The organism is Parasedimentitalea maritima, assembly GCF_005771405.1.
Taxonomy (GTDB): Bacteria; Pseudomonadota; Alphaproteobacteria; order Rhodobacterales; family Rhodobacteraceae; genus Parasedimentitalea; species Parasedimentitalea maritima.
The window spans coordinates 1-115,343 of the sequence record NZ_VAUA01000014.1 but is presented as its reverse complement, the minus strand read 5'-3'; the positions used below and the strand labels follow the sequence as shown (position 1 = coordinate 115,343).

The following is a 115,343-nucleotide window of genomic DNA, read 5'->3' as shown; positions in this document are numbered from 1 at the left end:
CACGAGCATTCCAAGAATAGTGACAGGGCGCGCGCCCATCGCTCTATAGATCGCCATCTCACGGCGGCGCTCGTTCAGGCTGGAGAAAATCGTTGCCATCATTCCGATCAGTGCAGTGACAACCACCATGGCCGAGACCGCCAATAGCGCGGTTTCTGCGATCCCAACGATCCCCCACAGCTCCTGCAGCGCAACACCTGGCAAAATCGCAAGTAGCGGTTCTTCGGAGTAATCATTAATAGCACGTTGCAACGCAAAAGTCTGAAGCGGGCTTTCCACGCCGACGAGTGCTGCAGTCACAGCTTGCGGTGTCAGGTCCATTTCTCGAATGACATCCAACGGTGTGGCCTTTCCGGGGAGCTGCGCCCCACTTTGCCAATCAACATGAATCGCCTCGATTGCCTCTAGGCTGACGATCACTGTGCGGTCCACCGGCGTTCCGGTCTTCTCCAATATGCCGGAGACACGAAAAGGCTGGTCCTTATGTTCCGTGAAAGAGGCCAATCCGTGGGCGACGACGATGGAATCATCCACACTGTATACCAATGCTGCAGCAACATCTGCTCCAATCACAGTATCAAACACGTCATCCATGAGGGCGCCCTCTGAAACCTTCACAGATCTGCCCTGCCGGTACTTGTAGTGCTCAAAAAAGGCTGTTGTTGTCCCCATGACCCGGAATTGCCGATGACTGTCGCCGAGCGAGATCGGTACAATCCACTCTACGTCCGGCCTAGCGGCAATATCCTGATAGCTTTCCCAGCTCAGATTGTTGGTCGCACTGCCAATACGAAAGACCGAGTAAAGTAGCAGCTGCACTGACCCCGAACGCGCACCTACGATCAGATCTGTACCCGAGATCGTGTCGGCAAAGCTAGACTTTGCACCATTGCGCACTTTTTCGACGCCAAGGAAAAGAGCCACAGACAGGGCGATGGCAAGGACCGTCATACCAACTGTCAATGTCCGCGCCAAAAGCGAAGCGATCGCAAGGCGAAAAATCATGACGCCGACCTCGCAATCTTTGCAATATCTTCGATGTTGATCACTCGGTCAAAACGTTCACCAAGACGCGGATCATGACTGACCATGAGAAGAGAGGTCTGATGTGTCTGAGTTTGAGCAAATAGCAGGTCCAAAAAAGCTGCCTGGCTGTTAGCATCAAGAGCCGAAGTGGGTTCATCCGCAATAATCAGGGGTGGGTGACCAATCAGAGCCCGTGCAACCGCAACCCGCTGCTGCTGTCCGACGCTCAATGCGCTTGCTTTTTCACTGCCCACCCCTTCGGGCAACCCCAGGGTCGCGCAGAGTTGAGTTGCTTCGGCCAAGGCAACCCCTGCCCGTTTGCGTCGTGCTGGAGCAAAACGAAGCGGCAAAAGGATATTGTCAGAAACTGTGCCAAACGGCAGCAGATTGAACTGTTGGAAAATGACCCCAATTTGCTCTGCTCGGTATCTGTCTCGCGCCCCTCCAGACAAAGAGCTGATCTCTGTACCGGCAATTGACACGACTCCACTATCCGGCAGGATTGCCCCACAAATCAGCGAAAGAAGCGTGGACTTGCCAGAGCCACTTTCGCCCAATAACAAAACCGACTCGCCTAAAGCGACCGCTAGGTCAGGAACAGTCAGCGCAAACCCCGCGCGCCCTGGCCAGCGATAGCCGACATTGGATAGTGTTAAGACAGCTTCACTCACCTTCCTTTAGTGCTCCAAAGCGAGTGTTGGGGCATCTCTACTCACTTCGAACACCTTTGCGCCCGAAGCTGTGATGATCTGAACTTCAACTTCTTGGGCATTGGGGAATGCTTCGAAATAGACAAAGGAAATCTCAGTCAATGCGTCCGGGGCGACGCATGTCAGCATGTATTGAGCATGGAACTCTGTGTGGGTTGGCTCTTCCTGATGTTCTGCGTGGCCTTCATCCGCATGATCATCATGCCCGCCTTCGCCTTCCAGCTCGGCTTGAGCTGACTTTACTGTGCAAGTCGCGGCCTCGGGCATCACAAAAAGCTCCAGAGGCGCAGACAATCTGACTTCCGCGGCCTCAACAGCTGCACGGTCGCTGTCACTTTTTGCACTGTATTCAAATCCCACGATATCCGCTCCAGGCGCATGGAACTCCATCAGCACAGTGGTCCCTTCGATTGCGATGTTAAGCTCACCAACCCCATGTTCGTGGGCGTCTAGCTGGCGGGTTTCGTTTGCTAGTGCGGGCATCGCGGCAAAAAGGGCAATAAGAGAGAGTGCTTGTTTCATGGTAATTCCGTTTTGACTAAGAAGAAAAGATCAGGCCGCGCAGGTCCCGCATTGGCCGTGGATTTCAACGATGTGCCGATCCGCTATAAAGGCGTTTTTATCAGTAAGAGCTGTCAGTCTTGGCAGCAGGTCACTGCCATCATGTTCTTCGACTGAACCACAGTCTTCACAGATTGCGAGAACGGGCACACTTTCAACGTGATTACAGCGACAAGGGACAAAGGCTTTGATGGACTCAAGACGATGCGCACGCCCCTGGTCGGTCAAGGCCGAAAGTGTGCGATACACCGTCGGAGGTGCGATGTCCGGCTCTGCAATCTGAAGCTTTTCAAGGATTTGGTAAGCTGTCATTGGCCTGTCGCAAGCATTTAACACGCTCAGGACATCTTTTTGTCGGGAAGCTGCTCGTTTTCTCAATCAAATCTCCATCGTTTGCAAAATGTTACTTTATAAAATAATTTATGCAAGGTTTGAATCCCGCCTCAAGACCTAGGTTCAGGACGTATTGATTTACGGTGCATTCACATATTCGGCTCGAAGCAGCCTTTCACGAAACCCGTCACTTAGATCCGTTTCTATGAAATCGTACCGGCTCTGCAATCAGCGGAGCCGGGGCGAAACCCTGATGGGTCGTTGAAAGACCGCCATCGGGCCGAAACTCAAGGCGCGCTCATTCGAAAATCAGAAGACATAAGCCAATCTCGGCGTCCGGATACTGAACCGTATGACCGAACTTGGCCGACCCAGTTTCGAACGCACCGCCTGAAATCCGTCTCGAGTAGGGCGCGTTCCGACCTCTTCACCCTCCCTGCAACAAGGCCCTTCTAAGGTCAGATACGAGCAACCAAACAATAGTTAATGTGACCACACCGGGAAAACCGTTCCTAATTCTTCTTGCGCTACCCACCGAGTACGGTCACCACGTCGGACCAAATAACCACGGCACAAGCATTCCTATACCACGTGAATAGTTGGAACCAGGCCTCACCTGCGCCTTTTCGGCACTCACTGGCCATTTTGACAATATACAAGCCACTTTAGACCTGAACTGGTGCTCCCTCGGCGAGAGATTGTGCAGCCGCATCAGCCAGTATTTGCGCGCACAGCCCATCGGTAATTCCTGGCGTCGGCGTCTCGCCTGCTCGAAGCTGGGCGGCAAAATACGTCATTTCCGCCCGATAAGCAGCTTCATAGCGTTCCAGGAAAAAATTCATTACCGGAGCCTTGCGGAAGCCATTTTGATCAGCCACTTCAACCGTATTTTCGAACATGTTTTCAGCTCGAAGTAGGCCACGCGACCCATGCACCTCGACCCGCTGATCATAACCATAAGTGGCGCGTCGCGAGTTCGAGATCTGACATATTTTACCGGATGGGGTGGTCAGCGTAACTGCTGCAGTATCGACATCCCCCGCGTCACCGATCGCAGAATCAACCAGAGCCGAACCAACAGCATAGACAGTTGTCGGCTCTTCTCCCATCAGAAAACGCGCCATATCCAGATCGTGGATCATCATGTCACGAAATAGCCCACCAGACCCTTTGATATAGCCGATTGGCGGCGGTGACGGATCCCGCGACAGAATGGTCACCAATTCGACGTCGCCAATCTCTCCTGCTGCAATACGGGCTTGGATATTTGCAAAGTTCGGATCAAATCGACGATTAAAGGCCGTCATGAATGGCACCCCAGCGGTCTCGACCACTTTGATGCAATCCCGAATACGATCCGTCGACATATCCACCGGTTTTTCACAAAAGATCGCCTTCCCCGCAGCCGCGGCCTGATGGATCAGGTCATAGTGCGTATCGGTGGGTGTGCCAATGACCACTGCATCTACATTCGGGCTGCAGATCAAGGCATCACTGTCCAAGACTTTTGCGCTCGTTCCGGCCGCCAGCGACTGCGCGGTCATGGCAAGGGCATCCGCCACTGCAGTGACCGTTGCGCCGTCGATCGTCGCAATTGATCTGGCGTGCACTTGGCCAATACGGCCACAGCCCAACAATCCTATTTTCAGCATATCACGCCCCCTTGAACGCTTGCAATACACGACGAGTCGCAGCGACCAGCGGATCATGTGTTTCTTTTAAAATACTAACCCGGTCAAATCGCGTTGCATCGCGGTTCACCGCCTCGCGGAGTGCATCGCCAAAGGCGATCCGCAATTCGGTACCAATGTTGAACTTACAGACTCTTGAACCCTGCGCCAGCGCCCTACGCTGCAGTTCGGGCACACCCGACCCGCCATGGATCACCAGCGGCACAGTTGTGACCGCTTCAATCGCACGAATGCGCGCTTCGTCCAGGCCGCCCTCTTTGTCTTGTTGCAGATGGACATTTCCTACCGATATCGCCATGGCATCAACGCTGGTCTCACGGGCAAATTGCACCGCATCTTCTGGGTCAGTCCCAGAGGATCCCTCACCGCCTGAATAACCGACAAAACCAATCTCCCCCTCACAGGAGACACCCGCCGCATGGGCCATATCAACGATGGCTGCGGTGTTATCGATATTTTGCTGCAACGGAGTACGTGACCCATCAAACATCACCGACGTGAACCCGCTCCCAATGGCCACCCGGCACTCTTCGGCAGTGTAACCGTGATCCAGATGCGCCACCACCGGAACCGAAGCCTCCTCGGCCAAATGTCGAAACATCTTTCCCAGAACCGGCAGCGGAGTGTGTTCGCGACAGGAAGGGCCAGCTTGCAAGATCACCGGCACATTCTCGGCTTCGGCGGCGGCGACATAGGCGCGCATGTCCTCCCAACCCAGCGTCACCAGTCCAGCAACCGCATAGCCATTTGCCAGCGCGGGTTGCAAGACATCGGCCAGTGTTGCAAGCGTCATTTGAACTTCGCAATCATGTCTTTAATGCCAGGAATGGTGTCCAGCTGTGCGGCGTGAGTTGGCTGGAAATACTGCACCAGAGAGCGCTGGCTCAGGCCACCAAGGATCGTGAAGTAGTACATCTCATAACCCGGCAGAACCGCACAGGGGTGATAACCCTTGTCCAGCATGATCGTTGAACCATCCATGATGTGGTAGGCGTCACCCGGTTTGTTATCTTCACGCTGCAGCATCTGCACGCCCGAGCCATAGTTGGGACGGAAACGGAAGTTGTAGGTCTCGTCGTGACGGGTTTCATCGGGAAGGCGATCCGTGTCGTGTTTGTGCGATGGGAATCCCGACCAACCGCCCTGCCCCACAGTAAATAGCTCACTGACAAGCAAACGTCCTACTTGGCCGTGCTGCTTTTGACCCAGGATATGCTTAATCTTGCGATGTGTTTTGGTGTCGTCGCTGCCGTATTGAACCAAGTCAATTTCATCGGCACGCACGGCAAACGGGTCCAGCACCTTGTTATAGCGGGCACCTGCCACAAACACTTCGGTTTCGTCTGAAACACAGACGATGGTTACCTTGGCACCAACCGGCGCATAAACACCTTCGGGTTCGCCATCCCAGACGTCAACGGTCCGGGTGCCAATCTTGTCATAGCTAACGCCCTCGACATCGATGTTTACCGTCCCGGTCGCTGGTGCAACGCAGGTTTCATAGCCCGGCACCTGATATTCAAACGCCTCACCTTTATTCAGTTTGACTATGTTGAAATAGTTCAGCGGAACCGTCGGATTGTCCACGTCGACGATTGGGATGTTTTTGTTATCATGTGGGGCGATATGCATAGTTTAGTCCTTTATGAAGCTTGTGTTGGGCCGGGGTGCGAGGCGAGGAAGTCCTCGAGCTCGGCCGGTACTGGCATGGCAGGAGCGCAACCTGGTTGGGCAACAACAATCGAGGCACAGGCAGATCCACGCAAAACCGCCACTTGCATCTCACGTCCCTCTGACAAAGAGGCCAGGAAACCAGCCATAAAACTGTCCCCTGCCCCGGTGGGTTTCAAAGCGGTGACAGGATAGATGCCAGTGCGTGTTTCTTGTTGATCTGCAAAGGTAACGGCGCCTTCGGCACCCATTTTATAGACAACAATTGCAGCGCTGGATGCCGCGAGCTCGCGTGCTTTATCCAAGCCGCGACTGATGTCACCGGCCATAAAGCCAAACTCTTCGTCATTGCCAACAATCACATCCGACAAGGCACCCGCACGCGACAAGACGTCCTCGGCAACCTGTTCCGAGGGCCAGCTGTAGGGGCGATAGTCCACATCAAAGATGATCGGTAATCCAGCTGCGCGCGCCAATTCAAAAGCCCGGAACGCGGCTGATCGGGACGGTTCGGCCGCAAATACCGTGCCTGCCGTTATCAAAGCACCGTATTGGCTGTAGTCCACCGCCTCGACGTCTTCGACGGACATCTGAAAATCAGCGGCATTGTTCCGGTAGATCACCGATTGATGATCCTCCACACGTGTTTCATACACCGCCAACGAGGTCCGGCATTCACCGGTGATCCGCTTTACATGTGTCCGATCTACGCCATAGCGATCCAATTGGCCTTCGCAGTACCAACCAACGGCGTCATCCGACACCGAAGTCACCAACGCTGATTTGCACCCCAACTTCGAAAGTCCCGCAGCAATATTGGCACTGCTGCCCCCCATACCAACAACCATATTGGTGGCCTCCGGGATGCTTGTGCCTGCTGGATCCGGGCACAAATCCATTCCAACCCTGCCAATCACTAGAAAATTGCGTTTTTTGATTCCGTCCAGGATCACTTTCGTCCCTCCGCGTTTCCTGCTTTGGCAGCGTCCAGAACTTCGGGGTATGGATAGTTCATCCCCAGCAACTGGCGCAATTCCGGGCTGGCCTGATCCACAAAGGTCCGGGGCAGCGCTGCAGGCATGTCTTCCATTGGTTTCACCCATTTGGGCAGGTACTGGATCAGGACCGCACTGCGATCATGATCCGCATTATTTGGCATCGCACAGTGCCAGGTCACTCCGTAGAACAGGGCCACATCCCCCGCCTCTCCGGTCATCCGTTCGCAACGCCCATAAAAATCATCTTCTGGCGTTGGGTAACGCAGCTCGCGTTGGCTGCCCGGTACATATCCGGTAGCACCGCTTTCCTCGGTGAACGGATCCAGCAGAACCGACACCTGAGCATTCATTGGAAACGAGCCATTGAACCCAACAGGATGTGTCTCGGGCTTGTGAAAATCCCAATAAGGGTAATCCACATGTGGTTCCTGCCCCGGGCCGCCTGGCAAAATGCGATTGGCGGCGATCGAGCCCATGATGAACTCTGTCCCCAGAAAGTCACGCAGGATTGCCATCAGAACCGGATGTGTGGCCATGCGCGAGAAAACCTCGCCCTTGGCCAGCAGGTTCCAAACCCGGCGCTGCAGGTTCAGGTTTCCCACCTCTTCGGCGGCGCCCTGAAAATGAGTGGCTTTTTCCGCAGATTGCTCGGACTGCGCCATGATGATGGCGCGTGCATCGGTAATATCCTCAGCCGAAAACAAACCAGAGATCCCAGCCGCGCCACCACCATGCAGTAACTCTTGAACAATTTCAGCCGGGTCAGCCGTTTCTGCGGTAAAGCGCTTCATCACACGCCCTTGCGCTGCTTGCTGCGACTGCTTTCCCAGTCGACATGCGCCTCGCGCACGCGATCACTGGTGGTGATATGCGGCGTGCCAACCTCCCACCAGGTGTGGCCCTCGGTGGTCCAGCCTTCGTATGGATCCACCTTCATGACGATGACATGGGTTTTGGAGCTGGATTTGGCACGTTCAAAGGCCTCTCCCAGCTCTGTAGGGTTCAACACGGTTTCGGCAATCGCACCTTGCGATGCGGCATGTGCCTCAAAATCCACCCCAAATGGTTCCGGGATCGTCGGGCTATCCGAAATCAGATTGTTAAAGCTTTCGTTGCCAGTGTTGTTTTGCAATTTGTTGATCACCGCAAAACCACCATTGTCCAACACGCAAATGATCAACTTTTTTTGGCTCAACACCGAAGAATAGATGTCAGAGTTCATCAACATGTAGGAGCCATCGCCCACAAACACGATTGTGTTCTTGTCAGCTTCACGCTCCATCTGCGCAATACGCGCACCCCAGGCTCCGGCAATTTCATAGCCCATGCAAGAAAAACCAAATTCAACATCCACCGTGCTCTCGCTCAGTGTTCGCCAGTTGGCAGTCACCTCGGCAGGTAACCCGCCCGCGGCGGCAACGACACGGTCACGTGGATCACAAAGAGCGTTCACAACACCAATCGCCTGCGCATATGATGCCGGACGGTTCCCGACTTCTACATTTTCGGCCACATAGACATCCCAGGCAGTGCGTCGTTCTTGCGCCAGCCCCGTCCAGGCTTTTGGGGTTTCATAGCCATCAACTGCACGTGCCAGATCCTCCAGCGCCAGTTTTGCGTCACCGACAACAGGCAACGACATATGTTTGGCAGCGTCATGACGTGCCGCATTGATTGAAATAAACCGAGCGTCCTGAGCAAAAGCCGTCCAAGACCCCGTGGTGAAGTCCTGCAAACGTGTGCCAACAGCAACAATCACATCTGTTTGTTCGGCGATTTCATTGGCGCTGTTCGACCCAGTAACGCCTATGGGCCCAATGTTCAAAGGATGGGTTGCCAGCATATTGGCGCGACCTGCGATAGTTTCGACCACCGGAATTTGATGCCTCTCAGCAAAGGCAGTCAGATCGGCAGCGGCCCTTGAATACTGTACCCCGCCGCCTGCAATGATCATTGGGCGCTTGGCCGATTTCAACAATGCTGCCGCATCCGCGATTTCATTGGTGTCGGGGCGCATGCGGCGGATACGGTGGATTTTTTTTTCAAAAAACACAGTTGGATAATCATACGTCCAACCTTGAACGTCCTGCGGAAGGCCCAAAAACGCCGGGCCACAATCTGCCGGGTCCAGCATGATGGCAATTGCGGCTGGCAAAGACTGAATTACCTGTGCCGGATGGGTGATGCGGTCCCAGTACCGAACAACCGGCTTAAAGGCGTCGTTCACACCAAAGGTCGGATCACCAAAGTTCTCCATCTGCTGTAAAACCGGATCCGGCAGACGCGTCAGGAACGTATCCCCGCACAACAGCAACATCGGCAACCGGTTTGCATGGGCCAAAGCCGCCGAGGTCAAAAGATTCGAGGTGCCGGGCCCGGCGCTGGCAGTGCAGAACATAAACCGTTGACGCAGCCATTGCTTTGAATAGCCTGCCGCCGCGAATCCCATACTTTGTTCGTTTTGCCCACGGTACAGCGGCAGTTCGTCCTGAACATTGTACAATGCTTCTCCCAAGCACGTCACATTGCCGTGCCCAAAGATACCAAAGCCTCCCCCACACAGCCGCAATTCTTCACCGTCGATCTCAATGAACTGGTTGCTTAGCCAACGAATAACAGCCTGTGCAGTGGTTAGGCGGATGGTGTCTGGTGCTGTCGTCATTTCAACGCGACCCTTTCAGATTTTACAGCGGCAGGCCGATTGCAGCTTGCGGGATTTCGAATCTCAGGATACAAATTTTGCAACCGGTTGCAAACTGAAATTCAGCGGGACTTTAAAACATGACGGAAATTGGCATCGGAATCTTGGGCGGCGGCTATATGGGCAAGGCTCACGCAGTGGCCATGTCTGCGGTGGGTCCGGTCTTTAACACAGCTCTGCGCCCGCGCCTGGAAATGATCTGCGCCTCCTCTAGTCAGAGTGCCGAACGCTATCGCGAGGCCTATGGCTTTCTGCGTTCGACAGATGACTGGCGCACACTGATCAACGATACAAAAATCGATGCCATTGTCATTGCGTCGCCACAGTCCACACACCGCGAAGTGGCCGAAGCCGCCTTTGCTCTTGGCAAACCTGTGTTCTGCGAGAAACCTCTTGGCGCGTCGCTGGAAGACAGTCGCGCGATGACCGCTGCGGGCGAGGCTTCAGGCTGCGCCAATATGGTTGGCTTCAACTATATCCGCACTCCGGCCAGCCAGTATGCACGCAAACTGATCGCAGACGGCGAACTGGGAGAGATCACCATGTTTCGCGGTGAGCACACCGAAGATTTCTATGCCGACCCCAAGGCCCCTGCCACCTGGCGCACCACCGGCATGGCAAATGGCACCATGGGCGATCTCGCGCCGCATATGATCAATGGCGCGTTGGCCTTGTTGGGTCCAATCACCCGCGTCATGGCCGAGGTCGAGACCGTACATAAAACCCGGCCGGGCGGTGATGTGACTAATGACGACCACGCCCAGATGATGTGCCGTTTTGAAAACGGGGCCATGGGCCAGATGTATTTCAGCCGCATCTCGACCGGGAGGAAAATGGGCTATGCCTACGAGATCACCGGCACCAAAGGCGCTATCCGCTTTGATCAGGAAGACCAGAATGCAATCTGGTTGTATCGTATGGATACCCCCGAGGCCGAGCGCGGCTTTACCAAAATCCTGACCGGCCCGGCGCATCCTGATTATCAACCCTTCTGTCAGGGCCCCGGCCACGGCACCGGGTATCAAGACCAAATTATAATCGAAGCGCGAGACTTCCTGAACGCCATCGAAACCGGAAACCCGATCTGGCCAACATTCCGCGACGGGATGGAAGTCAATCGTGTGATCGCTGCCGCTATTGCCTCATCCCGAGACAGTAAATGGCAAGACATAAACTCGTTCTGAGCATCCGAAAGGTACAACGAGATGACAATCCTAATTGGTAACGCCCCCTGCTCGTGGGGAGTGGAATTTGCTGATGACTCCAGAAACCCAAGCTGGAAATCAGTGCTCAGCGACTGCGCCACAGCAGGCTACAAGGGCATTGAACTGGGCCCTGTTGGCTATATGCCCGAAGACCCAGCCGAACTGGGCGATGCTCTGGCCCAATATGATCTGGAATTGATCGGCGGCGTTGTGTTCCGCCCCTATCACGACCCGGCGGCCTTTGACGACGTACTGGATGCCACACACCGCACAGCCCGCGCACTAAAGGCACATGGTGCAGCGCACATGGTGCTGATCGATTCTATCTCGCCACGTCGCGCTCCCACTGCCGGTCGCGCTGCCGAGGCCGAGCAAATGGATAAGGCTGAGTGGACCGCATATCGCGACCGCATCGCCGAAACCGCGCGCATCGGCACCGAAGAATATGGCTTAACCGTTGGCATCCATGCCCATGCCGCTGGCTTTATGGACTTTGAACCCGAGCTGGAACGCCTGCTAGACGAAGTGGACGAGAAGATCTTGAAGATCTGCTTTGACACCGGTCACCATTCTTATGCTGGTTTTGACCCTGTTGCCTTCATGAAGCGTCATGTGGATCGCATTTCTTACATGCACTTCAAGGACATCGATCCAAAGGTCAAAGCCGACGCTATCGCCAACCGCACCGGTTTCTACGATGCCTGCGGACAGGGCATTTTCTGCAATCTCGGCGACGGCGACGTGAAATTTGACAAGGTTCGCCAAGTTCTGCTGGATGCCGGTTTCACTGGTTGGTGCACCGTGGAACAAGATTGCGATCCAACTCTGAATCCGGATCCTATTGGGGATGCACGGAAAAACCGTGAATTCCTTGAAAACATTGGCTTTAGATAAGGAGCTCCTATCATGAAAAAACTTAAATGGGGCATGATCGGTGGCGGCGAAGGTAGCCAGATCGGTCCAGCACATCGTCTGGGAGCATTAGCAGATGGCCTGTTTGATCTCACCGCTGGCGCACTGGATCACCGCCCGAAACAAGGTCGTGAATACGCGCAACGCCTGGGTGTCGCTGCTGATCGCGCCTATGGTAGCTGGCAGGAAATGTTGGCCGGGGAAAAAATCCGCGACGACAAGATTGATCTGGTCACAGTGGCCACACCAAATTCGACTCACTTTGAAATCACCAAAGCTTTTCTTGAGGCAGGCATAAACGTGCTGTGCGAAAAACCGATGACCATGACAGTCGAAGAAGGCGAAGATATCGTGCGTGTGGCAGAGAAATCGGGCAAGATTTGCGCCGTGAACTACTGCTACTCTGCCTATCCCATGGTGCGGCAGGCCCGCGCCATGGTGCGGGCTGGTGAGCTCGGAAAGATACGCTTGGTGATCACCAATTTCAGCCACGGTCACCACGGCGATGCGACGGATGCAGACAATCCACGTGTGCGTTGGCGCTATGATCCGGAAATGGCAGGCGTGTCCGGCCAGTTCGCTGATTGCGGCATTCACGCGCTGCACATGGCCAGCTTTATCAGCAATGACGAAGTCGAAATCCTGTCGGCTGATTTCGCCTCAACCATCCCCAGCCGCGAACTGGAAGATGATGCCATGGTTAACTTCCGCATGACCGGTGGCACCGTGGGCCGTCTTTGGACCTCCTCTGTGGCTATTGGACGTCAGCATGGTTTTGACATTCAGATCTTTGGTGAAACTGGTGGTCTGCGTTGGACATCCGAACAACCAAACCAGCTGATTTATACCCCGGTTCGCGGACGCACTCAGATTATCGAAAAGGGTGAAGCTGGTCTGCACGAGGATGCACAACGCCTGTCGCGTGTATCGATTGCTCATCCAGAAGGCTTCCCCTTGGCCGTCGCCAATATCTATTGCGATCTGGCAGATGCTATACGCGGCGAAACCCGCGAAGGCCTACCGCTTGCTGCAGATGGTGTGCGCTCCATGGCTGCGGTCCACACCGCGGTAGCTTCGGCCAATGACAGTGGTGCCTGGTTAGATGCTCGACCGTCCATCTTCCGTTAATCAGCAACCCAAAACACTAAAAAGCCGGGTCCTGCCTGGCTTTTCTATTTGAGAGGCTTCAATGTCCCGCGCTCTACAATCGAACAAGGAAAGATTCGCGCTTCGGGGTAGCGGTTGGGTTCGCTTAACATGGCGACCATCAGCTCGATTGACGACGCTACTATCTGACGAATAGGCTGATGAATTGTGGTCAAGTTGATATTCGCCCAGCCGGCCATTTCCATATCATTCAAACCGATAATTCCCAAATCGTCCGGAACGGATAATCCGCTATCCGTAGCTGCAGACAGCGCACCGATGGACAAGACGTCGTCACCGCAGAAATAGGCCTGTGCGGGGGGCGATTTCAACAGCCTAATCATCTCACGTCGCCCTGCGTCAAACGAATAGGCATCTGCAAATGAATAGCTTGTCGTGATCGAGGCATGCGCTGACAACTCGGACATGAACCCGGTGTATCGATCCTGGGTCGACGTGGCCTGCTCGGGGCCACCAAGAAATGCAATATTGTCATAGCCGCGCTTAACTAGTGTGCGGGCAGCCATCCGGCCACATTCCACGTTATCGATGCCAACGACATGCACCTGCGGCGCGCTGGATGAGCGGCCAAAACTATGCACCACCGGCACGTTGGCATCGCGAAACGCCTTGGCGAATCCCGGCGGTAGTGTCGACGAGGCCACAATCACCCCATCAACAGAATACTGGCGCAACATCCGCACCGAGTTCTCTGGATTAGTCTCATCCGTGAGATTGACCAGCAGTGGCCTCAACCCGCTTTCCTGAAGACTTCGAGTGAACAGATCAAAAACCTCAAGAAAAATTGGGTTGTGAAAGTTGTTCGAAACCAGCCCAATCAGCTTGGTGCGGCCGGTGGTCAACGACGAGGCAAGCGCGTTGGGACTGTAACCCAACTCCTGTGCCGCTTTTTCAACTTTTCGGCGCATTTTAACTGAAACCGAAGCCCCATCCGTAAAGGCGCGCGACACTGCAGAGCGAGAAACTCCCGCACGTTCTGCAACCTCTTTCAATGTAATGGCCATCTAATCCCGATCCCCTGATCCAGCGGTGCATCCTTTTATCCGCAATTCCATTCAAAGACAGTATGAATTTCCTCCACTCTTTTTGCAACCGGTTGCAAGAATGACGTGGATATGTTTTAACTTGAGTCGGAAAGATGGAGAGGACCGTCTTTACACAGAAATGTCCGTGATACCTGGGAGGTAATAATGACATCACTGATGAAAAAACTGATGCTGGCTACGGCGGTTGTCGCTGCACCAATGATGATCGCTACAACGGCGTCTGCCGAGGGTGAGAAATATATCTTGGTCAGCCACGCTCCTGACAGCGACAGCTGGTGGAACACCATTAAAAACGGTATCGCTTTGGCGGGCGAACAGATGGATGTCGAAGTTGAATACCGCAATCCGCCAACCGGTGACTTGGCTGATATGGCACGCATCATCGAGCAAGCAGCCGCCTCTGGTCCGAACGGCATCATTACAACGCTGGCTGATCCCGATATTCTCGAAGGTCCAATTCGTGCCGCTGTAGATGCTGGCATCGATGTGATCATCATGAACACCGGCTCCCCGGAAAAAGCGCGTGAAATCGGTGCCCTGATGTATGTGGGACAACCGGAATATGATGCTGGCCATGCCGCTGGTCTACGCGCCAAAGGCGATGGCATCAGCTCCTTCCTTTGCGTGAACCACTATATAGTTCAACCCTCGTCGACCGAACGCTGCCAGGGTTTTGCAGATGGTCTGGGAATCGAACTGGGCACACAGATGATCGATGCTGGCCAGGATCCGTCCGAAGTAAAAAACCGTGTATTAGCTTACCTGTCAGCTAACCCAGAAACTGAAGCCGTTTTGACGCTTGGCCCAACATCCGCAGATCCAACCCTATTGGCCCTAGAGGAAAACGGTTTGGCTGGTGATATCTACTTTGGAACGTTTGACTTGGGCGGTGAAATCGTCAAAGGCATCAAGGCTGGTACTATCCAGTGGGGTATTGACCAGCAGCCATTCCTGCAGGCTTATCTGCCAGTTGTAGTTATGACCAACTACCACCGTTATGGCGTTTTGCCAGGTAACAACATCAACTCAGGTCCGGGATTCGTCACTGCTGATGGCCTGACCAAAATCGAAGAATTTGCGGGCGAATACCGCTAAATCCGACCAACTTCGGGCGCCTATTCGGGCGCCCGTTTTCCATCTACAATCTGGTTTCATAATTTTTGGGAGGGGGCGCTTCAATGACTGGAGTCGCAAACAACACACCCGCCGCCGACGAACGTGTCAAAGAAATTTCCCCATTGCGCCAAGCGCTCATTCGCCCGGAACTGGGTGGCATGGTTGGGACTGTCGCGGTGTTCACTTTTTTTCTTCTGTTCGCCTCTGACAGCGGCATGTTCAACAGCCAAGGTGTGCTGAACTGGTCAATCGTTTCTGCCCAATTCATGATCATCGCAGTTGGTGCCTGCCTGCTAATGATCGCGGGTGAGTTTGATCTCTCAGTCGGCTCCATGATTGGCTTTGCCGGCATGATGATCGCAATTTTCTCTGTGACCCTTGGCTGGCCCGTCTGGATCGCCATACTCACTACCTTTGTGCTGTGCATCGCCATTGGCGGATTGAACGGTTTCATCGTCATACGCACCGGCTTGCCCAGCTTTATCGTCACACTGGCATTCTTGTTCATCCTGCGTGGCTTTACCATCTACCTGCCTCAGCTCATCGAGCGCAAAACTATCATTGGCGGCATCAAAGACGCGGCCGAAGGCGACTGGCTAGCCCCAATATTTGGCGGAAAAATTTTGCAGAGCCTCTTCACCTGGCTTGGCGATGCCGGGCTAATCACGACCTTCAGCCGTGGCAGCCGTATGGGCGAACCGATTGTGGATGGGATTCCCATGCTGATTGTCTGGGCCATCGTCCTGGTTGTTTTAGGGCACGTTCTTTTGACTAAGACCAAATTTGGCAACTGGATTTTTGCAGCCGGCGGCGACGCCGAAGCCGCTCGCAACTCGGGTGTTCCTGTCAACAAAGTAAAAATCCTGATGTTTATGCTGACAGCCTTTTGCGCGACTGTTTTCGCCGTCTGTCAGGTCATGGAATTTGGCTCTGCCGGAGCAGACCGAGGTCTGCTGAAAGAGTTTGAAGCCATCATTGCTGTTGTTATCGGAGGTGCACTGCTGACAGGTGGCTACGGCTCGGTTCTTGGCGCGGCTTTGGGCGCCTTGATCTTTGGTGTGGTCCAGCAGGGCTTATTCTTTGCTGGTGTTGAAAGTTCACTGTTCCGGGTTTTCCTTGGTCTCATCCTGTTGGGTGCCGTGATCCTGAACACCTACATTCGTCGCATCATTACGGGGGAGCGTTGATATGAATTCTGAAAATTCTCCAATCATCCAAATGAAGAACATCGAAAAACACTTTGGCAGCGTCATTGCCCTGGCCGGTGTTTCAGTAGATGTCTTTCCGGGCGAATGCCACTGCCTGCTGGGCGACAATGGTGCAGGCAAGTCGACCTTCATCAAGACCATGTCTGGGGTCCATAAGCCAACGCACGGCGATATCCTTTTCGAAGGTGTACCAATGTATTTCGCTGATCCGCGAGATGCAATATCGGCAGGGATAGCGACAGTGCACCAGCATCTGGCGATGATTCCTCTGATGTCAGTGTCTCGCAACTTCTTCATGGGTAACGAGCCGGAAAAATCCGTCGGACCGCTCAAGTTTTTTGACCATGACTATGCCAACAAAGTGACTATGGAAGAGATGCGCAAAATGGGCATCAACCTTCGGGGACCTGATCAGGCGGTTGGCACCCTGTCAGGAGGCGAACGCCAGACTGTCGCCATAGCCCGGGCCGTGCATTTCGGGGCCAAGGTCCTGATCCTGGACGAACCAACTTCGGCTCTTGGGGTCCGCCAGACAGCCAATGTTTTGGCGACAATCGACAAGGTTCGCAAGCAAGGCATCGCCGTAGTTTTCATCACTCACAATGTGCGCCATGCCATGGCCGTTGGTGATCGCTTTACAGTGCTGAATCGCGGTAAGACCCTCGGCACAGCACAGCGTGGGCAGATTACTCCCGAAGAGCTGCAGGATATGATGGCAGGGGGTCAGGAGCTGGTTTCTCTCGAAGGTAGCTTGGGCGGAACAGTTTAAAACCCTCCCTGCCGCAGCAAAAGCGGCAGGGAGACAGGACAAAACCCGATTGGAGGAAATGCTGGCAGAAAAGGTCGCAGGCCACGTCAGCCGATTTATCTGGTTACGCCAATTTGAGGTCGGTAATAACTCTACGGATATCTCCAGCAATCGGCGACTGGCGATCATCGCCGTCTGTGTCGTAGAATGGGCAGCAGCCATTGCCGATGCAACCGTAGAATCCCATAATCGGGTAGTTGGCAAGACCTGGCGAGATGCAAAGCTGTGTGACACGCGATTTACAGGTTCAAAGACGGCCCCGAAAACAGCCCTGCATGGCTTTTCCAATCTTAGATCGGCTCTGCTTGGAACAATGGAAGATGACGCGCCGCTTGAAGACGCCATTGTTGCCATAGGCGGATAGGAAGTCGCTGTCCTGTTCCACATGTGAGATGCGTTCCGGTCTGGTGATATCTGGTTGTCTCACTTGCGGCGAGACGCTGACTTTAAACAGACCTTCTGCTGGATGTTGAAAAGACTACCGGGTTTATCGATGCCTTTACGCATTTGCGAACCGGCGTTCCATGCAAGGATAAGATCGGCTTGTTGAATGCCTTTCTGGCAGAGGGTCTAAATCTCGGGCTGAGCAAATGGCAGAGGCGTCCAACACCAGTGAATATTTCCAGCTCTCGCGTATGTCACGATGGCATATGGAAAGTGATGGAATCAATCGGGCGCTCGCTATAGTGATCGAAGCGCAATCAGCATTGCCAATGTCGCAATTCTGCGGTGCTGGCGTAACCGATTCCAGCGACAGCCTGTTCTTCCCGACCACCCGTCAGGGAGAGGCGATGAACCTTATAAATGCCAAAAATGGCAACGATCCCGGGATGAAAGCCTACACCCACATCTCGGATAAATTCTGGCCACTTGCCACGCAGAATATCCCAGCAACTGTGGGGGAAGCACCCTATATCCTTGATGGCCCGTTGATGAATGCAACCGGCTAGGAGATCAAAGAGCAGTACGCTGATACCGACGGCTTCACAGATCATGTTTTTACCGCCACTTCGCTTCTCGCGTACCGCTTTATTCCCCGCATCCGAGATTTGCCATCAACGCCGCTCTATGTCCTTGATTCCACCACGGCGCCGAAAGAGGTGAAAGTGTTGATTGGCGGCAAGATCAGAGAAACACGATCATCGCGAATTGGCCTGATATTCTGAGAAGTGCGGCCACTATGGTGGCGGGGATTATGTCGCCAAGCCAACTTCTGCGATAGCCCGCGTCGTGTCCACGTCAACACGAACTGGCCGTCACTCTTCGGGAGATCAGCCGGATCGAACGCACGTTTTTCATCATTGACTGGTTGCTCGACGTGGATATGCAGCGCCGCACACATATTCTGCTCACAGGTGAATATAGGTAGCCAAAATAATGACCAAACCAGCCTATGATACGATTCCGCACCTAGCCGGATCAGACCCCTCAATGGAGTTGAGGAAGTAGATCGCATAGTTTCGGACGAGTTTCCCTACAACGAGGCGCTCCAACTGGAGTGGGCTTCTTGGGTTCACCCACTGAAGCATTCACCGAAAAACTTAGAAAACTACGATAGAGAAGAATCGCAACCTAGCTTAGATCACAGCGAATAGCTCCTGCGCAATACTACGTCGTGCATCATGGTCGCCAAAGTGGTCAGATCGAATACGGGGCGCTTTAGCTCTCTTTGAAGATCATGGGCGTAGGGCGGCAAATCAGTGCATTCCAAAACAATCGTCCCAACATCCGGAGCGCGTTCTATCAATCGACGTCCTGCTATCAGAACTTCGTGCCTAACCTTGGCCAAATCCATGCCATTTCTTTCGTTTCTCAGGATGACTGAGGAAAATTCTTCGGTATCCTCAAGCCCCTGTACCACAATCGGAATGCCCTGTGCCCCGGCGCCCTCGATATGCTTGTCGGTCAATACCGCAGCTGACGCGGTTAACACGCCAACGGGTGCGCGGGTCATCTGGTAAGCCAATGGGACCTGCAACAGCGAGGACACAAAGACGGGAATCGAGACTGCCTCGGCGATTTCTTTCTGGAACAATGCGAGAAAACCGCAGGACCCAGTAATGGCCTGCACGCCCTGGGCTTCAAGTCGTCGCGCGGCCTCCAAAATGGGTACAACCATGTCAGGCGACGGAGAGTTCAGTAGTTTGGGGACGGTGATCCCATGCAGGATTTCATACGTCGTAGTAAATGGTAAGCTCGAGGGGTTCTTGATGTGACCCGGCGGTTTGGGGAAATAGCTTTCCAGCGACAGAACACCAATGGAGATGCCGCAGATATTTTGTCCACCGGGGTCAAAAGTCATGAGAATGCTCCTTTAGAAGCGGTTTGCCCGAAAGGGCGAGAGATCTGTATTGGCGGGTGTTTCAACCACGAGGTCCGCCACGATGCGTCCGGTTTTAGGCGCCATCATCAAGCCGTAGTGGCTATGTCCAAAGGCAGCGATCAGCCCCGGGAAGCCCTCGATTTCACCAATACACGGCAGGCTATCGGGCAGACTTGGCCGCTGACCCGACCAGGTGTGAATGTCGCTTTCGTTCAGGTTCGGCAGCATGGACCGGGTCAGTTTTATTAGTCCATCCAACCTTTTTTGATTGGGTGGCGCATCAAGGCCGGCAAACTCGGCGGTGCCTGCAACTCGTAGCCCGTCATTCATCGACGAGGCGACAAATTTCATATCCATGTCCATTACCGAATGGTTCAGAGCGATACCCGGATCCTGAAACGATACATGATAGCCGCGCTCGGCTTGCATCGGAATGCGGATACCCAGTGGCTGCAGCAGCTTTGTCGACCAAACGCCCATTGATAGGACCAGTTTGGGAGACCAGCAGGGGCCTTCGGCGGTGTCATAAGTCCAGCCGCCATCTTCGGGTCGGATCGCCGTGACCTCTTGGCGCAGAATCTCTCCACCCAAGGTACGGAATTTGTCGGCTAATACCGTGCCGATCTCGCCCGGGGCCAGTGCCCGCGCCTGATCATGAATAAGCACCGCGGCTTGAAAGTCGGGGCTCAGGGCCGGTTCAAGATCACGCAGATCCGCCGCTCCGACCCGTTCTAACCGCGCCCCTTTTTCCTTGCGCATGACATAGCCAATATCCGTCAGATTGGCAGAATCCGGGTTGCGGAAAGCATGGACATAGAGACTGTCACGGATCAGGTCTTCGCGCCCGGTTCCGACCAGGTGTTGGCGGAAAAGAGTCACGCAATCGCGGTTCAACAGTTCCATAGCATCGGAAATCGCCGGAATGCGTGATTTGCGTCCTTCACGTATGAACCGAAGCCCCCAGTGGGCAAGTCGCGGCAGATAGCTCGGCTTAACCGCCACCGGCCCCAAGGGATCCAACAACATGCCCGGCACCTGTTTCCACAGCCCTGGCATAGATTGCGGCACCACAGACCAAGGCGAGATGATCCCGGCGTTGCCGAAAGAGGTCGCTTGCCCCGGTGCGTCGCGGTCCACCAGCCGAACGCGCAGCCCCTTTTCGATCAGCGACAGAGCGGTACAGATACCAATGATCCCCGCACCCAGAACTGTGACGTCCGGGGCCTGATCTTTTGACCTCTGGGTCATGCGGCGGCCCTTTCCTGACGCAGGCTGGCCAACTGCTGGATGATAACCGGCGCGATAACAACCAGTGCCGTAAGATCCGAAGCCCCACTGGGAGCCACCAATAAGATCCCACCAATCGCCATCAGTAACCGCCAGACACTATTCAACGGGGCCATGAAATAGGCGGACACTGCTGTGGCAATGGCAAAAACACCCAGCGCGCAAGTTATGCTGACCTGCAGAAAGCTGAGCAAAGTGAAATACTCGGGCAGCACAATCAGCATTGTCGGCGCATAGACAAACACCATTGGCACCATCAGTTTCCCCAACCCCAGGGTAAAGGCGCTCATGCCAGTTCGGAACGGGTTGGCGCCGGCGATACCGGCAGCGGCATAGGCGGACGCGCAAACCGGTGGAGTAATCTCGGAAATCACACCGTAATACAGCACGAACATATGGGTGGCGAGCGGCGGCACCCCCAGTTGGTTCAGGGCCGGTGTGGCGACAGCCACCAGCATGATATAGAGCGCCGTGGTCGGCAGCCCGGCCCCCATCAGGATACAGGCCATAGCGATCAGGACCAGTGACAGGAATTGCTGAATCGAACTGTGGCTAAAGGTTTCAAGCCCGGTCCAGTCCAGCAGCGGGGCCAGCGTCGCCGCCATATCTGCCGCACCACCAGTCACCATAAAGCCAAGGCGGAAGCCAACTCCGGTTGTGTTGATAACGCCGACAACAATGCCCACCGCAGCCGAAGCCGCCCCCACGGCCAGCGCATATTGAACACCGACGTGAAAACTATCAAACAGGTCCCGGAAGCTTTGTCTTTTGTTGCGATGCAGGCTGCCAAGGATGGTCAGCGCCGCCAGCATGCCGGCCATCTCGGGGGAATACCCCTCGCCGGAATAGGGCGAGGCCTTCCAGAAGATGAACCCCAGTAAGGCGAGCGGTATGGGCAAAGTCAGCGGTCGGTCCATGCCGCAGAACCCCACGACAATACAAAGGTTGAGCCCGATAAAGGCGGCCATATTGGGGGAGTAGCCAGAGAACAACACCAGCAGCAGCGCGATCAGCGGAATGATCGTATACCAGCCGTCTTTCCACACGGCCACCATATTGGGCAATTGATCCCGGGTATAGGTGGGCAACTTCAACCGTTTAGCGGTGAAATGCACAATCGACATCACGCCGATATAGTGCATCAGCGCCGGGACAATGGCAGCGATCACGATGGTGGTATAGGGCACCTCAAGATACTCAGCCATCAGGAAGGACGCAGCGCCCATGATGGGTGGCGTGATTTGCCCCCCAGCCGAGGCCGCGGCCTCAACCCCGCCGGCAAAATGGCCGGGATACCCCATCTTCTTCATATTGGGGATGGTCAGCGATCCGGTAGACACCGTATTGGCAATCGAGCTGCCCGAGATGGTGCCAAAGAAGGCAGACGATATGACCGAGACCTTGGCTGGACCACCGGTATATCGCCCGGCCAGGATCATCGCGTTATCAACAAAAAACTGTCCCAAACCCATGCGTTGCGCCACCACGCCGAACAGCACAAAGTGAAACACCACTGTTGAAACCACCCACAGGGTCACCCCAAAGATGCCCTCGGACGGGAAATACATGTTGTTGACGAATTGCTGCCAATTGACGCCCGGATGCTTCAGGATCTGCGCCGGCATATAGGGGCCAAACAAGGCGTAGATCATAAAGACCAGAATAATCAGCGGCAGCACAAAGCCGATTGTCCGGCGGGCAATCTCTAATACGGTCAGCACCAGAATGGAGCCAAAGAACACATCCGGCCCCGATGGGTTGCCCTGACGCAGCGCCTGCTCGTCGATGTCAAATCCAAAGCCGGAAAACCCGCGCCAGCTGAGCCACAGGAAAAGCGCCGCAGAAATGCCCAAAGCTGCAAGCGCCCAGTCATATAACGGCACATTGCCCGGAGCCAACGGCCGCCCGCCCCGCCATTCCAGAGCACGGGCTGATTTGATCAATGGGAAACCAACAAAGATGAACAGGAACAACCCCGACAAGTGGATGCCCATGTGAACATGGTCAACCGGCGTACCAAACCCCGCAGTCCACAGGTGATAAAGCGCAAAGCAAATGCTGGCCCAGTAGATCACCCTGGTCAGCACGGGGCCATTGTCACGGGTGTTCAGCGCTGAATCATACTTCTTTTCCAGCTCTTCCAGCGTTTTATTGTCGAGATGCGAATTGACGGGCATAGGAGGTTCCCAAAAAATTGGATGCAGTCGCCCTGTGCAGGCGCGGCCGCAATAGCCACTGCCCTGCCACTAACAGGCAAACAAAAGGCGGCAGCGAAAAGAACATTTTCGCTGCCGCAGTCAGGAGAGTTTGGTTACTTGATCATGCCCATTTCACGGTAGAAACGCTCGGCGCCAGGGTGCAATGGAACACCGATGCCTTCGACACCTTCCAGTGCGGTTTCAAGCGTGATTGCACGACCCTTTGGATGGCCATTATCCAGCAGCTTGCGCGCCGTATCAGACCACATCGCCTTGGTGATTTCATAGATCAACTCTTCAGGCTGGTTGGCATTTGTCACCAACATACCCGACACGGCAACCGTGTTAACGTCGTAGTCTATGCCTTGGTAAGTGCCTGCGGGGATTTTTGAAGGAATGTAGTAAGGCACGGTAGTATTTGCCATCTTGATCTCTTCGGCGGACCAATTATGCAATTCCATCCCTTTGGTGTTGTCCAGTTGGATCATCGCGGCCACTGGGGTACCAGCAGCATAGAAATAGGCATCCAGCTGGCCATCAGCAATTCGTTCCGCAGACTGACTGTTGTTCAGCTCGGCTTCATCGATATTGTCCCGATTGACCCCGTAGTCACCCAGGATCAGTTCAACAGCAATCTGGGTGCCAGATCCGGCCTGTGCAATGCCAACACGCTGACCTTTGAGGTCGCCAAGGCTGCCCAGATTCTGACCCTCTGGCAGCACCAGATGCAGATCTTCGGGATAAAGATTGGCAATCACCCGCAGATCAGGCTTGGCATTGCCCTCGAATTTTGCCGTACCGTGATAGGCAAAATGCAGGGTCGCTGCACCGGACAGGCCTGCCTCCATCTGGCCTGTTTGGATCGCATTCACATTATGCGCCGAAGCATTAGTGGATTGCGCCATCGCCACAAGTCCGGGCACACCACAGTTGCCGCCGTCCTCGCAGGCCCGTGAGCCGGGTGGGTTGGAAATCGCATTGGCAATAATACCACCAATTGGGAAATAGGTCCCGCCTGCCCCACCGGTGCCAATACGGAAAAAGGTCATGTCTTGTGCATGTGCAACCCCGGTTACCATGCTACAGGCCAGCGCTGTTGCTGTTATTTTCTTGATAAAGCTCATTGTCAAATTCTCCCTGGTATCGTGCTGCGTCCCGTTTTGACCGGGACTGCTTGATGCAATTTCGATAGGCTAAAGGTGGTTGGCAAATTAGATAAACACAAACTCAAAATTTTATGGTATCCATAAATTTCATTTATGGATGGAGTCTTTTCTTGAACTTGCAACAGCTTACAGTTTTTCGAGAAATTATGAGATCCGGGTCGATCAGCCAGGCCGCCCGCAATCTGCACCGGACCCAACCCGCCATCAGCGCCTCACTGAAAACCCTGGAAACGGATCTGAACATGCCGCTTTTCCTGCGCGAAGGGCGACGATTGGTTCCCGTGCCCGAGGCGCATTACCTGCTGTCCGAAGCGTCGGATGTGCTGGACCGGCTGAAAACGGCAGAGCAAAACATGACCGCGCTTCGCGACCGGACAGAGGGCACCCTTCGGATTGTTGCAATGCCAGGCCCGTCCTCATATTTGCTACCGGAATTCATCAGCCGCTTCATCGCCGACACACCCGGCGTTGACGTCTCCTTGTCGACTCGCAGTTCACCACAGGTCCGCAATCTGGTCGCCGCACAGCAGTATGATATCGGATTCTGCGATTCCACAGGTGCGACTGACAAAGAAAGCCTGTTTCTGAACGAGGAAATATTCTGCAACTGTGTCTGTGCACTATCCGCGTCACATCCGCTAGCTGGTCGGGATGTCATAACAACCACAGACTTGGACGGCGCCCCTATGGGGGCGTTGCAATCGAGCCATTCAACCTATCAAAAAACCCAAAAGGCCTTTGACAGCACAGGTGCCAACTTCAAGGTTCGGGTGGATGCGCAGTATTTCCTACCGTTGTATAACTTCGTGGAAGCCGGCCAGATCTGCGCCATCGTCGATGTTCTCAGTGCTGTCAGCTACTTGCACAGCAACAGCCCTGCGGGCGGGATCAAATTCCTACCCTTCAAACCGGATATTCCTTTTGGCTATTCCATCCTGACCCCTCGTCAAAGACCGATGTCCTACCTTGCCGAAGAGTTTGTGAACCAATGGAGAGATTGGGTGAAAGTTCAGTTGAAAGCTTGGGAACGGCCCAAAAGTGACACGTAAGGTGCTCGCATCGACACCGTTGATCTGCGCCTGATCGAACCACGCTATGCGAGACTTTCGAAAATGATGAAGGCCAGCGTCTAACTGGCCCCCAAATTTATATCGACTTAATTGATCCACCGTCGATCCGTATCTTTGAACCAGTCACATAGCCTGCCCTTGCTGAGGCGAGGAAAGTGACGACATCCGCGAATTCTTCTGGTTTGCCATAGCGGCCCGCTGGGATCGTTCCGCGAGACTTGGCTGCAACCTCTTTTACATCCGTCTCTGTCCGCTTTGCCGCCGCTGCATCCAGTTCGTCCACCCTTTGTGTATGGATGCGCCCAGGCATGACGATGTTCACGGTTATGCCATCTGCTGCAACTTCATTTGCAAGTGACTTGGACCAGCCCACCACAGCTGACCGTATGCCGTTGGACAACGCAAGATTTGGGATTGGTTGTTCAACTCCTGAGGATGTGATCGAAATGATCCGCCCCCAACCGCGCTCTTTCATCTTTGGCAAAAGGCGCGTGTTCATGTGGAACAGGTTTGCGCCCATCGACTCAAAAAATGTCAACCATGCCGCACGCTCAGCTGTTTGGGCCGTGCCCGGAGGCGGGCCGCCGCCATTGTTTATGATGATGTCCACACCACCATCTTTCAGCAGGTTGTCTACTACGGCGTCAACCTCTTCGATCTTGCCAAGATCCAGTTGCACGGGGTGCACATTATCCATGCCTTCGGCCCAGGTGGCAATCTTATCAACGCTGCGGGCGGCTGCGAAAACGGTCACGCCTTCGGACGCCAGTGACTGTGCAATCGCCATTCCAAGGCCCCGGCTGGCCCCCAAAACAATTGCGCGTTTTCCGTTAATTTCAAGATCCATCAGTTAAGCTCCATCAATCGTTTTTCCTGTCGTAAGATAAGGGCGTCCACTTCGTCACGGCATAGCGCCGAAAGGGGCGCGCCGGGCCGCCGCAGCGTGTCATGTGCAATAATTCCGCGTTTCGCGAGGGTGTATTTGCGGATCGCCAAGCCCATACCGGGTTGCTGTTCAAACCGGGCAAGTGGCAGGTAGGCGTTAAAGATATCCTGCCCGCGTTCAATCTCACCCTTGCTGTAATACTCAACCACGCTTGCCATCATTTCGGGATAGGCAAAGCCGGTCATCGCCCCATCGGCACCACGTGCCATTTCTTCCGGCAGGAACACGCCGCCGTTGCCACACAGGATTGAGATGCGTTTGTTCAGCACACCTTCGCGGCGCAAATAGGTAATTTTTTCCAGTCCCGGCCAATCCTCGTGTTTGAGGCAAACACATGTGGGCAGGTCGTTGACAATTTTTGCAATGACTTTGGGGGAGATCTGAACGCCGGTCGCCAATGGAAAGTCTTGCAAAACAAATGGAACATCGCCGATCAATTCAGCCACTTGATTGTAATAATTCACAATCTGGTCGTCGGTGCGCAGATTGCCCGGTGGGGCAACCATGACGCCTGCCGCCCCCATATCCATCACCATTTTTGTCATCACATCAATTTGCGCAAAGCCCGGCGCAGAAACGCCAACCATAACCGGCACCCTGCCCTTCACCCTGGCTAAGATGCGCGCCACAACATCGCGAGATTCCTCAACCGTCAACTTGGGGGCTTCACCCATCATGCCCAACACGGTCAGGCCCGTGGCGCCTGCGCCGAGATAAAAATCAACCATTCGGTCGCAACTTTCCATGTCGATCCGACCATCGGGATGAAAGGGGGTGACCGCGATCACAAATACTCCGGAGGCTTCGGTTGTCAGTCGTGTCATGTATTTTCCTATCGTGTCTTTTGAAGGGCTACGCGGCCAATTGCCATTGCAGCAGCTGCTTGGCAGGGTTCGACCACGGGGATACCAAGGTAGGCCTCAAGGTCCGCGCGAAATGCTGTCATCCCTGCGCACCCCAGAATGAGCACATCCGCCATCACGCCATCGCGCAGGCTGGTGCCAACGGTCTTGAGCCGTTCAAATGTGCGCGTTTTGTCTGACAGTTCCAGGACGCTCAGTTCAAGAGGCTGATCGCCTGCAAGCCGGTCCATCACGCCCATCGCCCCCACATAACGCATGTGGCGCGGTACGCTTTTGGACAGGATAGACACGATGCCAAATTTCTGTCCCAGCGTCATCGCTGTCAGAATTGATGCCTCGGCAATTCCCAGCACCGGATGGTTTGATTGTTCGCGCAACGCGGCGAGTCCGGGATCGGAATAACATGCAACAACAAAGGCGCTAGCCTGGTTTTCCAGTTTGGCGCAATGCGCTAGCATAGGCGCAACCACCCCGTCCACATGCGCCTGCGTCTCAATCCCCGGCGGTCCTTCGATCAGGGTGCGCGCCTCGATCGGTACAGGACTGGCCGCACGCATGGGATCAACGGCGTGGTCAATGCCCTCGGTCACATGCTGGCTGCTGTTTGGGTTTACTATATAAATTGTCATGTATCGGTTCCTTTGGTTCCCCAAAAACCAGGTGGTAGCGCCAAATCATCCGCGCAGTTGATGCGCTCAATCATCAAGGCTGGCTGCTCTGCTGCATCATCCAAGATTGCCTCTTCGTCCACTCGGTTGGTGTGGCCTTGATCCAACACTTGCAGCGCCTGCGCGAAGGATGGTTTGCGATAGATATTGCACGGAAATCCCTCTGTTTTCGACTTGGAAAAAGGTGTGCCAGCTTGGTCGATTTGTTAAAATTTTGGTTTGGCCTAATGACCGGGCTTGGCGGTCTGTACCTCGATCTGGTATCCCTCGGGATCGTTCATGACGAAGGCGCGGATGCCCAGTTCGTCGCTGTCACGTGGCACCGTGAGACCGGGTATTTTTTGCGAGGCAGCCCACGCATGCCATGCATCGAGGTCTGGTACGCGCAGACAAACCTGTACGGTCTTATGCTCGGCCCATTTCTGCATGCCCCGGGCTTCGTCCACGAGGCCAACATGCGCCTGCCCGCCAATCTGGTAAATTTTCGACCAGCCTTGATCGATGGCCAAGGTGAACCCGAGGACGTCCTCGTAAAACGCCATCGCGCGCGGCAGGTCGCGGTAATACTGAAATGTTATTGCCAGTACGACGCCGCCCGTAGGTCGCTGCGGGTTTTGCAATGTCATGTGTTGCTTCCGATATCCGTTGATCAGTATGCAAATGGTATACACGCGGAATACAGAGTCAACACCGCTGACGGAAAAATCGGCGTTCCCGCCGAAGTATCGTTCAGAAAGGGTGGTGAATATGCGAAATAATTGCTTCGCGAACGTTGGTCAGATGAACCTTCATCGCAGCAGCAGCTGCGTCTGGTGACCCAGCAGCAATTGCATCAATGAGTGCCAAATGTTCTTTGCAGCCAGGTTCTAACCGGTCCGGGAGAGACCCCTGATCATACATACAGGTCTTGTTCTTCAAGCTTTCAATCAATTCAACAAGCAGTTTCGATCCAGCCATCCGAGCGACAAGGAAATGAAGCTTCATGTCCAATGCCGTATGATCTTCTGAACTTGGTCGCGCCCCTTCAAGAAAGCCACATAGCTGTGCTCTGATGGCTGCCAATTCCTCTCCTGACTTGCCAGAAAGGGCTGCTTTTCTCGCTGCTTCGCACTCCAACAAGCTTCGAACATGCAAGATTTCCATAATGTCACTGAGCGAAATACTGTTGACGACCGGTGTGCCGCCGGCGCTTCTGGTCGCAAATCCTTCGCTGATCAGCTGTCCGATTGCTTCGCGAATTGGCGTACGCGAAACGCCCATGCTGTCCGCAAATTTCTTTTCGCTCAGGCGGGTACCAGATTTCAATGTGCCATCAAGGATCATCGTTTTAAGGCGCTGAAAGGTTGAATCACCCAGAGTTTGCAAAGTTTCGGCCATGTCATTTCTCCCGATGGCGAAGAAATTTGTGGTACAAATCCACAAATTGTCCTTAAAGATGGTGCATCGGTATACACATGGAATACCGAGACTTGAGCTAATAGTATACCCATAGTCAAATTCAACGCCGAGGTCTGCATGCAAAACGAAAAATTCGACGTCATAATCCGGGGCGGCACAGCTGTCACCGCGCAGGGTATTCAAACCGCAGACATCGCTGTCACCCAAGGCAAGATCATGGCCATCGCGAATGAACTTCCAGGCTCGGCCGAAACAGAAATTGATGCACGCGGTCTTCTTGTTTTGCCAGGCGGCGTCGATACCCATTGTCACATCGAGCAGATTTCGGGCGCGGGGCTGATGAATGGCGACACGTTTGAGAGCGCAACACGCTCTGCTGCGTTTGGTGGCACCACATCAGTCGTTTCGTTCGCGGCGCAGCATCCAGGCCAAAAGATACGCGACGTCGTCGCAGACTATGCAGTGCTGGCCAAATCCGGAGCGGTGATCGATTACGCATTTCACATGATTGTCGCCGACACCGGAAACGAAAACCTGACGCATGATATCCCAGAGCTGATTGCTCAAGGCCACCGCTCAATCAAGATATTCACCACTTACGACAAGGTGCGCCAAGACGACAAATCCATCCTCGATCTTCTTGATTTGGCCAAGCGCGACAGCGCACTTGTCTGTTTTCACGCCGAGAATGACGGTTTGATCCGCAACATGACGGAAAAACTGTTGGCACAGGGCAAGACAGCGCCGAAATATCATGCGGCCTCCCATCCGCGCGAGGCAGAAATTGAAGCCATTGATCGCATGTGTCGGTTTTCTGAGTTTACCGGCGCGCGGATCATGATCTTTCATGTCTCTACCCGTGAAGGGGCCGATATCATTCGCCGCGCTCGCGCTCGTGGTGTCGATGTGCAGGCAGAAACCTGTCCGCATTATCTGTTCATGACAGTCGGTATTCTGGAGCGTGAAGATCCTGCCCGTTTCATGTGTTCACCGCCGCAACGAACACCCGACGATCAAGACGCCCTGTGGGAGGCGATTGCCGATGGAACCATCCAACTGGTCACTTCTGACCACGCCCCGTATCGCATGGACGACACCGGCAAGTTCGCCAATGGCGCTGACGCGCCTTTCAATCGGATCGCCAACGGCATGCCGGGGCTCGAGACACGGCTACCCCTGATGTTCAACGCGATGGTGAGCGATGGCCGTATGGGAATTGAGGCATTTGTAGAGCTGACCGCAACCGCACCCGCGCGGGCGTTCGGGTTGCACAATAAGGGGCAGATTGCAGAGGGGTTTGATGCAGACATCGCAATCTGGGATCCAACCCTGGCCAAAACCTATCAGGCCAACGATTTGCATGACAATGTCGGCTATAACCCCTACGAGGGGACAACTATTGTGGGCGCGCCAATAACTGTACTGTCCAGAGGTCGCCTCATCGTGGCTGATGGCACATGCGTTGCCGAACCGGGTTCTGGGGAGTGGCTAAGCATGGATTCACGCTCAAACTAGTCATTTGTCGGACCGTTTCTTCGATAGCCGACAGTCATAACTTCAAGAGAAAACAAAAATGATTTTAATGCCCCGCTTTCTGTCCGTTAAAGAAGTGCCCGTTCTCTCTTGGAGCTCGCCGAATGCATTTACAATAACGCCTTCGTTTGCGTCCATATTTTTTCTTGTGGTTGGCCTCACTCTTTTTGGCCTCGGAGAAGCTTTGCTTATCGCATCAGGTGTTGGGGTAAGCCCGTGGACGGTTTTTGCTCAAGGTATCACCCATGTTACAGGGTGGAGCATTGGGCTCGCTACTTTTGTGACCAGCCTATTTGTTTTGCTGTGTTGGATTCCACTCAGACAAACACCAGGCATTGGAACCGTTCTGAATGTCATTATCATTGCTTTGGTTCTTGACTTCCTACTGCCGTATTTGCCCACTTTTGATAACCTTGTCTTGCAAATCGGGGTCGCCATTATTGGAGTTTTGGTCACCGGATTTGGTGGTGGTCTATATCTTATTGCAAATCTGGGCCCTGGCCCACGAGATGGATTGATGACAGGGCTGCAAAGTATGACAAGCCTGCCTATTGCCTGGGTACGCAGTGGTCTTGAACTGACGGTGGTAGCTTTCGGATGGACTCTAGGAGGCAGTGTTGGCTTCGGCACCGTTTTATTCGCTTTGGGAATTGGTCCATCGGTTGCAGCGAGCATGTACGGTCTAAAAATTGCATTTAGAAAACTCGAAAGTTCTGAACTGAGCACCAAGTGAAAGCTCACTTGGTCCGGCGGTTTCAACGGATCGACGCAAGACTTTAGTCTTCTTGGAAAGATGGGGTGCAGATCATGGCCGATCGTCGCTGGACCTTTTCCACTGCTGTACGCAGGTGTTGGTTTCATCCTGGGCAAGTAGCACCAACTGGTTCATATCCGCATTCAGATTGAAAACGCTTCTGGCCTAACACACTAGATCTAAATCCAAAATTGCGTACTCCTTCACTGTATACCTGTTTTGCATAGGCGATTTGAAATTGGCATTGGCCGAAGACTGGCTTGGTGCCTTAGGTAACTGGCACAGATTCAGGACGCCAATATGGGCATCCGAAATGGAGGGAACAATGAACAAATTTATCCGCATAGCTGCGGCAGGCATGATGTCACTCACATTTGGTGCAGTGGCTCAGGCCGACGTCACAGTCAAAGTTGCTTATGACGCAGATCCAGTTTCGCTGGACCCGCACGAGCAATTGTCCGGGGGAACACTCCAGTTTTCACATATGTCATTTGACCCGCTTGTGCGCTGGACTCAGGACCTGCAGTTCGAACCTCGTTTGGCCGAGAGCTGGGAACAGATCGACGCGACCACCACACGGTTTCACCTGCGTAGTGGTGTTAAATTCCATTCCGGCAACGTGATGACAGCGACTGATGTCGATTGGACATTTGATCGCCTGAAAGAAAGCCCTGACTTCAAGGGTATTTTCAGCCTGTTCACCGATGTGAAGGTGATCGACGATCATACCTTTGACCTGATCACATCCGAGCCTTATCCATTGGTGCTGCATACGGTAACGTACATCTTCCCAATGGACAGCAAGTTCTATTCTGGCACCACCGATGACGGCAAGGATCGCTCCGAGCTGGTTAAGCATGGTGATAGCTTTGCGTCGCGCAATGTTTCCGGTACTGGCCCGTTCGTCGTCAGCGAGCGTGAGCAAGGTGTTAAAATGGTGTTTGACCGTTTTGACGGCTACTGGGACACCGAAACCGCTGGTAACGTCGACCAAATCATCCTGACCCCGATCAAAGAAAGCCCAACCCGTGTGGCCGCTTTGTTGTCTGGCGATGTTGATTTCATCGCGCCGGTCCCGCCCACCGATCTGGCACGTGTTGACGAAAACGATAGCACCGACCTGATCACAATGCCCGGCACCCGGATCATTACCTTCCAGATGAACCAAGAGCGTGTAGAAGCGTTGAAAGATGTACGTGTACGTCAGGCTATCGATTATGCCGTGAACAACGCTGGTATCGTTGACCGCATCATGCGTGGATTTGGTACTGTCGGCGCCCAGGCTAGCCCAGCTGGCTATCTTGGTCACAATCCTGAATTGGCCCCACGTTTCGACGTTGAAAAAGCCAAGGCTCTGATGGCCGAAGCTGGCTATGCGGATGGGTTCGAAATCACCATGATGGCGCCAAACAACCGCTATGTGAACGATGACAAAATCGCTCAGGCTGTTGCGTCAATGCTTGCAAAAATCAACATCAAGGTTGATCTGCAAACAATGCCCAAGGCCCAGTACTGGCCTGCATTTGATGAGCGCGCAGCAGACATGATGATGATCGGCTGGCACTCGGACACCGAAGATTCGGCTAACTTCCACCAGTTCCTGAGCCACTGTGCCGACGCAGAAACCGGCAATGGCCAGTACAACTCTGGTAACTTCTGTAACGCCGAGGCGGACATGCTGATGGCTAAGGCCAACGCTGAAACAGATTCCGGTAAGCGCGCCGAAATGCTGCAGCAGATGGAAACCATCCTCTACAATGAGGCCGCTTTCATTCCGCTGCATTGGCAGAACCTCGCTTGGGGTGCCCGCAAAGGTGTTCACGCCGACAAGATCGTGAACGCGCTGAACTTCCCTTACTTCGGTGACCTCGTCGTCGACTAAGGATCTCTCTAACCGGGGCGGGCTCGATTGACCTGCTCCGGTTTTTTTCCTACCAGACTTCTTTATGGCTATGCTTCCTGCTCGCTGGGGAGGAAGGCATATTGCCCAATAATAATACCCCCAGAAAGGTATGAAAGCATGTTCGCTTACCTTGTGAAACGCGTGTTTCAGGCGATTGCGGTGATGTTCGTCATCTCGTTAATCGGCTTTGCAATTCAGGACAATCTCGGCGATCCGCTACGTGAACTTGTCGGGCAGTCCGTGAGCGAAGAGGTTCGCCAAGAGCTGCGCGACGAACTGGGACTAAATGACAGTTTCCTGACCCAGTATCTGCGATTTGCAGGCAATGCATTGCAAGGCGATCTGGGAACCAGTTACTTCTTTAAAGAGCCAGCGCTTGATGTGATCCTCAAAAAACTCCCGGCAACTATGGAACTTGTTCTCGGGGCAACAATCATCATCATCGGTCTGTCGATCCCTGTCGGTGTCTATACTGCAATCTACCCCAATACGATTCTAAGTCGCGTTGTCATGGGCGTATCGATTATTGGTATTTCGATCCCAGTGTTTTTGACGGCAATTCTGATGATCTTTGTGTTTTCTGTCGAGTATGGCTGGTTTCCATCTTACGGACGTGGCGAAATTGTACATGTCTTTGGGCCATGGGAAACAAACTTTGCCACTGTAGATGGCTGGATGCATATTCTGCTGCCCTCCGTTGCTCTTGCTTCGATCATGTTGCCGTTGTTTGTGCGTTTGATCCGGGCCGAAATGATGGAAGTGCTGCAAAGCGAATACGTTAAATATGCCAAGGCTAAGGGCATCAGACCCTGGCGCATCTACTTTGTTCACGCGCTTAAAAACACGTTGCTGCCGGTAATCACCGTCGGTGGAGTGCAGATCGGAACGATGGTGGCCTACACTATTCTGACCGAAACCGTGTTTCAGTGGCCTGGCATGGGCTTCATGTTCCTTGAAGCCGTGAACCGCGTCGACACCCCCCTTATTGTGGCCTACCTCATCGTTGTTGGGTTCATCTTTGTTGTCACTAATACAATTGTTGACCTGATCTATGGACTGGTCAATCCAACTGTCAATCTTGCGAGGATGGGCGCATGAGCAGCCTGAGCACCCCAACAGAACCGTCGCGCTGGTCGCGAGTCTGGAATTCGAACATCGGTTACAGTTTCCGGCGCAACCCAGTCGCGATTGTGTCGCTGATGATCTTCCTGTTGATCGCGATCATGTCCATTTTTGCACCGCTGATCGCACCGTTTGATCCCTATGATCTTGGACAGATCGACATTATGAATAGCGAATACCCTCCGCTTTGGGTGGATGGTTCCGATGCGCAATTCATACTTGGTACCGATGATCAGGGCCGCGATCTGTGGTCAACAATCCTATACGGGACACGACTTTCTCTGCTGATCGGTATTTGTGCCGTTGTATTGCAAGCGTTCCTGGGGATTTCGATTGGCCTAATTGCTGGCTATGTCGGTGGGCGGACTGACAGTCTTCTGATGCGACTAGCTGATATTCAGCTTTCCTTTTCGACGCTGATGGTGGCGATCATCTTCCTGGCTGTTACTCAGGCCATGTTTGGCTCTGAGACTTTCAACCAATATGCGATCTACTTCTTGATTGCAGTCATTGGCGTTGCCGAATGGCCTCAATATGCGCGCACAGTGCGGGCAACCGTGTTGGCTGAGAAAAAGAAAGAGTACGTCGACAGCGCGCGGGTGCTGGGGTTTGGTCCCGGCCGGATTATGGTTCGCCATATTCTTCCCAATTCGCTATCGCCGATCTTTGTTATCTCAACGGTTCAAGTGGCCAATGCGATCATTTCCGAGGCATCGCTGTCCTTCTTGGGTTTGGGCATGCCACCCAGTCAGCCGTCACTCGGGTCGCTGATTTCGTCTGGGTTCGATTATATCTTTTCGGGAAGTTGGTGGATCACTGCCATCCCCGGCATCGTGCTGGTCGTTCTGGTTCTTGTGATCAATCTATTGGGTGACTGGCTGCGTGATGCCTTGAACCCCAAACTTTACAAAGGATAAGCACGATGTCCTTGCTTTCTGTACGCGATCTGAGCGTAAAATTCGCCATGCGCGACAACACTGTGACCGCCCTGAACCAGATCAGTTTTGATCTGGCCAAGGGTGAACGCCTGGGCATTGTCGGAGAATCCGGCGCGGGCAAATCCATCACTGGGTTTGCACTGATGAACCTGCTTAGCCGTCCTGGATTTATAGATTCAGGCAAGATCATGTTTCTGGGTGATGACATCGTCCAGATGCCCGAGGCCAAGATGCGTAACATCCGCGGCAATAAGATGGCGATGATTTTTCAGGATCCGATGGTTACGCTTAACCCGGTTCTGACCATTGGGCAGCAGATGGTGGAAACCCTGATGGCCCACCGCAAGCTGAGCAAAGCCGAGGCTGAGCAGATTGCGATCGTTAAGTTGCGCGAAGTCTATATTCCTTCGCCCGAGGATCGTCTCGAGCAGTACCCGCACGAGCTATCGGGCGGGATGCGCCAACGGATTGTCATTGCCATTGCCCTGTTGCTGGATCCACAATTGATCATTGCGGATGAACCAACCACGGCCTTGGATGTGACCATTCAGGCCGACATCATGGAACTGTTGTTGGAACTGTGCCAATCTAACAAGGTCGGGTTGATCTTGATCACCCACGATCTGGGCGTGGTCAGCCAGATGACCGAGCGCACTCTGGTGATGTATGCTGGCCGAATTATCGAAGCCGGACGCACCCGCGAGATCATCAACGATCCACAGCATCCTTATACTCAAGGGTTGATCAATGCTCTGCCTCAACAGACCAAGCCCGGTCAAAGATTGAAGCAAATTCCTGGCAGTATGCCATCATTGACGGCCATTCCCAAAGGGTGCCCATTCAGCCCCCGTTGTGAGTTCGTAAAAGACCGTTGCCACACCGAAGCGCCCGAAACGGTGCAGTATGCCAATGTCGAGGTCGCTTGCCATGAGGTGAACCGACTACACACTGACAAAGCCGAGGAGATCAAGGCATGACGACCCCTCAGCCTTTGTTAGAAATTCGCAATCTTGAAAAGCGGTTCGAGCTTGATCGCGGGTTTCTCGAAACGCTCAAATTCCGTGGCGGCAAGTTCGTACAGGAAAAACGCGCCGTTCATGCGGTCAATAACATCTCTCTGCAAGTTGCACCTGGAGAGGCTCTCTGTGTGGTTGGTGAAAGTGGATGCGGAAAATCCACTGTGGCCCGACTGATCGCAGGGTTGTTGAGCCCGAGTGCTGGTGAAATTCACTATGATGGTCAACGTATCGACAACCGGTCACGCCGTACTTTGATGCCGCTGCGCAAAAAGATGCAGATGATCTTTCAGAATCCCTATGCATCGTTGAACCCACGTATGACGATCCAGCAGGCACTTGAAGAGCCGGTGCGATATCACAATCCGTCCCTGTCACGTAGTGAATTGCGCGACAAAGTTGCCGAGGTTATGCGTGCAGTTGGGGTAGATCCCAGTTGGTCAACCCGTTACCCGCATGAATTCTCTGGCGGCCAGCGGCAGCGAATTGCAATTGCGCGTGCGCTGACAGTGGACCCCGAATTCATCATTGCAGATGAGCCGATTTCGGCGCTGGATGTTTCGATTCAGGCACAAGTCTTGAACCTGATGCTGGAGGCCAAGGATCAGCGCGGCCTTACCTATCTGTTCATCACCCATGATCTGAGCGTCGTGCAGCATTTTGGCACAAAGGTTGCGGTTCTCTATCTTGGGTCGGTCTGTGAGCTGTCCGATACTGCAACACTGTTTGAAAACCCAAAACACCCCTATACACGTGCCTTGCTATCGGCTGTGCCACAGTTGAAAGATGATCACCCCAATCATATAAGACTACGGGGTGAAATTCCGACGCCGATCAATATGCCGAAAGGGTGTCCGTTTGAAAGCCGCTGCGCGCACGCAAATAGCCGTTGCTCGGCCGAGCAACCGCGCCCCATACAGCAGCCTGATGGGTCGCTGGTTGCCTGCCATGCGGTCGAGGAAGAGCGGCTGGACGGGTGATCGCTCGGACGCGCGGAACGGAATGACAAAGTGGACATAGCCTGGCTTAGAGATTTTGAGGCTTTGGTCGCGCAGAAAAACTTCTCGCGGGCGGCGGAAGAGCGCAATGTCAGTCAGCCTGCGTTCTCCCGGCGTATTCGCTCGCTTGAAGAGGAGTTTGGCGTCAAGTTGATAAATCGCCAAACTTTGCCACTCTCCCTAACGCCAGCTGGTGAGGTTTTTCTGGCGCAGGCCCGTGTTATGTTGCGGACCTACGATGAAACGCTCGAGCGCTGTCAGATTATTGATACCGCGGGTGAAAACGTCATACGTTTCGCGACATCGCAGTCGCTGTATATGACCCACTACAAAACCCATATTGCCCCAATGGTGGAAGTGGGAGGGCTAGAGATTGATCTGAATTCCACAGGTTGGACCGCCGATCAATTTGTCTCCGCGTTACAGCAGCGCTATTGCGATGTGATTTTGACCTACTGGCACCCATCGATGGATGCACTTGCGCCCCTGGGACTTGGCAATTGCGACTTCATTACTTTGACTGAAGACGCGTTTCTGCCGGTGTCAAAGAATGGACCAGAAGGACCTCTGCACACATTGGTGCGCGGCGGTAAAAAGCCGATTTCGCTTTTGTCCTACGGCACCGTCTCGGCGCTGCGTTCCGTGGTGGAATTTGCATTACGGCAGCATATCGAGGGGCCCAAGATGCTGGTGGTGAATCAAAGCGCTCTGGCCATCTCGGTAAAAGCGATGATCATGGAGGGCTTTGGCATGGGCTGGTTGCCACAAGAGCTGTGTAAAAGTGAAATTGCAGACGGACGAATGACGGTGGTTGGTGGAGAAGAATATTCCCACAATTTGGAGATCCGGCTCTATCGGGACAAAGAGAACACAAAGCCGACGCTGAACAGGCTGTGGCGCGACATACAGGCCCAATCAAGCGAAAGCAAAGATTGACCCCCCAAAAATCGTAGCCTGAATGTGCTGTTGGCTCAAATACACAGGGCGAAATCCGGTCCATCAGAACCTGGCCGTCCACACGGACAGTTTTGAAAATTGTCTCGCCCTGTTTAGGCATATCCAATGACGCTGGTGCCGCGCTTCAGATGACGACCTGACGCGACAGCGGTGGTCGGTTTGCCATCTTTGGCAACGGTCTGACCACGCAGGATCGTGCGCACGGGCCAACCCGTAATCTGCATTCCTTCGTAGGGGGTGTAGTCTGAACCATGGTTTAAACTATCCTGACGAATTGTGGCCTGTAGTTCTGGATCCCATAGGGTGATGTCAGCATCCGCCCCCACCGATAACGTACCCTTTTGCGGATGCAGACCATAAAGCCGTGCCGGGTTTGTTGAGGTCAGCGCGACAAAACGTTCGATGCTGATCCGGCCTTTACTGACCCCTTCAGAAAAAAGGATTGGCAGGCGCGTTTCGACACCGGGTATTCCGTTAGGCACCCATTTGAACGATGTCCGGGCGCGATCGTTGTTCTTGCCGGTATTGTCTGGGGCTTCGAAATGGAACGGGCAGTGGTCCGACGAAAACAGATCGAATGTACCGTCGCGCAACCCGTCCCAAATGGCGGCCTGACTGTCGTGGTCACGAGGTGGGGGTGAACAGACATACTTAGCCCCCTCGAAATCCATGTTCAGTCCCTTGAGGTCATCGCGGGTCAGGGCGATGTATTGCGGGCAGGTTTCGGCAAAAACTTTCATGCCGCGTTTTCGGGCCCACTGAATTTGCTCCATCGGGTCGCGGCCAGAGACATGCACGATGACGACGGGCACATCCGTGAGCTGGGCATGGCTGATTGCGCGGTGCGTGGCTTCGCGTTCGGCGATTTGGGCATGCGCCTCTGCGTGATAATAGGGCGCGGTCTTTCCTTCGGTCTCCAGCTTATGCGTCATGTACCGGATCGCGTCGTGGCCTTCTGCATGTACCATCACCAGCGCTTGTTCACGTCGGGCCACATCGAATACCTCAAGCAGTTCGGCATCATTCAGCACCAGATCGTCGTACGTCATGAAGACCTTGAACGAGGTGTAGCCATCACGCACAAGTGCCGGCAATTCCTGGCCCAGGACCTGTGGTGTCGGGTCCGAAATCACCAGATGGAACGATACATCTGTGAAGCAATTTCCTTCGGCTTTGCGATGGTAATCCTCGACGCACTGGCGCAGCGAACTGCCCTTTACCTGCATCGCAAAAGGCAGGACCGTGGTATTCCCCCCAGCCGCAGCAGAGTGGGTACCACTAGCGAAATCATCTGCCATCACGGTGCCGTCCGATGTCGGCTGATCCAGATGCACATGGGCGTCGATGCCGCCCGGCAGTACGAGAAGCCCGCTTGCATCGATTTCCTCCGATGCGGAGACACTCTCGGCAATCTGTACGATACGGCCATCGCGGATGCCAATGTCTGCGGAAAACTGGTCTGTGGCCGTCACCAGGGTACCGCCGCGAATGGCAAGGTCACATGTCTCCATGACGGTTATGCCGCTGCACTGTTGCCGGTGATCGCGGTCATCGCCGCGCAAAACCGGTCAACCTGTTCCAGCGTGTTGTAATGTACCATCGACACCCGGATCACGCCGCCATCCTCGTCTTCGCCCAGCGCTTCGACCAGACGTCGGGTGTGAAAGTCGCCAAAGCGGATAGCGATGCCATATTCATCCATCGCGTTGGTGAATTCGCCTGAATGATGCCCGTCGATCCTAAATGCGATCGTGGGCACACGGTTCGATCCGATGTTGCGAGTGGCGCCAATCACCCGAACGTCGTTGCGCCCGCGCAGATTGGCCAGCAATCTGTTGGTCAGGGCATCCTCTTGTTTTGCAATCGCAACAAATGCGGCCTCCAGTTTGTTGCGCTGAGTTCCAGTACCTCCCTCATGTTCGCCAAGGGCTGCCAGATACTCAACGATACCCACGGCGCTGAAAGCCAGTTCATAGTTAGGATTTCCTGGTTCCAGCTTGCCGGGAACTTTGTCTTTCCCATAGAAATAGTGATACTGCCCGTCCAGTTCCGTCAGCAGATCGTACTTGCCATACATCACCGCCACATGCGGCCCATAACACTTGTAAAGGCTGAACACATAGTAGTCGACATCCCAGGCCTGCACATCAATGGCACGGTGAGGGGCATAGGCCACGGCATCAACACAGATTTTCGCGCCGCGGTCATGCACGAACTTTGCATAGTCGGCAATTGGGTTCACCTGCCCAAGGATGTTTGAGACATGATGCACGCAGACAAGTTTGGTGCGCTCGGTCATCAGAGCATCCAGATCATCCAGTTGCAGCGCATAGGTTTCTTTGTCGACCGGCCAGAATTTCACGACAATGCCAAACTCGCGTAGCCTGTCCCATGGGCCGATGTTGGATTCATGGTCCGCGATAGAAATGATGATTTCGTCTCCCGGAACGAACTGGCTGCGCATCGCATTGGCGAGGATCTGCATAAGCGCGGTCGTAGAGTGACCAAATACGATTTCCTCAGGACGCGCGGCATTTGTCATGGTCTGCATCGCCCTGCGTCCGTCCATCAATGCAGCGGCGGCGGCAAGTGACACGTCGTAGCTGCCACCAATCTGCACATCTCGGTGGGTCAGGAATTCAGTGACCTTTTCGATCGCACCCAGTACGGTCTGCGACCCTCCGGCGTTGTCGAAAAACGCCCAGTCACTTTTCAAGCCGGGAAAATGCGACTGCACAAATGTCTGATCGATCTGATCTTTGGTTTCGGTCATTTTCGCCTCTTTCATGGATCAGTGGTTCAGAACCGCACTCAGGAAATTCTGCGTGCGGGGTTCTTGTGGATTGGAAAAGATTTCATCGGGTTTGCCGGTCTCTATCACCTCGCCGCCATCCATAAATATAACCCGGTCCGCGACTTGCCGCGCAAAGCCCATTTCATGAGTTACGACGATCATTGTGACGCCGGTACCAGCCAGATCCTTCATAACATCCAGCACCTCGCCAACCATCTCGGGGTCCAGCGCACTGGTAGGTTCGTCGAACAACATGACGCGCGGTTCCATCGCCAAGGCACGGGCAATGGCCACTCGTTGCTGCTGACCACCTGACAGATGCTCGGGGTATTTGTCAGCCTGCTCTGATATGCCGACGCGCTCCAGCAGGAAGTTGGCCCGGTCAGTTGCCTCTGTTGTACTGAGCCCGCGCACGCGCGATGGGGCCAGCATTACGTTGCGGCGGACTGTCAAATGCGGAAACAGGTTGAAGGACTGGAACACCATGCCCACCTCGGCGCGCACCTTAGCCAGCGATTTGCCCGGCATAACTGGTATGCCGTCAACAACGATTTCGCTGGTGTCTTCAAAACCCTCCAATCGGTTGATGCACCGGATCAGTGTCGACTTCCCGGAACCAGACGGACCGACGATGCAGATGACCTCTCCCTCGGCGATGTCCAAATTTATACCTTTCAACGCACAAAATTCGCCATAGAATTTCTTTAGGTTGCGGATACTGACAAAACCGTCCATCAGCGTTCTCCCGCGCCGAGCCGGCGCTCCATTCGTGAAACTGCGGCAACCAGTGGCCACAAGATCGCCACGTAGATAGCTGCGGCCAAAATTAAAGGGCTGGGATTGGCCGCCAAAGCCTGTGCCTGAGTGGCCTGTTTCAACAGGTCCGGCATGGCCACGACCGATGCCAAGGCCGTATCCTTGACCACATTTATGGAGTTATTGGTAAGCGGCGGAATTACGATTTTGACCGCCTGTGGCAGGATGACGTCTACCATCATATGTCGATACCCGAGGCCTAGTGCCTGCGAGGCCTCAAACTGACCCTTGGGGATTGCCTGTATTCCGGCTCTAAAAATCTCGGCCATGTAGGCGCCAGACACCAGCGTTAAGGCCAACATCGCAGACCAGAACGACGACATGCTGATACCCACAAAGGGCAGCGCATAATAGACGATGATCAACAGTACGAGTAAGGGCAACGAACGGAAGACATCGATATAGATACGGGCCAGAAGTTGGACAGGTGGTGCGGCGTAAAGACGGATCAAGGCAAGGACCAATCCCAGTGCCAGACCCGCGATGATGCTGACCACACCCAGCTTTATAGTGATCCAAAGACCCTTGAGCATAAGAGGATAGGTTCGAAGCAACACTTCGACGTTGAAGAAGGTGTCAATAATTTCCATGCAAGTCCTGCCGGTGTAAGAGCCATGCCCGAAATTGCTACGGGCATGGCAAGGATCTGTGTTACGGCATGTCCATGACAGCGACGGTCGAGGTGGTATCCTCGGGGGTAGCCCCAAACCATTTCTCGTGCAGGCCGGCGATGACGCCTTCGTTCTTAAGCGCCGTCAGCACTTCGTTGACCTGCCCAGCCAGTTCAGCGTTTTTGTCAAACATCATCGAATAGCGTTCTCCGGTCTCGATCCGGGCAACTACTTTCAAATTGGGTTTGTCTTTGACGTAATACAGCAATGCTGGAATGTCGGAGATATAGCCCTGAATACGGCCAGCGCCGAGGTCTAGCATCGCAGGAGCCAGGCCTTCGTAACGTCGGATTTCAGTAAAGCCTGCTGTGTCACTCTGTTCAGTTGCCCACATGTCACCAGTTGATCCGGTATCGACGCCAACCACTTTTCCTTTCAAATCAGCCACCGATGCCGGGCCGCCTTCGACCACAGTCAGCGACTGATCGCTATCGTAATAGGGCTGGGCAAAACTCACGGATTCAAGGCGTTTCTCGGTGATGGTGATCGACGAGATAGCAAGGTCTGCCCTGCCTGATTGAACCGCAGAAAATAGGCCGTTGAAGGGGATATTGACGATTTCAACGTCATTACCCAAGCGACTGGCGACTTCGTTCACCAAATCAATCTCAAATCCAACAAACGCACCAGTTTCGTCCTGAAACTCCCACGGAACATTCCCAATGTTCGCTCCGACTTGCCATGTGTCGGCCTGTGCCGCGGTGGTCAGTGCGCCCGTAGTCGCGAGTGCCGCAATGAGTATTTTGACTTTATCAACAAGCATCTTGAGTCCTCCCAGAATTTCTTCTTGCAACGTATCCGGCAAAGTGGTCTTACCGGTCAGACCAGTAAGAAACACAGAGCTAGGATCGTTTCAAGCAAAAACACTTGCCTCTGGCCAATTCGGCTGTCGCGTGTAGATTGCGAATTGTCTGAAAACCCGAAAAGCTATGACCAACGCATGATCGAACGCACCCCAGTTTCCCAAGCAATTGCCCGGCAATTGCAAGAGATGATCCAATCCGGAAAACTGAGCAGTGCGGAACGACTGCCGTCTCAGCGCGTGTTATCTGAACAATTGGGCGTCTCGCGCCCATCGCTGCGTGAAGCTCTGATGACGCTTGAAACGCTGGGGCTGATCCGCACCTATCCCGGTCGTGGGACCTTTGTCACTGACCCACAGGACATGCCGGCCGCAAACAGTACCCAGTGGCGGTATACCGACGACTATGGAATGGCCGACGTCTTCGAAGTGCGCCTGCTGTTAGAAGGTCAGTTGGCCCGGCATGCCGCCGAAACCTCAACCCTTGACGACATTTCGCTGCTCACCGCGGCAACGGACAAGATGGAAGCCGCATGGGCGCAAGGGGACCTGATCGCCAATGTCGATGAAGATCTGGAGTTTCACCAGCTTATCGCCGGCAAAAGTCGCAATTCCCTATTGCTGCAGACCTACACCTCTCTAAGTGCCATGGTAATGGAGACCCAACGTCAGCCAATCCCCTTTACCGCGTTGGACCGGATGGCCAGTTCGATTGCCGAACACAGGGCTATCATCGCAGCCCTGAATGCCCGGGATGCAGATGCGGCCCAAACGGCCATGGTCGAACATATTCGGAACACGGCCGCCTGCGCGGGCATATCGATCTGAAGAACATTTTCGGATTCTGACGGACTGGAAAATGGTAGCCAGCCGTCCGCTGACCCGTAAAGGTCAGCCTAGGCTCCGTCACGCACCAGGGTGCATCGAGACGGCTGGCAAATTGATACCATTGCACCCCGACAGTTTTTTCGGGCTTCCATGGCTCAATACCGATCTCGCGACCACCAGCCTCACCAAAAGATGGCAATGGCTAGACCGGGGAGCCCGCGTTTGACACTGACAACCTAAGTCCTGGTCGGTCTCGACGCCTTATCCAAAGTCAAGCAACCGTAGAAAATTCGCAAATCGTATCGACTTATTCTGCCAGCCTTCAACGCGTACTGACCGAATGGGCAACCTTATCACGAATTCGAGAGTGCAATTAACGAAAGTCAAGGATCGCACAGGGGAATCCGACCCATATTCACCCCGCCTCACCAGCAAACGGAGAGTGATCATGTCGCTTGGAATCACCTATACTAAAGCTCGTAGGACACTTGGAGTTGGCTTTGCATTGCTGCTCGGCTCCACTGCCGCGCCCGCACTCGCAGAAGGCCCCACTTTGAGTGAGGAAGCCTTTGACGCATCGAAACAGCTGTATTTTGAACAATGTGCTGGCTGTCACGGTGTTCTGCGCAAAGGCGCCACTGGTAAAAATCTTGAACCGGTTGTGAAGACAACCAAAGCCGACGGCACCGTTGTCGAAGGCGGCACGCTGAAGCTGGGTCAGGAACGACTCGAAAAAATTATCGCCTGGGGAACCGAAGGCGGGATGAACAACTTTTCGGACATCATGACCGAAGACCAGATCCGGGATATGGCAACCTATATCCAAATGGATCCGCCGAAACCGCCGGAAATGTCGCTGACGCAGATGCAGGCCACACGTAAGGTCTATGTGGAAGAAGCTGACTACCCAACTGAGCCGCTGCACGGCCGCAACTGGGAAAACTTCTTTGTGGTTATTGAACGTGACGCTGGTAAAGTGGCTGTCATCGATGGCGACACCAAAGAGGTTCTGGTTCACATCCCGACCGGTTATGCGGTTCACGTGATCAAAGCGTCTGAGCACCACTCAATTTCAGAGCCTGAGAACCCCGGCCGCTTCTGGTACACTATGGGCCGTGACGGCAAGATGACCAAGATCGACCTCTGGCAGACACCAGACAAGATGTTGGTTTCCGAAGTCAAAGTTGCCTATGACGCACGTGACGTAGCCGTATCCGGCGACGGCAAGTACATCATTGGTGGGGCATACTGGCCTCCGCACTTCGTGATCTCGGACGCTGTCACTATGGAACCGCTGAAAGTTGTTTCGACACGCGGTGTGAACACCGAAGGTGACTATGTAGAAGAAGCCCGTGTGGCCGCGATCTACACCACTCCGCACGAGCCAACTTGGTTGGTTGCCGTTAAAGAGCTGGGCCAGATGTGGCAGGTCGACTATTCTGACATCGACAACCTGCGGATCGACAAGATCGACACTTCTCGTTTCTTGCACGATGGGTTCTTTGATCCAACTGGTCGTTATTTCCAGATCGCCGCAAACGCGTCGAACCAGATGGTTGTTGTAGATTCCAAGGAGCGTAAGCTCGAGGCAATCATTGACACCGCCGCGTTGCCGCACCCTGGTCCTGGTGCCAACTGGGTCGACCCGAACTGTGGTCCTGTAGCCGGTACTACCCACTTGGGTGAAGGCACTGTGACGGTTTGGGGAAATGACCCAGAAGGTCATCCAGATCAAGCTTGGAAAACCTGTTACGAAGTCGAAACAGACGGTGCTGGCCTGTTCATCCGGACTCACCCAAATTCTGACTACTACTGGGCTGACCAAACTAAGCACCCAGAGCCCGAAGTTCAGCAGTCGGTACAGGTTATCTCGAAAGAGACTGGTGAGATTGTGAAAACAATCCAGGTCACTGACACTCCGGGTACAGCAGCTGTGCACTTTGAGTTCAACGCAGATGGCACCGAAGTTTGGGTTTCCAAATGGAACATGTCTGACTCGCTTGAGCCAAATGGTGAGATTGTAATCTACGACGCCAAAACTCTTGAGGAGATTGGCCGCGTCAAAGGTCTCTACGCACCAACCGGCAAGTTCAACGTCTACAACCGTTCGAACCACGTCACATAATGTGACTCAAAACCCAACAGGAAGGGCGGGCCAGGCGCCTGCCCTTTCTTTTTGTCAGCGGCGTCGGGGCTGGGACGGGTCAGGAATCCAAAACCCAACCACCAATACCGAGCTTTTTACCCGCTACCAATACCATCACTGATTGGCAGCCCTTCGCATTGGGCCAGCCCAAACCAAAGCCAAGACGGAGCCTGGACATGACCCAGACCAGCGAAGCTGAACCGAAAAAGCCCATCTGGCGGCGCTACTTCCTTTGGGGAATGCCGTTAGCAGGGATCACGGCGGCCTTCATAGCCGGCATTGTGTTCTGGGGCGGTTTCAATACCGCTATGGAAGCGACCAACACGATGCCATTCTGCATCTCCTGCCACGAAATGAAAGATAACGTATACGCCGAATATCAGGGCACTATCCACGACGTGAACCGCTCTGGTGTGGGCGCAGTTTGTTCTGACTGCCACGTGCCCAAGGACTGGACCCACAAGATGATCCGCAAGATCAAAGCGTCCAAAGAGCTGTGGGGCAAGCTGACTGGCAGTATCAGTACGCCGGAAAAATTCGAAACCCATCGGCTGTCGCTTGCAATGAACGAATGGGAGCGGATGAAAGCGACGGATTCGATTGAATGCCGCAACTGTCACGATTTTGAATCGATGATGCCTGAATTCCAGAAGCCACGCGCCCGTCAGCAACACCTGAACGCGATGGAAGTTGGCCAGACATGCATCGATTGCCACAAGGGCATCGCCCACAAGAATGTGCGCGACCGTGCGACCGATGAATACCTCGAGGCTTTGGAGGCACCCAATCCGGCGTTTATCCGCGAAGTTCCGCAAATCTACCTGGATAGCTTGGCCTATATCGAAGCTGTAGAAGCTGAAGAAGCCGCCGCAGCACGGGCCGCCGAAACTGCCAATCGCGAAGCCGTGCAAGCTCAGATTGCCTCGGCTGTTGATGCTGCCATCGCAGAAGAGCGGGCTGCCGCTGCTGGCGAAGTCACTGAAGCCGCTGCCGGGGATACCGTTGGTGCCGATGTCGACTGGACCACAGTGGCGAATACCGATCTGACCATGTTCTACCCCGGTCAAGCCTCGTTTGAGTGGGTTCAGAACGGCAAGCAGCATGGTGGTGCACGTCCGCTGACCAAAGGTGGCGATCAATGCACAACCTGCCACGCAGCCGAGCTGGAAGCCATTGGCAGCAAAATCGTTACAGGCAGTGGTGGCAAGAACGATGAGCTGGAGCCAACGCCAATCCCGGGTAAGCGCAGCATCATCAACGCCACAGTTCAGGCCGCGCATGATGCCGACAATCTCTATGTTCGTATGCAATGGCCGGACGCACCTCACGCCCCTGCCCCCTTTGTTGAAGGTGGCAAGATGGATCCTGAAAACCAGATCAAAGTGGCCATGATGATTTCTGGCACGGGTATCGAAATGGGTGACCAGGTGGGGTGCTGGGCCAGTTGTCATGCTGACAACGCCTATATGCCATTTGCCCCAGATGCTGATGGGATTGCCGCCAGCGGGGAGGTGGCTTCGCGTCTGGAAGCGACTGGCATGATCACCAAGTACCTGACCGAAAGCCGCACAAAAGTTGAGGTCAAGGGACGTCGTGGCAAACCTCAAGGCGGCTGGGATCAGCTGAAGTCTGCGGAAGAGATCGAACAGTATCTTGCTGATGGCACCTTCCTTGATCTGATGCGCGTCTATGCGGATGGTAGCGGCTCCAACGGCTATCTACTGGACCGCCGCGTTGAAAATGGCGGTGAGTTTGCCTCGCAGGCGACCCTCTCGGCCGGCATGTGGACCGTAGTGTTCTCGCGGCCGCTGAACTCGGACACACCGGGGGATGTACCGCTTGAACCCGGCAAGTCCTATACCGTCGGCTTTGCGATCCACGATGACTATGCTGATGCGCGGTTCCACCACGTGACGCTGGATACCAGCCTGGCGCTGGATGATCCCGACGCGATGGTCAACGTGGTTGGTCAGTAAAACCTAAAACGGCGGCCGGGTGTTCCGGCCGCCGTTCCTTTTTTATCGGGGTTTTGATATGCGCACACCTTACATTTTGTCACTTACCCTGCTGTCGCTTGCGGCGGCATCTTCGGTTCACGCCGCAGGGAAAGACCCGGCTGTTGTTTGTGCCGAGGCCGAGGAACGTTATGTCTCGCTCACCGGCCGGCCCTCATCCGAAGCCGACGGTGTGGTTGTGGTGACGATGTACAAATACAATTTCTGCCCCGCCCGGATTACCGTTCCGGTGGGGACCACGGTACGCTGGGTCAATGTCGACAAACGCACCAGTCACAGCGTCCTGTCGCCCGGCGCTGGCATGCCCGAATCTGATCGCGCCTTTCCAGACGAAAGCGTCGAGTTCACCTTCCTGACACCGGGCGACCAAGACTATCTATGTGGTCCACATTGGGAAACCCGCGACATGATTGGCATGGTTACAGTCACAGAATAGCCCCGCCCAGGACCCGTTATTTCGCAAAACAAATATGCCTTAGCATAAGTCAAGGAAAGCTGGGCAGCACGGCGGCATTCTGCCCTCATGATACGCCAGGATCTCCAGCATTGCTTTCACCATCAGGTGCTGCCCAGCACTGACCACGCGATTGCACCGTGCGTTTGGGGTTCTGCCAAGACAACCACTGGAGCATGCGAGAACCACCATGAACGGTAGAGTATCCCTGATAGGCGCCGGACCCGGCGATCCCGACCTGCTGACCCTGCGCGCGCTGAAAATGATCCAGTCCGCAGATGTCGTTGTCTACGACCGGCTGGTCTCGGACGACATCATGGCGCTTTGTCCAGAAGGGGTCGAACTGATCCCGGTCGGCAAATGCCCCCGCAACCACCCCGTGCCGCAAGATCGCATCAATGAGATCCTGTTTGAGCAGGCCCAGATGGGTCGCACAGTTGCGCGGCTCAAGGGCGGCGATCCGATGATTTTTGGTCGCGGATCCGAAGAGGCGCTGTACCTGCAAAACCGAGGGATCGAGGTCGTCTACGCCCCCGGCATCACAGCCGCGCAAGGCGCATCCTGTTCCACCGGCGTGCCCCTGACCCATCGCGGCATTGCGACCAGCGTACAATATGTGACTGGCCACCGTCAGGCTGACAAGGTGCTGGACCTCGACTGGAAGAGCCTCGCCGACCCCGAGACAACACTTGTGGTCTACATGGGTGTCGCCAACATCGGCCAAATCGCCGTCGGGCTGATGACCGAAGGCCTGCCCGCCAGCACCCCCGTCATGGCAATTTCCAAAGCCACCTCGGCCGACGAAGAGCGCATGACCTCAACGCTTGGACTAATCGCGCAGGATGCCCGCGAAGCAGAGCTGAAGCCACCGACATTATTCATCATCGGTCAGGTGGTTTCGCTTTATACGGAACGTCACGATGAGAATATCGTCGAACAGGCAAAGGCCCATGGCTAGCCTCATTCCCAATGTCACAGCAAAACTAAGGCTGGATCGAGGCTTCGTCCGGGTGCTGGGAGTCGCACTGGTGGTGTTGTCCCCAACCCTCGCCTCTGCCGACCCGGTTGACCCAGCTACCCTACAACGGTTCGTCCATCAGGACTGCGGCTCATGCCATGGCTTGACACTTATGGGAGGCCTCGGCCCCGAAATCACGCCAGAGGCGATGCAGTTCTATGACCGTGACGTTCTGACCACGGTGATCCTTGACGGGATCCCGGACACTCCCATGCCCCCCTGGCGCCCACTACTGAGCCTACAAGAGGCCGAGTGGATTGCTGATTACCTCCTGTCAGGAGAGATGAAATGAAAAGACTCCTCGCCGCTGCCCTTCTGTTCGCCTCGACCGCAAGCGCCGAAACTGTTGCCACCGGTGACATGGGTGTTGTTATTGAACGGGCTACCGGATCGGTTCTGCTGGTAGATCAATCGGACCGCGCCGCATTGGCAAGGATCGAAGGTTTTGGCGACCTGAGCCATGCCAGCCTCGTCTATTCTCCAGACGAACGCTTTGCCTATGTCTTTGGCCGCGATGGCGGATTGACCAAGTTGGACATCACCACTCGCCAGATCGTGAACCGCGTGATGCAGTCCGGTAATGCCATCGGCGGTGCGATCTCGGACGACGGCAAACTGGTTGCAGTGTCGAACTACGAACCCGGCGGCGTGCGTGTCTTTGACGCCGACACGCTAGAGATGGTTCTGGACATCCCTACCGGCGGCAAAACCATTGGTTTGGTCGATGCGCCGGGTCGGCGGTTTGTGTTCACTGTCTGGGATACAGGCGAAACATGGATTGCCGACCTCACGGATGCTGAACCCCAGATCACCCGCATCCCCGATATGGGCGACCGCCCCTATGATGCGCTGATCACAGCCAATGGACGCACCTATATCACTGGGCTTTTTGGCGAGGACGGCATGACCGCGCTGGATCTGTGGGACGAAAACCCTGAACCCATCCGCGTGTTGCCAAACTATGGTCGCGGGCAAGAGGAAATGCCGGTCTACAAGATGCCTCACCTCGAAGGCTGGGCGCTGACCGGCAGCGAATTTGTCCTCCCCGCTGTGGGCCACCACGAGGTCCTATGGGTTGATGCCGACACGCTGGAGGAAACTGCACGCACCAAAACCCACGGTCAGCCGGTATTTGCCATGGCGCGCCCCGATGGGCGGCAGGTCTGGGTCAACTTTGCCCATCCGCTGAACGACACCATCCAGGTGATCGACAGCGTTTCCAAGGAAATTATCCATCAGTTCCAACCCGGCCCTGCCGTGCTGCACATGGAGTTCACCGCGCGCGGGCACGAGGTCTGGCTGAGCGTTCGGGATGCTGGAAAAATTATGGTCTACGACACCCGCACCTTTGAAAAGCTACGCGAGATTGATGCCGAGAGTCCCTCGGGGATCTTTTTCACCGCGCGCGCCCACCGGACAGGGTTGTAAGCCATGCAAGGTATTGCCTGCCCCATTGACCGCCGCCTGCTGGATGACTGGCAACGTGATTTTCCGATCATTCCGCGCCCGTTTGAACCTCTGGCAGCCGAACTTGGAATATCTGTTGATGACGTCCTCGCACGCTTGAACGCCATGCAGGATGCCGGCCGCGTAAGCCGCCTGGGCGCCACCATTGCGCCCAACGCCATCTCAGCCAGCACTTTAGCCGCGGTAGCTGCGCCGCCGGAACGGTTGGAAGAAGTGGCCGCCATCATCGGGGCGCAAGCCGGGGTGAACCACAACTACCAACGCGAAGATGACTGGAATCTGTGGTTCGTGGCCACGGGTCCAGATCGTGCAGATGTGGATGCCTCGCTGAAACAAATTCAGGACGTCACCGGGCTGCGGGTTTTAGACCTGCGCCTGATGCGTCCGTTTAATGTCGATCTGGGGTTCCGCATGAACGGCCCGCGCCAGTTGGTGCCACCACGTCCGGTTGACCTTAGTGTATTGGTAGACGGAGACAGAGAACTGTTGCAGGTCCTGTCCCGTGGGATGCCAATCACCGCGCGTTCCTATTGGGATCTTGCGACCAATCTTGGCCGATCTGAGTCCGAGGTGTTGGATCGCATCGAAACGCTGCACGACGCAGGCATCATCTCACGCCTTGGTGTGATTGTACGCCACCGGGCGTTAGGATGGTCCGCCAATGCGATGGTTGTTTGGGATTTGCCAGAAACGCAAGTGGAAGCCGCTGGCCAAGCACTTGCCGCCCTGAATGGTGTGACGCTTGCCTATGAACGCCGCCCCGTGCCGGATGTCTGGCCCTATCGACTGTATAACATGGTGCACGCCCGCACCCGGTCGGCAGCGCGAGAGGTCATTGATGCGGCGACAGCCCTGCCCGAACTGGCAGATGCCAAACACAAGGTGCTGTTTTCTACTCGTTGTTTCAAACAGACCGGCGCGTTGATTTCCCGCACCAAAGGAAAGGCCGCGTGATGCTGGACGATACCGACCGACTGCTGATCAACCGGCTGCAAGACGACCTGCCGCTGTCCTCTCACCCCTTTGCCGAGGTTGGCAAGGAACTAGGTCTGTCCGAGGCCGATGTCATCTCTCGTATCGAGGCGATGAAAGACTCTGGCGCGATCACCCGCTTTGGGCCGTTTTTCGATGTCGCAGCCATGGGTGGAGCGTTCTGTCTGTGCGCAATTGCGGTTCCTGCCGGTCAATTCGAGCACGTCATGACCGAAGTCAATGAATTCCCCGAAGTGGCGCATAATTATGAACGCGATCACACACTGAACATGTGGTTCGTGCTGGCCACCGAAACGCCCGAGGGCATCGCGGAAACAGCCGAGCGGATCGAGGAGAAGACAGGGCTGCAAGTGCTGTGTTTTCCAAAACTGCAGGAATTTTTTATCGGCTTCCGGGTGAAGGCATGAGCGTCGAAACAAAGATATCAGATCGCGAGATCATCGCCGCACTGCAAGGCGGGTTGCCAATCGTAGCGGCCCCCTATGCCGAGGTTGCCGTCAAACTTGGTATGTCCGAAGCGGATCTGATGGCGCGCATTGCAGCCATGAAAGACAGCGGTGCAATCCGCCGTATCGCGGCTGCACCTAACCACTACAAGCTGGGAATGGTCGCCAATGGCATGACCGTTTGGGACGTGGAGGACACTCAGGTGGCCGAACTTGGCGCAAAGATCGGTGCCTTGCCCTTTGTCACCCATTGTTACGAACGGCCCCGCGCCCGAGACCAAGGCTGGCCCTATAACCTTTTTGCTATGGTCCATGGGGACACACCTGACGAGGTCGAAGCCAAGCGCGCTGAAATTGCCGCTATACTTGGCGACGCCTGTCACGGTCACGACATCCTCTATTCCAAGCGTATTCTGAAAAAAACGGGGCTGCGGCTCCGCAAACGGGGGTAATCCCATGTTTCGCATGTCCGAGTACATGACCCAGCTGATCAACCCGACACCCGTGCGCAAGCGACGTGGTGAGGGAATGGTCAAACCGGTGGTGATCTGGAACCTGACCCGTCGCTGCAATCTCAAATGCCGCCACTGCTATACCGTGTCCGCCGATGTGGATTTTCCAGGTGAGCTAAACCAGGAACAGGCGATGGAAACGCTGGAGGATCTGGGTCGTTTCAAAGTGCCCGCGCTGATCTTGTCGGGGGGCGAACCGCTGGACTGCAAATACCTGACCCCGCTGGCCAAACGCGCCCGCGAGCTGGTTCGGGTTCTGGCGCTATCAACCAATGGCACCAAGATCCACGGCGATACCGCAGACCAGATTGCTGATATCGGCTATAACTACGTCGGTATCTCGATCGACGGTATCGGTAAAACCAATGACTGGTTCCGCGGTGTCGATGGTGCCTTTGACCAAGCCGTGCGCGGTGTGCGTGCGCTGAAAAAGCGTGGAGTCAAGGTTGGCTTGCGGTTCTGTCTGACCGAAGGCACCCAGCACAACCTGCCCGATCTGCTGCAGCTCTGCGACGACGAAGGCGTGGACAAGTTTTATCTGTCGCACCTTGTCTATGCAGGACGGGGCGACAAGAACCGGGGCGAAGACGCCCATCACCAACGCACCCGTGCAGGCATGGATATGCTAATCGAACGCGCCTGGGACGGGTTGAACGGCAAACGCACGCCGCTGGATGTTGTGACTGGCAATAACGATGCTGATGCCGGCTATTTCCTTGATTGGGTCGGCCGCAATTTCAGCGCAGAACAAACCGCCCATGTCCGTGACCATCTGGTGGCTTGGGGGGGAAACTCGTCGGGCCTTGGCGTCGCCAACATCGACTTCCTAGGCAAAGTTCACCCCGACACCTATTGGTCAGACTACACCGTCGGCAACGTCAAACAGACCCCGTTCACCGAGTTGTGGACTGGAGAAGACGAGATGCTGAAAACTCTGCGCACCCGCCCCCGCCCACTAGAGGGACGCTGTGGAGCCTGCAAGATCAAGGATGTCTGTGGCGGCAACACCCGCATCCGCGCCCTGCAACTGACGGGCAACCCCTGGGCCGAGGATCCGGCCTGCTATCTGAGCAACAACGAAATCGGCGTCGACACCTCCGATACTCGGCTGGAAGTCACTCCGTTCAAAGGAAAAAGCCATGACCCTGCACATCGGTTTTTTGGATAAGACTGCTATGAATTCCCTGACAAAGACAACAACATGGGGCGCTGCCCTCTCCGCGCTGATGCTGATTGGCAGCCCAGTTCTTGCCGATCCTGAGGCGTTGTACCAAGAGAACTGTGCCAGCTGTCACGGTGAAAACCGTCTTGGCGGCACCGGCCCAGCGCTGATCCCTGAAACGCTCAAACGTATGCGTGGGCCTAAGGTGGCCAATGTTATTACAGAAGGTCGCACAGCAACCCAAATGCCGGCATTTGCCGAAGACATAACTGCCGACCAAATCACGGAACTGGCCGCTTGGCTGAAAACTCCGTTGGACGAGCTCCCGGCCTGGGGTGAGGAGCAGATCAACGCCAGCCGCGAAATGAACCCGGATTATGTGCAAGTTGACGCGCCGGTCTGGGCGTCTGACCCGATGAATATCACGCTGGTGGTAGAAACCGGCGATCACCATGTCAGCGTGTTGGATGGCGATACATTTGACGTGCTCAACCGCTTTCCAACCCCGTTCGCCGTGCATGGCGGGCCCAAATTCGACCCCAAAGGCCGCTTTGTTTTTATCATGTCGCGCGATGGCTGGGTTCAGAAATATGACATTTATGCGCTGAAAGAGGTGGGCCGGGTGCGTGCCGGGCTCAACAGCCGCAACATCGCCATGAGCTCAGATGGCAAATGGCTTGCCGTAGCCAACTATCTGCCCAACACCCTAACTATTCTGTCCACCGAAGACCTGACCGTTGCCACCGTGCGCGAGGTCAAAGGAAAGGATGGCACCCCAAGCCGGGTGTCCGCCGTGTATCAGGCGCCGCCACGCGAAAGCTTTGTTCTGGCGCTGAAAGACGTGCCGGAGATCTGGGAAATTTTCTATGGCAATAACCCGCCCCAGTTTGGCTTTGCTCATGACTGGCGCACCGAGGGGCTGGCCCATACCGACATCCCATTCCCGCTGCGCAAGATCACCACGCCGGACTATCTGGACGACTTCTTCTTTGACCAGACCTATGAATACGTCATGGGGGCCTCGCGCAGTGGCGAAGGTGGTCAGGTGATTGATCTGGTGATCGGCCAGAAAGTTGCCGATCTGGACCTGCCCGGCATGCCGCACCTTGGCTCTGGCATCACCTGGAAATACGGCGACACCACCGTCATGGCGACGCCACACCTGAAAGACGGCACCATTTCGGTGATCGACATGAAGACCTGGGAAACCGTGAAACGGATCGAGACCATGGGCCCCGGTTTCTTCATGCGCAGCCACGAAAACTCACGCTATGTCTGGGCCGATGTGTTCTTTGGCCCGAACCGCGACAAGATGCATGTGATCGACAAGGAAACCCTTGAGATCGTCAAAACTCTGGCTCCTGTACCCGGTGCGACCGTCGCCCATGTCGAATTCACCAAGGACGGTAAATACGCGCTGGTTTCGGTCTGGGAAGATGACGGCGAGGTACTGGTTTACGACGCCGAGACACTGGAGATCGTAAAACGTCTGCCCATGCGGAAACCCTCGGGGAAATACAATGTCTGGAATAAAATCACCTTTTCAGAAGGCACCAGTCACTAAAAGTAGTGTCAGCCTCGCCCCCCGTGAGGCGCTGATCGTGGCCCATGGCCAGCCGGGTGATTCAAACCCGCCTGAGTTGGCTATGGCACGGCTGGCGGTGCGGGTTCAGGAACGCATGAGTGGCTGGCGAATTCAGTCTGCCACGATGGCCTGCCCCGGCGCGCTGGAGACTGCGGTCAAGGGAATCCCCCAGCAAGCGTTGGTCTATCCTTTCTTTATGACAGAAGGGTGGTTTGTCCGTGAGGCACTGCCAAGACGGCTTGCGCCTTTCCACCTCCAATACCTACAGCCTTTCGGGACTGACCCCGAACTACCAACTCTGGCCGCTCTGACGATCCTGCGCGAAATTACTTGGCGATTCTGGACACCGGAACTCACACATATCGTTGTGGCAGCACACGGATCGAAACGCAGTGCAAATGCCGCTCTCGCAGCACAGAATTTGGCCGAGGAACTCTCGGAACGTCTGCCATGTGCCAGCGTTCAAGTCGGTTTTTTGGATCAAGCACCGCATATTTCGCAAGTCGCCGCCGATCTGAGCCAGCAAGCACTTTGCCTGCCTTTCTTTGCCCGTGATGGTGGCCACATCACCAAGGACATCACCACCGCACTGGAGGATGCACAGTTTCAGGGGGCGATATTGCCGGTTCTGGGACAACAACCTTTGGTTCCGGACCTGATCGCTCGTGCCCTGGAAGCCGCCCATACTTCAGGGACTTCCGCATGAGTCACACAGCGGGCAAAGGACCCGTTTTCCAATTGCTTCAGCCCAAATTCTGGCCCGATTTCTGGAAAACCCCACACCGGCCATTGATGCTCTGTTCTGTATTGGCAGCCCTGGTCGGACCACTGCTGGCCGGAACTGATCCCCAACTGCACGCCCGTTTGTTAATCTTTGGTTTTGCTGGGGCAGCCATCGGGGCTTATTTGCTCACTGTGTTGCCCGGCTGGACCAAGACGCGCGCCACGCCTGCCCGCATTGGCCTTCTCACATCTCTTTGGCTCCTTGGGCGCGTCATGCCGGGGCCTGTTGAAGCGCTCTATTTTCTTGGCCTGTCCGCCACGCTCGCCCCAGCAATATTGCGTGCTGGCGTCTATAGCCGCCTCTGGGCTCCTTTGGCCCCTGCACTGCTTGCACTTGCGACATTACTGCCCGACCTTCCGACAGAGAGCATCCCGCTTATGCTTGCGGCGCTGATTGCAACAGTTGGCGCGCGCGCGTTACCTGCCTTTTTAGCTAGCGCTACGGGCCGCCCCCAACCGACAAATAATTTGGCCCTCTACCTTGCTGCACCGCTTCTTATCCTTGGCACCGCAGTTCTGCCGCATCCTGGTTGGCTCTTGCTGGCGGGCCTTGTCTTACTTTGCCAAATGCTCCGCTGGCCGCTCCTTGCGCCTCCTTTGGATGCGATGTTGCTGCCGCCCTGGCTTTGGCTCATCACGTCACTTTTGATGATGTCAACGTCTGCTGTGTCGCCGTCTTTTGCGCTTCATATGCTGACCATCGGGGCAATCAGCGGGATGATCCATGCCTTTTTATCCCGTATTTTTGCCCTACGCACGGCGTCTACGCTGATCGCCCAGCCCGCCAGCCTCATCACAGCCGCCGCGCTCCATGCCGCGACATTTGCACGTCTGATGGATTCACTCCCGTTGGCACTTGTGCTCTGGACTATCTGTTGGGGTATCACCCTCATCCAGCTCATCAACCATTGCCGTCGACCGCCACAGATCCCTGTTTTTGTAGGTTCGCGCAAGAATAGACCCTCACAAACAAAATCGACGCGCCCCTAACGCAGGACGCGTCGACATATACCTATGCTGTTGCGACCCCCGACGGTCACAGACTTGCTTTTATTGCGCAGCAATGGGCCCGCGGGCGATTTTGCAACGTTCCCAGAGAGAGCCAAGCGCTTCGACCAAATGGTCGATATCCTCGACTGAATGCACTGGGCTTGGTGTGATCCGAAGACGTTCAGTTCCCTTGGGCACAGTTGGGTAGTTGATTGGCTGAATGTAGATGCCAAACTCTTCCAATAGCGTATCAGAGATGAACTTACATTTCACCGGGTCGCCTACCATGACTGGGATGATGTGGCTCGGGTTCGCCAGATGCTCGATTCCATTAGCGTCTAACCGTGCGCGCACCTCGGCCACGCGTTCCTTCTGTTGGTCCCGCTCTGCTTGCGACGATTTAAGGTGCTTCACCGAGGCCGCTGCACCTGCCGCAACCGCAGGCGGCAGTGCTGTGGTGAAAATAAACCCGCTGGCAAAGCTGCGTACAAAATCACATAGCGCAGTACTGGCCGCTATATAGCCGCCGACCACACCAAAGGCTTTGCCCAGTGTGCCCTCAATCACTGTTAGCCGGTCCATCAGGCCCTCGCGCTCGGCAATACCGCCGCCTCGCGGACCATAAAGCCCAACCGCGTGCACCTCATCCAAGTATGTCATGGCGCCAAATTCATCAGCTACGTCGCAGATTTCCTTGATTGGCGCGATGTCACCATCCATCGAATAGACGGATTCAAAGGCGATCATCTTAGGCGCGTTTGCTGGTGCTGCGGCAAGCTTGGCCCGCAGGTCATCGATGTCGTTGTGCTTCCAGATCACCTTTTCCGCGCGGGAGTGGCGGACACCTTCGATCATGCTGGCGTGGTTTAGAGCATCGGAAAAGACGATCAGCCCCGGTATCTTGGCTGCCAATGTCCCGATCGCAGCCCAGTTCGAGACATAGCCAGATGTGAACAACAGAGCCGCCTCTTTGTCATGCAAATCCGCGAGTTCCTGTTCAAGCAGCACATGCGCATGGGTGGTGCCTGAAATATTACGTGTTCCCCCAGCCCCAGCACCGGAACGATCAAGCGCGTCATGCATCGCCTCGAGTACAGCAGGATGTTGCCCCATGCCAAGATAATCGTTGGAGCACCAGATCTTCACCTCGCGCTTGGTTTCACCATCGGTTTGACCAGCCTGAGGGAATTCGCCCCGACGGCGTTCCAGATCAATAAAAACCCGATAGTTCCCTTCGTCTTTCAAATCCTGCAAGCGATCTTCGAAATAGCGTTCGAAATCCATTTTCTGGCCTCCGGTGGCTGATTTTGGTTGTTCTATTTGACTCGGATCATGGTCCGGGGTGCCAGCCGCATCCATGACTAAGGTCAAGGTTTGCAGCGATCGAGAGACATTTGGGCGCCGCATACAGAAGGAAAGGTGCTTCCTGTGGTTGCACTTTTTGCTCTTAAATTCACGAAGGCCTGTCCGCAAACGGGGCCGGAAACCGAGGGGATCCCAAACTGTGGCTCATGAGCACTACAAGGCAATCGCGCGCAATTCATTGCTAATCCGTTCACTGCCAGAACAGCATATAGAGACCCTGCTCTCGCATGCGCATTTTCGTCATTATGAACGTGGTGAAAACATCTTTTTGCAAGATGAAGAAGCAACCGCAATCCATGTTGTGATTGACGGCTGGGTTAAACTGTTCCGGGTCGCCCCCAATGGGGCCGAAGCAGTCGTAAGCATCTTTGCGTGCGGCGAGAGTTTTGGCGAAGCTGTGGCACTGAGAGGCAACAATTACCCTGTATCAGCCGAAGCCGTAACCGCTGCCGAGGTGATGCACATCCCTTCCTCGCTTCTGATTTCTCTAATGAAAGAAGATCCGCAGATTGGCCTGTCCATTCTGGCCTCGACCTTTATGCATCTACATTCGCTTGTCGAACAGTTGGAGCAATTAAAGGCGCAAACCGGGGCACAGCGCGTGGCAGAATTCCTATTGACGCTATGCCGATCCGACAGAGGCCCATGCGAAGTCATTCTCCCCTATGACAAGGTGTTGATTGCCGGGCGTCTGGGGATGAAACCTGAAAGCCTGAGCCGGGCATTTGCACGCCTCAAGACAGCCGGCGTTCAGATCAAGAAAAACCACGCCGCAATTGCGGACGTAAAAATACTTCGCGAATATACTGAAGACGATCCAGCGGACGCCTGGAACAAGGCGTAAATGCAGCAGATTACAGCCCGTTAGCAGAGGACGGGACGCGCACCCGTCAAGCTCCTAAGAAAGGATCTGTTGCACTATTTTGATTTCGATTGGATCTATGAAGCACATCAGGAGCTTAGGATTATGTCGCTCGCTTGTAGATTGCTCGCCTTCATCTTTGTCCAACGTTCTCGAAGCGGGCGTTTCAAATGCTACTTGAACACGGTCCGAAGCCGATAACCGAAGCTACTTCAAATTCGAATAGCGATCGTAAATTTCAGCAAACCGACCTTCTGCAGTCAATTTTGCAAAGGCAGCGTTGATCTCTGGTAGAGCACCCAAATGTTCTGATTTTTTGCTCATCTCTAAATGGAGATTGACGGGTCCAAGGGGGCTTTGATGATGTAACCGCCCCCACCTTTTTCAAACCAACGTGGATTTTGTGATGGCGATTTACCTGGCCGTGTTGCTGCTTAATATTCTTGTTGTTGTGTTCCTATTGTTTTCAACAAACTGTCTGACGCGGGTCATGCAAATAACAACACGTGCGCTTGGTGTTACCGTCCTCTTGCTGAGCTTTGTGGGTGTCTATTCACTAAGAAACTCGATCACCGATTGCGCGATCGTCGCTACCTTTGGGGTATTTGGTGTGATCCTGAAACGGGTTGAATTTTCCAATCCGTACAAATCAGCCATTGCCAATCTCAGACATCAAGCAGGTTCCCCCTGCCAAACGTCCCTCTATGCGGGGCGGGTTTAAAGGTTCTGCACAATATCGTTCACACCAAAACGCACAGGGTCACAGGCGGCCACGCCGTGCTTTTCGGCCAACGTCAGCAATATTGCCTTTGACTCAACCTCTGTCAGACCGGAGGTATTCAGACATAAGCCCACACATTTGATATCCGGCGAAAACCGCTCTCCTAATAGCATCGTGAGTGCAATGATCTCTTCGATCTGCCCTGTTTTGTTACCCGGGAACCCAGACAATTCCTCGCGGCCCACTTCGTGGCAGACAACAAACGCATTGGGCTGCGCGCCGTGTAGCAACCCAAGCGTAACCCCGGAATAAGCGGGGTGGATCAAAGATCCCTGCCCTTCAATGACATCCCAATGGTCAGCGTCAGCTGCCGGGGTCAGCTGTTCAACTGCCCCTGCCAGGAAATCAGAAACGATGGCGTCCGCAGCGATGCCAGTACCGTCAATCAGCACTCCGGTTTGACCCGTAGCGCGAAACGTCGCCTTCATGCCGCGGGCTTCCATCGCGCGATGAATTGCCAAGGCGGAGTACTTCTTTCCTACGGCGCAATCAGTGCCCATGGCGAGCAACCGGTTCCCTGTTCTGCGTTTGCCACTTGCAATTGGCAGCTCCTTCTTGCTGACCCGAACATCGTGAATTGCCCGACCATTTCGGGCCGCAGCGTCGCGTAGCTGGGGAACACTGGCAAGCGACTGATGCAATCCGGCTGCAATGTCCAATCCTGCCTCCAATGCTTCGCTTAACCGCGCAATCCATGCGTCAGGAAGTTGTCCACCAATGAACGTCGTGCCGATGACAAGGGTTTTTGCGCCAACGGCTACAGCGTCCTTGATCGTCATGTCCGGCAATCCCAGGTCGGCTTGACACCCTGTCTCCCGCAATTGGGCGAGACAACGCTCGGGCCGCCAGTGTACGAGCCCCTGGCCGGTTTTAGCAAACTGGGCGATCTCGGTGTTACCGAGGTAGATGAGGTATGGTGCGGAAATTTGTGTCATGGTCACATTCCAAATTTTGCTCAGCCCCAAAGCGCAGGCGAGAATTTTTTCAGTTTTCCGTGTTCATATTGCATTGCTGGAACGCGGTCGTTTTGGATCATTAGCGGGCCGTCAAGGTCGGACCAGTCAGCAAGGCTGCCGATGACAAAGGCTGGTGCCATCGACAACGATGTCCCTGACATGCAGCCAACCATGACCCCCATTCCGGCAGCGCGCGCTGCGGCCACCAGGGCAAGTGCCTCTGTGAGACCTCCGGTTTTGTCCAGCTTGACGTTGACGCCGTCGTACAGAGACTTCAGCCGATCAACATCAGCAGCCACATGGCAGGATTCATCGGCAAAAATTGGGATCCCGCAGGAGATTTCCTCCAAAAGGTGATCCTGTTCCGGCGGTACTGGTTGTTCGATCATCTTAACCCCCAGTTTTGCCAGTGCAGGCGCATGCTGCATCAGCAGCTCCACCGTCCAGCTTTGATTGGCGTCAACAATCAGCTCTGTCTTGGGGCAGTCCGACCTAATGGCAGCAACACGCTCGGGAATTTGTTCAGCATCGAGTTTGACCTTGATCACACGGTGCGACGACGATTTTGCCTGCGCCGCCATTTGAGGGATCTGACCCAGACCAACCGTTTCATCAACCTCGATAAAATCCGCCTCGGAATTTAGCCCAGCCAAATCCCACACGCTGCGCCCTGATTGTTTGGCGCGCAGATCCCACAGGGCACAGTCCAAGGCATTTCGCCCCGGACCTGCAGGCATTGATGCGCAGATCTTTTGCGGATCACCTCCTGTATTGATACCCTGCTGGGCCAACTTCATCAGTGTCTCTGTTTCGGCCATCGTGACGGGGAAGACCACCGGCACCAAACCTTCGCCCTGCCCTCGATGCTCACCGTCGACAAGTGTGACATGCATCGCTTCGAGCTCAACAATCGTATGGCCGGCAAACCGAAAGGGATCTTTGAGAGGCCATTTTTCAATTTTATAGTCTAGCCGTATCATTCGCGAATACTCTCTTTGGCGAGACGCGTGGTGTTCCGTTTTCCCTTCAGGATTGGAGCCCCCAGCATGACAAGAACAAAAATGCCGGTCGCAATTTTCAGATCACTCGGCGCAAGGCCAGCAGCAAGGCAGAATGAAATGAGCTGGTAGTAGATCAGCGACCCAACAAATGGTGCCAAAAGCTGTTGGCTGATTTTGCGCCGCCCCAGAATAGTCTCTCCGATCATCAGCGCAGCAAGCGCATTGATCAGCAAACCGATACCCATATTCACATCTACGAAGGCTTGGCTTTGCACCATCAGGCTTCCGCTCAGGGCTGCACACCCACCAGCGGCGCCCACGCCCAGAAAAATGGCCCGGTCCACATTGTTGCCCTGAGCCTCGGCCATATCGGGGTTGTCCCCTACAGCGCGCATGGCAATGCCACGCTCTGTCATAAACCAAAGCCGCAACCCAAATCCGACCACTCCCATTAGCAGCCCCACAATGAGAATTTTTTCCAGGTTATTCATACCTTTGCCAAGGTCGAGATAGTCGAACAGCTTGGTCTCTTTAAACAGCGGCACATTTGGTTTTCCAAGGATACGCAGGTTGACGCTATAGAGCATCGTGGTCACCAGAATCCCGGCCAGCAGGGTGTGGATCTTAAAGCGCAAATGAATAAGCGCGGTTGCACATCCAGCTACAAATCCAGCCGCAACGGCCAGAGGAATAGCAAGATAGGCAGGTACACCTGACACCATAGCGATAGCGCAAACCGCGCCGCCTAAGGGATAGGCCCCCTCGGACGTAAGGTCTGGAAAGGACAAGATCCGGAACGGGATCATGATGGCAAGCACCACAAAACTCAGGATGAGGCTTTGCGCCAGTGTCACAGGGATCAGTGCAATAAATGTTGAAATGACTTCATTCATGGCTCAGGCTCCTAACAGCATGCGGTCAGACTTGATCGCAAAGTGATTGGTCAGGGATTGGACCGATACGCCTTCTTTTTCGGCCCCCGAGATGTCCAGTTTTACTTTGCCGGCTTCCAGCATCAGAATCCGGTTCCCGTAATCCACGGCGTGTTGCATGTTGTGAGACACCATTAAAGTTGTCAGCTTCAGCGCAGAAACCGCCCTCAGCGTGGCATTCAGAACCAGGTTCGCCGTGCGCGGATCAAGTGCCGCCGTATGCTCATCAAGCAATAAGATATCCGGCTCTTTGATCACCGCCATGACCAGGGACAACGACTGCCTCTGCCCGCCTGAGAGCAGCGAAACCTGGGTGTCCATCCGGTCTTCCAGCCCAAGCTTCAGATATGACAGTTGCTCGCGGTAGTTATCCAGCCGCTTTCGGGTCAATCCGGGTTTCAGGCGCGCCTTCGAGGTACGCAATTCTGCCAACAGCATATTTTCCGCAATTGTCATGCCTGAGGCAGTGCCTTTCATCGGATCCTGAAAGACCCGCGCGACATGGCGGGCACGGTCATGAACCGGCATCCTGGTCACATCATCATCCGCGATGGTTATAGTGCCTTCATCAACCTGCAACGCGCCGGAAATCGCGTTCAGCAGCGTACTTTTTCCTGCTCCGTTTGAACCGATAATCACGCCAAACTCGCCTTTGCCCAAAGACAGGCTCAGCCCGTCAAGTGCCACTTTTTCGTCAGCGGTGCCGGCAAAAAAGGTGCGCCGGAGATTTGTAATATTCAACATTTCTGGGGCCCATTTGTTTGGGAAACTGTCCGCAACACGAGGTGCGGACAGAAAAGGATCAGTCCACGATGCAATCACATCCAGCAAAGCTGGCCGGGATCTCAGCATCAACGGCTGCCATTCCGCTTTTCGAAATGACCATGACGTGATCGTCGCGCGTGGGGCGCCGTGGGGCGATGTCATCAGGTTTTTCGCCTGCCAGAACCCGGATAGCCATTTCCCCGACCAGTTCACCGATACGGTGATAGCTAACCGTATAGCCTGCAGGGATCATGCCTTCAGAAACGGGGCCTCCATCCATGTTCACCACAGGAACACCTGCTTGGTTCGCCGCACTTGCGACGGCTGCAATCGCAGGTTGGATCATGTTTGAACCTGGGCCGTACAGGACATCCGAACGGGCGCTGAGAGAGGTCACACGGGCCATGATGTCGTTGGTGTTGTCCACCCCGACTTCTTGCACGGCCAATCCGTATTTGGGCGCAGCCAGTTTGACCTGCTCCAGGGTGGCAAGGTCATTTGCTTCAGCTGGATTGTAAGGAACGCCCACCGATTTTGCGTTGGGGAAAAGCTCATTGATGAACTGCATGGTCGCATCGATATCCAACGCATCAGCCACCCCGGTAATGTTGTTGCCACCTTTTTCCCAGCTAGGAACCAGTTCCGCTGCAACGGGATCAGTCACGGCACCAAACAAGATCGGCGTGCCAGAGTTGCCTAGATAGTTCAGCAGGTTCTGCGCCACCGGTGTCGTCACACCAATTACCAGATCTGGGCTGGAGGCTTCGATTTTGGCGAGCATTTGGGGAAGCAGTGTCGCGTCAAAATTTACATGGTCTACCGAAAACTCAACATCCAGCCCAGCAGCGGTTATGGCGTCCTGGGCCCCCTGGACAACGGCGTTAAGTTGAGGGTGTTCGCCAAAATTTGCGATTGCTACGCGTTTTGTCTCGGCAGCAACGGGCAGTGCGCTGAGGGTGAGACCAATTGCGGATGCTGCCGCCAGGCTTTTGAAAGTAAACATTTTCATTCTTTCCTCCATAAGATCTGCCCCGTCTTGCGCGGGTTTGGTTGCCAGAGGCTTGCACATAATTTTCGTATACGCAATTTATTTTTGCATATCAGCAATTTAAATTTGCGTATAGGAATTCCACAACAGAGCGCTTATGATTGGACCATGATAGAATCTTCTCCCCCGCCAAGCGCCACGTCAGATGAGTTGACCACAGACGGTGGGCGTAACGAATTTGGCGAGAACCTTCGTAAGCTGCGCAAAGACAAAAAGATGACGCTGGCTGATTTGGCCACTGCGTCAGGAATCGCTGCCTCCACCCTGTCACGGGCAGAAAGAGGCCTGCTCGGCTTGACCTATGATCGCTTGTCCCAGCTGGCTGATGGTCTGGGCGTCGATATGGCAGAACTCTTTGGAACAGGCGGTGCTTCGTTTCAGAAGAATAGCATCTCAGTTGCGCGGCTGGGCGAGTTTGAGCTTCAAACCACACCAAACTATACCTATGAGATGCTGTTCTCTGATGTTTGGGGCAAGGCGATGACCCCGATGGCTGGAGTCGTTAAGGCACATAGCCGCCTGGCGTTTGACGACTTCATCCGCCATCCGGGTCAGGAATTCGTTTTTGTGCAATCCGGCCAGTTGACGATCTATACCGAGGCAAACGAACCCGTCACACTAGAGGCTGGTGAAAGCGCCTATCTCGATAGCAGCATGGGCCATGTATATACATCAGCCGGTGACGAAGATGCCCGCATTTTGGTCGTTTGTCTGGGTCGAGGTGATTCAGCCTGAAACAAACTTTGCGCCCGACAGTTATTTCACGGCAGGCCTAACGCATCGAGTTTGACCTTCGCGCCGGGAACCTTATAGAGCGACTGCATTCTTGGCCAACAACCGCTCTCAAAGTGGGTTGCTCTTGGCGAAGTTCCTGAAAAAGGCCAAATACGCCTTATCGGGATCGCGCGGCGCTTCTTTGTCTTTTGACCAGGCCCGCCACTCGGACTCCGCGTGATAGATATCGTATCCCGGAAACCTCAGCTTTGCGGTTTCATAGGTTTCTGTTCTCAGCGACTCCCCTGCCCTTTCCAGCCAGGCCGGACGCGGTTTGATCTGAGCTTGCTCAACAACCGCTTCAACACGGCCTTCCATGCGCGCCTTTCGCCCAACCTTGGAAAATTCGATTTCACGGTCGACAGCTGATTGGCCAGCCGCATCCTTACGCGTCCATTCCATCACAACACCCGCAACCCGCCTGCCCTCTTTGTAGGGGGTCATGCTGACATTGTAGTCGGACAAGGCGTTCACCTCTTCCACCGCCGGTGCCAGTGCACGTAATTGCAAATTTGACCAGGTCGTTAGCTTCCCCTTAGGCACGCCCAATATCCCACGCAGCTCTTCCAGTTTGAATTTCTCTGAAGATTTGAACCGCAGATTGCCGCGCTTTTGCACCATCTCATATAAGGTCAGCGCATATTTTGACGACAGCGCAAACATAACCTCCTTTTGAAGCCGGGCAAAAACGGTCGAGTTTTTGATTATCTTTCGCAGTGCGCGTGGGATTTCATAATAAAGCATCCCGTCGGGCTGTTCGAGTTCAATATTTCCCCCCAATAGTTGAACACGCTCGATGGCAGGCTCCCCGTCCACCAAAACCGAAACTTTCACAATGGCGCGCATCAACCGTTCAACTGAGTCGCCAATCCGGTCATTTGAGTTATGACTGCCACGTAATGTCGCCTTCGACACATGATGCACCACAGGTTTGTCGATCTCCTCCCAGGCGTGTTCCAACATCATGTTGTAGATGCGTCGATCATTCAGCGTTAAGGGTGTTACTTCGACAAGATCAACCAGCTCTCCTGGCTTAATCAGTGAGTCCGCGTTAGGCTTAGCATCCAAACTACTATATGGTTTTTTGGTCTCGTCTGCCATATTACTACTTACACCAAACTCTTACTTTTTGTTTTTTTCGTTGTAAGAAAAAATGTAAAGTCAGTCAATCATTGCAGCGAAATTGTTCAGGCCGCACCCAATATGTAATTTTACGCCAACTCAAATCTAACCCAAGCAGGTTCAGAGACTCCCGCAAACGAATCAAAACAAAGGATATTTTGACCCCACCGTGGCCCCATCCAATTCGTAAGTTTAACCCACCCAATCCGTAAGAGTTGCCGTCCCAAAATGTAATTTAAAGCACCCAATATGTAACAGTAATCTGGTTTTACGTTTTAATTATAAATGCTTAGTCTTCATGAACACTTGAACAAAAAGAATCAGAACAAGACTTCAACGCCTTCAAAGAGTCATTTAGAGCACAGATGATCACCAGATTCGCTCTTTTCTGAAAATCCCCTACATCTTCCTTGCGAAGACAAAGAACTTTTGAAAAAACAGTATCATCAAACTAAGTTTTGCTTTTTGGGAAAAACTTGGAAAAATATCAAAAGCTACGGGGCACCATGGCAGATCCTATTCTACCTTCGATTTCACTCGACGACCTTGATCTTCTATCAAACCGAGCAAGTTCTGTCATTGATCGGTTAAGAGATCAGGTTTTTGCCCCAGGGACACAAAAAAATCTGGATCTACGGTTTAATGTCCGCACCGCTGCACAAATGATTGGTCGATCGGAAACTCTCATCCGTGATGCAGAAAACGAAGGCCGCCTCCCTACTCCTGAAAAAGACGATAAAACAGGACGCCGCAAAGGCTACTCCTTGCATGAGATAAACAACATGCGCGAAATCTTTGGAACTCTGCCGCACCGGGCACCGGATGATGAAGCGCTTGTTCTCGCCGTTCAGAATTTTAAAGGTGGTGTTGGCAAATCCACTCTGGTAACTCACCTCTCCCAATACCTCGCTTTGCAGGGATATCGTGTCTGTGTGATCGACTGCGATAGCCAGGCCTCAACCACCTCCATCTTTGGTTTGAACCCTGATATCGACATCGATGAAGATGAAGAAACACTTTATCCCTTTTTCCGTCATGGCGGACCACAAGATCTACGCTACGCCCTACGCGCAACCTACTGGCCAGGCATCGCTATGGTCGCTGCAAACTTGGGCCTATATGACGCGGAATATGAGCTCGCTGGCCGAATGGCACGTGAAAGTGGGTTTGTGCTGGACCGCCTACGTGAAGGCATCAATTCGATCCGTGACCACTTTGATGTTATCCTCCTTGATCCGCCCCCTGCCCTTGGTATGATTTCGCTGTCAGTCCTGCGCGCAGCCGACGCAATTTTAGTCCCTACGCCGCCCAACAACGTTGATTTTGGATCAACCGTTCATTTCCTGAAAATGATGACCAGTACCCTGGCTGAGCTTGAGAAAGTTGGGGGTTCGCACAGTTATAAGTTTGTAAAGATCCTTACGACGAAAATGAACGATGGCAAATCAGCCCACGTGGCGATCAAACGGATGATGGATGCTATTTTTGCCGGTGACATGTTGCAATCTGTGCTCAAGGATTCTGCGGAGATCGATAACGCCACCGCCAATCTTTTGACGGTCTATGAAATGACTGGTGCTGCAACACGCACTGAAACCCACAAACGGTGCCGCGCCTATTTGGATTCTATTGGTCGCGAGGTCGAGGTTCTAATGCGTAAAACATGGCCAAGTCAAAAAGCTGCGCTCAGCCAGGAGGGCCTACTATGACAAAGAAACATGATGCAATTTTTGATGCCGTCCTGAGTGGCATAGATGCAGACGACCGTAATCCCAAGAAAGACCGTAGCGCTGGTCGGTTTCTTAAACGCGGGAATGCGATTGGCGAAAAGCTGAGCGGTGAACTACACGAAAAAACGCTGCATTTGGTCGACCCATCACGCTGCAGAATGTGGGATCGTCACAATCGTATCTATGATCTGCTGACACCGGAAAACTGTTCTGATCTAATTGATGGTATTCAACAACAGGGCAAGCAGGAGTTCCCAGCTGTTGTGCGCCGGGTTGAAGGCGTCGATGGAATCGACTTCGAAGTGATCTGTGGTGCCCGCCGCCATTTCGCCATTTCATGGCTGCGGGCGAACAACTATCCGCAGTTCAAATATCTAATCGAAGTGCGCGACCTGTCCGACGAAGAGGCCTTTCGCCTGGCGGATATCGAAAACCGTGATCGGGCTGACATCTCAGATTATGAGCGCGCCTGCGATTATGCGGCTGCGGTAAAGCTGTACTATGGCGGCAAGCAGAAATCGATGGCGCAGCGGCTTCAGGTTTCCGAAGCTTGGCTGTCGCGGTATCTGTTTTTGGCTAAGTTGCCCGATGAAATTATCAGAGCTTACCCAAGCCCGAACGACATCAAAGAACTCCATGCCCGGACTTTGAAACCGTTCCTTGCACAGCCCAAGACACGCGCCAAAATGATCGACCGGGCGGAGTGGTTGCAGTCCATGCGTGCGGCTCAGGCCACAACACATGGGACGCCTTGGAATGACGCGGTTAAGGTGCTGAATGAACTCAAGCAGGCAGGACAAGGCAAGGTTTCCAAGCCGAAGCCAAAGCCTTCGGTAAAGCATGTATATAGCGCCAAAGGTTCCGATTTTAGCATCAGGCGAACTGACAAAGGGCGTCAGATTCTGTTGGAGATAGATAAGGACGCTCCAGCAGATGACTTGCGCATGTTGTTGGATAAGTTTCTAACGGATCGAGCTGAAAATCTGTAAGAAATTGCCAATTGGCAATTTCACGAATAAACATAATGAATTCCTATCTTTACGGTAAAAACAGTGAGATTGAATTTGACGATCGACCCAGTTTTTGTCGAATTTCAACGGGACCAGTAGGGCGACACAGAGGGTAGGGCACGGGTGACCAATTTGAACGCGATTGCCTTGGGTCACGTAGGTAGACGGATTCAAACTCCTTGAACAACGAAGTTCTAATCGGCAGATGATGAGTGAGTTGTGTGAGAGGCCATATGCGGCTCATTAAGGGTCAATTGCCTGCTCAATGGGTTATATGTGGCCCGTTGACAAATTTGGAAATAAGAGGCCAAATACGGCCTGTAAATTCAAATTTTCCGAAATAACCGGCATCATGTGACCTTTAAGGACAAAATGGCGACCTCTCAGCAAGTAGAAATTGAGATCGGGGAGCGGTTGGCACGGCTAAGGCTCTCACGGAACGTGACGCAGGCTGTACTGGCTGGGCAAGCTGGTATCGGCGTGCGTACCTTGCGGCGCCTCGAGGGAGGCGAGCCTTCGACGCTTGATACGTTTTTGCGCGTCATCGCGGCGCTTGATCTGGAGGAGGCAATCCTGTCGGCCCTGCCGGAGGGACAAATTCGACCTATCGAGCGTATCTCGGGGAAAGGCAACGAACGCCAACGGGCGCGGCCTGTCGAGAAGAAACCCGCCAAACCCACATGGACGTGGGGCGAGGAAAGTGATGACTGATGCAAGTGTTGTTTTGTGGGGGAGGCGCATTGGCGCTGTGAGTTGGGATGAGGCGCGTTCCTTAGGGGTGTTCCAGTACGACCCGGAGTTCGTGGGGGCTGGCATCGAAGTAGCACCCTTGAAAATGCCAGTCAGGGAAGCGCCTTACGAATTCTCAGCTCTTCGGAAAGAAACCTTCAAGGGGCTTCCCGGCATGCTTGCTGATGCGCTCCCGGATAAGTTTGGTAATCGGCTTATCGATGCTTGGCTGGCTGAAACCGGGCGGAGTGTGGAAAATTTTAGCCCGGTTGACCGGCTTTGCTACATCGGCAATCGCGGGATTGGCGCGCTGGAGTTTCAACCCACTGTTCGCAAGGTGACTAAATCAAAAAAGCTGGAAGTTGCTCAACTGTTGAACCTCGCAAACAGAGTTTTGAATGAACGGGAGAATCTAACCGGGCAGCTTGGAGGTGAAGACGACGCGGATGCGCTGGAAGACATTTTGAGCGTCGGAACATCTGCAGGCGGTGCCCGGGCTAAGGCGGTCCTTGCCTGGAACCGCAAGACCGGCGATTTCAGATCTGGACAGGTGAAAGTAAGCGAAGGCTATGAGCATTGGCTGTTGAAATTCGACGGCGTATCGAACAACCGTGATAAGGAACTTGCTGACCCGCAGGGATTTGGCAGGATTGAGTATGCATATTATTTGATGGCGCAGGATGCTGGCATCGACATGTCCGAATGCCGGTTGCACCATGAAGGTGGTCGCAGCCACTTTATGACCCGTCGGTTTGACCGCGACGACAGGGGCCGCAAAATCCATATGCAGTCTCTAGGCGCAATGCAGCATTTCGACTTTAACGACCCTGCCTCTTATTCTTACGAGCAAGCAATCCTGACCCTCAGAAAACTTGGCCTTGGGATGGACGTTGTTGAACAGCAGTACAGGCGTGCCGTCTTCAACGTCGTCGCGCGCAACCAGGACGACCATGTTAAAAACATCTCGTTTCTCATGGATCGGTCTGGGTCTTGGCGGCTTTCGCCAGCTTACGATATTGCGTATTCCTACAACCCCAAAGGCGCGTGGACCCGTGATCATCAAATGAGCATGGCTGGGAAGCGCAATGGGTTCTCTCAGGCAGACTTGCTGGCTTTTGCATCCAACGTGGGCCTGAAGGAGGCGAAAGCCCGTCAGGTCATCGCTGAGGTCTCTGGATCGGTCGAAAAGTGGGAAACGCATGCCAATAGGGCAGAAGTCGACCCAGAAGACATCATCCGCATCAAAAAGACATTTCGGCTGGACCTGCGAGGCACATAGCCCCGCTTTGGGGTTGTGGCTCTAATTCAAGGAAAAGCCGCGGTTCTTTAGCTCCGTTGCGCCGATCGGGCAGCGGGAAACGCAAGTGCGAACCAACCGGGGTAGGGGGCCAAGGCGTGTTCACCCTGGCGGTTCGGTAAAGGACGATACAGTCTGAATGGCACCGTCCAAGGCGTTGCCAGTCGAGTCCTGCAGGGCGGCTTCGCGTAGGCGGGCAATCCACTGGGCTGCATCGTCACGCTCGATCAGCGCGGGCAGGGTGTCCAGAATGCGGGCGAATTTGGATAGGCCACGAACATGGGTGTCTGAATAGCCTTTGATCAGACGACGACACAGCAGCAGCTCTACCGCCAGATCGTAGTTCTTTGGCAGCGTTTCATTGCATAGGGTCAACCAGTTCAGAAGATGCGCCTGTTCTACTTGGTGGCGCAGGCTGTAGCGTCGGGTGCGACGCAGTCCAGCGATCACATATAGCAGAACAAAGCCACGCAGCCGATGGGTGCGAATGCGACGACCTTTGTTGAGGCGTCGGTCGATCCAGGCAGCAAGCCGGGGGCGGGCCTCTATCCAGGTGCCAAGCGCGGCTGGCAGCAGGCTGATGATTTCTTCGCCGCGCGGGTGAAAGAACTCTGTCAGTTGCACCGGCTTGTCGTCAGCCTTCATCTCGGTCTGGATGCGGTCAAAGCGGCTTTTGCGGGTTTTGAGGTCGGCCACTCGGATGATGTCGTCATAGCACATGGCATTGGCGATATGCTTGGCGGCAGCTTCGGCCAGTGTTCCGTCACCGCGGTCCTGTTGGGCTAGGGGGCGCAGATGTGTCAGATAATCGCGGCCATAGGCGAGATCCTGAAACTCGACCACGCGACGTAAGCCCAGCAGCGCCATCTCTGCGCCGGGTAGGGCACGAGCCTCAGCATCCAGTGCCTCCCATTGCGACAGTAGACGTGCCGGGCCACGAGGGCTGGGATCACGACTGGCCTGCATGGGGGCGGGTGGTGCCTCAGAGGGAGGGGATTCGGGGTTTGGTGACTGCGCGCGCGAATAGGCGGCGCCAAAGGCGCGCAGGCTGGCCGCGACGCCCTTACCTGAGGCCTGGATGGCCTCTTCGAACGCAACACGCGGAAAGGGCAGGGCGCCGGATCCTGCCAGAGCGCCAAATAGCGCTGAAGAGATCACCGATCCGTTGTCCGCGGCTAATTTGTCCATGTCGAACAGGATCAATTGATCAGCCGCAATTTCAGCGGCGGCGCGGACCTCATCACTGGACGCAATGCCATCGCCGGGGGTCATCTTTTCAGACAAGGCCAGCGTGCGGTGACTAGAGGCAATCAGCGTGGTGCGATCTGGCGTGACAAAGCCACGCAGAATGGCGCGCCCTGCCTCCATCATTTCGGCGGCGATCATGATATCGACGTCGCCAGCCGAAGGCGCCAGGGAAAACACCGGCATCGCAGTGCCTTCTCCGCCCTGGGGCGCCATCTCGATGTAGTAGATGGTGGCGCCGGTGCGCTGCGCAACCCCTGCGACAGAGGTCGCCTGGGTGATGTAACCCTGGCTGCGCGCTGCCGCTTCGATCCAAGAGGTCAGCACCCCGCCGCCCTGGCCACCTACGGCCAAAATGGCCAGTTTAATGATTGATTTCAGCTGGTTGTCCGGCTGTTTGGGGGTCAGTTTCGGGGCTGCGTTCATGGCGCGATCTCCAGAAATTCAAGACGGCCGAGCTTACGCCGGGACTGTAGCCAGTGGATGATCCGTCCGGACATGCGGGCCCAACGGGATTCAAATTTTCCGGGGTTATGCACCACATCGGCGCGGTAGAAACTGGGGCAGAGCACAGCGGCATCCGCCACCTCGCCGCAGTTGCCACAGCCAACGCAGGACTGATCAATGCTTGCCACCGGATCATCACGCAGCGGATCGTTCAGATGTTTCACAGATAGTGACGGACAGCCCGATAGGCGGATACAGGCGTGATCTCCGGTGCAGATGTCTTCGTCAACACCGAAACGAGGGATCTCCATCCGCTTTCCATCGCTAATCATTTGATTACGCTGGGGTTTTTCTCTTCGTTGACGATTCAACATACACTCGCTGGAGGCCACGATTACCTTGGGCCCGTCATATTCGGTGGTCAGAGCCTCGTGAAAAATGGCTCGCATCTTGGTAACGTCATAGGTGTGATCGATGTGGCGGACCCAATCGACGCCTACGCCGGACAGGGCCTTGGTGATCGGGTTATTGGTGGATTTAGTTGGATTGTCCGCGCGACTGGACAGGATGTCCTGTCCGCCGGTGGCAGCTGAATAGTAGTTATCGACCACCACGGCGACGCTGTCGGCCTTGTTAAACACCATATTGCCAATCGAAGAGGACAGCCCATTGTGCCAAAAGCCGCCATCGCCAATGATCGAAATGGCTCTGCGTTCGCCGCCGCCATCAAAGGCCGCATTTGAGGCGGGCCCAAGCCCATAGCCCATAGTGGCGCCGCCAATGTCAAAGGGGGGCAGCGAGGCAAAGAGGTGGCAGCCGATATCGGCGCTGATCTGATGTTCCCCCAGCTCTTGCTGTACCAGCTTCAGGGCGGCAAAAATGGGCCGTTCCGGACAACCCGTACAAAACCCAGGCGGCCGGATTGGGACAGTTTGCGACAGGTCGGGAAGTTCGGGTTCGGGCTGATTGGGCGCGCGCATCTGGCCGGGCATCAAATCGGGAGAATATTGCGCCACAAAGGCGGAAATTCCGTCGAGCATCACCTGTCCGGTGTATTCGCCGGCCATGGGGAAAACATCCTTGCCGTGCAGCTTCACGCTCAGATCTGAACGCAGTAACATGGTCGAAAACCCTTGCTCGATGAACTCGGGCTGGCCTTCCTCGATGATCAGAACGCCCTTTTTGTCTTTGGCAAAGGCGAGGAATTCCTGATCCACCAGCGGATAGGTGACGTTCAGACAGTATATCGGGATATCGGTGTCGCCGTAGATATCGGCCAGACCAAGCCGTTGCAGTGCTCGGATGACGCCATTGTACATACCGCCTTGGCAAACAATGCCGATTTTGCCGCTGTCAGGTCCGAAAAACTCGTTTAACTGCTGGTCGATGATGTGCTGTTGGGCGGCAGGCCAGCGGTTATTTACCTTGTCCTGTTCATGCGCAAAAGACATCGGCGGTAGCACCACCCGGTTCCAGTCACGCTGCGGATTTGACAGCGCATCTTTGACCGTCAGGGCAGGGCGCTGGTTGTCATGGCACTCAAAGCTGCCCGTCACATGACAGGAGCGAATGCGGACCATGAGCATCACCGGCGTGTTGGACGCCTCGGACAGCTCAAAGCTCTGGCCAACCGATTGCACGATTGAGGGCAGGTTGGGGCGCGGGTCCATCAGCCAGAATTGTGATTTCATCGCAAAGGCATGGCTGCGCTCTTGCATGATGGAGGAGCCTTCGCCGTAGTCTTCGCCAACGATCACCACCGCGCCGCCTGTGACACCGGAAGAGGAGAGGTTGGCCAGCGCATCCGAGGCGACATTGACCCCAACCGAGCCTTTGAACGTCACCGCGCCGCGAATGGGATAATGCACCGAGGCCGAAAGCATTGCCGCCGCCGCCGCTTCCGATGCATTGGCCTCAAACCGCACACCGAGTTCGCCCAGTAATTCCTCAGCGTCGGCCAAGACATCCATCAGATGCGAAATCGGTGCGCCTTGATAGCCGCCCACATACCCAACGCCGTTTTCCAAGAGTGCTTTGGTGATAGCGAGAATACCTTCGCCTGTGAATGTCTCGCCCGTGCCTGCCCGGAGATGCTCTACTTCTTTTTTGAAAGAGCGCTCTGCCATCTTTATCCTCCGTGGTCCCGGCCGTGGGGGCCGGGGTCGTTAAAAGTCGTGAACCCGCACGTTGCGCAGGATTTTTTGCAAGGTGGCCTCAAAGGCCAGCCGTTCATCGGTTGAGATACCCTCGAACATCTGGGCGTAGGTCTGTGCCATGCGTGGCCAGACCTTTTCAAAGGTGGCGCGCCCGGCATCGCTCAGGAATACCCGGGTGGCGCGCTGGTCTTCGGGGTCGGGCTGGCGGCGCACCAGCTCTTCTTTTTCCAGCCCATCCAGGGTGCGCGACAGGGTGGAGTATTCCACCACCGCATAGACCGCCAGCTCGCCAATCAGGATGCCGTCAATCATTGCCAAAACAGCCAGGCAGCGAACCTTGGGGGTGGTCAGCCCCAGTTCGGCCATCTCTTCGCGCAGGCTGGCGTTATAGCGGCCCATGATGCGGTTCATCAGATAGGGGGCAAAATTGCCCAGACCAATTTCGCCAAACCGAAGCGTTGCCAGATCCTGTGTCATGCGCCGAGCCTTTTCGCAGTATTGAACCCCGATCCGCCGCCAAGTCCGGGGCCGGGGTGGGTGGAGGCACCAATGTGGTGCAGGTTGCGAAAGAGAGTACTGCCGTTGCGCGAAGAGCTAAACGGGCGGAAGGTAAAAAACTGATCAAGGGTGCAGGCACCGCCATAGGGGTCACCACCCACCAGGTTCATGTTCAGTGCTGCCAGATCAGCGGGGGAATAGGCCGTGCGCGCCAGTTTGATTTTGTCGAAACTCTTGATGTGGCGCGCTAAAATGTCCTCGATCCGATCAGCAAAGGCTTCGCGGGTTGCCTCGTCCCACGAGCCATCAGTGGCGATCTGGTCTGCGGCGTCGCCTTTGATCTGACGCGGTGCGTCGGGGATTTGCAGCCAGAGGATTGCCTTACCCTCTGGGCAACGGCTGGGATCGAGACGATGTGGCTGGCCCACGCATATGGTGGGCGTTTCGGGCAGCATGCCGCGCTCTGCCTCGTTGGCGGATTTTGACACTGCATCTATCCCGTCGCTGAGGTGGATCAGCGCCACATCTTCCAGACCCTCAGCCAGCCATTCGGGTACAGCATCCAGCGCGTAGTGCAGTTGAAAATTACCACGTCCGTGACGGTACTGCTGTGCTTGGGCAATCTGTTCTTGTGGGGCGTCGTCTGTGAGCAAGCGGTTATACAGTTGTGATGGTGTGACAGAGGCAAGGACATGTTTGGCGGGGATTATCTCACCACTCGCGGTTTCAACACCGGTCACCCTTTGGGTTTTTCCATTGGGTTCAGAGAGGGTGATCTTTGCCACGTCAACTCCGGTGCGGATTTCGCCACCATTTGCCTCGATCAACCGGCGAAAGGCCAAGGCGGCCTCGCCCGCGCCGCCTTTGACGATGGGTGCGCCTGCGGCCTCCAGCGCAAAGGCAATGACCTTGCCCATCTGACCGGAATAGCTGCTTTCGGGTGTGAGGCCGGTGTGCAGCACCCAAGGGGCCCAAAGCGCCTGAATGTCAGGGCTGGAGTAAGAGGTTTCAAGCCAACCACGTGCCGGACGTAAGGCGGTGCCAATCCAGGACTTCAACCCGTTCAGGCCTCGTTTGCGGACCTGTCCCAGCAGCAAGCGGGCGGTGGCCCAAGACCACAGGTCGCCCCCCAGCAGCGCGAAGAGGAACGGTGCATCGGCCTCGATCCCTGTCACATCAACACTGTGCTGATCGCCATCATCCGCAGCCAGAGTGTTAAAGGCGGCAATGTTTTGGGTGCGGTCAGTGGTCAGCCGCGCACCGCGCCCGCAGGGACGCAGCACGGCGGTGGGGTGCGCAGTATGGCAGAGCTCAAACCCGTGCTTTCCAAGATCCTCGGCCAGTTCTGCATAGGCGGGGGAGGTCAGAAACAGCACAAAGGTGGCGGCCATCACGTCATGAGCAAAGCCGGGCAGGGTGGCCGCATGTGTCATCATGCAGCCGCCGATGCGGTCTTCACGCTCCAGCAAAAGCACCTTTTTGCCGCTGCGCGACAACAGGGCCCCCGCGACAAGCGCGTTGATGCCACTGCCAATGATGACGTGATCGGCCATTTGTATTACCTGCTCTGCCTTAACCCTGAGGAACCAACGCCAGAGCGCGGATGGGAGAGCCGGTGCCATGCTGAATTTTTAGCGGTGCGGCAATCAGGATCGCGCCTTTGGCGGGCAGTTGATCAAGGTTGGCAAGTGAGGCAAGCCCAAAGCAATTGTCCCGGTGCAGCATGTTGTGGGCCGGGTAGGGTGGGTCCATCGCGCCTGCCTGACCGGCATCGGTGCCAATGCACTGGTTGCCCCAACCGACGATCTTTTTCGACAGTAGGTATTCCACACAGTCCGGTGTTGGGCCGGGGGAGTGCGGGCCATTTTCATCGGCGTTGAGGAATGCGGCCTCGTCATCGGCGCGTTTGTCCCAATCGCTGCGCAACACAACCCATTCGCCTTCACCGATTTCGCCATGTTCGGCTTCCCAGGCTTTGACGTGGTCCGCCGTCAGTAGAAAGTCAGCATTCGCCGCGCTTTCGGCGGCGCAATCGATGACGTTCACAGGCGCAATCAGGCGATTTACATCCAGCGTGTCAGTATAGCCATCCTCATAGTCTTTACCGGTGATCCAGTGATGCGGCGCGTCAAAATGGGTGCCCGAGTGCTCTCCGAGAACCATCCAGTTCCAGGCAAAAAACGGCCCATCGGCGTCGTATTCGCTGATCTTGTGGATTTCGACTTTGGGGGTGGGTTTGGCAAAGTCCTCTGGCAGTTGCAGGATTGGTGTGTCCGGCCCCAAAACCCCGGAACAATCTACAACTCGGACACCGCCAGAGGCCAGCAGTTGCCCCAAGTTGGTAAGTGTATTTTGCGCGCTCATAGCACTCTCCCTGAAGTGATCGCCCCCTGTTCGGGGTGCTGATTTATGAATCAAAGCTAGACAAATATATTTGCATTTGCAAACACTATAGCCACGAGAGGGGGAAATATGCGTCAAAATTCTGATGTTCTGATTGTTGGATCCGGGGTGAATAGCCTTGCAACTGCGGTGATTTTGCAGCGTGCAGGTTTGCGGGTTTCGGTGTTTGAGCAGGCGTCAGAACCGGGTGGCGCGGTAAAGTCTGGGGCTTACACAGCACCGGGTTTCACCCATGACTGGGCGGCAATGAACCTGTCTTTGTTCACGGGATCCCCTTTCTTTCAGGAGTTTGGTGACATGCTCACGGAAGCCGGATTGGAATTTGTTCCGGCGCAGCGTTGTTTTGCCAGTTCTTTTGTGGATGGGCGCTGGTTGGGCATCGGAAATGATGCCGAAGCTAATGTCTCTGCAATACATGCATTTGCAAATAGTGATTCGGAAACCTGGCGTGCCCTTAGTGATGAATTTCCCGATCAGGCGTCGCATATCTTTGCTATTTTGGGGTCTTCCTTTGGCTTTCGTGCCGTGGCGAAGAATATCTGGAAGCTGCTGCGGGCAAAAAAGCTCTCGGGGGCCTTGGACCTCGGGCAATTCCTGGCTTCTTCGCCGCGCGCCTGGCTGGATGAGACTTTTACCTCCCCCCATGTGAAATCAACACTGGCGGCTTGGGGCATGCATTTGGATTTTGCGCCTGATGTCGCCGGGGGCGCATTGTTCCCTTATCTCGAGGCCATGGCCAACCAGGCCTTTGGCATGGTGATTGGCAAGGGTGGTGCAGATACCGTCACGCGGGCGCTGCTTAAATGTATCGAGGCTGAGGGCGGCACCGTGACCTGCGATGCCCGCGTTGACCGCATTCTGATCGAGCAGGGAAGGGCGGTTGGCGTCCGGCTGTCGGATGGCAGCGAGCATCGCGCCGAAAAATCGGTGATTGCCAATGTTGCGCCCAAAAATCTCAGCGCACTGATTGGTGAGACGGAGCCCCACTATGACAAGGGGCTCAAGAATTTCCGCCATGCGCCGGGCACTATGATGGTGCATCTGGCGATGGAGGATCTGCCGGACTGGGGGGCTTCTGATCAGTTGCGGGACTATGCCTATGTGCACTTAGCACCCAGCATGGACCAGATGGCGCGCTGCTATCAGCAGGCCGTTGCGGGCTTGCTGCCGCAAGAACCGGTGGTGGTTGTAGGTCAGCCCACAACCATCGACCCCAGCCGCGCCCCCGCGGGCAAGCATACCCTGTGGCTACAGGTGCGTATGGTTCCGGGTGAAATTTTAGGTGATGCGGGCGGCGAAATCACTGCGCTGGACTGGCAAACTGCCGCTGAACCAATGGCGCAACGGGCACTGGATATTGTCGAGGCCCATGCCCCCGGCACCCGCGCCAAGATCATCGCTCAAAGGATCGTAACCCCGGCAGAGCTGGAAGCGGACAACCCCAATCTGGTCGGTGGTGACCAGATCTGTGGCAGTCATCATCTGTCGCAGCACTTTATCTATCGTCCAATGCGCGGACGCACGGATGGAACCACGCCCATCAAAGACTTGTACCACACTGGCGCTGCCGTCTGGCCAGGCGCAGGCACCGGCGTTGGGCCGGGGTATTTGCTGGGCAAAAAACTGACATCATAAAAGGGAGGAATGACTGTGACGGATTTTTCAAGACGCGGACTGCTGAAACTGAGTGCAGCGACAATTGCACTGGCGACAACAGGCCTGCCGGCTCTGGCCGCAGGGATCGACGATCTGGTGATTGCCAATAACGTCAATCTGCCCAGCTGGAATCCAACGCTGGGAACTTCTGCCGTAAACCCAACTATTCAGGGCATCTATCAGTCGGTCTTTGACATGTTTATCGCCCAGGACACGGATCTCAGTCAGGCCCCGGGTATCCTGACAGACTGGGGTTGGAACGCAGACCAGACCAAAGTCGAAATGACAGTCCGTGAGGGCGTTACCTGGCATGACGGCAGCCCGCTTACCGCGGAAGATGTGGTTTGGAGTCTGGAGCGCGCCGCTGATCCTGAGGGTGGTAATCCTATCCAGTTCATCTGGTCCACCATTGGCAATTTTGAGGTGAGTGGTAATCAGATCACTGGCGATGTGCTGCGGTTTGAACCAACGATCTTTAAATGGATGTCCTTCCTCACCGGTTATGTGCTGCCCAAGGCCTATATCGAAAAGAACGGCCAAGAAGGTTTTGAGGCAGCGCCGATTGGCTCTGGCCCCTATGTGGTTGATAAATACGAACGGAACGCCTTTATCCGGCTGAAAGCCTATGACGGCTATTGGGGACAGGCACCAGAGTTCAAAACCGTCACCATCAAGTTTGTCACCGATGCAACCGCCCGTGTGGCAGAGGTTGAATCTGGCAACGCCCATGTGACGCTTGAAATGCCATCAGAGGAATTTGACCGTCTTCGTGCTGGCGGTCTGGTTGGGGTGGCGCAGCCGATTTCTGACATTGGCATGATCTTCTTCAACGATATCGACGTGATGAAAGACCCTAACGTGCGCCGCGCGGCGGTCAAAGCAGTGAACAAACAGGCGATTGTTGACCGGCTGCTGTCTGGGTATGGCGTTGCGATTGATACGTTGCAAACACCAGATTACACCGCTTTTGATGCGAGCGTCACCACGCCTTATGATCCTGAAGGCGCCAAAGAGCTGCTGGCGGCCTCGGGCTATTCCACTGACAATCCGGTGCGCTTTACCATCCAGACCACCCGCGGGTTCAAGCCCAAGGATTACGAGGTCATTCAGGCCATTGTAGGGTTGTGGCGCAAGGTCGGCATCGAGGCTGAAATCGAAGTCTATGAGATTGCCAAGCATTACGAGCTACGCGCAACAGATACTTTGGCGCCTGCTGCCTTTTACAACTGGGGCAATTCAATCGGTGACCCGACCACCTCCACCGGATTTGCAATGTTTGGCCCCTCGCCGCATTCGGTTTGGGATGGCGAAGATCTGGTGGGTATGATTGCGCCGCTTTGGGGCGAGGCCGACGAGGCCAAACGGATCGAGGGCTGGAAAGCGGTCGATCGCAAGATCGCTGACGATGCCTTGGTGCTGCCTCTGTTCCAATATGTGCAGCCGATTTTGCACGCACCCGGCGTCAAAGTGGTGCCGCATGCCTCGGGGGCACTGCTGCCCCATCTGATGACCCGTTCCTAAAGGACAGTTGCCGGGAGGGGCGTGGCTCTTCCCGGCACATAAATCAATGACCCTGATACGTATAATTCTGAAGCGATTGCTGTCGATGTCGATCACCCTGATCGGCGTTGCGGTGATCGTGTTTTTTATCATTCGCATCGTGCCGGGAAATCCCATCGCGATGATGCTGCCGCCCGGCGCGGGAGAAGAAGACATCGCCCGGCTCAAGGCGTTGTATGGGTTTGACAAAACCCTGCCGGAACAGTTCCTGATTTGGGTCCGGGGCATTCTGGGGGGTGATTTTGGCACCTCGATTACCAGTCGTCAGCCAGTGATGTCATTGGTGCTGGGACGGCTGCCTGCCACACTAGAACTGTCGATTATGGCGCTTGTGATGGCAGTAATGATTGGCGGTACTCTGGCGCTGATCGGTACCCGACAACGCGGAGGCAAGGCAGAGGCGCTGATTGATGTCACCAATGGCGTCTCACTCTCGGTGCCGGATTTCCTTTGGGGGTTGTTGTTCATTTTGCTGTTTGGCGTGCTTTGGCCGGTGTTCCACATCTCGGGGCGGGTTTCGCCGGCGTTGGATCTGCCCTTTGTGACCAACTTTTACCTGTTTGAGAGTCTACTGCGGCTGCGGTTTGATATCTGGCTGGACCTTGTCAGCCATATGTTCATGCCCGCGCTGGCTCTGGCCATCCCGCTGGCGGCCATCATTGCCCAGCTGTTGAAACAATCGCTGAAGGAAACCATGCACTTGGACTATGCCACCCTGGCCCGCACCAAGGGCTATAGCGAAAACCATGTGATCCTGCGCGAGGCTCTGCCCAATGCAATCCTGCCGACGCTGACGCTGGTGGGGGTGCAGTTTACGTTTCTAATCGGCGGCACCGTGATTATCGAGCGGCTGTTTTCCTACGAAGGGCTGGGCAATATGGCGATTGATGCGGTGATCAACCGAGATCTGCCGCTCATTCAGGGCATCGTGATCCTGTTCGCGGTGATTTTTACCACGGTCAATCTTCTGGTTGATCTGACCTATGCACTGCTGAATCCGAGGTTGCGACATGGCTGATGGACGCGCGGCGGCAAAACGCCCGATTAATCCCCGGCTCTGGCTCTCGGGTGGTTGGCTGTTGATCTTGGTCGTTGCGGCCCTTGCAGCGCCTTTGTTGGCCCCGCAAGACCCATTGGCGCAGGATCTCTTTGCCTCGCGATTGCCACCTATGTGGCAGGGTGGGTCCGAGCCGGGGTTTCCCCTGGGAACAGACTCGTTGGGGCGTGATGTGCTGAGCCGGGTTCTCTATGGTGCCCGCATTGCGCTGCTGGTGGCATTGGTTGCTGGCAGTTGCACCTGCGCACTGGGGGCAGTGCTGGGCCTGATCGCCGGTTACTATCGCGGCTGGGCTGATGTGGTGATTTCGCGGCTGATCGAGATCTGGATGGCCTTCCCACCGGTGTTGTTTGCCATTTTGCTGATCGCGGTGATGGGCACCGGGCTGACCTCGATTATCGTGGCGATTGTGGTGATCGACTGGACCCGCTTTGCCCGGGTGATCCGGGCTGAGGCGATGACGCAGGGTGCAATGGACTATGTGGCTTCGGCCAAGGTGGCGGGGCGGGGCCGGTTTGGTATTATGATACGGGAGATCCTGCCTAACGTACTGCCGACAATTGTGGTGCTGCTGACCTTGGAAATGGGCATCGCGGTGATCGTCGAGGCCATCCTCAGCTTTGTGAACCTGTCGATCTCTACTGATGATCCCACTTGGGGCAGCATGATCGCCGAGGGGCGCGCCGCCATTCATCACTCCTGGTGGGTGCTGGTCGTTCCACTGATCACCCTTTTCCTGACCGTTCTCAGCTTCAGCCAGCTTGGCGAAGGGCTGAAGGACCATTTTGATCCGGTGCTACGATGAGCTTTCTTGAGTTGAAGAACCTGAACGCGCGGGTTGGACCGCTGCCGATTCTGCGCGATGTCTCGTTGCAGGTGGCCCCGGGGGAGGTACGCGCCTTGGTGGGCGAAAGCGGCGCGGGCAAAAGCATGATTGGCAAGGCGATCTTGGGCACTTTGCCAGATGCCATCCGCATCACCGGTGGTGAGATCCTGCTGGAGGGCGAAGACTTGCAGGCTATGTCGCCAAAGGCCCGTCGCCGGTTGATTGGTGCCAAGGTGGCGCTGATCCCGCAGGACCCGCTGACGGCGCTGAACCCGGCGCGCCGGGTAGGGCCGCAAATCTGCGATCGGCTGGTGGATATCCTCGGCTGGGGCCGCCGGGAGGCGGAGGCCCGCGTGATAGAGCTGCTGCATGAGGTGCATATTCCTGCACCTGAACGGGTGATGCGGGCCTACCCGCATGAGCTTTCGGGGGGGATGCGGCAACGTATCCTAATTGCCTCGGCCTTTGCAGCGGAGCCGCAGTTGATCATTGCGGATGAGCCAACAACGGCGCTGGATGTCACGGTGCAAAAGCAGATCTTGCGGCTGATCCGCGATATGCAGGCACGCCACGGCACCGCATTGTTGTTTGTCACCCATGATCTTGGCGTGGTGTCAAAGCTCTGCCAATCGATGACGGTTCTTTTTGGCGGTAAGGTACTGGAGGACACATCAGTGGATCAATTCTTCAGCGCGCCAGACCATGCCTATTCGGCGGCGCTATTGGCGGCGACGCCCAAATACACCGATCCGGGCGGCAGCCTGATGCCAGTCCCCGAGGCGACTATTCATGCGGTTGAGGCTGAAATCGCCGCGCATGATCTGGCCCATCAGATAGAGACGGTACGACAATGAGTGAGATGCTATTTGAAATCCGTGATCTGCGGCTCTCGTTTGCGGATCTGGCTCACAAGCCTCTGTTTGGTGCCGCACCACGCATTGAAGTTCTCAAAGGTCTCAACTTTGACATACCGCGTGGTGATGTCATTGGAATCGTGGGGGGCTCGGGCTCGGGTAAATCTACCCTGGGCCGCGCCATGGTGCGGCTGCTGGATGTTGATAGCGGCAAGATCCGGTTTGAGGGCACCGATATTTCCCAAATGGACGAGGTCGCCCTGCGACCCCTGCGCCGACGTATCCAGATGATCTTTCAGGACCCGATGTCCTCGCTCAACCCACGTCACCGGGTGGCGACGCTGATTGCCGGGCCGCTGCATTTGCACGGGTTTGACCAGATCACTGAACGGGTGGATTTCGCCTTGTCGCAGGTTGGCCTGCCGCTCACCTTTCGCAATCGCTACCCGCACGAGCTGTCGGGTGGTCAGCGTCAACGCGTTGGCATCGCCCGCGCTATCGCCACCGAGCCCGAGTTCATACTGGCGGATGAGGTGGTTTCGGGGCTGGATGTTTCGTCACAGGCGCAGGTGCTGAACCTGCTGGAAAAACTGGTGAGCGACATGGGGCTGACGCTGGGTTTTATCAGTCATGATCTCTCTGTGGTGCGGCGGCTGTGCAAAACAACGCTGGTGCTGCACCAGGGGGAAATCGTTGAGCAGGCCTCGACGCAGGCGCTGTTTGATGCACCACAGGCGCAATATACCCGTGATCTGTTGGATGCGATCCCTTTGCCCGAGGTGACACCGGGCTGGTTGGACTGACCTGTAAAAGCCCCGTGCGTAAAAGATGGATCTACCAAAATGCGTTCACATAACAATATGTGGATGCCCCGGCTACTGCGTGCGTATCCGTCGTCATCGTGCCCTTTGCTGTCTGAAACCATAGGTCAGGGCAGGGCGCTGCGGTACCGTTCCTTTCAATCAGGATGAGCTGGATAGGGATGCGCCATGGCTAAGAGCTAAAATCAGCCAGTCCGCGCTGTACTCCCATATCGCGAAACAGTTCCAACTGGCTGGCCAGATGCGCCAAGCGCGTCTTCAGGTCATCCGTCAGTGGTTCACTCTTCGATGTGGTCTGAATGAAGTTGACCGTCTTTACCACATCGCGCCAGCGAGGGTTGGTGGGCAGGGTGTCGGCCAGAAGGTATTTGTCCAGCGTTCTTGTTTGTAAGGACGTCTTGTCCAGGTTGACCCGCCAGATGCCGGAGGTCTCGGCAAACTCGATTTTGCCCTTTCCCGTCAGGTCCGACCACAGATCAAGAGAGCTGGTCATCAGATCCACGATGGTATCGCGGTAGGGGTCCCGAACCGGGTTGGGCTGCGCGCCGGGCCCTTCGGGTGCGATCAGGGACGGCAGCGAAGTGTCGACCACATCGCGCAGAGACTGAACAAATGCTTCGCCGTGTGCGTTACTGGCCCGGCTAAGCAGGAGGGCTTTACCGCCACCTGCCTCGGGCATCATGGCAAAAACGCTGGTGGTGTATTCGGTCCCTCGCAGAGTAAGCTTGAGCTGCTGAGGATCGTCGTCTGCTTCGATCTGGGAAATCTGACGGTGCTGGTCTTGGGGCAGGAGGTCGGCCAGAATGGTTTGGTTCGACATCACGGGATGACCCAATATCTGCTCGGCGGAACCATTGGCAAAGGTGACCACGTCGCGCGCATTCACGCAAACCAATCCTTCTTCCAGTGCGTTGAGAAGTTGGGTCATACGACGTTGAGATAAGCGCAGAGCGTCTTCTATTTGGATGCGCCGTTCAACTTCCTCATGGAGCTCAAAATTTTCCTCGCTGCTGCGCTGTGCGCGTGAGGCTTGCAACAATGTGCGAATGCGGCTGAGCAATTCGTCTCTAACAAAGGGTTTTACCACATAATCGTTTGCGCCCGCGTCGAAGCCGGCAATCATATCGCTGGACCGGCCGCGCGCCGTTAACAGAAGGATTGGCAGGTCATGTAATCCGTAGCGCCGACGCAGATTGCGGGCCACATCAAGGCCATTCATGCCCGGCATCATCACATCCAACACGATCAGATCTGGTCTGGTAGTCGCTACGCTGCGCAACGCTTCAGGGCCGCTGGACGCTTTGATCACGCGGTAGCCCTGAGGATGCAGAACGTTCTGTAGAACCTGAAGGTTAATCGGTTCATCATCCACACACAGCACGACGGGGGCATCGTCGTCACTCTCTTTGGTGTCATCCATTGTGCGCAGGGGAACAACAGGGTCTTCTGGCAGTTCCAGAGATGGGAAGTCTTCGGGGGCCGTTGGTGCGAGCAGGTCAGAGACGGGCAGGTGGATTTCGAAAATTGATCCTTTGCCAAGCTCACTGGTAACTTCAATTGTGCCGTCCATCATGACGGCCAGGTTGCGGGCGATGGTCAGGCCCAATCCTGTGCCTTGCTGTTGACCAAGACTTCCTGGGGTGAGTTGCTCCAGCGGGTGGAAAATACGGTCCATGCTGTCCGTTGCAATGCCCGGGCCCTGATCTTTCACGCCTACGATAAGCGTTCCGCCTTCGGTTCTGGCAAAAATGTCGATATCGTTGCCACCGCCGTATTTGGCGGCATTGGACATCAGGTTGAACAGGATTTGTTCGTAGCGCACCGGGTCTGCTAACACGGCTGGCAGATCACCCGGAAGATCCAGATGGATCTCTACCTTGTCGGTATTGCGCCCTTTGGGCATCAGCGGCTGAACCAGTTGGATCACATTGCGCAGGGCATGGCCTACATTCAAAGGTTGCAAATCCAGACGCATGCGGCCTTCACGAATGCGGTAGATATCCAGCAGATCATCGACCAGCCGGGACAGGCGCCTGGCGGATGATGTAATCAGGCGTAGCTGGCTTTTCTGTGCCGGGTGCAGGTCCCCCATCACCCCGGTTTCCAGCGTTTCCAGTATGCCAATGATACCGTTCAGGGGGGTCCGTAGCTCGTGACTGGTGTTGGCCAGAAACCGGTCTTTCATCCGGTCCGCTTCTTCCAGCTTTGCGTTCTTTTCTTCGATCTGGCGGAGGTTCTGCTGCAGGGTTTCGTTCTTATCCCGGATTTGATCCACCTGATCACGCAGCCCTTTGCGCATTCCGCTAACCGCGCGTGACAGGCGCGCGTATTCCACAGGGTGTTCGTATTCCGGCAGGTTTTCATTAAGGCTGCCTTCGGCCACAGCGCTGGCAGCCTCTGCTAGCCTTTGGATGGGCCGGGTGAGTGATTTGGAAAAAAGGAACACCAATACAGCCAGTACGGCTATGGTTCCTGCGCCAATAATCAACAGGGCGATACCCAACCGCCGGGAATTGAAAAAAGCCTGATCACTGGGGGCTTCGGCCACTACCAACCAGAGTGGGTTGGGGCTGTTCAATCGGCCCCAGGCGGTGAGTGCGGGGCTGCCGGATAGGCCGGAGTCCAAAATGGCCACAGAGGATGGCGTTGCCATTTCAGTTGGTAGCGCCACAGCATGACCAATCGAAGTGGCGCTGATGGGGTCCGACGCGGCAATGACGGCCCTTTGGGCCGACAAGACCGTCAATGGGATTTCACTGCCGTCCAGCAGCGACTGGATGCCGGTAGGGGGCATTCGAAGGATGAGTGCGCCGCGTGTGCGTGAATGTAAAATAACAGGGACAGCCAGGTAGGCCGAGAATTCGCCGGTCACTGCATCGCGGGTAAAATCCTGCACCATTGGTGCAGAGCCATCATGGTCGAGCAGTGCAGCATTTGCGTTTTCCAGTCCTGCTGCGGCGCCTTCCAGATGCCGCCCAAGATAGGCATCTGCATGTGCCGCATAGACAACCTGACCATGCCGGTCGACAAGGTAGAGATTATCAAAGGGGCTATCGTTGAGAAAGCCGAGAAAGCCAGCATGAAAACGGCGATAGATATTTGCGTATTCAAGGGCCTCACTCAACAAGCGGTCATTTGTACCGATGCCCAAAGACTCGGGGCTGGACTGGTTGACCTCAAAAATGTCGCGCAACAGGGCTCCTGCTGCGCGCGGAGTTTCCGCTAACTGTCGGATCGCATAGCTAAAGCCATAGAACTGCCCAACCGAGTAGCGCACATTGGACGACTGTGCCAAATCTTCGGCTTGTTTACGGGCGTGAGTGAGATACTGGCTGATTTCACCGCTCTTGGCGTTGCGGGCAAAACCAACTTTTTGAAATGTCTCAGAGGTGATGGTTTGATTGACCAGAGCGTAAAACACCATCCCGCCCAATGTTAGGGGCAGGACCGAGGCCACCAAAAAGGTGACGAGCAACCGGGCTCTAATTCCGCTTAGCACCTAAAATTCTCCAATTGGGATGTCAGTATCTTTGGTGGATTCTGTCGGTTTGACCCATTTCTGGCAAGGGGGCAACGTGGCAACTCGGTCAAAATCTAAAAAGCATGCTTCACTTTAACTCGTTGAAAAATATATGTTTAGTTGGTCGCTACTTTTGGTTTTGACGAAACTTACGATATTTCTGGTGTCCAGGTTCAACCAGAGGAGTTTGACTGTTAGCCAGTTCTCATCCGGTATTGTTCGGGCTGGGGACAGCTATTTTCGCTTAAGCCGGATAAACCGGCCGCGACTGGGAGGAAACAATGAAAAAGACCGTAATTGCCGGGTTGATGACGTCGGCCAGTTTGATGGCACCCCCCGTATTGGCAGAGAAATCTGTTGTTACCGCGCTGCCCGAGCAGGTCACCGTTTGGGTGGAAAACTATAATCCGTTCAACCAAACCACCGTGTTGCCGACGGTTGAACATTTTATGTATGAGCCGCTGCTCATCTTTAACCGTATGGATGGCGGCAAGCCGGTGTTCCGTCTGGCCAGCGATTTTAGCTATGCCGACGACCTAAAGTCGATCGACGTGACCCTGCGTGACGGTGTGGAATGGTCGGACGGTGAAGTCTTTGACGCCGACGACGTTTTGGCCACTTTTGCGATGGTGATGAAAACCCCGGCAATTGATAATCAGGGCATGGCCAAAGTGCTGGCCAGTGTTGAAAAGATCGACGCCCAAAATGTGCGCTTTCACCTGAACACTGCGTCAAACCAGGCGATGTTCCAGATTGTGCGGGTGCCAATCGTGGCCGAGCACATCTGGTCAAGCGTTGACGATCCGGTCACCTTTACCAACCCCAACCCAGTGGGAACTGGTGCGTTGACTACAGTAGAGCGGTTCACGCCACAGGAATATGTCCAGTGCCGGAATGAAAACTACTGGGATGCAGCCAGTCTAAAAGTCGATTGCCTGCGTATGCCGCAGATCGCAAATAACGACCAAGCACTGGCCGCCGCCGCAAATGGTGAGCTGGACTGGATGGGGTCGTTCCTGCCAGATATCGAAAACACCTATGTTTCCAAGGATCCTGAGAACCACAAATACTGGCTGCCCGGTGGCTCGCTGGTGGCGTTTTACCTGAACCTGGAAAGCAAAGACGCGGGTAATAAGGAAGCGTTCAATGACGTGAACTTCCGTCGGGCTGTTTCGATGGCCTTTGACCGCGAAGCGATGGTTGAAATCGCAGGGTATGGATATCCAACCATCAACCAGTATCCTTCGGGTTTGGGCGCGTCCTTCCACGCCTGGAACGACGAAGCGACCGAGGACAAGTTTGGCGGATACACCCAGTACAATATGGATGCAGCCAAGGCGCAGTTGGCTGATGCTGGTTTCAAAGACATTGATGGCGATGGCTTTATCGAAACGCCCGGCGGGCAGCCAATCAGCATCGACATCATTGTTCCCAACGGTTGGACTGACTGGGTGAACTCGGTGCAGATTGCTGTTGAAGGCATGAACGCAGCCGGGATCAAAGCCAATGTTGCCACACCCGAAGCCGCGGTTTGGACCGACAAGCTGATCAATGCGGATTACGACGTTGCCATCAACGCAATTTCGGTTGGCGCCACACCGTACAATCAGTTTGAACGGGGGCTGCACGAGCGTAACCAGGGTAAAACCCGGTTTGGTGCTGCGCGGTATTACAACGAGGCACTGAGCGAGAAACTGGATGCATTCACTCAGACCGTTGACGCGGAAAAGCAGCAGATGATCATGGGTGAAGTGCAGCAGATCCTGGGGGAAGAGATGCCGATCCTGCCGGTATTCAACAATCCGATCTGGTATCAGTACAACACCAAACGGTTCACCGGCTTCTTTAACGCCGACAACCCGGTTGCAAGCCCTGCCGTTCACAAGACCAACCCGGCGCGTGTTCTGCACCTGCTGTCGCTACGTCCGGTAGAATAATCCCGAAGACGGTGCAGGGCGGTCACTTGGCCGTCCTGCGTCTGCAAGCGACGCAATACGACGAACCCACGGTGCTATTCCATGCAATTCCTGCTGAAACGTCTGGCCTTTTATCTGGTCGCCTTCCTGGTCGCTGCGACCTTCAACTTTGTTATCCCGCGAATGTTGCCCGGCAACCCGGCCGATATCATGCTGGCCAACGCCAATGCAGCGATGGGGCCGGCGGCGCGCGAGGCGCTGATGGCGACCTTTGGATTTGTTGATGCGCCGTTGCATGAACAATATTTTTCCTATCTCAAAAGCATCTTCACCTGGGACTTTGGTGTTTCGGTGAAATTCTTCCCTGTGCCTGTGACCGACATGTTGATGCAGGCGCTGCCCTGGACCTTGTTCCTGACCGGCGCTGCCTTGCTGGTGTCATTTTCGGTTGGGACTTTGCTGGGTATTCTTGCGGCCTGGCGTCGTGGCACCATGATTGATGTTATCGCGTCACCAACGGCACTGGCATTACAATCAATCCCTTCGGTTGTTGTTGCGCTGTGTGGGCTGTATTTTTTGGGTGTAAGCAATAAGATTTTTCCAACGTCTTATGCCTATGACCCGAAGCTTGATCCGGCCTGGAGCGTCGAGTTCATCTCGTCAGTTGCCTATCATGGCTTCTTGCCGGTGCTCACTCTGTCGATGGTGTTGGTTGGCGGCTACCTTGTCACCATGCGCAACAATATGATCGGGCAGTTGGGTGAAGACTATATCTCTATGGGAGAGGCCAAAGGCCTGTCTGACGCCCGGGTTCGCTATACCTATGCGGCCCGCAATGCGCTTCTTCCCTCTGTAACCTCCCTGGCGCTCAGCTTTGGCGCGTTGTTTGGCGGCTCGCTGGTGACCGAGGTGGTGTTTAACTATCCCGGTGTTGGAAACCTGCTGTATCTTGGCATCGTTGGGCGCGATTTCCCGCTGATCCAGGGCCAGCTGCTGATCATGACGCTGGCCATGTTGATCGCGAATTTTGCTGTCGACCTTGCCTATGTTTTCCTTGACCCCCGACTAAAGAGGGCGTGATGAAAAACTTGCTCAAAACATTTCTGCGTAACCGCAAAGCTGCGATTGGTCTGTCTATTGTACTGATCTATGTGGTCATCGCCATCGCGGCCCCGCTCATTGCTCAGTATGATCCATTGGGTCGGGTAGGGCGGCCGCATCAAGCACCCTCGGCGGATCATTGGTTAGGAACCACCCGCATGGGGCGGGATGTGTTCAGCCAGCTGATCTATGGCACACGCAATTCGCTAATGGTTGGCCTATTGGCTGGTTTCATTGTCACAGCAATTGGCACCACGATTGGGATCACCGCGGCCTATTTTGGCGGTAAAGTGGATGATGTGCTGAACTTTATGACCAATGTGGTGCTGGTTTTACCGCAACTGCCTCTGTTGTTGGTTCTGGCCGCGTTCCTTGGGCAGGTAAGTCCGCTAGCAATTGCGCTGATTATTGGCGTAACCTCATGGGCCTGGGGGGCGCGGGTGACACGGGCGCAGGCACTATCACTGAAAACCCGTGACTATATTCAGGCCTCTGAAATGATTGGCGAACCGGCCTGGCGGATGATCCTCGTCGAGATGCTGCCCAACCTGTTGTCGATTATCGGCTTCAACTTTATCGGGTCGGTGATTTTCACCATTATCACCCAGGCGACACTGGAGTTTCTGGGGCTTGGCAGCCCGCTGACGCTGAGTTGGGGCGCGATGCTTTACAACGCGCAAAATGCATCAGCGATCATTGTGGGGGCATGGTGGGAAATTCTGGCCCCATGCGGCGCGATCGTATTCATCGGTATTGGCCTGTCTTTGATGAACTTTGGCGTGGATGAGATTGCCAATCCAAGGATGCGGTCTCTGGGGCAGGTCGCGAAGGCACTGAAACAGGAGCGTCGGCTTAACCGTCAGCGGATGCAGGAGGCCAAGCAATGAAGCAGAACAATACCCCACTGTTGCAGGTCAAAGATTTGAGGGTTGAATATCTGACAGCTGGCGATCCTTTTGCAGCGGTGCAAGATGTGTCGTTCGATATTCTCCAGAACGAGGTGCTAGGGTTAGCAGGAGAGTCTGGCTGTGGGAAATCCACCATCGCCTACGCCCTGATGCGGCTTCACAAACCACCTGCATTGATCCGCAGTGGTGACATTCGGTTTGAAGGACGCAGCATTTTGACATTTGACGCGGAAAGGCTTCGAGCCTGGCGTTGGTCCGAGGTATCGATGGTGTTTCAAAGCGCAATGAACTCGCTGAACCCGGTGATGAGCATTTTGGGTCAGTTTAGCGACATGCTGAAAGCCCATGGCAAGATTAGCCGGGATGAAATCATTGCTCGCACTGCTGAGATGTTAAAAATGGTTGGTATACCCGCCGAACGGATGCACGCCTATCCGCATCAATTGTCGGGTGGGATGCGTCAACGGGTGGCGTTGGCCTTGGCGCTGACCTTACGTCCCAAGTTGATTGTGATGGATGAGCCAACAACCGCACTGGATGTGGTGGTGCAGCGAGAAATATTGCAAGAGGTTTTGCGACTGCGCGAAGAACTCGGTTTCTCGGTCTTATTCATCACCCATGATCTGGCGCTGATGGCGCAAATTTCGGATCGCATTGGCATTATGAAGGGTGGCGAAATCGTTGAGATTGGCACCACCGAGCAAATTGTGACCAATCCCCAGCAGGACTACACGCGTGCGCTTTGGTCTGCGATGCCAGTTCTGGAACAGCCAAAGGAGGCTGGGGCTAATGTTAGATGATCACGTTGATATTCTGCGGTTAGAGAAAATCACCAAGACGTTTCACATCAAACCTGTGTTTGGCCCGGCCAAAACGGTCGAGGCGCTGCGAAATGTAAACCTGTCCCTAAAACCCGGTAAAGCACTGGCACTGGTTGGGGAAAGCGGATCAGGAAAATCCACTGTCGGGCGTATGATCGTGCAACATTATGAAGCAACAAGTGGTCGGATCTTGTTTGAAGGTTCGGATATTGCTGACATAGCCGACCGCGCGTCACAGATGAAGTACCGCCAAGCTGTACAAATGGTGTTTCAGGATCCGTTTTCGTCTCTCAATCCGGCCCATACCATTCGACATCACTTGCAACGCGCTCTTCGTCTTCATCAGCCGGATCATTCCGGTGACGCCGATGTGTGCCGAATTCTTGATGAGGTGGGGCTGGACCCAAAAACAACACCGGATAAATACCCACACGAATTGTCGGGGGGGCAACGTCAGCGGGTGAATTTTGCCCGTGCGCTGGCGGTGAATGCCCGTTTGATTGTGGCGGATGAACCGACCTCGATGCTGGACGTATCGATCCGTAAGTCAGTGTTGGCATTGATGCAGCGGCTAAAGGCCGAACGTGGATTGTCGATCCTGTATATCACCCACGACATTGCAACAGCGGAATATCTGGCCGAGGACACTGCTGTGATGTTCCGGGGACAGGTGGTCGAACAAGGTCCAACCAGCGACGTCGTTGGGGCGCCAAAGCATAGCTACACGCAGTTGCTGCGCGCGGCAGTACCGGATCCGCGACAAAGGCTGTTGGCGGGTGACAGTGGGTTTTCCAGTCACGCCAAAGACGTGCGCGAGGCCAGTGCGCATCTGGTCACCGGAATGATCGAACAGGCCCCCGGCCATTTCACCGCACAGCAATAAATCAGGACTATTCTCGATGCCCGATCTCCTCGTGCCGCTCTATAATCTGCCAGACTTGGCCCCGTTACCTGATGGTGTCAGCATTCGACCCGCGCGCCCATATGAAAGCCATGCGGTGGAGGGGTTCGTCGGCGAGCACTTTTTCGACAAATGGGTCAGCGAAGTCACCGTCGCCCTGTCCGCCCAGCCTGCCAAGGTGCTGATTGCCGAAGAAGCTGGCCGCTGTCTGGGGTTTGCTTGCTACGACGTCACAGCGCGGGGTTTTTTTGGGCCGACAGGTGTCGCCGCTAAGGAACGGGGACGCGGCATCGGCAAACATTTGTTGATGCATACGTTGCATCAGCTGCGCCACGCTGGGTTTGCCTATGGAATTATTGGACAGGCCGGGCCTGTAGATTTCTATAAAGCGGTCTGTGGCGCCATCATCATTCCGGACTCAGAGCCGGGCTTTTTTGGCGGTTCGATCGCCTGATTTCAGCCATTCAAATTCAATAAGGAATACACGCATGCACGCGTTTCATTTTGACACCCTTTGGCAGGACAGCGGCGCGATGGAGATGGTTGTAACCAACCTCAGCGACGATACAGTTGTCGCGCCAAGTCTCTATTACGGGTCAATTACTCGCACTTTGATGCCGTCAAAGGCTGAAGGCGGCCGTTTTGTCCGGCGTCAGGCCAATTATCACGAATACGCTGCAGACGAGACGATGGCGCTGGCCTCGGGTGCGCAGTGGCATGTCACGGAGCACAGCCTGACCCGCGCTGCTGTGCACTCTAATGAAGGTCCGAAGTCAGGTGCGATCCTTCTGTCTTCGGGTGAAACGGGCAAGACATTTGTAACGGATTTGCAGGCCGCCGCTCCCCAAAGGAATGAGGCGTCAGAGGCCAGCGATTTGCGTTGTGGTGTCTTGCCGCAAGCCCAGAATATTTCGGTTGAAAACTACCATGCGCAGACCCCGCCACATCTATTGGTTCGGGGCGATCTGAACCTGCAACGAGAAGCGTCCAAGGTCAGCGCATTGACCCGCCGGTTGCACCCACTGGTACCGGTTCCATTTGTGCTGGCCGCGCCTCAGGGCACAATAGAGGTCAGTGCCAAGTCGAGCGAGCTACCGGATGATAGCTATGCGATCAGGTTTGCAGGGGGCGCGATAGAAATTTCACATGGGGCAGGGCAGGGGCTATTTTATGCTTTGGTTAGTTTGGCGCAAATGATGACCTATGCGCAACTGGACCCCAAGACTTATGCAATGCCCCGTGAAGGTGAGATCAGCGATGCGCCACGTCATGGTTGGCGCGGTGCACATCTTGATGTGTCGCGGCAGTTCTACAAGCTGGGTAAGGTTCTTCGTTACGTCGACATCATGGCCTGGCATAAGATGAACCGGTTCCATTGGCATCTAACAGATGACGAAGGCTGGCGGTTAGAGATCAAGGCCTATCCAAAACTGACTGAGCAGGCATCAGCTACTGGCATGATGGAGTCGATCCTGCCTCAGCTTGGTGCAGATGCCGAAGGTCAGAGAGGGTTTTATACTCAGGACGATGCACGCCGCGTCATTGATCAGGCGGGAGAATTGGGTATCGAAGTGATGCCTGAAATTGATTTGCCCGGACATTGCGCATGCGTTGTTGGGGCCTATCCGGAATTGCTGGATACAGAAGAAGAATTAGAGAGTTATCATTCGGTTCAAGGCTTTGGGAACAACGCTTTAAACCCGGCGATAGAACTATCCTATACGTTCTCGGAAAAAGTGCTGGGCGAGGTTTGCGACCTGTTTCCATTTGATGTGGTTCACGTCGGCGGTGACGAGGTAGCGGATGATGCCTGGATGAAATCGCCCAAAGCCGAAGCTATGATGAAAGAAACCAAGCTAAAGGGAACTTTTGAATTGCAGGCCCATTTCCTGCGCCATTTGCAACAATTCCTTGCATCGCGCGGTAAGTCGATTGGTGGTTGGGAAGAAATGGCCCATGGCGGTGGGGTGAAGGTGGAAAATTGCCTGTTGTTTGCATGGACAACCGTAGAAAAAACCGCTGAGCTGGCGGAGGCTGGGTATGACGTGATTTCAACACCCGGACAGGCTTATTATCTGGATATGGCACAATCATCTGATTGGTGTGAGCCGGGCGCGAGCTGGGCCGGAGTTACGCCGGTTACGCAAACCTATTCATTCGAAGCCCAAAATGACTCAGCTGCATTGGCCAAGCATCTGAAGGGCGTTCAGGGCTGTGTCTGGTCCGAACATCTGACCACCATGGAACGAGTCAACCATATGGTGTTTCCACGTCTCAGTGCAATTGCCGAGGCCGGTTGGACGGATGCGGAAGGTAAAGATTTTGTCCGGTTTGAAACTATCGCGAGGCTAATGCCCCGGCTTTGATGTGAAGGGCGCGGGGACTGACCGGGAGCGTTTACTTAGATCTCATGGCCAGTTTATGGAGTCCGGCATTATTGCTCTTTTTGGGTGCAGGGTTTTGAAAGAAAATAGAAAAATAGCTCGAAGATCCGAACAGTGTTTTGCCACCCTTCACGAAAAACGCGGTTCAGATATCGCCGCAAAAATGCCTGGCTGGGCGTTATAGTTCTAGGGAGTTGACATTTTGTTGTCCCTTTCTATTCTGAATGAAAATATCGGCTAAGTCGCCGGTCGGCATTCGAGCCCTGCATCTATCCGCCCCCGGCGGAGACCTGATGCAGGGCTTTTTTCGTTTCAGGGGGGTGAAATGAAACGTCCAATTGAAATCGGGCTACTGTACTCAAAGGAAGGCAGCTATGCTCCGTTGGCGCAGGCCTGTCGCCGGGGTGCACTGCAAGCGATTGAGGATATCAATGTCGATTCCGAATTTGATATTGAACTGATCCCGGTAGAACGGGATCCAAAATGCAACATCGACCTTTATGAACCGCTGTGCACTGAGATCCTGCGCGAAACGTCCGCGCGTCACATAGTTGGATGCGTCATATCCTGGAGCCGCAAGGAAGTTATTCCAGGGCTGGAGCGCGCTGGTGGGACGCTCTGGTATACACTGCCCTACGAAGGCTTCGAAGCATCTGACCATGTGGTCTATACGCACGCCTGCCCCAACCAACACCTGTTGCCATTGCTGAACTGGGCGTTCCCGCGGTTTGGGCGACGCTGCTATCTGACCGGTTCGAATTACATCTGGGGATGGGAGATGAACCGGGCGGCCCGCGCTGTGATCACTGACAACGGGGGCGAAGTTCTTGGCGAGCGTTATCTGCCCATCGGCGATACTGACATCGATCGGATGATAGCTGAAATCAAAGCCACTCGGCCCAGTTTTGTCCTTAACTCACTGATTGGCGAATCTTCCTATGCCTTTTTGCGCGCCTATGCGGCGATGGGGCAGGAAGATCCTTATTTCACATCCAAGACCTGCCCGGTTTTATCCTGCAATCTGACCGAATGTGAGATTGATAGTATCGGCAGTGCCGCTGAAGGCTTGATTTCGGTGGGTCCCTATTTTGTTGGTTGGGAAAGTTGGCCGCTTGGCACAAGACATGATTTTGCCTCATCGTTTGAGGCGTCTTCTTACAGTGCTGTGCGCACGCTGGCCACGTTGTTGAACGGCAAGCCAGGGGCAGAAAATGAAACGCTGGCGGATCTGCTGCATCATCCGAATGCTGCTCAGACGCTGATTGATCCGGAAACACATCATACCACTCTGCCTGTGCTGATCGCACAGATTCAGGACGGGGTCTTTCAGGTTTTGCAAAGCTGGGAAGGTATTCCTGCCGATCCCTATATGACTCATCCTGACCGCCATCCGCAGGATGTGCAGCCAAAGCTGTCGGTTATCAAATGAGACCGCCGCTGCATATCCCAGATTTGTGCGCTGCACATGCGGTGATCCTGCATCGTCCACATACGCTGGTCCAGGCCATCATCCGGCAGTTGACGGCTATCGGCCTGAATGTTTCTGCCTCTTGGCCTGAACTCGGCCCCGAAGCTCTGGGTGCAGATTTTGTATTTTTTGACGTGGACATGGGGTATGACGAGCAATTCCCCTGGGCGGCTTGCAATGCGCCTATGCCGCTGATCGCGCTGATCGGGTCCGAGGCACCTGGGCGGATTGAATGGGCAATTGCCCAAGGGTCAGATGCGCAACTGCTGAAGCCCGTCGGTGACAGTGGTGTTTACAGTGCTTTGTTGATCGCTCGGCAATCTTTTGAGGCGCGCCAGAGGCTGCAGGCCGAAATATCAGATTTGCGAACGCGGCTGTCAGAACGCCAGACCGTAGTGCAGGCGGTAACACTGCTTGCAGCCAGCGGCAAATGCGACGCCGATGCCTATGGCCATCTGCGCCAGCTGGCGATGTCCCGACGTGAAACCATAGAACAGGCAGCACAGCGCGTTGTGGCGCGGCTTGCCAGCGAAAGGGGATCTAATGTCTATCGTGACAACTCCTGATCTAGCCAATTCCGATACCGCCAGCCCTAAACGACAAAGTGCACTCGCCCGGCTTCTTCAACGCAGGCTCGCGGTTTTCGGATTTGCACTGATCCTGCTGACGGTTCTCGGCGCGGTCTTTGCCCCCTGGCTGACACCCTATTCGCCATATGAGCAAATGTTTGATGGCTTGACCATCGAAGGAGCACCGATGCCACCCAGCAGTACGTTTCTGTTGGGCACCGATCTGCTGGGACGTGATCTTCTGACCCGCATCCTTTATGGCGCGCGCACCTCGCTGATCATCGGCGTCGCAGCTAACGGCATGGCGCTGATCATCGGCACGCTGATCGGAGTGACCGCTGGATATTTCCGTGGCTGGGTTGGCGGGATGTTGATGCGGATGACAGACCTGATGATGGCGTTTCCTGCATTGTTGCTGGCAATTTGTCTGGCAGCGATTTTCCAGCCATCGCTTTGGATTGTAGCAATGGTGATTGCCACGGTGAACTGGGTGCAGACCGCTCGGGTTTTATACTCCGAGACGTCTTCGCTGGCGGAGCGCGAATTTATTGCCGCCGAGCGGACGCTGGGGGCTGGGCATATGCGCATCCTGTTCAAGCACATCCTGCCGCATCTGGTGCCAACCATAATTGTTTGGGGCACGCTGGGTATTTCCACCACAGTTCTGCTGGAGGCAACGCTGAGTTTCCTGGGGGTTGGTGTGCAGCCACCTGTCGCCAGCTGGGGCAATATTATCTTTGAAAATCAGACCTATTTCCAGGCTGCGCCTTGGCTCGTGTTCTTTCCAAGTCTTGCAATCGTGGTGTTGGCGCTTGCATTCAATCTTGTTGGTGACGCGCTGCGCGATGTGCTCGATCCAACCCAGCGGGGACGCAACTGATGTTCAGTTTTCTAATCCGCCGTCTGCTGCAATCGCTGCTGATCCTGCTCGGGGTCTCCATGATCACATTTGTGCTGCTCTATTGGCTGCCAGCCGACCCGGTGCGTCAGATTGCCGGACGTTCGGCCACGGCGCAGACAGTGCAGAACATCCGCGAACAGCTGGGCCTGGATCAGCCGCTGGTGGTGCAATACTGGCGCTATCTTGGCAACTTGCTTCAGGGTGATCTGGGCCGATCTTATCTGCAGCGCACCGAAGTCAGCACGCTAATCATGTCACGCCTTCCTGCAAGCCTGTTATTGATGGCAGGTGCCATTTTCGCAGAGCTGCTGATTGGTTTGTCGATGGGTGTGGTTGCGGCTTTGCGACGCGGAAGCCGCACTGATCAGGTATTGATGATTGTGTCCTTTGTTGGGGTTTCGGCACCGCAATTCGTGGTTGGCCTGTTGCTGCTTTATGTTTTTGCAGTGCAGCTGCACTGGTTCCCAATTGGTGGCTACGGCACATTCTCACATCTGGTATTGCCGGCCCTGACCATGGGGATACTTGGCTCGGGCTGGTACAGCCGGATGATGCGTTCCTCGATGGTCGATGTGCTGCGGCAGGACTTTGTGCGCACAGCGCGCGCTAAAGGACTGACACGGCGGCGGATCATCCTGCGCCATGCGCTGCCCAACGCCATTCTGCCCGTAATTGCGATGATTGGCATTGATGTCGGCATTTTCATGGGTGGCATCGTGGTGGTCGAGAGTGTGTTTGGCTGGCCCGGCATCGGTCAGCTTGCCTGGCAGGCAATTCAGCGGGTGGACATCCCCATTATCATGGGTGTCACGCTGGTATCAGCCACCGCCATTGTCATTGGAAATCTCGTTGCGGACGTCATCAGCTTGATGGTCGATCCGCGCATAAAAATTCGTTGAAAACCAAAAAAATCAACCAAAGGGAGAGATAAATGAAACACTTATTGGCCACAAGCGCACTGGCATTGAGCCTTGCACTGCCGCTGGCGGCAGAAGCCAGCACACTGGATCCAAATGCCACGGCGGGCGGCGGCATTATTGTGACATATAAAGATGATGTTGCCACGCTTGACCCAGCAATCGGCTATGACTGGCAGAACTGGTCGATGATCAAATCAATTTTTGACGGCCTGATGGATTATGCTCCCGGGACCACCGATTTGGTGCCTGGTCTTGCTGAAAGTTACACAATTTCCGACGATGGTCAGGTCTTCACCTTTACCCTGCGGCCAGGTGTTAAATTCCACAACGGCCGTGAAATGACCGCTGAAGATGTGGTTTATTCACTAAACCGGGTCACCAACCCGGCGACCCAAAGCCCCGGCGCCGGCTTCTTTGGCTCGATTAAAGGCTATGACGCCGTGGCGGATGGGTCCGCCAGCAGCCTCGAAGGGGTTCACTCGGATGGGCCTCTGAGCGTTACCATTGAGTTGTCTCGGCCCGACGCCACATTCCTGCATGTTTTGGCGTTGAACTTTGCTTCGGTGGTGCCAGAAGAAGCCGTCGCTGCAGCGGGCGAGGATTTTGGCAAGCACCCAGTGGGCACCGGCGCGTTTAGTTTGGGGGAGTGGACTATCGGTCAGCGGTTGGTGTTTGAGAAAAATGCTGATTACTGGCGCGCAGGTCTACCTTACCTGGACAGCATAACCTTTGAGGTCGGGCAAGAGCCGATTGTTGCACTGTTGCGTTTGCAAAACGGTGAAGTTGATATTCCTGGCGATGGCATTCCGCCAGCCAAATTCCGTGAGGTTATGGACGACCCTGCTCAGGCCGCACGGGTTGTTGAGGGCGGACAATTGCACACCGGTTACATCACCTTGAATACGCAAATGGCGCCGTTTGATAATGTCAAAGTGCGTCAAGCCGTGAACATGGCCATCAACAAAGATCGAATTATTCAAGTGATCAATGGTCGCGCGGTGTCTGCTACGCAACCCCTGCCACCTTCGATGCCGGGATACACTGACAACTATGCTGGCTACGCTTTTGACGCAGATGCGGCAAAGTCACTGTTGGCCGAAGCCGGGTTTGCCGACGGGTTTGAGACCGAACTCTATGTGATGAATACCGACCCTAACCCTCGTATTGCGCAGGCGATCCAGCAGGACTTGTCTGGAATCGGTGTCAGTGTTTCGATCAAATCTCTGGCCCAGGCCAGTGTGATTGCAGCAGGTGGTGAAGCTGATCAGGCGCCTATGATCTGGTCCGGCGGCATGGCATGGATTGCCGATTTCCCGGATGCATCAAACTTTTACGGGCCAATTCTGGGCTGTTCGGGTGCGGTGCAGGGCGGCTGGAACTGGTCGTGGTATTGCAATGAAGAACTCGACGCGATGGCAACCAAAGCAGACTCGGTGACCGATCCGGCCAAAGCCGATGAGCGGCTGCAAATGTGGAGCGATGTTTATATGGCTGTAATGGAAGATGCGCCTTGGGTGCCGGTCTTTAACGAGCAGCGTTACACAATGAAATCGGAACGCATGGGTGGCGCGGATGCGCTCTATGTCGATCCGGTGTCGATTCCCGTTAACTATGACTATGTGTATGTAAACGATGTGCAATAATTGCTCTTATACCATCCATAACCATCAGCACCATTTCGGCTGGGACAATTCAATTGTCCCGGTCGAGACGGTCACTCCCGGCACCACAATTGAATTCCACTGTGTAGATTCATCCGCCGGGCAGCTGACGGCTGACAGCACCGTTGCCGATGTGGGCACGCTCAATTTTGACAAGATCAATCCGGTGAACGGACCAATCTATGTCGAAGGAGCAATGCCCGGTGACGCGCTGAAAATCACAATTGAAAGCTTTAAGCCTTCGGGCTTTGGCTGGACTGCCAATATTCCCGGATTTGGCCTGTTGGCAGATCAGTTCCCCGATCCGGCGCTGACGATCTGGAAATATGATCCGGACACCCTGGAACCGGCGCTGTTTGGTAAAGAGGGTCGCGTACCGTTGAAGCCTTTTGCTGGGACGATCGGCAATGCATTGGGCGAAGACGGATTGCATTCCATCGTGCCGCCGCGCCGTGTTGGTGGCAATATGGATATTCGCGATTTGTCGGCGGGCACCACGCTTTATTTGCCAGTTGAAGTGGCGGGCGCGCTGTTTTCGGTGGGGGATACCCATGCGGCACAGGGTGATGGAGAAGTCTGTGGTACGGCGATTGAGTCGCCAATGGACACGGTGATGACGATTGATCTGGTAAAAAATGCCAATCTGAAATCTCCACGTTTCACGACGCCAGGACCGGTCACACGACACCTTGATTCCAAGGGGTATGAGGTGACCACCGGCATCGGGCCTGACCTGATGACGGCGTCGCGCGACGCTGTCTCTGGGATGATTGATTTTTTGTCGGCCACACGCGGCCTAGCCGCAGAAGATGCCTATATGCTGATCTCTACCTGTGGCGATCTGCGGATTTCCGAGATTGTTGACATGCCTAACTGTTTGGTTTCCTTTTATTTTCCAAGGTGTGTATTTGAATGATTGGAGCAGCCGAAAAACCATCCGGGGCGTATGCCCCGGATGCAGCCCCTGTGTTGCAGGTCTCGAACTTAACGGTTTCGGTAAACACTGAGGCCGGCCTGAAATCTTTGATCAGAAATATCAGTTTCTCCCTTAATCCAGGAGAAACGCTGGCTATTGCTGGAGAGAGCGGATCGGGAAAGTCGATCACTTCGCTTGCAATAATGGGGCTGTTGCCACCGCCTGTCGTGCGGGTGACCGAAGGGCAAATCTGCCTGAATGAGACTGATTTGCTCACCTTGCCTGAAACCAGAATGCGCGACATTCGGGGCAATCGTATAGCAATGATTTTTCAGGAGCCGATGACCTCGCTCAACCCGGTGATGACGATTGGTGCGCAGCTTTCTGAGGCGATCATGGCGCATGATCCGATTGGACGCAGAGAGGCGCATACGCGGTCGCTTGAGGCGCTGACAGCCGTGCGTATGTCACAGCCAGAAAAACGCATGAGCCAATTTCCACATGAACTTTCCGGCGGTATGCGTCAGCGGGTGATGATTGCAATGGCTCTGGCGTTGCGCCCGGATGTTCTTATCGCGGACGAACCGACGACGGCGCTTGATGTGACGGTGCAACGCGAGGTGCTAGAACTGTTGCGCGATCTTCAGCGTGACCTCGGAACTGCCATGATCCTGATCACCCATGATATGGGGGTAGTCGCTGAAATGGCGGATCGGGTGATTGTGATGCAATCGGGTCAAATGGTTGAAGAAGGCAACGTGAAGCAACTATTTCAAGCGCCGAAAGAGGACTATACAAAAGCACTGCTGGCCTCAGTGCCACGTATGGGCGATGGTTCAGGTGCCCAAGAGGGCGGGAAAGCCGGTGCGTCTATTGCGGAAATTCGCAATCTGAAAGTACGGTTTGACGTTCGTGGCGGCATTTTTGGCCGAGTCACCCACCGGGTACATGCTGTTGAAAACGTTAACTTTGATATCCATGCGGGCGAAACATTTGCACTGGTCGGCGAAAGCGGCTGTGGCAAATCAACTATTGCCAAGGCCTTGGCGGGGCTGGTGCCCTATACAGGCCAGGTCCGCATCTCTGGATCGGAAATCCATAGTCTCACGCGGGCCGAAGCCAAAGCCATCCGGCGCGACGTTCAGATGATTTTCCAGGATCCGATGGCCTCGCTTGATCCGCGGATGCGGGTCGGAGATCTGGTTGCCGAACCACTGGTGATACATAAGATCGGCACCGTCGCTGAGCGATCTGAACGTGTCGCAATGCTCTTTGATCGTGTTGGCTTGTCTGCTGCGCAAATGGAGCGCTATCCACATGAATTTTCGGGCGGGCAAAGACAACGTATCTGTATTGCACGCGCATTGGCGCTGCAGCCAAAACTGATCATCGCGGATGAAAGCGTGTCCGCATTAGATGTGTCAGTTCAAGCGAAGGTGCTTGAACTAATGCGGGAACTTACCGAGGAGATGGGTGTCGCCTATTTATTCATTTCGCATGATATGGCCGTGGTTGAAAATATTTCGGACCGCGTTGCGGTGATGTATCTTGGGCAGATCGTCGAAATGGGCTGCCGCGCTCAGGTGTTTGGCAATCCGCAGCACGCCTATACACGGCGCTTGATTGCGGCGGTTCCAGTTCCAGACCCAACCTATGAGCGTCCTGCGGGGCTACGGCTGGCGGGTGACATTCCCAGCCCGATGCGACGGCTTGAGGATGCTCCTAAGTTGGCGAAATTGGTGGATATAGGAGAAGGCCATCTGGTGGCCATGCAAGATTAGCGGCCCTATTTCCCTATCTGTACAAGGATAGTTTGACCTATCTGGCTATTGCTCCGTGCCTGTGAGCACGTCATTTCTAGTGTGGGGCAAGTCGGTGGCTTTGTTTGAAATAAACCAACTACTAACCCAAAACACACTTAAGTTCCGCGATCCTGCGCCGCGCTGCTGAATACCGTCAGGTGTTCATTTATTCGGGGTCTGACGGGCTTATTGAAAGGCCCGGAATTCACTGGGCGTAAGCCCGACGCTGGCTCGAAAGTCACGGCTAAAATGTGAGCTATCGGAAAACCCAGCACAAAACCCAATCGAAGTAAGGGAAATATCTTCGGATTTCAGCAGGCGGCAAGCCTCAGAAATGCGCACCAAACGCACCATTTGAGAAAAACTGAGCCCTGCCTGGGTCAATCTGCGTTGCAATGTCCGGGTTGACAGGCCTAACGCGCTAGCGAGTTCGTTGGTTTTCCACTGCCGCGCAACATCAAGCATCATCAGATCCGTAATTGTTTTTAGAAGTGCCGCCAAAGAGGCATCTTCGACGGGAGGTAAGTCCACTTGCGGCGGGCTGTTCCCCTGCGGATCAATGGCTTTGGGGATAGAATGTGTCTGCCATCCGATAGTCCAGTTGTTGGTCAAAAGCTTCGTCGGATCATGGGGTAAACAGAAACCGCATTGTTGGCGAATGCGGACTGGTTCGCCCAATTGCGAGGCCATATCACACCAGAGACCGCGGCAGCCACTGCCTTCCAGCAGGCCAATAATCAGCCCGCAAATCAGTAAATTTTCTGGCGGTGTTGGGGCGGGTCCACCTGTTGCACGTCGCCTGAAACGTGCGTGTCTCTCAGTGATGAGATCTATTTCCACCCGATTGCTCGAGTGGGCAAACACCTCGAACCGGCGCCATTTGTCAAACAAGACAGCTGGAGTTTCAGAGCGAAGCGCGCTGCGCCAAACCGGGTCATAGGTGACCTGATTAATCTCTTGCCCAATAGAAAGCAGCGCCTCGGGGCCACATTCACGCGCAACCATCTGGAGCATGTCCCGTTTGGCACCCGCAGGGGCCTGTGCTTGGCGCAATGCGTCGATGCCATCTGTGGATACAGAAAGCAGCCCCGGATTGTGTTTTTGCATGTAGACAGCAATCAGCTCAATCAGGCTTGCTTTGGCAAATTCACGGATCGAAAATTCTCCACAGCTATTTGGTATCCTTGTGCCATCATGATCTAAACAGATAGGCCTAGCCTGTCTCCGCAAAAATATCCTCGTATCTTATCGGTAGGCGGCGGCAGCGATGCCCGGTTGCTGCAAACACAGCGTTTGCAATAGCCGCAGGCACCGGGGGAAGCGCAGATTCACCAACCGGAGCAGGAGGCGTACCCGGAGGGGCGAGTAACGCCACATTGACCTCAGGGGAGGATCCATGACGAAGCGGTTCGTATAAATGGAAGTTGTCTTGCTCGACCCGGCCTTGTGCAAATGTAATCTGTTCGTTCAACGTCATGCTGCAGCCCCAAGTGATGTTTCCCATTATCTGGCTTTCGACCTGATGAGGATTGAGCACCAATCCACAATCTTGTGCGCAGCACACCTTGGTTACTTTAATAGTTTCAGCAGCATGGTCGATCGTTAGGTCCGCGACAACCGCGACGGCGGTTTCATCTTTATAGACCGCACAGGCCAATCCACGCCCGGTGTCTTCTAATGTAGCTTGCCCCCAGTTCGACATATCGCCGACCTTGCGCAGCACCTCGGCTAGGCGGACCCTGTTTGCAGGTAGGTTTTTCAACCGAAACTGTAATGGATCGATACCAGACTTGAAGGCCAGTTCATCCATCATCGACTCGATTGCAAAGGCATTTGGAGCGGAGCCAAGACCACGCCAAGCATTGATAGGAACCGGAGTGCGAATGGCTGAGTGGCGTATGCGCTTGTTTGTCATCTCATATGGGGGGCGGATCCCGCGCGTTGTACCTTGATCAGGGGTTGCCAGATCGATGGCCTTGCCGATCAAACCGGGCGCCAAGCCGGTAAGAATGGAAGACGATACAGCATCATGGTCCCAATGTGTTATGAAGCCGTCCTTACTGACGCCTGCATCAATGAAGTGGGAAAATCCGGGCTGAAAGTAATTGTTCTGAAACTCGGCCGCGCGATCCCATTGAACCCGGACCGGCAGGTTGAACTTTGCAGACAAGCGCGCCGCGGCTTCGGAGGCCTGACACATCACCCGTCCACCAAAACCGCCGCCAATACGATGGGTGTGTACCACGACGTCCTCTGCCTCACGGTTGAGGATCTTCGCCATTCTTTTCTGCACAAAAAACGGATCTTGGGTCCCACACCAAACTTCAACTTTGTCCGCTCTTACCCAGACTAGGCCGGAGCGCGGTTCGATTGCCGCATGGGCGGCAAACGGCGTATCATAGCGTCCGGAAGAACGATGGCGTGCAGATTGTTGTCCGATCTCAAAGTCGCCGGATTGATCCAACGTATGGGTGAAATCGTCTTCCGCCCGGAGCCTCTCTACATCAAGAAGGGCGTCAATCTGTTCCTGTCCAAAATCGGACTCGATCTGCCATTCGACATTTAAGACATCCAAAGCCTTGGGAAGAATAAACGGTGTGTTGGCGACCACCCCGACAAAGCCAGCAGCCTCGTCGAACTCCACTCCAAGGACGCCTGGTAGTTCCATGGCTCCGGTGCTGTTAGCCGCCACAAACCGCGCGCCAAAACTGGGCGGCAGTACAACCGCACCAAATGCCATATCAGGCAGGGATATGTCCCGAGCGTAGGCCATCCGACCTGTGACAATTGCGGTCAGATCGTGGTGCAGCCAGTTTTGCCCGATCGTTTGGTGTTTTGTGGTTGGCCGGAGAGCATAGCGCTTCAAGTTATCATTTTCTATCAGCCGGTTGTCCGTAATGATAACGTCCGTTGCGGGCACCAAGGCCGCGTACCCAATCGTCGTACCGCCTGGTAACTTAAAACCCGAACGCCCGTCCATAATTTGATCCGTACTCAGGCCAGTTTTCTCAGCAGCCCCGGCCCGTAAGACCTCACGCAGTTGAGCCGCAGCCCATGATACAGGATCAAAGAAATTAGCAATGCTCTGGCTGCCAACAGTCATCTGAAACGGCGGTGTCTGGTTCGTGTCGGGTAATATGCACTCAATGTCAGTCTGCTCAATATTCAGCTCTTCGGCCACGACCTGTGTTAGCCCCAAAGCAGCGCCTTGCCCCATTTCCATTCGGGGGCAATAAAAACGGACTCGCCCCTCTGCCAATATTTGAATCCATGTCAGGCCGTCCTTGTCGCTGGGGGCATCAAAGGTCGGCAAGGCCGGTATCTTGTCACGCACCACGGGAAAAGCGACAAAACTGGCTACCGTTATCCCAGCGGCCATCCAGCCGGTCTTTTTCAAGAAACGACGACGGCTGATGGATTTCATTTTTGTCGTGGTCTCCATGATCAAACCTCCTGCGCAACGCGGGTAATGGCACGCCGAATGCGATCATAGGTGCCACAGCGGCAAAGGTTGCCGTTCATTTCTTCACGGATCTCTGCTGCTGTCGGGGCTGGATTGCGGTGTAGCAGGGCTGATGCAGTCATGATCTGTCCCGCCTGGCAATAGCCACATTGGGGCACACCTTCTGCGATCCAGGCCTGCTGAACCGGATGCAAACCTTCGCCAGGGCTGGTTTGGTCCAGACCTTCGATCGTTGTGACCTCTACGTCGATAACATCCGAAACGTAGGTTTGGCAGGATCGCGCTGCGACACCATCAAGATGCACGGTGCAAGCGCCACACAGCCCAATTCCACATCCAAACTTGGTGCCTGTCAGCATGACAAAATCACGAAGGAAATCGAGCAATGTCACATTTTGCAAATCGTCGGGCACCGCAATCACATTGCCATTGATAACTATTTCCATGAGTGGTTCCCCTTTTGGGAGTTGTGTTAAAGGCAACACCGAGGTGCCGATATGATAATCACGCCAAAAGCAAAGAGGGCGTTACAGCGTAAATCGTCAGATATCCCCTTCCAGATTTCGGATTTTGATTTTTGTGATCTTTAGTTTGTCGGCGCCGGTGGCTGCTGACGGATGTCGAAATCCTGAGGTTGAAACACCCGTATCTCTTCCCTAAATTGCGCAGGAATTCGACCACATTCCGCAAGAAACCCAGGGGCTGCATCTGTGACTGATACCGGCGTTAAAGAGACATTTTCCTTTCAAACTGAGGTAGGCCAATTACTCGACATTGTCGCCGGATCTCTTTACTCGAACCGCGAAATTTTCCTGAGAGAACTGGTGTCAAACGCGTCTGATGCCTGCGATAAGCTGCGCTACCAGGCCCTTACGGATGCCACATTAACTGACGGTTCTGATCAGTTTTCAGTTTCGCTTGAGACCGACGCGAAGGCCAAAACCCTGTCCGTTTCGGACAACGGGATTGGGATGAACCACGATGATCTGCTTGAAACGCTTGGAACTATCGCAAAGTCAGGGACGGGGGCGTTTCTCAACGCCTTGAAGGATGGCGAAAAGGGCGAAATGGGGCTCATTGGCCAGTTTGGGGTTGGTTTTTATTCCGCATTCATGGTTGCCGACAAGGTCGATGTTTTGACGCGAAAAGCGGGCGAAGACACGAGCTGGCAGTGGTCATCGGACGGCAAAGGCGAATTTACGATTGAGCCCGCTGAGCGGGACGCATGCGGCACAACTGTGGTGTTACACCTGAAGAAGGACGCGAAAGAGTTCCTCGAAGAGGTCCGGGTTCGCCACATTATCAAAACCTATTCTGATCACATCAGTTTCCCGGTGATGTTGGGGGGTGAGGCCCTAAATTCGGCCTCTGCCATTTGGACCCGTGCACCAAAGGATGTGACCGAAGAACAGCACACAGAATTCTATCATCACACTTCGCATGCCTTTGATAAGCCATGGCTAACCTTGCATAGCCATGTCGAAGGCGCGGTCAGCCATACGAGCCTGTTGTATGTGCCCACAACGGCCCCGATGGACCTGTACGATGCAGAACGTAAAAGCCATGTGAAGCTCTATGTGAACCGGGTGTTTATCTCGGAAAACACCAAGGACCTTGTGCCTGCTTATCTGAGGTTCCTTCGCGGGGTTGTTGATTCACAGGACCTCTCGCTGAATGTATCCCGCGAGATGCTTCAATCGGACCCGACGCTTGCGAAAATTAAGTCAGCCCTGAGCAAGAAGGTAATCGGGGCACTCAAGAAAAAAGCCAACAAGGCCCCAGAAGAATATGCCAGTTTCTGGGGGAATTTTGGCGCAGTCGTAAAAGAAGGCTTGATCGAAGATCCGACTTTGCGGGACCGGCTGCTCGAGATTTGTCGTTTCTCGTCAACTCTAAACGGTGATCTGACCAGCCTTGCGGACTACGTTGGTCGCTGCAAAGAGGGCCAGGACGCGATTTACTACATGGCGGGTGATGATGCGAAAAAGATTTCGCAGTCACCGCATCTGGAAGGCTTCAAGGCCAAGGGCCTCGAAGTGCTGCTGCTGGCGGATCATGTCGATGAGTTCTGGCTTCAACACATCACTGAATTTGAAGGCAAGACGTTCAAGTCAGTTACTCGCGGAGCAACTGATCTGGATAAAATCGGGGGTGATTCAGATGCAGCCGACGACAAGGATGATGCAGAGAGCCCAGAGCTGGACAATCTCATTGCAGCAGTAAAGCTGGAACTTGGTGATTTGGTCAAAGATGTACGTCCGTCCAAGCGGCTAACCGATAGCCCGGTGTGCTTGATCGCAGACGATGGAGACATGGACGTCAATCTGGAGCGGCTGCTAAAGCAACATGGTCAGCTGACGGATGGCATGCCACGGGTTCTGGAACTAAACCCCGACCACAGGGTTGTGAAAAAGCTGGCCGAGCGTGCAAAAGGTGACGCAGCTGCGTCAGACGCATTGCTACAAGATGCGGCCCACTTGTTGTTGGATCAGGCTCGGATTTCCGATGGCGAGGCGCCTGCTGATCCGGCGGAATTCGTTCGCCGCCTAAGCGCAGTCATGGATAGCGCTCTTTAGATTCTCGTTGGCGTGAACGAAATGAAACCTGCTGGCTATTTCCTGCCTGGTGGCCGGGATGACTGGCTGAATGTGATGTCACGATAGCAAAGTGCTGCATGACTACCCATGATCGAAGCTTCCCAGCTTCGGTCAGCATTCATGGTTGCCAAGACAATTCGGATTTTCTTTTCTGAGGAGTATTGCCTGAGGGTCGCCGGCTTGATGTCTTGATGATCCTCTCGCTAGGGCTCTTGGTTGTCTCTTTGCGAAAGGGCGTGTCAGCCGCTTTGCCGTGATCCTAAAGAATCCGAGCAAGCGGATGAAATCCGTGATGGGCAAGATCATGACGGCGATCAAAGTCCTCCCACTCATCGCATGCCAATCCATGACTGTTGACCGTGGCACCGAGTTCGTTAATTGGCCGCTCCTACAGGTCGAAATCGGGACACAGACGTGGTTGTCCTAATCGCAAGGCACCAGTCAAGCTCTGAAGGGCACAAAACATGGGCCGCGCCAACGCGCGCGATGGTAGTATCGCGATCCGAAGGTGGGGCGCTGTGTTGGTTTCTCCACGGAGGAATTGTTTGCGTATGTCGGGAGCATTGTGTGCATGAACACTGCAAGCTTGCGAGCAACAGCTACGGCCGCGCGTTTGAAGCCGAGCCGCTTATGTAGTTGCAGGCCCCAGATCTTGAGCTGACTTTCAGTTTTGGCGCTGGTTTTCGTTAATATTGCTGTCGCCGCCTCGTAGAGCAGACCGCGCAGATGGGTGTCTTCCCTAAGAGAAATACGGCCACCAACGTCCACCTCTCCGGATTAATAGCAGCGGGCCGTGAGGCCGAACAAGGCACCGACGGATCGTGGGTCACGGAAGTTTTGCGGTGCTTCAATCGCCACGACATAAGAAATCGCCATGATGGCCCCTATACTCGGTATCGCCATCAGCAGTTTTGAGTCCGAACTCTGCCGCGCTCACGCGACAGACATCAAGTAGCGGTAAGATAATTTGTGCGAGCTGGGTTTGCCCCTCCAGCAACTCAAAGACATTAAAGACAAATACGCAGCCTATACCTTTAGGTACGATGAGGCCGAAGGTCTTCAGAACACCCCGGATCTGATTTGTGAGCTGGGTGGTGATGGTCAGGAGTTGGGTACGGGTTCCAACCAACGTACGGATCAGCATGGCTTCGAACGACTTGATCCGCACAGTCTTGTAAAAGCCGGTTTCTGCAAGCTGAGCTAAAAAATCTGCATCTTTGGCATCCGTCTTGTTGAGCGTCTCGCTCAGTATTTCCTGTGCATGGCGCGCTTCGATGCAGATTGGGCGTAAGCATTCTGCCGTCAAATCATGGAAAAACCACTTAGCGAGTGGTCCGGTTTCGAATACGATGCGCTATGAATCCTGGGCAAGCTTGCGAATTGTTCGCGCGCGCGTTTTGGGGCCAGACGGGCATTTCCCCCGCCAAATCCATCTGCCACCCTACCGGATCGCAATCGCTGTATCTTTCAAAGAAACATCAATTCCTATCTGCTGACCCTTAGTTAATCTCCATCAATGGTTAGCCCCAACCCTTTCGTGGGTTCTGTCCTCAATCATAACAATGGATGCTTTTTTCCAAGCAAACATGGCTCGGAGCGAAGCTTCCCGCAATTGCCCCACGTTTTGTGATCCATCTTTACCCTGGTAGAAAGGCACGGTTGAGAACACAAACCGCCGAGCTAGGCGATGGTTGCCACGAAAGCGAGACATCAGATTGCTGACTGATCGCGACATGAAAATGATCTGCGACCCTCACTACAACTCGCCCCGAAAATGTCTCGGCTGGAAGACCCCAACTGAAGTCTTCCGGGAAAAAGTGTTGGAGAACATGCACTGAGACCCCTACCCTAAGCTCAACAAGAGTCGCACTTCACGTATCACTCACAAATGCCAGGTTGGTTTTTGTTTTCCGGCCTGCTGTCATTTTGTCAGCACGTCGTATTGTCGGCCGGGCAGTCTTTTGTTTTGTCAGAGTGGGAGCCTGTTAAACCGCACGCAGACGATTTGTTGTTTGAGCAAATGTCAGTCGGTCATCCTGTTAGCCCGGCGGGTGTTAGGCTGTCCCACTGTTTTGGTGCGCTTTGTCAGCGTGTTATTGCGTTGGATGATTTTCAATACATGTCAAAACATAAAAATGCGCACTACAAAATATCGCGGTTGTGCGATGCCGGTTGGCCAGTTAGCGAAGCGAGAGAGAAGAGTGACGTTGTCATGATATGCCCAATGTATGCACATTATGTCAGTGGGGTCCTGCGGCGCATGAAGAGATCAAGGCTGACAGTTGAACAGCGCTAGAAACTGGCGCGGCGCTATGCATTGGGCGAGGACGTGAACGCTCTCTCCAAGGCCTATCAAGTGACCATTCGCCAGATCTATCGAGTGCTGGCGGATGAGAAGGGCGACACACGGGGCAGGGCGCGGGTGTCCAAGCCTGTGTCCTTCCGCGTACCGGTTGGGGAGATCGAGGCGTTTCTTGCCAGTGCGCGTGGTGTTGGGATCACCGGATCCAGCCAGGCGTTTCGGGCGTTGGTGCGGATGGCCTTGGTTTTTTTGAGTTGTTTCCAAACCAATTGGACGACTTCAATCGCTTGGTCTGGCTGATTGGCAAGGAAGGTCAGTTGCTACAAAGCGTCAGGGCGCCCATTTGTGCGCAACATCGCCAAAGCCTCTCAGGGATCCCGTGCGGCGGTGTTCAAGCGCATCAGGGCAGGGGGGGTAAAACCCGCCGCTCGCTCGGCAATCAGCTCGACTATGTGAATGACAAGGCAGGGTTCACCTTCTCAAGCCAGGCCAACTCTCTGGGTGGGGAAGCCACACCGTCTGAGGATCAGAAGGCCAAGATCCTAGATCAGTGGTCGGGGACCTGACAAGGCAGCTCTAAGCTTGGCTTCACCAGCCATATGCTACTCAGCTTCCCAGCAGATGTATCGGCGGATCAGGTGCGCGACATTACTCTGGACTGGTATGAGCTATTTCTTTGAAAGCGGATACTACGGTGATGAAGGGATTATGTCGTGGCGGTTCACACGGACCGGGATCTACCTTGTGGTTGGTTTATCCTCGGTCCAACGGGCTGACGCCGAAGGTGCGTTGTTTTATGGATTTTCTGATCAGGCGCTTGGGCAATAATGAAACCTTTTAGGTTTTCCTGAACGGGAAGGCTGCTGGCCTCAAAGACCGCCAGCCCTACCGTTACGTGTTTTGTATCAGTGTTAAGGATCAGGAAAGAGGGGGAACGATCCGCCTGAATTCAGGGTCACGGCCTGGCCGCTGCGGGCCGACTCCTGTGCAGCCATGCCCATAGCTACAGCTTTCCAACCATCGCTAAGGGTTACATCTGGTACCGATTTTGCCTTGCGGACAAGTGCCAGAAAGCTTTGATGTTGGTAGAAGGTCGACCCATTGTGGTCGCCGGCCTCCAAAAGTGTTGCGTCAACTGGGATGTCGCGCAGTTCCGGACCTTTGGGTGACCTGGGGCTGATGATCAGTTTTGGGGTAGGGGCTGCGCCAAGATGTCTGGGCCAAAAGCGACCGGGACCAGGGACCAATGCTTCAATCTTACCTTTGGGGCCAATTGCCGAGACTTCCTCTTGGTAGCGAGCGCCTTCGGCAAACATGCAAAGTTCCAGCATTGCCCGTGATCCATTGGCGAAATCGACTATGACATAGCCATTGTCCAGAATGTCTGGTGTTTGGCCATCTGTAAGGTGCGGTTACCCGTGGTACATCCCGTTTGTTGACTATAGCTTTTCCCTGAGGACTTCGTAAGGCGTCTTTCCGTCGTGTGCGCCGTGAGGTCGGTGGAAGTTGTAAAAGCTCTCCCA

100 protein-coding genes and 7 pseudogenes (1 of these 107 running past the window's edge) are annotated in these 115,343 nt (G+C 54.8%); 62 read left to right on the top strand and 45 right to left on the bottom strand.

Annotated elements, in window-relative coordinates:
• The 10 genes from FEE96_RS22140 to iolD form a co-directional block, all read right to left on the bottom strand.
• A protein-coding gene (locus tag FEE96_RS22140; RefSeq protein WP_138165309.1) for an ABC transporter permease crosses the window boundary here: on the bottom strand, positions 1–1,005 show its 5' portion. Its footprint begins 246 nt before the window's first position; 1,005 of the gene's 1,251 nt are visible here — the first part of the coding sequence; the start codon lies at positions 1,003–1,005; the stop codon falls past the left edge of the window.
• Positions 1,002–1,697 carry an ABC transporter ATP-binding protein gene (locus FEE96_RS22135; protein WP_138165308.1) on the bottom strand — a complete coding sequence of 232 codons (696 nt, stop codon included), beginning with the start codon at positions 1,695–1,697 and terminating at the stop codon, positions 1,002–1,004. The genes FEE96_RS22140 and FEE96_RS22135 overlap by 4 nt, the downstream gene beginning before the upstream one ends.
• Positions 1,698–1,703: 6 nt before the next feature.
• On the bottom strand, positions 1,704–2,258 hold the full coding sequence (locus tag FEE96_RS22130) for a DUF2796 domain-containing protein (protein WP_138165307.1): 555 nt from the start codon (positions 2,256–2,258) through the stop codon (positions 1,704–1,706).
• Positions 2,259–2,288: 30 nt separating this feature from the next.
• Positions 2,289–2,675: a Fur family transcriptional regulator gene (locus tag FEE96_RS22125; RefSeq protein WP_138165306.1), complete on the bottom strand. Its 387-nt coding sequence runs from the start codon at positions 2,673–2,675 to the stop codon at positions 2,289–2,291.
• Positions 2,676–3,295: 620 nt separating this feature from the next.
• Positions 3,296–4,282, bottom strand: a complete 987-nt coding sequence (gene iolG / locus FEE96_RS22115) for an inositol 2-dehydrogenase (protein ID WP_138165305.1) — start codon at positions 4,280–4,282, stop codon at positions 3,296–3,298.
• 1 nt (position 4,283) lies between these two features.
• Positions 4,284–5,114, bottom strand: a complete 831-nt coding sequence (locus FEE96_RS22110) for a class II fructose-bisphosphate aldolase (RefSeq protein WP_138165304.1) — start codon at positions 5,112–5,114, stop codon at positions 4,284–4,286.
• Positions 5,111–5,953 (bottom strand): 5-deoxy-glucuronate isomerase, encoded by an 843-nt coding sequence (locus tag FEE96_RS22105; protein WP_138165303.1) that lies wholly within the window; start codon positions 5,951–5,953, stop codon positions 5,111–5,113. Before FEE96_RS22105 ends, FEE96_RS22110 begins: the two co-directional genes overlap by 4 nt.
• 11 nt (positions 5,954–5,964) lie before the next feature.
• A complete protein-coding gene (iolC, locus tag FEE96_RS22100) occupies positions 5,965–6,945 on the bottom strand; it encodes a 5-dehydro-2-deoxygluconokinase (RefSeq protein WP_281278375.1) in 981 nt (326 codons plus the stop codon).
• Positions 6,942–7,781, bottom strand: a complete 840-nt coding sequence (locus FEE96_RS23715) for a phytanoyl-CoA dioxygenase family protein (RefSeq protein ID WP_138165301.1) — start codon at positions 7,779–7,781, stop codon at positions 6,942–6,944. Before FEE96_RS23715 ends, iolC begins: the two co-directional genes overlap by 4 nt.
• Positions 7,781–9,652, bottom strand: coding sequence for a 3D-(3,5/4)-trihydroxycyclohexane-1,2-dione acylhydrolase (decyclizing) (gene iolD / locus FEE96_RS22090; protein WP_138165300.1), 1,872 nt, complete (start codon positions 9,650–9,652; stop codon positions 7,781–7,783). Before iolD ends, FEE96_RS23715 begins: the two co-directional genes overlap by 1 nt.
• Positions 9,653–9,771: 119 nt before the next feature.
• On the opposite strand from iolD, the gene FEE96_RS22085 reads away from it, so the two are divergent.
• From FEE96_RS22085 to FEE96_RS22075, 3 genes are read left to right on the top strand one after another with little or no spacing between them, the layout of a single operon-like run.
• Positions 9,772–10,875, top strand: coding sequence for a Gfo/Idh/MocA family protein (locus tag FEE96_RS22085; RefSeq protein ID WP_138165299.1), 1,104 nt, complete (start codon positions 9,772–9,774; stop codon positions 10,873–10,875).
• Between the two features lie 21 nt (positions 10,876–10,896).
• Complete coding sequence (locus tag FEE96_RS22080) at positions 10,897–11,790, top strand: TIM barrel protein (protein WP_138165298.1); 894 nt, start codon at positions 10,897–10,899, stop codon at positions 11,788–11,790.
• A 12-nt stretch (positions 11,791–11,802) separates the two neighbouring features.
• On the top strand, positions 11,803–12,936 hold the full coding sequence (locus FEE96_RS22075; protein ID WP_138165297.1) for a Gfo/Idh/MocA family protein: 1,134 nt from the start codon (positions 11,803–11,805) through the stop codon (positions 12,934–12,936).
• Between the two features lie 44 nt (positions 12,937–12,980).
• Here the strand turns inward: FEE96_RS22075 and FEE96_RS22070 are convergent, their stop codons facing one another.
• Positions 12,981–13,979, bottom strand: a complete 999-nt coding sequence (locus FEE96_RS22070; RefSeq protein WP_138165296.1) for a LacI family DNA-binding transcriptional regulator — start codon at positions 13,977–13,979, stop codon at positions 12,981–12,983.
• Between the two features lie 186 nt (positions 13,980–14,165).
• Between FEE96_RS22070 and FEE96_RS22065 the strand changes: the two genes are divergently transcribed.
• The 4 genes and pseudogenes from FEE96_RS22065 to FEE96_RS23900 form a co-directional block, all read left to right on the top strand.
• Positions 14,166–15,116, top strand: a complete 951-nt coding sequence (locus FEE96_RS22065) for a sugar ABC transporter substrate-binding protein (protein WP_138165295.1) — start codon at positions 14,166–14,168, stop codon at positions 15,114–15,116.
• Positions 15,117–15,199: 83 nt separating this feature from the next.
• Positions 15,200–16,324: an ABC transporter permease gene (locus FEE96_RS22060; RefSeq protein WP_138165294.1), complete on the top strand. Its 1,125-nt coding sequence runs from the start codon at positions 15,200–15,202 to the stop codon at positions 16,322–16,324.
• Between the two features lies 1 nt (position 16,325).
• Positions 16,326–17,114 (top strand): ATP-binding cassette domain-containing protein, encoded by a 789-nt coding sequence (locus tag FEE96_RS22055; RefSeq protein ID WP_138165293.1) that lies wholly within the window; start codon positions 16,326–16,328, stop codon positions 17,112–17,114.
• A 16-nt stretch (positions 17,115–17,130) separates the two neighbouring features.
• Positions 17,131–18,498 (top strand): annotated as a pseudogene (locus tag FEE96_RS23900) (Tn3 family transposase); the annotation flags it as partial.
• A 237-nt stretch (positions 18,499–18,735) separates the two neighbouring features.
• Here the strand turns inward: FEE96_RS23900 and FEE96_RS22025 are convergent.
• The 4 genes from FEE96_RS22025 to FEE96_RS22010 all read right to left on the bottom strand — a co-directional run bounded on the left by FEE96_RS22025 (position 18,736) and on the right by FEE96_RS22010 (position 24,085).
• Positions 18,736–19,455 (bottom strand): aspartate/glutamate racemase family protein, encoded by a 720-nt coding sequence (locus FEE96_RS22025; RefSeq protein WP_138165290.1) that lies wholly within the window; start codon positions 19,453–19,455, stop codon positions 18,736–18,738.
• A gap of 12 nt (positions 19,456–19,467) precedes the next feature.
• Positions 19,468–20,724 carry an NAD(P)/FAD-dependent oxidoreductase gene (locus tag FEE96_RS22020; protein ID WP_138165289.1) on the bottom strand — a complete coding sequence of 419 codons (1,257 nt, stop codon included), beginning with the start codon at positions 20,722–20,724 and terminating at the stop codon, positions 19,468–19,470.
• Positions 20,721–22,940, bottom strand: a complete 2,220-nt coding sequence (locus FEE96_RS22015) for a TRAP transporter permease (RefSeq protein WP_138165288.1) — start codon at positions 22,938–22,940, stop codon at positions 20,721–20,723. The genes FEE96_RS22020 and FEE96_RS22015 overlap by 4 nt, the downstream gene beginning before the upstream one ends.
• A gap of 134 nt (positions 22,941–23,074) precedes the next feature.
• Positions 23,075–24,085 (bottom strand): TAXI family TRAP transporter solute-binding subunit, encoded by a 1,011-nt coding sequence (locus tag FEE96_RS22010; RefSeq protein ID WP_138165287.1) that lies wholly within the window; start codon positions 24,083–24,085, stop codon positions 23,075–23,077.
• 152 nt (positions 24,086–24,237) lie between these two features.
• Between FEE96_RS22010 and FEE96_RS22005 the strand changes: the two genes are divergently transcribed.
• Positions 24,238–25,176, top strand: a complete 939-nt coding sequence (locus tag FEE96_RS22005) for a LysR family transcriptional regulator (RefSeq protein WP_138165286.1) — start codon at positions 24,238–24,240, stop codon at positions 25,174–25,176.
• A 97-nt stretch (positions 25,177–25,273) separates the two neighbouring features.
• Here FEE96_RS22005 and FEE96_RS22000 read toward each other — a convergent pair whose 3' ends face one another.
• The 6 genes from FEE96_RS22000 to FEE96_RS21980 form a co-directional block, all read right to left on the bottom strand.
• The gene (locus FEE96_RS22000; RefSeq protein ID WP_138165285.1) at positions 25,274–26,044 is read right to left on the bottom strand and encodes an SDR family oxidoreductase; all 771 of its coding nucleotides are present in this window, start codon (positions 26,042–26,044) and stop codon (positions 25,274–25,276) included.
• Positions 26,044–26,967 carry a dihydrodipicolinate synthase family protein gene (locus tag FEE96_RS21995; RefSeq protein WP_138165284.1) on the bottom strand — a complete coding sequence of 308 codons (924 nt, stop codon included), beginning with the start codon at positions 26,965–26,967 and terminating at the stop codon, positions 26,044–26,046. The genes FEE96_RS22000 and FEE96_RS21995 overlap by 1 nt, the downstream gene beginning before the upstream one ends.
• Before the next feature lie 8 nt (positions 26,968–26,975).
• Positions 26,976–27,635 carry an aspartate/glutamate racemase family protein gene (locus tag FEE96_RS21990; protein WP_138165283.1) on the bottom strand — a complete coding sequence of 220 codons (660 nt, stop codon included), beginning with the start codon at positions 27,633–27,635 and terminating at the stop codon, positions 26,976–26,978.
• Positions 27,632–27,784 (bottom strand): hypothetical protein, encoded by a 153-nt coding sequence (locus FEE96_RS23610; RefSeq protein WP_171021786.1) that lies wholly within the window; start codon positions 27,782–27,784, stop codon positions 27,632–27,634. The genes FEE96_RS21990 and FEE96_RS23610 overlap by 4 nt, the downstream gene beginning before the upstream one ends.
• A 114-nt stretch (positions 27,785–27,898) precedes the next feature.
• Entirely contained in the window at positions 27,899–28,300 is a 402-nt protein-coding gene (locus FEE96_RS21985) for a VOC family protein (protein ID WP_138165282.1), read from the bottom strand.
• A 103-nt stretch (positions 28,301–28,403) separates the two neighbouring features.
• Complete coding sequence (locus FEE96_RS21980) at positions 28,404–29,051, bottom strand: GntR family transcriptional regulator (RefSeq protein ID WP_138165281.1); 648 nt, start codon at positions 29,049–29,051, stop codon at positions 28,404–28,406.
• A 138-nt stretch (positions 29,052–29,189) separates the two neighbouring features.
• Here FEE96_RS21980 and hydA (FEE96_RS21975) point away from each other — a divergent pair, with 138 nt between their 5' ends.
• The 8 genes from hydA (FEE96_RS21975) to FEE96_RS21940 all read left to right on the top strand — a co-directional run bounded on the left by hydA (FEE96_RS21975) (position 29,190) and on the right by FEE96_RS21940 (position 38,272).
• Positions 29,190–30,587, top strand: coding sequence for a dihydropyrimidinase (hydA, locus tag FEE96_RS21975; RefSeq protein WP_138165280.1), 1,398 nt, complete (start codon positions 29,190–29,192; stop codon positions 30,585–30,587).
• A gap of 58 nt (positions 30,588–30,645) precedes the next feature.
• The gene (gene yczE / locus FEE96_RS21970; protein WP_138165279.1) at positions 30,646–31,338 is read left to right on the top strand and encodes a membrane protein YczE; all 693 of its coding nucleotides are present in this window, start codon (positions 30,646–30,648) and stop codon (positions 31,336–31,338) included.
• A gap of 346 nt (positions 31,339–31,684) precedes the next feature.
• A complete protein-coding gene (locus FEE96_RS21965; protein ID WP_138165278.1) occupies positions 31,685–33,241 on the top strand; it encodes an ABC transporter substrate-binding protein in 1,557 nt (518 codons plus the stop codon).
• 138 nt (positions 33,242–33,379) lie between these two features.
• Complete coding sequence (locus FEE96_RS21960; RefSeq protein WP_138165277.1) at positions 33,380–34,360, top strand: ABC transporter permease; 981 nt, start codon at positions 33,380–33,382, stop codon at positions 34,358–34,360.
• A complete protein-coding gene (locus FEE96_RS21955; RefSeq protein ID WP_138165276.1) occupies positions 34,357–35,301 on the top strand; it encodes an ABC transporter permease in 945 nt (314 codons plus the stop codon). The genes FEE96_RS21960 and FEE96_RS21955 overlap by 4 nt, the downstream gene beginning before the upstream one ends.
• Positions 35,302–35,306: 5 nt before the next feature.
• Positions 35,307–36,299, top strand: coding sequence for an ABC transporter ATP-binding protein (locus FEE96_RS21950; RefSeq protein WP_138165275.1), 993 nt, complete (start codon positions 35,307–35,309; stop codon positions 36,297–36,299).
• Positions 36,296–37,318 carry an ABC transporter ATP-binding protein gene (locus FEE96_RS21945; protein WP_138165274.1) on the top strand — a complete coding sequence of 341 codons (1,023 nt, stop codon included), beginning with the start codon at positions 36,296–36,298 and terminating at the stop codon, positions 37,316–37,318. Before FEE96_RS21950 ends, FEE96_RS21945 begins: the two co-directional genes overlap by 4 nt.
• Positions 37,319–37,348: 30 nt before the next feature.
• Positions 37,349–38,272 (top strand): LysR family transcriptional regulator, encoded by a 924-nt coding sequence (locus FEE96_RS21940; RefSeq protein ID WP_138165273.1) that lies wholly within the window; start codon positions 37,349–37,351, stop codon positions 38,270–38,272.
• Between the two features lie 113 nt (positions 38,273–38,385).
• Here FEE96_RS21940 and hydA (FEE96_RS21935) read toward each other — a convergent pair whose 3' ends face one another.
• The 5 genes from hydA (FEE96_RS21935) to FEE96_RS21915 form a co-directional block, all read right to left on the bottom strand.
• Positions 38,386–39,804, bottom strand: coding sequence for a dihydropyrimidinase (gene hydA / locus FEE96_RS21935; protein WP_138165272.1), 1,419 nt, complete (start codon positions 39,802–39,804; stop codon positions 38,386–38,388).
• Positions 39,805–39,809: 5 nt separating this feature from the next.
• Positions 39,810–41,066, bottom strand: a complete 1,257-nt coding sequence (locus tag FEE96_RS21930; protein WP_138165271.1) for an aminotransferase class V-fold PLP-dependent enzyme — start codon at positions 41,064–41,066, stop codon at positions 39,810–39,812.
• Positions 41,067–41,084: 18 nt separating this feature from the next.
• Entirely contained in the window at positions 41,085–41,822 is a 738-nt protein-coding gene (locus FEE96_RS21925; protein WP_138165270.1) for an amino acid ABC transporter ATP-binding protein, read from the bottom strand.
• Positions 41,822–42,493, bottom strand: a complete 672-nt coding sequence (locus tag FEE96_RS21920) for an amino acid ABC transporter permease (protein WP_138165269.1) — start codon at positions 42,491–42,493, stop codon at positions 41,822–41,824. Before FEE96_RS21920 ends, FEE96_RS21925 begins: the two co-directional genes overlap by 1 nt.
• 61 nt (positions 42,494–42,554) lie before the next feature.
• On the bottom strand, positions 42,555–43,337 hold the full coding sequence (locus tag FEE96_RS21915) for a transporter substrate-binding domain-containing protein (protein ID WP_138165268.1): 783 nt from the start codon (positions 43,335–43,337) through the stop codon (positions 42,555–42,557).
• Positions 43,338–43,514: 177 nt separating this feature from the next.
• Between FEE96_RS21915 and FEE96_RS21910 the strand changes: the two genes are divergently transcribed.
• The 14 genes from FEE96_RS21910 (at position 43,515) to FEE96_RS21845 (ending at position 57,775) form a co-directional block, all read left to right on the top strand.
• Positions 43,515–44,204, top strand: a complete 690-nt coding sequence (locus FEE96_RS21910) for a FadR/GntR family transcriptional regulator (RefSeq protein WP_138165267.1) — start codon at positions 43,515–43,517, stop codon at positions 44,202–44,204.
• 448 nt (positions 44,205–44,652) lie between these two features.
• Positions 44,653–46,329 (top strand): cytochrome D1 domain-containing protein, encoded by a 1,677-nt coding sequence (locus FEE96_RS21905; protein WP_138165266.1) that lies wholly within the window; start codon positions 44,653–44,655, stop codon positions 46,327–46,329.
• A gap of 197 nt (positions 46,330–46,526) precedes the next feature.
• Positions 46,527–48,326, top strand: coding sequence for a NapC/NirT family cytochrome c (locus tag FEE96_RS21900; RefSeq protein WP_138165265.1), 1,800 nt, complete (start codon positions 46,527–46,529; stop codon positions 48,324–48,326).
• A gap of 58 nt (positions 48,327–48,384) precedes the next feature.
• Complete coding sequence (locus FEE96_RS21895) at positions 48,385–48,801, top strand: cupredoxin domain-containing protein (protein WP_138165264.1); 417 nt, start codon at positions 48,385–48,387, stop codon at positions 48,799–48,801.
• 208 nt (positions 48,802–49,009) lie between these two features.
• Entirely contained in the window at positions 49,010–49,777 is a 768-nt protein-coding gene (cobA, locus tag FEE96_RS21890) for a uroporphyrinogen-III C-methyltransferase (RefSeq protein WP_138165263.1), read from the top strand.
• The gene (locus FEE96_RS21885) at positions 49,770–50,129 is read left to right on the top strand and encodes a c-type cytochrome (RefSeq protein WP_138165262.1); all 360 of its coding nucleotides are present in this window, start codon (positions 49,770–49,772) and stop codon (positions 50,127–50,129) included. Before cobA ends, FEE96_RS21885 begins: the two co-directional genes overlap by 8 nt.
• Complete coding sequence (locus tag FEE96_RS21880; protein ID WP_138165261.1) at positions 50,126–51,265, top strand: cytochrome D1 domain-containing protein; 1,140 nt, start codon at positions 50,126–50,128, stop codon at positions 51,263–51,265. Before FEE96_RS21885 ends, FEE96_RS21880 begins: the two co-directional genes overlap by 4 nt.
• A 3-nt stretch (positions 51,266–51,268) precedes the next feature.
• On the top strand, positions 51,269–52,258 hold the full coding sequence (gene ahbB / locus FEE96_RS21875; protein ID WP_138165260.1) for a siroheme decarboxylase subunit beta: 990 nt from the start codon (positions 51,269–51,271) through the stop codon (positions 52,256–52,258).
• The gene (locus tag FEE96_RS21870; RefSeq protein WP_138165259.1) at positions 52,255–52,704 is read left to right on the top strand and encodes an Lrp/AsnC family transcriptional regulator; all 450 of its coding nucleotides are present in this window, start codon (positions 52,255–52,257) and stop codon (positions 52,702–52,704) included. The genes ahbB (FEE96_RS21875) and FEE96_RS21870 overlap by 4 nt, the downstream gene beginning before the upstream one ends.
• Positions 52,701–53,195 carry a siroheme decarboxylase subunit beta gene (ahbB, locus tag FEE96_RS21865; RefSeq protein WP_138165258.1) on the top strand — a complete coding sequence of 165 codons (495 nt, stop codon included), beginning with the start codon at positions 52,701–52,703 and terminating at the stop codon, positions 53,193–53,195. The genes FEE96_RS21870 and ahbB (FEE96_RS21865) overlap by 4 nt, the downstream gene beginning before the upstream one ends.
• Positions 53,196–53,199: 4 nt before the next feature.
• Positions 53,200–54,423: a heme d1 biosynthesis radical SAM protein NirJ gene (nirJ, locus tag FEE96_RS21860; RefSeq protein WP_138165257.1), complete on the top strand. Its 1,224-nt coding sequence runs from the start codon at positions 53,200–53,202 to the stop codon at positions 54,421–54,423.
• A gap of 58 nt (positions 54,424–54,481) precedes the next feature.
• A complete protein-coding gene (locus tag FEE96_RS21855; protein ID WP_138165339.1) occupies positions 54,482–55,981 on the top strand; it encodes a nitrite reductase in 1,500 nt (499 codons plus the stop codon).
• The gene (locus FEE96_RS21850; RefSeq protein WP_138165256.1) at positions 55,938–56,708 is read left to right on the top strand and encodes a CbiX/SirB N-terminal domain-containing protein; all 771 of its coding nucleotides are present in this window, start codon (positions 55,938–55,940) and stop codon (positions 56,706–56,708) included. The genes FEE96_RS21855 and FEE96_RS21850 overlap by 44 nt, the downstream gene beginning before the upstream one ends.
• The gene (locus FEE96_RS21845) at positions 56,705–57,775 is read left to right on the top strand and encodes an NnrS family protein (protein ID WP_138165255.1); all 1,071 of its coding nucleotides are present in this window, start codon (positions 56,705–56,707) and stop codon (positions 57,773–57,775) included. The genes FEE96_RS21850 and FEE96_RS21845 overlap by 4 nt, the downstream gene beginning before the upstream one ends.
• A 60-nt stretch (positions 57,776–57,835) precedes the next feature.
• Here the strand turns inward: FEE96_RS21845 and hemA are convergent, their stop codons facing one another.
• Complete coding sequence (hemA, locus tag FEE96_RS21840) at positions 57,836–59,059, bottom strand: 5-aminolevulinate synthase (protein ID WP_138165254.1); 1,224 nt, start codon at positions 59,057–59,059, stop codon at positions 57,836–57,838.
• A 220-nt stretch (positions 59,060–59,279) separates the two neighbouring features.
• On the opposite strand from hemA, the gene FEE96_RS21835 reads away from it, so the two are divergent.
• Positions 59,280–59,984 carry a Crp/Fnr family transcriptional regulator gene (locus FEE96_RS21835; protein WP_138165253.1) on the top strand — a complete coding sequence of 235 codons (705 nt, stop codon included), beginning with the start codon at positions 59,280–59,282 and terminating at the stop codon, positions 59,982–59,984.
• 391 nt (positions 59,985–60,375) lie between these two features.
• A pseudogene (locus FEE96_RS21830) lies at positions 60,376–60,630 on the top strand (tripartite tricarboxylate transporter permease); the annotation flags it as partial.
• An 89-nt stretch (positions 60,631–60,719) separates the two neighbouring features.
• On the opposite strand, the gene FEE96_RS21825 reads toward FEE96_RS21830, so the two are convergent.
• From FEE96_RS21825 to FEE96_RS21805, 5 genes are read right to left on the bottom strand one after another with little or no spacing between them, the layout of a single operon-like run.
• Complete coding sequence (locus FEE96_RS21825; RefSeq protein ID WP_138165251.1) at positions 60,720–61,718, bottom strand: N-acetyltransferase DgcN family protein; 999 nt, start codon at positions 61,716–61,718, stop codon at positions 60,720–60,722.
• A gap of 20 nt (positions 61,719–61,738) precedes the next feature.
• Positions 61,739–62,719 carry a dipeptide epimerase gene (locus tag FEE96_RS21820; RefSeq protein ID WP_138165250.1) on the bottom strand — a complete coding sequence of 327 codons (981 nt, stop codon included), beginning with the start codon at positions 62,717–62,719 and terminating at the stop codon, positions 61,739–61,741.
• A complete protein-coding gene (locus FEE96_RS21815; RefSeq protein ID WP_138165249.1) occupies positions 62,716–63,633 on the bottom strand; it encodes an ABC transporter permease in 918 nt (305 codons plus the stop codon). The genes FEE96_RS21820 and FEE96_RS21815 overlap by 4 nt, the downstream gene beginning before the upstream one ends.
• Positions 63,634–63,636: 3 nt before the next feature.
• Positions 63,637–64,416: an ABC transporter ATP-binding protein gene (locus tag FEE96_RS21810; RefSeq protein ID WP_138165248.1), complete on the bottom strand. Its 780-nt coding sequence runs from the start codon at positions 64,414–64,416 to the stop codon at positions 63,637–63,639.
• Positions 64,417–64,474: 58 nt separating this feature from the next.
• Positions 64,475–65,446 carry an ABC transporter substrate-binding protein gene (locus tag FEE96_RS21805; RefSeq protein ID WP_212744811.1) on the bottom strand — a complete coding sequence of 324 codons (972 nt, stop codon included), beginning with the start codon at positions 65,444–65,446 and terminating at the stop codon, positions 64,475–64,477.
• 147 nt (positions 65,447–65,593) lie between these two features.
• Here FEE96_RS21805 and FEE96_RS21800 point away from each other — a divergent pair, with 147 nt between their 5' ends.
• On the top strand, positions 65,594–66,220 hold the full coding sequence (locus FEE96_RS21800) for a helix-turn-helix domain-containing protein (protein ID WP_138165247.1): 627 nt from the start codon (positions 65,594–65,596) through the stop codon (positions 66,218–66,220).
• A gap of 108 nt (positions 66,221–66,328) precedes the next feature.
• On the opposite strand, the gene FEE96_RS21795 is transcribed toward FEE96_RS21800, so the two are convergent.
• Positions 66,329–67,360 carry a replication initiation protein gene (locus FEE96_RS21795; protein ID WP_138165246.1) on the bottom strand — a complete coding sequence of 344 codons (1,032 nt, stop codon included), beginning with the start codon at positions 67,358–67,360 and terminating at the stop codon, positions 66,329–66,331.
• Positions 67,361–67,887: 527 nt separating this feature from the next.
• Here FEE96_RS21795 and FEE96_RS21790 point away from each other — a divergent pair.
• From FEE96_RS21790 to FEE96_RS21775, 4 genes are all read left to right on the top strand, one after another.
• On the top strand, positions 67,888–69,090 hold the full coding sequence (locus tag FEE96_RS21790; protein ID WP_138165245.1) for an AAA family ATPase: 1,203 nt from the start codon (positions 67,888–67,890) through the stop codon (positions 69,088–69,090).
• A complete protein-coding gene (locus FEE96_RS21785; protein ID WP_138165244.1) occupies positions 69,087–70,100 on the top strand; it encodes a ParB/RepB/Spo0J family partition protein in 1,014 nt (337 codons plus the stop codon). Before FEE96_RS21790 ends, FEE96_RS21785 begins: the two co-directional genes overlap by 4 nt.
• A gap of 393 nt (positions 70,101–70,493) precedes the next feature.
• Positions 70,494–70,832 (top strand): helix-turn-helix domain-containing protein, encoded by a 339-nt coding sequence (locus FEE96_RS21780; protein ID WP_138165243.1) that lies wholly within the window; start codon positions 70,494–70,496, stop codon positions 70,830–70,832.
• Positions 70,825–72,129: a type II toxin-antitoxin system HipA family toxin gene (locus FEE96_RS21775; RefSeq protein ID WP_171021785.1), complete on the top strand. Its 1,305-nt coding sequence runs from the start codon at positions 70,825–70,827 to the stop codon at positions 72,127–72,129. Before FEE96_RS21780 ends, FEE96_RS21775 begins: the two co-directional genes overlap by 8 nt.
• A 120-nt stretch (positions 72,130–72,249) precedes the next feature.
• On the opposite strand, the gene FEE96_RS21770 is transcribed toward FEE96_RS21775, so the two are convergent.
• The 5 genes from FEE96_RS21770 to FEE96_RS21750 are packed head-to-tail and all read right to left on the bottom strand — an operon-like array spanning position 72,250 to position 78,857.
• A complete protein-coding gene (locus FEE96_RS21770; protein ID WP_138165241.1) occupies positions 72,250–73,818 on the bottom strand; it encodes an indolepyruvate oxidoreductase subunit beta family protein in 1,569 nt (522 codons plus the stop codon).
• The gene (locus FEE96_RS21765; RefSeq protein ID WP_138165240.1) at positions 73,815–75,965 is read right to left on the bottom strand and encodes a thiamine pyrophosphate-dependent enzyme; all 2,151 of its coding nucleotides are present in this window, start codon (positions 75,963–75,965) and stop codon (positions 73,815–73,817) included. Before FEE96_RS21765 ends, FEE96_RS21770 begins: the two co-directional genes overlap by 4 nt.
• Positions 75,966–76,004: 39 nt before the next feature.
• Positions 76,005–76,472 (bottom strand): MarR family winged helix-turn-helix transcriptional regulator, encoded by a 468-nt coding sequence (locus FEE96_RS21760; RefSeq protein ID WP_138165239.1) that lies wholly within the window; start codon positions 76,470–76,472, stop codon positions 76,005–76,007.
• The gene (locus FEE96_RS21755) at positions 76,469–78,046 is read right to left on the bottom strand and encodes a phytoene desaturase family protein (protein WP_246079552.1); all 1,578 of its coding nucleotides are present in this window, start codon (positions 78,044–78,046) and stop codon (positions 76,469–76,471) included. The genes FEE96_RS21760 and FEE96_RS21755 overlap by 4 nt, the downstream gene beginning before the upstream one ends.
• Before the next feature lie 19 nt (positions 78,047–78,065).
• Positions 78,066–78,857 carry a cyclase family protein gene (locus FEE96_RS21750; protein ID WP_138165238.1) on the bottom strand — a complete coding sequence of 264 codons (792 nt, stop codon included), beginning with the start codon at positions 78,855–78,857 and terminating at the stop codon, positions 78,066–78,068.
• Positions 78,858–78,965: 108 nt separating this feature from the next.
• Here FEE96_RS21750 and FEE96_RS21745 point away from each other — a divergent pair, with 108 nt between their 5' ends.
• From FEE96_RS21745 to FEE96_RS21720, 6 genes are read left to right on the top strand one after another with little or no spacing between them, the layout of a single operon-like run.
• Positions 78,966–80,531 (top strand): phytoene desaturase family protein, encoded by a 1,566-nt coding sequence (locus tag FEE96_RS21745; RefSeq protein WP_138165237.1) that lies wholly within the window; start codon positions 78,966–78,968, stop codon positions 80,529–80,531.
• A gap of 15 nt (positions 80,532–80,546) precedes the next feature.
• Complete coding sequence (locus FEE96_RS21740; RefSeq protein WP_425467349.1) at positions 80,547–82,073, top strand: ABC transporter substrate-binding protein; 1,527 nt, start codon at positions 80,547–80,549, stop codon at positions 82,071–82,073.
• Between the two features lie 46 nt (positions 82,074–82,119).
• A complete protein-coding gene (locus FEE96_RS21735) occupies positions 82,120–83,130 on the top strand; it encodes an ABC transporter permease (RefSeq protein ID WP_171021784.1) in 1,011 nt (336 codons plus the stop codon).
• A complete protein-coding gene (locus FEE96_RS21730) occupies positions 83,123–83,974 on the top strand; it encodes an ABC transporter permease (protein ID WP_138165235.1) in 852 nt (283 codons plus the stop codon). Before FEE96_RS21735 ends, FEE96_RS21730 begins: the two co-directional genes overlap by 8 nt.
• Positions 83,971–84,849, top strand: coding sequence for an ABC transporter ATP-binding protein (locus FEE96_RS21725; protein WP_138165234.1), 879 nt, complete (start codon positions 83,971–83,973; stop codon positions 84,847–84,849). Before FEE96_RS21730 ends, FEE96_RS21725 begins: the two co-directional genes overlap by 4 nt.
• Positions 84,846–85,652, top strand: coding sequence for an ABC transporter ATP-binding protein (locus tag FEE96_RS21720; RefSeq protein ID WP_138165233.1), 807 nt, complete (start codon positions 84,846–84,848; stop codon positions 85,650–85,652). The genes FEE96_RS21725 and FEE96_RS21720 overlap by 4 nt, the downstream gene beginning before the upstream one ends.
• Positions 85,653–85,842: 190 nt before the next feature.
• Here FEE96_RS21720 and FEE96_RS21715 read toward each other — a convergent pair whose 3' ends face one another.
• Entirely contained in the window at positions 85,843–89,169 is a 3,327-nt protein-coding gene (locus FEE96_RS21715; protein ID WP_246079550.1) for a response regulator, read from the bottom strand.
• Between the two features lie 302 nt (positions 89,170–89,471).
• Here FEE96_RS21715 and FEE96_RS21710 point away from each other — a divergent pair, with 302 nt between their 5' ends.
• From FEE96_RS21710 to FEE96_RS21645, 14 genes are all read left to right on the top strand, one after another.
• Positions 89,472–91,127, top strand: coding sequence for an ABC transporter substrate-binding protein (locus FEE96_RS21710; RefSeq protein ID WP_138165232.1), 1,656 nt, complete (start codon positions 89,472–89,474; stop codon positions 91,125–91,127).
• An 81-nt stretch (positions 91,128–91,208) separates the two neighbouring features.
• Positions 91,209–92,186, top strand: a complete 978-nt coding sequence (locus FEE96_RS21705) for an ABC transporter permease (protein WP_138165231.1) — start codon at positions 91,209–91,211, stop codon at positions 92,184–92,186.
• Positions 92,186–93,094 (top strand): ABC transporter permease, encoded by a 909-nt coding sequence (locus FEE96_RS21700; RefSeq protein WP_138165230.1) that lies wholly within the window; start codon positions 92,186–92,188, stop codon positions 93,092–93,094. The genes FEE96_RS21705 and FEE96_RS21700 overlap by 1 nt, the downstream gene beginning before the upstream one ends.
• Positions 93,091–93,915, top strand: a complete 825-nt coding sequence (locus FEE96_RS21695) for an ABC transporter ATP-binding protein (RefSeq protein ID WP_138165229.1) — start codon at positions 93,091–93,093, stop codon at positions 93,913–93,915. Before FEE96_RS21700 ends, FEE96_RS21695 begins: the two co-directional genes overlap by 4 nt.
• Positions 93,905–94,819, top strand: coding sequence for an ABC transporter ATP-binding protein (locus FEE96_RS21690; protein ID WP_138165228.1), 915 nt, complete (start codon positions 93,905–93,907; stop codon positions 94,817–94,819). Before FEE96_RS21695 ends, FEE96_RS21690 begins: the two co-directional genes overlap by 11 nt.
• 16 nt (positions 94,820–94,835) lie before the next feature.
• Entirely contained in the window at positions 94,836–95,291 is a 456-nt protein-coding gene (locus FEE96_RS21685; protein ID WP_138165227.1) for a GNAT family N-acetyltransferase, read from the top strand.
• 34 nt (positions 95,292–95,325) lie between these two features.
• On the top strand, positions 95,326–97,203 hold the full coding sequence (locus tag FEE96_RS21680; RefSeq protein WP_138165226.1) for a beta-N-acetylhexosaminidase: 1,878 nt from the start codon (positions 95,326–95,328) through the stop codon (positions 97,201–97,203).
• A 343-nt stretch (positions 97,204–97,546) separates the two neighbouring features.
• Positions 97,547–98,650: a transporter substrate-binding protein gene (locus FEE96_RS21675; RefSeq protein WP_138165225.1), complete on the top strand. Its 1,104-nt coding sequence runs from the start codon at positions 97,547–97,549 to the stop codon at positions 98,648–98,650.
• Positions 98,647–99,255: an ANTAR domain-containing response regulator gene (locus FEE96_RS21670; RefSeq protein WP_138165224.1), complete on the top strand. Its 609-nt coding sequence runs from the start codon at positions 98,647–98,649 to the stop codon at positions 99,253–99,255. The genes FEE96_RS21675 and FEE96_RS21670 overlap by 4 nt, the downstream gene beginning before the upstream one ends.
• Complete coding sequence (locus FEE96_RS21665; RefSeq protein WP_138165223.1) at positions 99,233–100,138, top strand: ABC transporter permease; 906 nt, start codon at positions 99,233–99,235, stop codon at positions 100,136–100,138. Before FEE96_RS21670 ends, FEE96_RS21665 begins: the two co-directional genes overlap by 23 nt.
• The gene (locus FEE96_RS21660; protein ID WP_138165222.1) at positions 100,138–101,058 is read left to right on the top strand and encodes an ABC transporter permease; all 921 of its coding nucleotides are present in this window, start codon (positions 100,138–100,140) and stop codon (positions 101,056–101,058) included. Before FEE96_RS21665 ends, FEE96_RS21660 begins: the two co-directional genes overlap by 1 nt.
• 32 nt (positions 101,059–101,090) lie before the next feature.
• Complete coding sequence (locus tag FEE96_RS21655; protein ID WP_138165221.1) at positions 101,091–102,722, top strand: ABC transporter substrate-binding protein; 1,632 nt, start codon at positions 101,091–101,093, stop codon at positions 102,720–102,722.
• Positions 102,712–103,656 carry an acetamidase/formamidase family protein gene (locus FEE96_RS21650; protein WP_138165220.1) on the top strand — a complete coding sequence of 315 codons (945 nt, stop codon included), beginning with the start codon at positions 102,712–102,714 and terminating at the stop codon, positions 103,654–103,656. The genes FEE96_RS21655 and FEE96_RS21650 overlap by 11 nt, the downstream gene beginning before the upstream one ends.
• Positions 103,653–105,437 (top strand): ABC transporter ATP-binding protein, encoded by a 1,785-nt coding sequence (locus FEE96_RS21645; protein ID WP_138165219.1) that lies wholly within the window; start codon positions 103,653–103,655, stop codon positions 105,435–105,437. The genes FEE96_RS21650 and FEE96_RS21645 overlap by 4 nt, the downstream gene beginning before the upstream one ends.
• A 207-nt stretch (positions 105,438–105,644) precedes the next feature.
• Here FEE96_RS21645 and FEE96_RS21640 read toward each other — a convergent pair whose 3' ends face one another.
• The 3 genes from FEE96_RS21640 to FEE96_RS21630 all read right to left on the bottom strand — a co-directional run bounded on the left by FEE96_RS21640 (position 105,645) and on the right by FEE96_RS21630 (position 109,367).
• On the bottom strand, positions 105,645–106,565 hold the full coding sequence (locus tag FEE96_RS21640; protein ID WP_138165218.1) for a helix-turn-helix transcriptional regulator: 921 nt from the start codon (positions 106,563–106,565) through the stop codon (positions 105,645–105,647).
• 106 nt (positions 106,566–106,671) lie between these two features.
• A complete protein-coding gene (locus FEE96_RS21635) occupies positions 106,672–108,900 on the bottom strand; it encodes a xanthine dehydrogenase family protein molybdopterin-binding subunit (protein WP_138165217.1) in 2,229 nt (742 codons plus the stop codon).
• 2 nt (positions 108,901–108,902) lie between these two features.
• Positions 108,903–109,367 carry a (2Fe-2S)-binding protein gene (locus FEE96_RS21630; RefSeq protein ID WP_138165216.1) on the bottom strand — a complete coding sequence of 155 codons (465 nt, stop codon included), beginning with the start codon at positions 109,365–109,367 and terminating at the stop codon, positions 108,903–108,905.
• 264 nt (positions 109,368–109,631) lie between these two features.
• Between FEE96_RS21630 and htpG the strand changes: the two genes are divergently transcribed.
• The gene (htpG, locus tag FEE96_RS21625; RefSeq protein WP_138165215.1) at positions 109,632–111,497 is read left to right on the top strand and encodes a molecular chaperone HtpG; all 1,866 of its coding nucleotides are present in this window, start codon (positions 109,632–109,634) and stop codon (positions 111,495–111,497) included.
• A gap of 256 nt (positions 111,498–111,753) precedes the next feature.
• A pseudogene (locus tag FEE96_RS24155) lies at positions 111,754–111,936 on the top strand (IS30 family transposase); the annotation flags it as partial.
• Positions 111,937–112,076: 140 nt separating this feature from the next.
• Here FEE96_RS24155 and FEE96_RS21615 read toward each other — a convergent pair.
• Positions 112,077–113,007: pseudogene (locus tag FEE96_RS21615) on the bottom strand (IS110 family RNA-guided transposase); the annotation flags it as partial.
• A 133-nt stretch (positions 113,008–113,140) separates the two neighbouring features.
• Between FEE96_RS21615 and FEE96_RS23895 the strand changes: the two are divergent.
• The 3 genes and pseudogenes from FEE96_RS23895 to FEE96_RS23605 all read left to right on the top strand — a co-directional run.
• Positions 113,141–113,356 (top strand): annotated as a pseudogene (locus FEE96_RS23895) (transposase); the annotation flags it as partial.
• Between the two features lie 491 nt (positions 113,357–113,847).
• On the top strand, positions 113,848–114,120 hold the full coding sequence (locus FEE96_RS21605; protein ID WP_138165214.1) for a hypothetical protein: 273 nt from the start codon (positions 113,848–113,850) through the stop codon (positions 114,118–114,120).
• Positions 114,121–114,483: 363 nt separating this feature from the next.
• Positions 114,484–114,648, top strand: coding sequence for a hypothetical protein (locus FEE96_RS23605; RefSeq protein WP_171021783.1), 165 nt, complete (start codon positions 114,484–114,486; stop codon positions 114,646–114,648).
• 83 nt (positions 114,649–114,731) lie between these two features.
• On the opposite strand, the pseudogene FEE96_RS21595 reads toward FEE96_RS23605, so the two are convergent.
• Both FEE96_RS21595 and FEE96_RS21590 read right to left on the bottom strand, forming a co-directional pair.
• Positions 114,732–115,220 (bottom strand): annotated as a pseudogene (locus tag FEE96_RS21595) (Gfo/Idh/MocA family oxidoreductase); the annotation flags it as partial.
• 39 nt (positions 115,221–115,259) lie between these two features.
• Positions 115,260–115,343: pseudogene (locus FEE96_RS21590) on the bottom strand (IS481 family transposase); the annotation flags it as partial.

Coding starts and splice junctions, on each gene's coding strand:
- FEE96_RS22130 (WP_138165307.1), bottom strand. CDS start 2,258: ATGAAACAAGCACTCTCTCTTATTGCCCTTTTTGCCGCGATGCCCGCA.
- iolG (WP_138165305.1), bottom strand. CDS start 4,282: ATGCTGAAAATAGGATTGTTGGGCTGTGGCCGTATTGGCCAAGTGCAC.
- FEE96_RS22110 (WP_138165304.1), bottom strand. CDS start 5,114: ATGACGCTTGCAACACTGGCCGATGTCTTGCAACCCGCGCTGGCAAAT.
- FEE96_RS22105 (WP_138165303.1), bottom strand. CDS start 5,953: ATGCATATCGCCCCACATGATAACAAAAACATCCCAATCGTCGACGTG.
- FEE96_RS23715 (WP_138165301.1), bottom strand. CDS start 7,781: ATGAAGCGCTTTACCGCAGAAACGGCTGACCCGGCTGAAATTGTTCAA.
- iolD (WP_138165300.1), bottom strand. CDS start 9,652: ATGACGACAGCACCAGACACCATCCGCCTAACCACTGCACAGGCTGTT.
- FEE96_RS22085 (WP_138165299.1), top strand. CDS start 9,772: ATGACGGAAATTGGCATCGGAATCTTGGGCGGCGGCTATATGGGCAAG.
- FEE96_RS22080 (WP_138165298.1), top strand. CDS start 10,897: ATGACAATCCTAATTGGTAACGCCCCCTGCTCGTGGGGAGTGGAATTT.
- FEE96_RS22075 (WP_138165297.1), top strand. CDS start 11,803: ATGAAAAAACTTAAATGGGGCATGATCGGTGGCGGCGAAGGTAGCCAG.
- FEE96_RS22070 (WP_138165296.1), bottom strand. CDS start 13,979: ATGGCCATTACATTGAAAGAGGTTGCAGAACGTGCGGGAGTTTCTCGC.
- FEE96_RS22065 (WP_138165295.1), top strand. CDS start 14,166: ATGACATCACTGATGAAAAAACTGATGCTGGCTACGGCGGTTGTCGCT.
- FEE96_RS22060 (WP_138165294.1), top strand. CDS start 15,200: ATGACTGGAGTCGCAAACAACACACCCGCCGCCGACGAACGTGTCAAA.
- FEE96_RS22055 (WP_138165293.1), top strand. CDS start 16,326: ATGAATTCTGAAAATTCTCCAATCATCCAAATGAAGAACATCGAAAAA.
- FEE96_RS22025 (WP_138165290.1), bottom strand. CDS start 19,455: ATGACTTTTGACCCCGGTGGACAAAATATCTGCGGCATCTCCATTGGT.
- FEE96_RS22020 (WP_138165289.1), bottom strand. CDS start 20,724: ATGACCCAGAGGTCAAAAGATCAGGCCCCGGACGTCACAGTTCTGGGT.
- FEE96_RS22015 (WP_138165288.1), bottom strand. CDS start 22,940: ATGCCCGTCAATTCGCATCTCGACAATAAAACGCTGGAAGAGCTGGAA.
- FEE96_RS22010 (WP_138165287.1), bottom strand. CDS start 24,085: ATGAGCTTTATCAAGAAAATAACAGCAACAGCGCTGGCCTGTAGCATG.
- FEE96_RS22000 (WP_138165285.1), bottom strand. CDS start 26,044: ATGGATCTTGAAATTAACGGAAAACGCGCAATTGTTTTGGGGGCCAGC.
- FEE96_RS21995 (WP_138165284.1), bottom strand. CDS start 26,967: ATGACACGACTGACAACCGAAGCCTCCGGAGTATTTGTGATCGCGGTC.
- FEE96_RS21990 (WP_138165283.1), bottom strand. CDS start 27,635: ATGACAATTTATATAGTAAACCCAAACAGCAGCCAGCATGTGACCGAG.
- FEE96_RS21985 (WP_138165282.1), bottom strand. CDS start 28,300: ATGACATTGCAAAACCCGCAGCGACCTACGGGCGGCGTCGTACTGGCA.
- FEE96_RS21980 (WP_138165281.1), bottom strand. CDS start 29,051: ATGGCCGAAACTTTGCAAACTCTGGGTGATTCAACCTTTCAGCGCCTT.
- hydA (WP_138165280.1), top strand. CDS start 29,190: ATGCAAAACGAAAAATTCGACGTCATAATCCGGGGCGGCACAGCTGTC.
- yczE (WP_138165279.1), top strand. CDS start 30,646: ATGATTTTAATGCCCCGCTTTCTGTCCGTTAAAGAAGTGCCCGTTCTC.
- FEE96_RS21965 (WP_138165278.1), top strand. CDS start 31,685: ATGAACAAATTTATCCGCATAGCTGCGGCAGGCATGATGTCACTCACA.
- FEE96_RS21960 (WP_138165277.1), top strand. CDS start 33,380: ATGTTCGCTTACCTTGTGAAACGCGTGTTTCAGGCGATTGCGGTGATG.
- FEE96_RS21955 (WP_138165276.1), top strand. CDS start 34,357: ATGAGCAGCCTGAGCACCCCAACAGAACCGTCGCGCTGGTCGCGAGTC.
- FEE96_RS21950 (WP_138165275.1), top strand. CDS start 35,307: ATGTCCTTGCTTTCTGTACGCGATCTGAGCGTAAAATTCGCCATGCGC.
- FEE96_RS21945 (WP_138165274.1), top strand. CDS start 36,296: ATGACGACCCCTCAGCCTTTGTTAGAAATTCGCAATCTTGAAAAGCGG.
- hydA (WP_138165272.1), bottom strand. CDS start 39,804: ATGGAGACATGTGACCTTGCCATTCGCGGCGGTACCCTGGTGACGGCC.
- FEE96_RS21930 (WP_138165271.1), bottom strand. CDS start 41,066: ATGACCGAAACCAAAGATCAGATCGATCAGACATTTGTGCAGTCGCAT.
- FEE96_RS21925 (WP_138165270.1), bottom strand. CDS start 41,822: ATGGACGGTTTTGTCAGTATCCGCAACCTAAAGAAATTCTATGGCGAA.
- FEE96_RS21920 (WP_138165269.1), bottom strand. CDS start 42,493: ATGGAAATTATTGACACCTTCTTCAACGTCGAAGTGTTGCTTCGAACC.
- FEE96_RS21915 (WP_138165268.1), bottom strand. CDS start 43,337: ATGCTTGTTGATAAAGTCAAAATACTCATTGCGGCACTCGCGACTACG.
- FEE96_RS21910 (WP_138165267.1), top strand. CDS start 43,515: ATGATCGAACGCACCCCAGTTTCCCAAGCAATTGCCCGGCAATTGCAA.
- FEE96_RS21905 (WP_138165266.1), top strand. CDS start 44,653: ATGTCGCTTGGAATCACCTATACTAAAGCTCGTAGGACACTTGGAGTT.
- FEE96_RS21900 (WP_138165265.1), top strand. CDS start 46,527: ATGACCCAGACCAGCGAAGCTGAACCGAAAAAGCCCATCTGGCGGCGC.
- FEE96_RS21895 (WP_138165264.1), top strand. CDS start 48,385: ATGCGCACACCTTACATTTTGTCACTTACCCTGCTGTCGCTTGCGGCG.
- cobA (WP_138165263.1), top strand. CDS start 49,010: ATGAACGGTAGAGTATCCCTGATAGGCGCCGGACCCGGCGATCCCGAC.
- FEE96_RS21885 (WP_138165262.1), top strand. CDS start 49,770: ATGGCTAGCCTCATTCCCAATGTCACAGCAAAACTAAGGCTGGATCGA.
- FEE96_RS21880 (WP_138165261.1), top strand. CDS start 50,126: ATGAAAAGACTCCTCGCCGCTGCCCTTCTGTTCGCCTCGACCGCAAGC.
- ahbB (WP_138165260.1), top strand. CDS start 51,269: ATGCAAGGTATTGCCTGCCCCATTGACCGCCGCCTGCTGGATGACTGG.
- ahbB (WP_138165258.1), top strand. CDS start 52,701: ATGAGCGTCGAAACAAAGATATCAGATCGCGAGATCATCGCCGCACTG.
- nirJ (WP_138165257.1), top strand. CDS start 53,200: ATGTTTCGCATGTCCGAGTACATGACCCAGCTGATCAACCCGACACCC.
- FEE96_RS21855 (WP_138165339.1), top strand. CDS start 54,482: ATGCTGATTGGCAGCCCAGTTCTTGCCGATCCTGAGGCGTTGTACCAA.
- FEE96_RS21850 (WP_138165256.1), top strand. CDS start 55,938: ATGTCTGGAATAAAATCACCTTTTCAGAAGGCACCAGTCACTAAAAGT.
- FEE96_RS21845 (WP_138165255.1), top strand. CDS start 56,705: ATGAGTCACACAGCGGGCAAAGGACCCGTTTTCCAATTGCTTCAGCCC.
- hemA (WP_138165254.1), bottom strand. CDS start 59,059: ATGGATTTCGAACGCTATTTCGAAGATCGCTTGCAGGATTTGAAAGAC.
- FEE96_RS21825 (WP_138165251.1), bottom strand. CDS start 61,718: ATGACACAAATTTCCGCACCATACCTCATCTACCTCGGTAACACCGAG.
- FEE96_RS21820 (WP_138165250.1), bottom strand. CDS start 62,719: ATGATACGGCTAGACTATAAAATTGAAAAATGGCCTCTCAAAGATCCC.
- FEE96_RS21815 (WP_138165249.1), bottom strand. CDS start 63,633: ATGAATGAAGTCATTTCAACATTTATTGCACTGATCCCTGTGACACTG.
- FEE96_RS21810 (WP_138165248.1), bottom strand. CDS start 64,416: ATGTTGAATATTACAAATCTCCGGCGCACCTTTTTTGCCGGCACCGCT.
- FEE96_RS21805 (WP_212744811.1), bottom strand. CDS start 65,446: ATGAAAATGTTTACTTTCAAAAGCCTGGCGGCAGCATCCGCAATTGGT.
- FEE96_RS21800 (WP_138165247.1), top strand. CDS start 65,594: ATGATAGAATCTTCTCCCCCGCCAAGCGCCACGTCAGATGAGTTGACC.
- FEE96_RS21795 (WP_138165246.1), bottom strand. CDS start 67,360: ATGGCAGACGAGACCAAAAAACCATATAGTAGTTTGGATGCTAAGCCT.
- FEE96_RS21790 (WP_138165245.1), top strand. CDS start 67,888: ATGGCAGATCCTATTCTACCTTCGATTTCACTCGACGACCTTGATCTT.
- FEE96_RS21785 (WP_138165244.1), top strand. CDS start 69,087: ATGACAAAGAAACATGATGCAATTTTTGATGCCGTCCTGAGTGGCATA.
- FEE96_RS21780 (WP_138165243.1), top strand. CDS start 70,494: ATGGCGACCTCTCAGCAAGTAGAAATTGAGATCGGGGAGCGGTTGGCA.
- FEE96_RS21775 (WP_171021785.1), top strand. CDS start 70,825: ATGACTGATGCAAGTGTTGTTTTGTGGGGGAGGCGCATTGGCGCTGTG.
- FEE96_RS21770 (WP_138165241.1), bottom strand. CDS start 73,818: ATGAACGCAGCCCCGAAACTGACCCCCAAACAGCCGGACAACCAGCTG.
- FEE96_RS21765 (WP_138165240.1), bottom strand. CDS start 75,965: ATGGCAGAGCGCTCTTTCAAAAAAGAAGTAGAGCATCTCCGGGCAGGC.
- FEE96_RS21760 (WP_138165239.1), bottom strand. CDS start 76,472: ATGACACAGGATCTGGCAACGCTTCGGTTTGGCGAAATTGGTCTGGGC.
- FEE96_RS21755 (WP_246079552.1), bottom strand. CDS start 78,046: ATGGCCGATCACGTCATCATTGGCAGTGGCATCAACGCGCTTGTCGCG.
- FEE96_RS21750 (WP_138165238.1), bottom strand. CDS start 78,857: ATGAGCGCGCAAAATACACTTACCAACTTGGGGCAACTGCTGGCCTCT.
- FEE96_RS21745 (WP_138165237.1), top strand. CDS start 78,966: ATGCGTCAAAATTCTGATGTTCTGATTGTTGGATCCGGGGTGAATAGC.
- FEE96_RS21735 (WP_171021784.1), top strand. CDS start 82,120: ATGACCCTGATACGTATAATTCTGAAGCGATTGCTGTCGATGTCGATC.
- FEE96_RS21730 (WP_138165235.1), top strand. CDS start 83,123: ATGGCTGATGGACGCGCGGCGGCAAAACGCCCGATTAATCCCCGGCTC.
- FEE96_RS21725 (WP_138165234.1), top strand. CDS start 83,971: ATGAGCTTTCTTGAGTTGAAGAACCTGAACGCGCGGGTTGGACCGCTG.
- FEE96_RS21720 (WP_138165233.1), top strand. CDS start 84,846: ATGAGTGAGATGCTATTTGAAATCCGTGATCTGCGGCTCTCGTTTGCG.
- FEE96_RS21710 (WP_138165232.1), top strand. CDS start 89,472: ATGAAAAAGACCGTAATTGCCGGGTTGATGACGTCGGCCAGTTTGATG.
- FEE96_RS21705 (WP_138165231.1), top strand. CDS start 91,209: ATGCAATTCCTGCTGAAACGTCTGGCCTTTTATCTGGTCGCCTTCCTG.
- FEE96_RS21700 (WP_138165230.1), top strand. CDS start 92,186: ATGAAAAACTTGCTCAAAACATTTCTGCGTAACCGCAAAGCTGCGATT.
- FEE96_RS21695 (WP_138165229.1), top strand. CDS start 93,091: ATGAAGCAGAACAATACCCCACTGTTGCAGGTCAAAGATTTGAGGGTT.
- FEE96_RS21690 (WP_138165228.1), top strand. CDS start 93,905: ATGTTAGATGATCACGTTGATATTCTGCGGTTAGAGAAAATCACCAAG.
- FEE96_RS21685 (WP_138165227.1), top strand. CDS start 94,836: ATGCCCGATCTCCTCGTGCCGCTCTATAATCTGCCAGACTTGGCCCCG.
- FEE96_RS21680 (WP_138165226.1), top strand. CDS start 95,326: ATGCACGCGTTTCATTTTGACACCCTTTGGCAGGACAGCGGCGCGATG.
- FEE96_RS21675 (WP_138165225.1), top strand. CDS start 97,547: ATGAAACGTCCAATTGAAATCGGGCTACTGTACTCAAAGGAAGGCAGC.
- FEE96_RS21670 (WP_138165224.1), top strand. CDS start 98,647: ATGAGACCGCCGCTGCATATCCCAGATTTGTGCGCTGCACATGCGGTG.
- FEE96_RS21665 (WP_138165223.1), top strand. CDS start 99,233: ATGTCTATCGTGACAACTCCTGATCTAGCCAATTCCGATACCGCCAGC.
- FEE96_RS21660 (WP_138165222.1), top strand. CDS start 100,138: ATGTTCAGTTTTCTAATCCGCCGTCTGCTGCAATCGCTGCTGATCCTG.
- FEE96_RS21655 (WP_138165221.1), top strand. CDS start 101,091: ATGAAACACTTATTGGCCACAAGCGCACTGGCATTGAGCCTTGCACTG.
- FEE96_RS21650 (WP_138165220.1), top strand. CDS start 102,712: ATGTGCAATAATTGCTCTTATACCATCCATAACCATCAGCACCATTTC.
- FEE96_RS21645 (WP_138165219.1), top strand. CDS start 103,653: ATGATTGGAGCAGCCGAAAAACCATCCGGGGCGTATGCCCCGGATGCA.
- FEE96_RS21640 (WP_138165218.1), bottom strand. CDS start 106,565: ATGCAAAAACACAATCCGGGGCTGCTTTCTGTATCCACAGATGGCATC.
- FEE96_RS21635 (WP_138165217.1), bottom strand. CDS start 108,900: ATGGAGACCACGACAAAAATGAAATCCATCAGCCGTCGTCGTTTCTTG.
- FEE96_RS21630 (WP_138165216.1), bottom strand. CDS start 109,367: ATGGAAATAGTTATCAATGGCAATGTGATTGCGGTGCCCGACGATTTG.
- FEE96_RS23605 (WP_171021783.1), top strand. CDS start 114,484: ATGAGCTATTTCTTTGAAAGCGGATACTACGGTGATGAAGGGATTATG.